The sequence below is a fragment of the Bacillus hominis genome, from assembly GCF_030348325.1.
GTDB lineage: Bacteria > Bacillota > Bacilli > Bacillales > Bacillaceae_G > Bacillus_A > Bacillus_A hominis.
The window spans coordinates 1,517,738-1,633,080 of the sequence record NZ_JAUCFS010000005.1; the positions used below are offsets into that span (position 1 = coordinate 1,517,738).

Annotated in this window: 118 protein-coding genes, 10 pseudogenes and 1 riboswitch (2 of these 129 running past the window's edge); of the genes and pseudogenes, 90 read left to right on the forward strand and 38 right to left on the reverse strand. The window is 35.3% G+C overall.

Annotation, left to right across the window (positions count from 1 at the left end; all coding sequences use genetic code 11):
* A protein-coding gene (locus QUF93_RS10180) for a glycosyltransferase family 4 protein (protein WP_289358659.1) crosses the window boundary here: on the forward strand, positions 1 to 668 show its 3' portion. The gene continues 385 nt to the left of window position 1, outside the view; only the last 668 of its 1,053 coding nucleotides appear in the window; its start codon lies off the left edge, out of view; it ends in the stop codon at positions 666 to 668.
* A gap of 92 nt (positions 669 to 760) precedes the next feature.
* On the forward strand, positions 761 to 2,308 hold the full coding sequence (locus QUF93_RS10185; RefSeq protein ID WP_289358660.1) for a glycoside hydrolase family protein: 1,548 nt from the start codon (positions 761 to 763) through the stop codon (positions 2,306 to 2,308).
* Positions 2,309 to 2,440: 132 nt separating this feature from the next.
* Here the strand turns inward: QUF93_RS10185 and QUF93_RS29015 are convergent, their stop codons facing one another.
* On the reverse strand, positions 2,441 to 3,307 hold the full coding sequence (locus tag QUF93_RS29015; protein WP_434476093.1) for a hypothetical protein: 867 nt from the start codon (positions 3,305 to 3,307) through the stop codon (positions 2,441 to 2,443).
* Positions 3,283 to 13,138, reverse strand: a pseudogene (locus tag QUF93_RS10190) (DUF7507 domain-containing protein); the annotation flags it as partial. The gene QUF93_RS29015 and the pseudogene QUF93_RS10190, both read right to left, overlap by 25 nt.
* A gap of 116 nt (positions 13,139 to 13,254) precedes the next feature.
* Between QUF93_RS10190 and QUF93_RS10195 the strand changes: the two are divergent.
* A complete protein-coding gene (locus tag QUF93_RS10195; protein WP_289358661.1) occupies positions 13,255 to 14,115 on the forward strand; it encodes a GNAT family N-acetyltransferase in 861 nt (286 codons plus the stop codon).
* Positions 14,116 to 14,157: 42 nt separating this feature from the next.
* Here QUF93_RS10195 and QUF93_RS10200 read toward each other — a convergent pair whose 3' ends face one another.
* A complete protein-coding gene (locus tag QUF93_RS10200) occupies positions 14,158 to 14,718 on the reverse strand; it encodes a cysteine hydrolase family protein (protein WP_289358662.1) in 561 nt (186 codons plus the stop codon).
* A 182-nt stretch (positions 14,719 to 14,900) separates the two neighbouring features.
* On the opposite strand from QUF93_RS10200, the gene QUF93_RS10205 reads away from it, so the two are divergent.
* On the forward strand, positions 14,901 to 15,161 hold the full coding sequence (locus tag QUF93_RS10205) for a DUF6123 family protein (RefSeq protein WP_002117829.1): 261 nt from the start codon (positions 14,901 to 14,903) through the stop codon (positions 15,159 to 15,161).
* A 2-nt stretch (positions 15,162 to 15,163) separates the two neighbouring features.
* Here the strand turns inward: QUF93_RS10205 and QUF93_RS10210 are convergent, their stop codons facing one another.
* The 3 genes from QUF93_RS10210 to QUF93_RS10220 form a co-directional block, all read right to left on the reverse strand.
* A complete protein-coding gene (locus tag QUF93_RS10210; RefSeq protein ID WP_289358664.1) occupies positions 15,164 to 16,069 on the reverse strand; it encodes a DMT family transporter in 906 nt (301 codons plus the stop codon).
* Between the two features lie 13 nt (positions 16,070 to 16,082).
* The gene (locus tag QUF93_RS10215) at positions 16,083 to 16,469 is read right to left on the reverse strand and encodes a reverse transcriptase-like protein (RefSeq protein ID WP_088058023.1); all 387 of its coding nucleotides are present in this window, start codon (positions 16,467 to 16,469) and stop codon (positions 16,083 to 16,085) included.
* A 175-nt stretch (positions 16,470 to 16,644) separates the two neighbouring features.
* Complete coding sequence (locus QUF93_RS10220; RefSeq protein WP_289358665.1) at positions 16,645 to 17,517, reverse strand: aldose 1-epimerase family protein; 873 nt, start codon at positions 17,515 to 17,517, stop codon at positions 16,645 to 16,647.
* Between the two features lie 132 nt (positions 17,518 to 17,649).
* Positions 17,650 to 17,694: riboswitch (PreQ1 riboswitch) on the forward strand.
* Positions 17,695 to 17,700: 6 nt separating this feature from the next.
* Here QUF93_RS10220 and QUF93_RS10225 point away from each other — a divergent pair.
* From QUF93_RS10225 to QUF93_RS10235, 3 genes are all read left to right on the forward strand, one after another.
* Entirely contained in the window at positions 17,701 to 18,186 is a 486-nt protein-coding gene (locus tag QUF93_RS10225) for a QueT transporter family protein (protein ID WP_002117837.1), read from the forward strand.
* Between the two features lie 130 nt (positions 18,187 to 18,316).
* Positions 18,317 to 18,976, forward strand: a complete 660-nt coding sequence (locus QUF93_RS10230; protein WP_088058024.1) for a ribonuclease H family protein — start codon at positions 18,317 to 18,319, stop codon at positions 18,974 to 18,976.
* A 12-nt stretch (positions 18,977 to 18,988) separates the two neighbouring features.
* A complete protein-coding gene (locus QUF93_RS10235; protein ID WP_033714188.1) occupies positions 18,989 to 19,165 on the forward strand; it encodes a zinc-finger domain-containing protein in 177 nt (58 codons plus the stop codon).
* A 34-nt stretch (positions 19,166 to 19,199) separates the two neighbouring features.
* Here the strand turns inward: QUF93_RS10235 and QUF93_RS10240 are convergent, their stop codons facing one another.
* Both QUF93_RS10240 and cspB read right to left on the reverse strand, forming a co-directional pair.
* The gene (locus QUF93_RS10240) at positions 19,200 to 19,448 is read right to left on the reverse strand and encodes a DUF2564 family protein (RefSeq protein WP_000534393.1); all 249 of its coding nucleotides are present in this window, start codon (positions 19,446 to 19,448) and stop codon (positions 19,200 to 19,202) included.
* 119 nt (positions 19,449 to 19,567) lie between these two features.
* On the reverse strand, positions 19,568 to 19,765 hold the full coding sequence (cspB, locus tag QUF93_RS10245; RefSeq protein ID WP_128281582.1) for a cold shock-like protein CspB: 198 nt from the start codon (positions 19,763 to 19,765) through the stop codon (positions 19,568 to 19,570).
* Positions 19,766 to 20,026: 261 nt separating this feature from the next.
* Between cspB and QUF93_RS10250 the strand changes: the two genes are divergently transcribed.
* From QUF93_RS10250 to QUF93_RS10285, 8 genes are all read left to right on the forward strand, one after another.
* Complete coding sequence (locus tag QUF93_RS10250; RefSeq protein ID WP_289358667.1) at positions 20,027 to 20,755, forward strand: YqcI/YcgG family protein; 729 nt, start codon at positions 20,027 to 20,029, stop codon at positions 20,753 to 20,755.
* A 139-nt stretch (positions 20,756 to 20,894) separates the two neighbouring features.
* Positions 20,895 to 21,527, forward strand: a complete 633-nt coding sequence (locus QUF93_RS10255) for a LysE family transporter (RefSeq protein ID WP_289360967.1) — start codon at positions 20,895 to 20,897, stop codon at positions 21,525 to 21,527.
* A 19-nt stretch (positions 21,528 to 21,546) separates the two neighbouring features.
* Positions 21,547 to 21,840 carry a hypothetical protein gene (locus QUF93_RS10260; RefSeq protein WP_002117848.1) on the forward strand — a complete coding sequence of 98 codons (294 nt, stop codon included), beginning with the start codon at positions 21,547 to 21,549 and terminating at the stop codon, positions 21,838 to 21,840.
* 83 nt (positions 21,841 to 21,923) lie between these two features.
* Complete coding sequence (locus QUF93_RS10265) at positions 21,924 to 22,553, forward strand: sterol desaturase family protein (RefSeq protein ID WP_088058032.1); 630 nt, start codon at positions 21,924 to 21,926, stop codon at positions 22,551 to 22,553.
* A 225-nt stretch (positions 22,554 to 22,778) separates the two neighbouring features.
* Entirely contained in the window at positions 22,779 to 23,120 is a 342-nt protein-coding gene (locus QUF93_RS10270; RefSeq protein ID WP_002117853.1) for a DUF485 domain-containing protein, read from the forward strand.
* 2 nt (positions 23,121 to 23,122) lie between these two features.
* Complete coding sequence (locus QUF93_RS10275; protein WP_289358668.1) at positions 23,123 to 24,673, forward strand: solute symporter family protein; 1,551 nt, start codon at positions 23,123 to 23,125, stop codon at positions 24,671 to 24,673.
* A gap of 344 nt (positions 24,674 to 25,017) precedes the next feature.
* Positions 25,018 to 26,367, forward strand: coding sequence for an aspartate aminotransferase family protein (locus tag QUF93_RS10280; RefSeq protein WP_289358669.1), 1,350 nt, complete (start codon positions 25,018 to 25,020; stop codon positions 26,365 to 26,367).
* A 65-nt stretch (positions 26,368 to 26,432) separates the two neighbouring features.
* On the forward strand, positions 26,433 to 26,711 hold the full coding sequence (locus QUF93_RS10285; RefSeq protein ID WP_289358670.1) for a DUF3986 family protein: 279 nt from the start codon (positions 26,433 to 26,435) through the stop codon (positions 26,709 to 26,711).
* A 63-nt stretch (positions 26,712 to 26,774) separates the two neighbouring features.
* Here QUF93_RS10285 and QUF93_RS10290 read toward each other — a convergent pair whose 3' ends face one another.
* Positions 26,775 to 27,938: a cation:proton antiporter gene (locus tag QUF93_RS10290; RefSeq protein WP_002117863.1), complete on the reverse strand. Its 1,164-nt coding sequence runs from the start codon at positions 27,936 to 27,938 to the stop codon at positions 26,775 to 26,777.
* Between the two features lie 266 nt (positions 27,939 to 28,204).
* On the opposite strand from QUF93_RS10290, the gene QUF93_RS10295 reads away from it, so the two are divergent.
* Positions 28,205 to 29,047: a MerR family transcriptional regulator gene (locus QUF93_RS10295; RefSeq protein ID WP_289358671.1), complete on the forward strand. Its 843-nt coding sequence runs from the start codon at positions 28,205 to 28,207 to the stop codon at positions 29,045 to 29,047.
* A gap of 88 nt (positions 29,048 to 29,135) precedes the next feature.
* Complete coding sequence (locus QUF93_RS10300; protein WP_033712169.1) at positions 29,136 to 30,491, forward strand: MATE family efflux transporter; 1,356 nt, start codon at positions 29,136 to 29,138, stop codon at positions 30,489 to 30,491.
* Between the two features lie 36 nt (positions 30,492 to 30,527).
* On the opposite strand, the gene QUF93_RS10305 is transcribed toward QUF93_RS10300, so the two are convergent.
* On the reverse strand, positions 30,528 to 31,193 hold the full coding sequence (locus QUF93_RS10305; RefSeq protein ID WP_002117869.1) for a DUF421 domain-containing protein: 666 nt from the start codon (positions 31,191 to 31,193) through the stop codon (positions 30,528 to 30,530).
* A gap of 160 nt (positions 31,194 to 31,353) precedes the next feature.
* Between QUF93_RS10305 and QUF93_RS10310 the strand changes: the two genes are divergently transcribed.
* The 4 genes from QUF93_RS10310 to QUF93_RS10325 all read left to right on the forward strand — a co-directional run bounded on the left by QUF93_RS10310 (position 31,354) and on the right by QUF93_RS10325 (position 33,664).
* Positions 31,354 to 31,932, forward strand: coding sequence for a YdcF family protein (locus QUF93_RS10310; RefSeq protein WP_289358674.1), 579 nt, complete (start codon positions 31,354 to 31,356; stop codon positions 31,930 to 31,932).
* Positions 31,933 to 32,080: 148 nt separating this feature from the next.
* Positions 32,081 to 32,398 (forward strand): magnetosome magnetite crystal formation protein family, encoded by a 318-nt coding sequence (locus QUF93_RS10315; RefSeq protein WP_002117875.1) that lies wholly within the window; start codon positions 32,081 to 32,083, stop codon positions 32,396 to 32,398.
* Positions 32,399 to 32,609: 211 nt separating this feature from the next.
* Positions 32,610 to 33,344 (forward strand): oxygen-insensitive NADPH nitroreductase, encoded by a 735-nt coding sequence (nfsA, locus tag QUF93_RS10320; RefSeq protein WP_289358675.1) that lies wholly within the window; start codon positions 32,610 to 32,612, stop codon positions 33,342 to 33,344.
* A 182-nt stretch (positions 33,345 to 33,526) separates the two neighbouring features.
* Complete coding sequence (locus QUF93_RS10325; protein ID WP_289361028.1) at positions 33,527 to 33,664, forward strand: hypothetical protein; 138 nt, start codon at positions 33,527 to 33,529, stop codon at positions 33,662 to 33,664.
* 115 nt (positions 33,665 to 33,779) lie between these two features.
* Here QUF93_RS10325 and QUF93_RS10330 read toward each other — a convergent pair whose 3' ends face one another.
* The 3 genes and pseudogenes from QUF93_RS10330 to QUF93_RS10340 all read right to left on the reverse strand — a co-directional run bounded on the left by QUF93_RS10330 (position 33,780) and on the right by QUF93_RS10340 (position 35,161).
* On the reverse strand, positions 33,780 to 34,505 hold the full coding sequence (locus QUF93_RS10330; protein ID WP_289358676.1) for a sulfite exporter TauE/SafE family protein: 726 nt from the start codon (positions 34,503 to 34,505) through the stop codon (positions 33,780 to 33,782).
* A gap of 255 nt (positions 34,506 to 34,760) precedes the next feature.
* Positions 34,761 to 34,962 (reverse strand): annotated as a pseudogene (locus QUF93_RS10335) (MFS transporter); the annotation flags it as partial.
* 82 nt (positions 34,963 to 35,044) lie between these two features.
* Complete coding sequence (locus QUF93_RS10340) at positions 35,045 to 35,161, reverse strand: YjcZ family sporulation protein (RefSeq protein WP_002149182.1); 117 nt, start codon at positions 35,159 to 35,161, stop codon at positions 35,045 to 35,047.
* 304 nt (positions 35,162 to 35,465) lie between these two features.
* Between QUF93_RS10340 and QUF93_RS10345 the strand changes: the two genes are divergently transcribed.
* Together QUF93_RS10345 and hfq are read left to right on the forward strand one after the other, a co-directional pair.
* Complete coding sequence (locus tag QUF93_RS10345; protein ID WP_002117887.1) at positions 35,466 to 35,684, forward strand: aspartyl-phosphate phosphatase Spo0E family protein; 219 nt, start codon at positions 35,466 to 35,468, stop codon at positions 35,682 to 35,684.
* Positions 35,685 to 35,737: 53 nt separating this feature from the next.
* Entirely contained in the window at positions 35,738 to 35,926 is a 189-nt protein-coding gene (gene hfq, locus QUF93_RS10350) for an RNA chaperone Hfq (RefSeq protein WP_002012071.1), read from the forward strand.
* Positions 35,927 to 35,964: 38 nt separating this feature from the next.
* Here hfq and QUF93_RS10355 read toward each other — a convergent pair whose 3' ends face one another.
* Positions 35,965 to 36,567, reverse strand: a complete 603-nt coding sequence (locus QUF93_RS10355; protein WP_002186244.1) for an HD domain-containing protein — start codon at positions 36,565 to 36,567, stop codon at positions 35,965 to 35,967.
* Between the two features lie 172 nt (positions 36,568 to 36,739).
* Between QUF93_RS10355 and QUF93_RS10360 the strand changes: the two are divergent.
* The 28 genes and pseudogenes from QUF93_RS10360 to QUF93_RS10495 form a co-directional block, all read left to right on the forward strand.
* Positions 36,740 to 36,853: pseudogene (locus QUF93_RS10360) on the forward strand (flagellar motor protein MotP); the annotation flags it as partial.
* Between the two features lie 38 nt (positions 36,854 to 36,891).
* Positions 36,892 to 37,419 (forward strand): FliH/SctL family protein, encoded by a 528-nt coding sequence (locus QUF93_RS10365; RefSeq protein ID WP_289358678.1) that lies wholly within the window; start codon positions 36,892 to 36,894, stop codon positions 37,417 to 37,419.
* The gene (gene fliI, locus QUF93_RS10370; RefSeq protein WP_002117944.1) at positions 37,416 to 38,720 is read left to right on the forward strand and encodes a flagellar protein export ATPase FliI; all 1,305 of its coding nucleotides are present in this window, start codon (positions 37,416 to 37,418) and stop codon (positions 38,718 to 38,720) included. Before QUF93_RS10365 ends, fliI begins: the two co-directional genes overlap by 4 nt.
* A gap of 115 nt (positions 38,721 to 38,835) precedes the next feature.
* Positions 38,836 to 39,246 (forward strand): cytoplasmic protein, encoded by a 411-nt coding sequence (locus QUF93_RS10375; protein ID WP_289358680.1) that lies wholly within the window; start codon positions 38,836 to 38,838, stop codon positions 39,244 to 39,246.
* A 10-nt stretch (positions 39,247 to 39,256) separates the two neighbouring features.
* Positions 39,257 to 40,366, forward strand: coding sequence for a flagellar hook-length control protein FliK (locus QUF93_RS10380; protein WP_289358681.1), 1,110 nt, complete (start codon positions 39,257 to 39,259; stop codon positions 40,364 to 40,366).
* 3 nt (positions 40,367 to 40,369) lie between these two features.
* Positions 40,370 to 40,948 carry a flagellar hook assembly protein FlgD gene (locus tag QUF93_RS10385; protein ID WP_289358682.1) on the forward strand — a complete coding sequence of 193 codons (579 nt, stop codon included), beginning with the start codon at positions 40,370 to 40,372 and terminating at the stop codon, positions 40,946 to 40,948.
* Positions 40,949 to 40,965: 17 nt separating this feature from the next.
* A complete protein-coding gene (locus QUF93_RS10390) occupies positions 40,966 to 42,189 on the forward strand; it encodes a flagellar hook protein FlgE (protein WP_289358683.1) in 1,224 nt (407 codons plus the stop codon).
* Between the two features lie 50 nt (positions 42,190 to 42,239).
* Entirely contained in the window at positions 42,240 to 42,575 is a 336-nt protein-coding gene (locus QUF93_RS10395) for a DUF3964 family protein (RefSeq protein WP_002117954.1), read from the forward strand.
* 399 nt (positions 42,576 to 42,974) lie between these two features.
* Positions 42,975 to 43,460, forward strand: a complete 486-nt coding sequence (locus QUF93_RS10400) for a hypothetical protein (protein ID WP_002117957.1) — start codon at positions 42,975 to 42,977, stop codon at positions 43,458 to 43,460.
* A 140-nt stretch (positions 43,461 to 43,600) separates the two neighbouring features.
* Positions 43,601 to 44,509: a chemotaxis protein gene (locus tag QUF93_RS10405; protein WP_002117960.1), complete on the forward strand. Its 909-nt coding sequence runs from the start codon at positions 43,601 to 43,603 to the stop codon at positions 44,507 to 44,509.
* A gap of 695 nt (positions 44,510 to 45,204) precedes the next feature.
* The gene (locus QUF93_RS10410) at positions 45,205 to 46,152 is read left to right on the forward strand and encodes a DNA-binding domain-containing protein (protein ID WP_289360968.1); all 948 of its coding nucleotides are present in this window, start codon (positions 45,205 to 45,207) and stop codon (positions 46,150 to 46,152) included.
* 208 nt (positions 46,153 to 46,360) lie between these two features.
* Entirely contained in the window at positions 46,361 to 47,899 is a 1,539-nt protein-coding gene (locus QUF93_RS10415) for a spore germination protein (RefSeq protein ID WP_289358686.1), read from the forward strand.
* Positions 47,896 to 48,993 (forward strand): GerAB/ArcD/ProY family transporter, encoded by a 1,098-nt coding sequence (locus tag QUF93_RS10420; RefSeq protein ID WP_289358687.1) that lies wholly within the window; start codon positions 47,896 to 47,898, stop codon positions 48,991 to 48,993. Before QUF93_RS10415 ends, QUF93_RS10420 begins: the two co-directional genes overlap by 4 nt.
* Positions 48,994 to 50,130, forward strand: coding sequence for a Ger(x)C family spore germination protein (locus QUF93_RS10425; protein ID WP_289358688.1), 1,137 nt, complete (start codon positions 48,994 to 48,996; stop codon positions 50,128 to 50,130).
* A 144-nt stretch (positions 50,131 to 50,274) separates the two neighbouring features.
* Positions 50,275 to 51,051: a MeeY/MeeF family manganese export membrane protein gene (locus tag QUF93_RS10430; RefSeq protein WP_289358689.1), complete on the forward strand. Its 777-nt coding sequence runs from the start codon at positions 50,275 to 50,277 to the stop codon at positions 51,049 to 51,051.
* 104 nt (positions 51,052 to 51,155) lie between these two features.
* The gene (locus QUF93_RS10435; protein ID WP_002158491.1) at positions 51,156 to 51,347 is read left to right on the forward strand and encodes a hypothetical protein; all 192 of its coding nucleotides are present in this window, start codon (positions 51,156 to 51,158) and stop codon (positions 51,345 to 51,347) included.
* On the forward strand, positions 51,316 to 54,264 hold the full coding sequence (fdhF, locus tag QUF93_RS10440; protein WP_289358692.1) for a formate dehydrogenase subunit alpha: 2,949 nt from the start codon (positions 51,316 to 51,318) through the stop codon (positions 54,262 to 54,264). The genes QUF93_RS10435 and fdhF overlap by 32 nt, the downstream gene beginning before the upstream one ends.
* Positions 54,265 to 54,423: 159 nt before the next feature.
* The gene (locus tag QUF93_RS10445) at positions 54,424 to 54,906 is read left to right on the forward strand and encodes a helical membrane plugin domain-containing protein (protein WP_289358694.1); all 483 of its coding nucleotides are present in this window, start codon (positions 54,424 to 54,426) and stop codon (positions 54,904 to 54,906) included.
* Between the two features lie 175 nt (positions 54,907 to 55,081).
* Entirely contained in the window at positions 55,082 to 55,426 is a 345-nt protein-coding gene (locus QUF93_RS10450; protein ID WP_002168730.1) for a Na-translocating system protein MpsC family protein, read from the forward strand.
* 16 nt (positions 55,427 to 55,442) lie between these two features.
* Complete coding sequence (gene fdhD / locus QUF93_RS10455; protein ID WP_289358695.1) at positions 55,443 to 56,240, forward strand: formate dehydrogenase accessory sulfurtransferase FdhD; 798 nt, start codon at positions 55,443 to 55,445, stop codon at positions 56,238 to 56,240.
* A gap of 20 nt (positions 56,241 to 56,260) precedes the next feature.
* Complete coding sequence (gene moaA, locus QUF93_RS10460; RefSeq protein ID WP_289358696.1) at positions 56,261 to 57,277, forward strand: GTP 3',8-cyclase MoaA; 1,017 nt, start codon at positions 56,261 to 56,263, stop codon at positions 57,275 to 57,277.
* A 206-nt stretch (positions 57,278 to 57,483) separates the two neighbouring features.
* The gene (locus QUF93_RS10465; protein WP_063217900.1) at positions 57,484 to 58,278 is read left to right on the forward strand and encodes a formate channel; all 795 of its coding nucleotides are present in this window, start codon (positions 57,484 to 57,486) and stop codon (positions 58,276 to 58,278) included.
* Positions 58,279 to 58,321: 43 nt separating this feature from the next.
* Entirely contained in the window at positions 58,322 to 59,338 is a 1,017-nt protein-coding gene (locus QUF93_RS10470; RefSeq protein WP_289358697.1) for a molybdopterin-synthase adenylyltransferase MoeB, read from the forward strand.
* Positions 59,339 to 59,357: 19 nt separating this feature from the next.
* A complete protein-coding gene (locus QUF93_RS10475) occupies positions 59,358 to 60,671 on the forward strand; it encodes a molybdopterin molybdotransferase MoeA (protein WP_289360969.1) in 1,314 nt (437 codons plus the stop codon).
* Positions 60,652 to 61,116: a molybdenum cofactor biosynthesis protein MoaE gene (locus QUF93_RS10480; RefSeq protein WP_289358698.1), complete on the forward strand. Its 465-nt coding sequence runs from the start codon at positions 60,652 to 60,654 to the stop codon at positions 61,114 to 61,116. Before QUF93_RS10475 ends, QUF93_RS10480 begins: the two co-directional genes overlap by 20 nt.
* Before the next feature lie 4 nt (positions 61,117 to 61,120).
* On the forward strand, positions 61,121 to 61,357 hold the full coding sequence (gene moaD, locus QUF93_RS10485) for a molybdopterin converting factor subunit 1 (protein ID WP_289358700.1): 237 nt from the start codon (positions 61,121 to 61,123) through the stop codon (positions 61,355 to 61,357).
* A 48-nt stretch (positions 61,358 to 61,405) separates the two neighbouring features.
* Positions 61,406 to 61,894, forward strand: coding sequence for a cyclic pyranopterin monophosphate synthase MoaC (gene moaC / locus QUF93_RS10490; protein ID WP_289358702.1), 489 nt, complete (start codon positions 61,406 to 61,408; stop codon positions 61,892 to 61,894).
* Positions 61,895 to 61,914: 20 nt separating this feature from the next.
* The gene (locus tag QUF93_RS10495; protein ID WP_289375277.1) at positions 61,915 to 62,967 is read left to right on the forward strand and encodes a P-loop NTPase; all 1,053 of its coding nucleotides are present in this window, start codon (positions 61,915 to 61,917) and stop codon (positions 62,965 to 62,967) included.
* 86 nt (positions 62,968 to 63,053) lie between these two features.
* On the opposite strand, the gene QUF93_RS29020 is transcribed toward QUF93_RS10495, so the two are convergent.
* Positions 63,054 to 63,200, reverse strand: a complete 147-nt coding sequence (locus QUF93_RS29020) for a hypothetical protein (protein WP_434476081.1) — start codon at positions 63,198 to 63,200, stop codon at positions 63,054 to 63,056.
* Positions 63,201 to 63,460: 260 nt separating this feature from the next.
* On the reverse strand, positions 63,461 to 64,789 hold the full coding sequence (locus QUF93_RS10505; protein WP_289360970.1) for a flagellin N-terminal helical domain-containing protein: 1,329 nt from the start codon (positions 64,787 to 64,789) through the stop codon (positions 63,461 to 63,463).
* Between the two features lie 245 nt (positions 64,790 to 65,034).
* On the opposite strand from QUF93_RS10505, the gene QUF93_RS10510 reads away from it, so the two are divergent.
* The 17 genes from QUF93_RS10510 (at position 65,035) to QUF93_RS10590 (ending at position 78,673) form a co-directional block, all read left to right on the forward strand.
* Complete coding sequence (locus QUF93_RS10510) at positions 65,035 to 65,823, forward strand: lytic transglycosylase domain-containing protein (RefSeq protein ID WP_289358704.1); 789 nt, start codon at positions 65,035 to 65,037, stop codon at positions 65,821 to 65,823.
* A 65-nt stretch (positions 65,824 to 65,888) separates the two neighbouring features.
* On the forward strand, positions 65,889 to 66,113 hold the full coding sequence (locus QUF93_RS10515) for a flagellar motor switch protein FliN (protein ID WP_000775712.1): 225 nt from the start codon (positions 65,889 to 65,891) through the stop codon (positions 66,111 to 66,113).
* 14 nt (positions 66,114 to 66,127) lie between these two features.
* Positions 66,128 to 67,114, forward strand: a complete 987-nt coding sequence (gene fliM / locus QUF93_RS10520) for a flagellar motor switch protein FliM (protein WP_199709187.1) — start codon at positions 66,128 to 66,130, stop codon at positions 67,112 to 67,114.
* 10 nt (positions 67,115 to 67,124) lie between these two features.
* Positions 67,125 to 67,484: a flagellar motor switch protein FliN gene (gene fliN, locus QUF93_RS10525; RefSeq protein WP_002011996.1), complete on the forward strand. Its 360-nt coding sequence runs from the start codon at positions 67,125 to 67,127 to the stop codon at positions 67,482 to 67,484.
* A 12-nt stretch (positions 67,485 to 67,496) separates the two neighbouring features.
* Positions 67,497 to 67,817 carry a hypothetical protein gene (locus QUF93_RS10530; protein WP_000121176.1) on the forward strand — a complete coding sequence of 107 codons (321 nt, stop codon included), beginning with the start codon at positions 67,497 to 67,499 and terminating at the stop codon, positions 67,815 to 67,817.
* Positions 67,814 to 68,572 (forward strand): flagellar type III secretion system pore protein FliP, encoded by a 759-nt coding sequence (locus QUF93_RS10535; protein ID WP_215555862.1) that lies wholly within the window; start codon positions 67,814 to 67,816, stop codon positions 68,570 to 68,572. Before QUF93_RS10530 ends, QUF93_RS10535 begins: the two co-directional genes overlap by 4 nt.
* A 33-nt stretch (positions 68,573 to 68,605) precedes the next feature.
* Entirely contained in the window at positions 68,606 to 68,881 is a 276-nt protein-coding gene (locus QUF93_RS10540) for a flagellar biosynthetic protein FliQ (RefSeq protein WP_001098085.1), read from the forward strand.
* Between the two features lie 15 nt (positions 68,882 to 68,896).
* The gene (locus QUF93_RS10545; protein WP_289358708.1) at positions 68,897 to 69,658 is read left to right on the forward strand and encodes a flagellar biosynthetic protein FliR; all 762 of its coding nucleotides are present in this window, start codon (positions 68,897 to 68,899) and stop codon (positions 69,656 to 69,658) included.
* Between the two features lie 10 nt (positions 69,659 to 69,668).
* The gene (gene flhB, locus QUF93_RS10550) at positions 69,669 to 70,715 is read left to right on the forward strand and encodes a flagellar type III secretion system protein FlhB (RefSeq protein WP_289358709.1); all 1,047 of its coding nucleotides are present in this window, start codon (positions 69,669 to 69,671) and stop codon (positions 70,713 to 70,715) included.
* 24 nt (positions 70,716 to 70,739) lie between these two features.
* Positions 70,740 to 72,806 carry a flagellar biosynthesis protein FlhA gene (gene flhA, locus QUF93_RS10555; protein ID WP_289358710.1) on the forward strand — a complete coding sequence of 689 codons (2,067 nt, stop codon included), beginning with the start codon at positions 70,740 to 70,742 and terminating at the stop codon, positions 72,804 to 72,806.
* Positions 72,807 to 72,820: 14 nt separating this feature from the next.
* A complete protein-coding gene (flhF, locus tag QUF93_RS10560; RefSeq protein ID WP_289358711.1) occupies positions 72,821 to 74,131 on the forward strand; it encodes a flagellar biosynthesis GTPase FlhF in 1,311 nt (436 codons plus the stop codon).
* A gap of 43 nt (positions 74,132 to 74,174) precedes the next feature.
* Positions 74,175 to 74,948: a flagellar basal-body rod protein FlgG gene (locus QUF93_RS10565; RefSeq protein ID WP_128281537.1), complete on the forward strand. Its 774-nt coding sequence runs from the start codon at positions 74,175 to 74,177 to the stop codon at positions 74,946 to 74,948.
* A 168-nt stretch (positions 74,949 to 75,116) separates the two neighbouring features.
* Positions 75,117 to 76,415 carry an NtaA/DmoA family FMN-dependent monooxygenase gene (locus tag QUF93_RS10570; RefSeq protein ID WP_289358712.1) on the forward strand — a complete coding sequence of 433 codons (1,299 nt, stop codon included), beginning with the start codon at positions 75,117 to 75,119 and terminating at the stop codon, positions 76,413 to 76,415.
* Positions 76,416 to 76,583: 168 nt separating this feature from the next.
* Entirely contained in the window at positions 76,584 to 77,420 is an 837-nt protein-coding gene (locus QUF93_RS10575) for a TrmB family transcriptional regulator (RefSeq protein ID WP_289358713.1), read from the forward strand.
* 13 nt (positions 77,421 to 77,433) lie between these two features.
* Positions 77,434 to 78,138 carry an AzlC family ABC transporter permease gene (locus QUF93_RS10580; RefSeq protein WP_434476094.1) on the forward strand — a complete coding sequence of 235 codons (705 nt, stop codon included), beginning with the start codon at positions 77,434 to 77,436 and terminating at the stop codon, positions 78,136 to 78,138.
* Positions 78,129 to 78,440, forward strand: coding sequence for a branched-chain amino acid transport AzlD family protein (locus QUF93_RS10585; RefSeq protein ID WP_002118028.1), 312 nt, complete (start codon positions 78,129 to 78,131; stop codon positions 78,438 to 78,440). Before QUF93_RS10580 ends, QUF93_RS10585 begins: the two co-directional genes overlap by 10 nt.
* Before the next feature lie 62 nt (positions 78,441 to 78,502).
* Positions 78,503 to 78,673: a DUF3951 domain-containing protein gene (locus tag QUF93_RS10590; RefSeq protein ID WP_002118031.1), complete on the forward strand. Its 171-nt coding sequence runs from the start codon at positions 78,503 to 78,505 to the stop codon at positions 78,671 to 78,673.
* 82 nt (positions 78,674 to 78,755) lie between these two features.
* Here the strand turns inward: QUF93_RS10590 and QUF93_RS10595 are convergent, their stop codons facing one another.
* The 7 genes from QUF93_RS10595 to QUF93_RS10625 all read right to left on the reverse strand — a co-directional run bounded on the left by QUF93_RS10595 (position 78,756) and on the right by QUF93_RS10625 (position 83,241).
* A complete protein-coding gene (locus QUF93_RS10595; protein WP_289358714.1) occupies positions 78,756 to 79,343 on the reverse strand; it encodes a VanZ family protein in 588 nt (195 codons plus the stop codon).
* Positions 79,344 to 79,417: 74 nt separating this feature from the next.
* On the reverse strand, positions 79,418 to 79,828 hold the full coding sequence (locus QUF93_RS10600; protein ID WP_289358715.1) for a hypothetical protein: 411 nt from the start codon (positions 79,826 to 79,828) through the stop codon (positions 79,418 to 79,420).
* Between the two features lie 468 nt (positions 79,829 to 80,296).
* On the reverse strand, positions 80,297 to 80,656 hold the full coding sequence (locus QUF93_RS10605) for a hypothetical protein (RefSeq protein WP_289358716.1): 360 nt from the start codon (positions 80,654 to 80,656) through the stop codon (positions 80,297 to 80,299).
* Positions 80,657 to 80,667: 11 nt separating this feature from the next.
* Positions 80,668 to 81,261 carry a dienelactone hydrolase family protein gene (locus QUF93_RS10610; protein WP_289358717.1) on the reverse strand — a complete coding sequence of 198 codons (594 nt, stop codon included), beginning with the start codon at positions 81,259 to 81,261 and terminating at the stop codon, positions 80,668 to 80,670.
* Positions 81,262 to 81,263: 2 nt separating this feature from the next.
* The gene (locus tag QUF93_RS10615; RefSeq protein WP_289358718.1) at positions 81,264 to 81,599 is read right to left on the reverse strand and encodes an antibiotic biosynthesis monooxygenase family protein; all 336 of its coding nucleotides are present in this window, start codon (positions 81,597 to 81,599) and stop codon (positions 81,264 to 81,266) included.
* A 181-nt stretch (positions 81,600 to 81,780) separates the two neighbouring features.
* On the reverse strand, positions 81,781 to 81,960 hold the full coding sequence (locus QUF93_RS10620) for an H-type small acid-soluble spore protein (protein WP_002118041.1): 180 nt from the start codon (positions 81,958 to 81,960) through the stop codon (positions 81,781 to 81,783).
* A 66-nt stretch (positions 81,961 to 82,026) separates the two neighbouring features.
* Positions 82,027 to 83,241, reverse strand: a complete 1,215-nt coding sequence (locus QUF93_RS10625) for a helix-turn-helix domain-containing protein (protein ID WP_289358721.1) — start codon at positions 83,239 to 83,241, stop codon at positions 82,027 to 82,029.
* Between the two features lie 118 nt (positions 83,242 to 83,359).
* Here QUF93_RS10625 and QUF93_RS10630 point away from each other — a divergent pair, with 118 nt between their 5' ends.
* Both QUF93_RS10630 and QUF93_RS10635 read left to right on the forward strand, forming a co-directional pair.
* A complete protein-coding gene (locus QUF93_RS10630; protein ID WP_289358722.1) occupies positions 83,360 to 84,628 on the forward strand; it encodes an MFS transporter in 1,269 nt (422 codons plus the stop codon).
* A gap of 109 nt (positions 84,629 to 84,737) precedes the next feature.
* Complete coding sequence (locus QUF93_RS10635) at positions 84,738 to 85,262, forward strand: COG3014 family protein (RefSeq protein WP_289358725.1); 525 nt, start codon at positions 84,738 to 84,740, stop codon at positions 85,260 to 85,262.
* A 40-nt stretch (positions 85,263 to 85,302) separates the two neighbouring features.
* Here the strand turns inward: QUF93_RS10635 and QUF93_RS10640 are convergent, their stop codons facing one another.
* The gene (locus QUF93_RS10640) at positions 85,303 to 85,725 is read right to left on the reverse strand and encodes a YfmQ family protein (protein WP_289358727.1); all 423 of its coding nucleotides are present in this window, start codon (positions 85,723 to 85,725) and stop codon (positions 85,303 to 85,305) included.
* 223 nt (positions 85,726 to 85,948) lie between these two features.
* On the opposite strand from QUF93_RS10640, the gene QUF93_RS10645 reads away from it, so the two are divergent.
* The 5 genes and pseudogenes from QUF93_RS10645 (at position 85,949) to QUF93_RS10665 (ending at position 88,352) form a co-directional block, all read left to right on the forward strand.
* Positions 85,949 to 86,110: a hypothetical protein gene (locus tag QUF93_RS10645; RefSeq protein ID WP_000109006.1), complete on the forward strand. Its 162-nt coding sequence runs from the start codon at positions 85,949 to 85,951 to the stop codon at positions 86,108 to 86,110.
* 161 nt (positions 86,111 to 86,271) lie between these two features.
* On the forward strand, positions 86,272 to 86,907 hold the full coding sequence (locus QUF93_RS10650) for a cupin domain-containing protein (RefSeq protein WP_289358728.1): 636 nt from the start codon (positions 86,272 to 86,274) through the stop codon (positions 86,905 to 86,907).
* Positions 86,908 to 86,943: 36 nt separating this feature from the next.
* Positions 86,944 to 87,189: pseudogene (locus QUF93_RS10655) on the forward strand (serine hydrolase); the annotation flags it as partial.
* A gap of 123 nt (positions 87,190 to 87,312) precedes the next feature.
* Positions 87,313 to 87,888, forward strand: a complete 576-nt coding sequence (locus QUF93_RS10660; RefSeq protein ID WP_289358730.1) for a histidine phosphatase family protein — start codon at positions 87,313 to 87,315, stop codon at positions 87,886 to 87,888.
* Between the two features lie 89 nt (positions 87,889 to 87,977).
* A complete protein-coding gene (locus QUF93_RS10665; protein ID WP_000461761.1) occupies positions 87,978 to 88,352 on the forward strand; it encodes a hypothetical protein in 375 nt (124 codons plus the stop codon).
* Positions 88,353 to 88,370: 18 nt separating this feature from the next.
* On the opposite strand, the gene QUF93_RS10670 is transcribed toward QUF93_RS10665, so the two are convergent.
* From QUF93_RS10670 to QUF93_RS10680, 3 genes are read right to left on the reverse strand one after another with little or no spacing between them, the layout of a single operon-like run.
* Positions 88,371 to 89,312, reverse strand: a complete 942-nt coding sequence (locus tag QUF93_RS10670; protein WP_289358733.1) for an alpha/beta fold hydrolase — start codon at positions 89,310 to 89,312, stop codon at positions 88,371 to 88,373.
* Positions 89,264 to 89,593: a DUF3147 family protein gene (locus tag QUF93_RS10675; RefSeq protein WP_002118065.1), complete on the reverse strand. Its 330-nt coding sequence runs from the start codon at positions 89,591 to 89,593 to the stop codon at positions 89,264 to 89,266. The genes QUF93_RS10670 and QUF93_RS10675 overlap by 49 nt, the downstream gene beginning before the upstream one ends.
* Entirely contained in the window at positions 89,577 to 89,987 is a 411-nt protein-coding gene (locus QUF93_RS10680) for a MarR family winged helix-turn-helix transcriptional regulator (RefSeq protein ID WP_002118067.1), read from the reverse strand. The genes QUF93_RS10675 and QUF93_RS10680 overlap by 17 nt, the downstream gene beginning before the upstream one ends.
* A 124-nt stretch (positions 89,988 to 90,111) precedes the next feature.
* Between QUF93_RS10680 and QUF93_RS10685 the strand changes: the two genes are divergently transcribed.
* The gene (locus QUF93_RS10685) at positions 90,112 to 90,942 is read left to right on the forward strand and encodes a PP2C family serine/threonine-protein phosphatase (protein ID WP_289358736.1); all 831 of its coding nucleotides are present in this window, start codon (positions 90,112 to 90,114) and stop codon (positions 90,940 to 90,942) included.
* 43 nt (positions 90,943 to 90,985) lie between these two features.
* Here the strand turns inward: QUF93_RS10685 and QUF93_RS10690 are convergent.
* The 5 genes and pseudogenes from QUF93_RS10690 to QUF93_RS10710 form a co-directional block, all read right to left on the reverse strand.
* Positions 90,986 to 92,233: pseudogene (locus tag QUF93_RS10690) on the reverse strand (asparagine synthetase B family protein); the annotation flags it as partial.
* 120 nt (positions 92,234 to 92,353) lie between these two features.
* Positions 92,354 to 93,539 (reverse strand): annotated as a pseudogene (locus QUF93_RS10695) (IS4 family transposase).
* Between the two features lie 200 nt (positions 93,540 to 93,739).
* On the reverse strand, positions 93,740 to 94,258 hold the full coding sequence (locus tag QUF93_RS10700; protein WP_289358737.1) for a hypothetical protein: 519 nt from the start codon (positions 94,256 to 94,258) through the stop codon (positions 93,740 to 93,742).
* A gap of 259 nt (positions 94,259 to 94,517) precedes the next feature.
* Positions 94,518 to 95,006, reverse strand: a pseudogene (locus tag QUF93_RS10705) (hypothetical protein); the annotation flags it as partial.
* 296 nt (positions 95,007 to 95,302) lie between these two features.
* Complete coding sequence (locus QUF93_RS10710; RefSeq protein ID WP_289358738.1) at positions 95,303 to 95,998, reverse strand: CsxC family protein; 696 nt, start codon at positions 95,996 to 95,998, stop codon at positions 95,303 to 95,305.
* Positions 95,999 to 96,514: 516 nt separating this feature from the next.
* Here QUF93_RS10710 and QUF93_RS10715 point away from each other — a divergent pair.
* From QUF93_RS10715 to QUF93_RS10725, 3 genes and pseudogenes are all read left to right on the forward strand, one after another.
* Positions 96,515 to 96,682: pseudogene (locus tag QUF93_RS10715) on the forward strand (MerR family transcriptional regulator); the annotation flags it as partial.
* 186 nt (positions 96,683 to 96,868) lie between these two features.
* Positions 96,869 to 97,405 carry a hypothetical protein gene (locus QUF93_RS10720; protein ID WP_289358739.1) on the forward strand — a complete coding sequence of 179 codons (537 nt, stop codon included), beginning with the start codon at positions 96,869 to 96,871 and terminating at the stop codon, positions 97,403 to 97,405.
* Between the two features lie 418 nt (positions 97,406 to 97,823).
* A pseudogene (locus QUF93_RS10725) lies at positions 97,824 to 98,368 on the forward strand (GNAT family N-acetyltransferase).
* Positions 98,369 to 98,521: 153 nt separating this feature from the next.
* On the opposite strand, the pseudogene QUF93_RS10730 reads toward QUF93_RS10725, so the two are convergent.
* A pseudogene (locus QUF93_RS10730) lies at positions 98,522 to 98,728 on the reverse strand (VOC family protein); the annotation flags it as partial.
* Between the two features lie 25 nt (positions 98,729 to 98,753).
* Positions 98,754 to 100,229, reverse strand: a complete 1,476-nt coding sequence (locus tag QUF93_RS10735; protein WP_289358740.1) for a hypothetical protein — start codon at positions 100,227 to 100,229, stop codon at positions 98,754 to 98,756.
* Between the two features lie 794 nt (positions 100,230 to 101,023).
* Here QUF93_RS10735 and QUF93_RS10740 point away from each other — a divergent pair.
* The 4 genes from QUF93_RS10740 to QUF93_RS10755 all read left to right on the forward strand — a co-directional run bounded on the left by QUF93_RS10740 (position 101,024) and on the right by QUF93_RS10755 (position 104,145).
* On the forward strand, positions 101,024 to 101,449 hold the full coding sequence (locus tag QUF93_RS10740; protein ID WP_289358741.1) for a hypothetical protein: 426 nt from the start codon (positions 101,024 to 101,026) through the stop codon (positions 101,447 to 101,449).
* A 94-nt stretch (positions 101,450 to 101,543) separates the two neighbouring features.
* Positions 101,544 to 101,897: a DUF2513 domain-containing protein gene (locus tag QUF93_RS10745; RefSeq protein WP_289358743.1), complete on the forward strand. Its 354-nt coding sequence runs from the start codon at positions 101,544 to 101,546 to the stop codon at positions 101,895 to 101,897.
* Positions 101,898 to 102,208: 311 nt separating this feature from the next.
* Positions 102,209 to 102,493: a hypothetical protein gene (locus QUF93_RS10750; RefSeq protein WP_289360971.1), complete on the forward strand. Its 285-nt coding sequence runs from the start codon at positions 102,209 to 102,211 to the stop codon at positions 102,491 to 102,493.
* Between the two features lie 650 nt (positions 102,494 to 103,143).
* A complete protein-coding gene (locus tag QUF93_RS10755) occupies positions 103,144 to 104,145 on the forward strand; it encodes a recombinase family protein (RefSeq protein WP_289358744.1) in 1,002 nt (333 codons plus the stop codon).
* Between the two features lie 41 nt (positions 104,146 to 104,186).
* On the opposite strand, the gene QUF93_RS10760 is transcribed toward QUF93_RS10755, so the two are convergent.
* The gene (locus QUF93_RS10760; RefSeq protein WP_289358745.1) at positions 104,187 to 105,260 is read right to left on the reverse strand and encodes a beta propeller repeat protein; all 1,074 of its coding nucleotides are present in this window, start codon (positions 105,258 to 105,260) and stop codon (positions 104,187 to 104,189) included.
* A gap of 212 nt (positions 105,261 to 105,472) precedes the next feature.
* On the opposite strand from QUF93_RS10760, the gene QUF93_RS10765 reads away from it, so the two are divergent.
* The 4 genes from QUF93_RS10765 to fumC all read left to right on the forward strand — a co-directional run bounded on the left by QUF93_RS10765 (position 105,473) and on the right by fumC (position 110,150).
* A complete protein-coding gene (locus QUF93_RS10765; protein ID WP_289358747.1) occupies positions 105,473 to 106,372 on the forward strand; it encodes a cation diffusion facilitator family transporter in 900 nt (299 codons plus the stop codon).
* Positions 106,373 to 106,565: 193 nt separating this feature from the next.
* Positions 106,566 to 106,736 (forward strand): Fur-regulated basic protein FbpA, encoded by a 171-nt coding sequence (gene fbpA / locus QUF93_RS10770; RefSeq protein WP_002118075.1) that lies wholly within the window; start codon positions 106,566 to 106,568, stop codon positions 106,734 to 106,736.
* A 498-nt stretch (positions 106,737 to 107,234) separates the two neighbouring features.
* Positions 107,235 to 108,638, forward strand: coding sequence for a Na+/H+ antiporter NhaC (gene nhaC / locus QUF93_RS10775; protein WP_002202491.1), 1,404 nt, complete (start codon positions 107,235 to 107,237; stop codon positions 108,636 to 108,638).
* 123 nt (positions 108,639 to 108,761) lie between these two features.
* Complete coding sequence (gene fumC, locus QUF93_RS10780) at positions 108,762 to 110,150, forward strand: class II fumarate hydratase (RefSeq protein ID WP_002118079.1); 1,389 nt, start codon at positions 108,762 to 108,764, stop codon at positions 110,148 to 110,150.
* A gap of 50 nt (positions 110,151 to 110,200) precedes the next feature.
* Here the strand turns inward: fumC and QUF93_RS10785 are convergent, their stop codons facing one another.
* A complete protein-coding gene (locus tag QUF93_RS10785) occupies positions 110,201 to 111,550 on the reverse strand; it encodes an FAD-binding oxidoreductase (protein ID WP_289358751.1) in 1,350 nt (449 codons plus the stop codon).
* Positions 111,551 to 111,772: 222 nt separating this feature from the next.
* A complete protein-coding gene (locus QUF93_RS10790) occupies positions 111,773 to 112,195 on the reverse strand; it encodes a PH domain-containing protein (protein ID WP_070169985.1) in 423 nt (140 codons plus the stop codon).
* Positions 112,196 to 112,358: 163 nt separating this feature from the next.
* Here QUF93_RS10790 and QUF93_RS10795 point away from each other — a divergent pair, with 163 nt between their 5' ends.
* The 3 genes from QUF93_RS10795 to QUF93_RS10805 all read left to right on the forward strand — a co-directional run bounded on the left by QUF93_RS10795 (position 112,359) and on the right by QUF93_RS10805 (position 115,222).
* Positions 112,359 to 112,520: a hypothetical protein gene (locus tag QUF93_RS10795; RefSeq protein WP_002118090.1), complete on the forward strand. Its 162-nt coding sequence runs from the start codon at positions 112,359 to 112,361 to the stop codon at positions 112,518 to 112,520.
* Positions 112,521 to 112,819: 299 nt separating this feature from the next.
* Positions 112,820 to 113,584, forward strand: a complete 765-nt coding sequence (locus tag QUF93_RS10800) for a DUF2087 domain-containing protein (RefSeq protein WP_098665243.1) — start codon at positions 112,820 to 112,822, stop codon at positions 113,582 to 113,584.
* Positions 113,585 to 113,812: 228 nt separating this feature from the next.
* Positions 113,813 to 115,222, forward strand: a complete 1,410-nt coding sequence (locus tag QUF93_RS10805; protein WP_289375280.1) for an MATE family efflux transporter — start codon at positions 113,813 to 113,815, stop codon at positions 115,220 to 115,222.
* Positions 115,223 to 115,276: 54 nt separating this feature from the next.
* Here QUF93_RS10805 and QUF93_RS10810 read toward each other — a convergent pair whose 3' ends face one another.
* A protein-coding gene (locus QUF93_RS10810) for a peptidase E (protein ID WP_289358755.1) crosses the window boundary here: on the reverse strand, positions 115,277 to 115,343 show its 3' end. It continues 632 nt past the right edge of the window; 67 of the gene's 699 nt are visible here — the last part of the coding sequence; its start codon lies beyond the right edge, outside the window; the stop codon is at positions 115,277 to 115,279.

Genomic DNA, 115,343 nt, shown 5'->3' on the forward strand with positions numbered 1-115,343 from the left:
TGAATAATATTATTACAGTAAGTGAGTCTGAAAGAAAGAATTTAATTTCAATTCGTGTAGCTGAAGAAAAAATCAAAACAATTTATAACGGTGTGGATATTGAAAAGTTTTTATTCCAGCAGAAAAAGAAAGAATCTATTTATAGGGTAGGTATATTAGCGAGATTATCTAAGGAGAAAAATCATCAACTATTTGTTAAAATTGCAGATGTGTTAAAAACGAGAAAAGATTTTTTGTTTTATATCGCTGGTGATGGACCAGAGAAAGATTCTATAATGAAAGAAATAGAAGAACATGGTTTGCAGCAAAGTGTAAAAATGTTAGGAAATGTTTCAGAACCACATGAGTTTATCAGAAATATGGATGCTTTGCTATTACTCTCTTTTCGTGAAGTATTTCCAATGGTAGTAATTGAAGCGATGGCTACAGGAACACCGATTGTTTCGATAGATGTTGGCGGAATAAATGAAGCGGTAATAGATGGAGAATCAGGTGTATTGATATCTGAATATCGCGATATCAAATTCGCAGATGCACTTAAGGAATTACAAGGAAATGAAGAAAAGGTGAATGACATTAGAGTGAAAGCAAGAGAAAAAGCGGAGAGGAATTTCTCGTTAACTAAAATGGTAGAAGAAACGAAAGGTATATATGAATTAAACAAATGACTGTATATGTCGTTTGTTTTTTTTATTATAGAAACTTTTAAGAGAGAACTAACATATTATATGAAAAAGAAAATATTAGGGGTGAATTTATTTTGTCAGAGTATATTTCATCACAAGAAGATTGTACACCAAAATATAGCGTTCATATTGATTGTTTTGGTGCAGTTCCGAACTCTGGAAATGATAGTTCATTAGCAATTCAACAAGCTATTGATTATTGTGTATCGAATCGCATTTCAACAGTGAGAATTACAGGTGTAAATACGTACAAAATTTTAAAGCCGATTGTTATTAAATCAAATGTAAGGTTAGAGTTAGATCCTACAGTAACGGTACAAATCGATGGGGATTTTAATGCGTTTGAACTTCAAAGTAATGCTTCTATAACTGGTGGTACTATTCAAGTAATAAATCAGATATTCCAATCATCTGTTATTTATGTTTCTGGTTCACAACAAATAGAAGTGCCTAATCAATCCATCATATCAAATATAAATATAATAAATACAACGCCGTCATATAAAGGAAAGGCTATACACTTTTATTGTCAAAAAGCGTGGGATTATATTAGTTTCTTTCAAGTTAACTTTATTCAAATTAAAAATTTTCAAATTGCAATATATTTAAAAACAGAATATATAGATGATATTAATACACCTTGTTGGATTAATGCAAATGTATTTCAATCTATTTTTATTGATGGTTGTCAGTATGGGATAGAAGTCGATGGAAATAGCGATTTACCAAATGAAAGTTCAGGAAATACATTTCATGATATTCAAGTGCAATGTAGACAACAAACGAAAAAAGTAATTCGTTGCTCGGGTGCGTATAATACATTTGATTGTATGATTTGGGATACGTACCGGATGAGTAGCGAACCAATTGTCATTGAATTTTCTTCTAATTCGCATCGGAATTACCTTTTTTCAAACTTACTTTCAACAACTATTGTAGATAAAGGACAATACAATGTTTGTAAGTCTACCTATGAAGAATCACTTCGAATCCAGTTACCCTTGACGCTAAATAAACCACATTTAATAGGGAATCAAGATGATATTTTAGTAAATGCTCAGCAGAAGTATAGTGTTAAGCAAGTAAGTGGGAAATTACCTTACGGTGGAAATATCGCTAATTGTTTTAATTTAATAGATGAACAAAGTGTGAATTATATTGATGTTCCAGATAGTAATCCAGTTGTTATTGAACTGGACTTTACGAAAAATCCGATTAAAATGTTGAATTGTTTTGGGATATACTTTGGATGGGGAGAGAGCCCTAAGAAAATTAAAATAGAATATGTATTAAGTGCAAATGGTAGTTGGGTTATTGCGACGGATGTTCCATTAAATGTTGGAGATACAATTATATCGAATATGAAGGCTAGTCAGTTATATAAAGTAAGAATTACATTGAGTGGTTATGCTCAAGACCATAAGCGTTTTCGGATTAATCGTATTTTTGCAAGGTCTTCTATGGAAAATGGGAATGCTTGGCTAGCGACAACTGGTGGAAGAATGTTTGGAGATATTGAACTAGAAGCAAGTAAAGGTGTGATTATGAAGACTGCAAGTGGAGTGAAATGGAAAGTTACTATTAATGAAGCTGGTCAGCTTATTACGACTAAAATAACTTAAGATGATACATTCTTTGTATAATTTTGGACGAACTCTAGGAAATGTGATGGACTAAATTCAAAAGAGAAAAGTGGAGCCTATGGCATGAAAAAGAGATTGTAGTTTGGCTACAATCTCTTTTATTTATTTGAATTAATTCCACCAAATCCAAGGCCCGAAATATTTTCGTATGTTCCGAGGAGTAATTCGTATAAAGCGTTCACCGTCAAAGAAGCAACTTAAGTTTGGTAAAACACGATCTATATTTGGCGGGAGGAAAGAGACGATGTTTTCGTTACTTACAATTGTTAATGTTATAGGTGGTTCGGCAGGAGATGTTTGAAGTTGTAAGGAAATATTAGCGGTGTTTATAAATTTATTGTTTACTGGTTGATCCATTACTTGTACTGTGAATGACACAATAATTACTTCATTTGGTTCAACGTTAGTTGCAACCAGGAATCCGAAATTTGGATCAGCTAAAGGAAGTGATATGCCGTCAACTATAACGGATCTGCCAATAAATCGTAAACCTGCAGGAATGGTGTCTTGTAAAGAAATGTTTGTAATTGAAAAACCCGAGGTATTTGTAATATGCAATGTGTAATCAAAATATTGGTTTAAAGAAGCTGAGGCGACGGAAGATTTTTTTATTACTGTTGCAGTTATACTTTGAACTGGTATGCGAACAATGTTGGAATTCTCGATGAAAGTAATAATGGGATCTTGAGGCGTCAATTGAAAAGCCGCTGTGACAGTTGCAGAATTGGTAATTGTATTGTTTGAAGGGATAGATGTTACGAGAACTTTAAAGGATAAAGTTACTTTTTCGTCTGCCGGTAAGGTGCCAATAGTAATACCTGTATCTGGTCGTATATTTGGAAATGGTATTCCGTTAATTGTTACACTATTTTCAATAAATGTTGTACCCGTTGGAATTGTATCTAAAATGGAAGTACTTATAGTCGGAATCGGAGAATGATTAAATACGTCTAGTGTGAATGTAATGATATCTCCAATAGATACGATTGTTCGATTTGCTTCTAAAACAGTAGTAACAGTAGCGTTATTTATTTGTGTTGAAGCACTATTAGAGTTTATTGTACCTGTAACAGGGGGGGCTGCCGGATCAACAATAAATGCGTATTGAATAGATGCAACGTTTGTGATTGGATTTGAAGGTGGAGTAGATGTAACTATAACTTGGAAAGTAACAGTTAAGGAATTGCTGGCGCTAACGGTTCCGATATTAACTCCGTTATTTGGATTTGCCCCTGGAATGGTACTTCCATTTACAGCAAAACTATTTTCAATAAAGGTCGTTCCAGCTGGAATAAGATCTGAGAAATTTAAATTTGTAGCGGTTGTATTGCCGCTATTTTGAATAAGGACAGTGTAAGTGATTGTGTCTCCGATATTTGCAAAGGCTGTATTAGCAGTTTTTACAGCTGAAAGTATTGCTGAATTAATAGAAGTAACGAAGACGTTCGTTTCCACATTGCCAGGTTGAGCCTGTAATGCATTGCCTACGTTATATTGGAAGTTAACAAACCCTAAGTTTTGGAGTTCAGGTGTGAACGTTGTTGGATTGCTTACAATTTGAACTTGGAATATGATTGTTACAATTTGATATGGAGTTATTGTATTTATGCCAACGCCGTCAATAATAGAAGCGGATGGCAATGAAGTGCCGTCAACAACAACTGATCCTGTAACAAATTGTGTCCACGATGGTATAGGGTCTGAGAAAATAACGTTGTTAGCTGGGATATTTCCTGTATTCGTAATAGTCGTTGTATACGTAATTGTATCACCAATCGTTGCAAAAGCTTTATCTCCTATTTTAAGAGTAGTTAAAATAGCACTTTCAATTTGTGTTGAAATGCTATTAGAAGCAATGTTTTTTGAAACGGGAGGATTAGCTGGATTAACGATATGTTGAAAACTAACGCTAGCTTGATTGGTAATTGGATTTATAGGCGGGATTTCATTTGAAGTAATATGAAATGCTACGATGACAGATTGGTTTGGCGCAATATCACCAATTGGAACGCCTGTAATTATATTTGCATTTTGGATAATAGTTCCGTTAAGTGTAAAACTATTCGTTTCAATGGAAGTTCCGTCTGGAATAATGTCGGTAAAAATAACATTAGTTGCACTAACATTTCCGCTATTTGTAATTGTAACGGTGTATACAATATCCTGCCCGATATCTACCGTTGACACATTTGAATTTTTTTGCGCTGTAAGAATAGCACTATTAATTTGGGTTGTCGTTGTATTAGATTGATTGGAAGCTGTAATAGGTGGCAGGCTAGGATCAACGACATAATGATATGTGGTAGAAGCAGAATTAGAAATTGGATTAAGTGTTGGAAGTGTAGTAACAATTGCTTGGAATGTAACGATTGCCGAATTACCACCATTAATGGAACCAATATTTACACCAGTAGATAAATCAGCGTTTGGAATGGTTTGCCCGTTAACTGTGAAACTATTCGGAACGAAACTTAAATTGCTATCAAGAATATCGATAATAGTTACATCAGTTGCAGTTATATTTCCAGTATTGGGAAGGTTAAGTGTAAATGTTATTGTATTACCAACATCCGCGAAAGTAAGATTTGCTGTTTTTGTACTTATAATATTTGCGTTATTTATTTGGAGAAGCGTAGTGTTAGAATTAGCTGTACTCGAAACTGGAGGGTTAACTGGATCAACAGTAAACTCATAAGTCGTGGATGCTATATTTGGTGCTGGATTAATAGGTGGGATGCTGTTAACCGTAACTTGAAAGACGATACTATATATTTCATTTGGTGGAAGTGCTGCAAGTAATACACCTGTATTTGGGTTTGCATCAGGTTGTAAGACGCCATCGACAGTTAATGTGTTAGGAACGAACGCGATTCCACTTGGTAATACATCTGTGAATACAATACTAGTTGCATCGGTATTACCTACATTCGAAATAGAGGTAGTGTAAAAAGCAGTTTGCCCGACATCTGCATAAGACACACTTTCATTTTTCGTCATAGATAATATGGCTTCTTTAATTTGTGTTGAAACGGGATTACTAATTGAAGTTTCTGCATCAGGTGGTGAGACTAATTGATACGATGTTGATGAGAAATTTACAATTGGGTTTTCGGTTGGTAATGAGGTCACGTTTACTTGGAATGAAACATTTACTGTAGTCCCAGCTGTTATAGGTCCGATATTTACACCGTTCGTTGGATTCGCATCACTTTGAGGAATTCCATTAATAGAAAATGTGTTTGCAATAAATGTGGTTCCGCTCGGCATTGTATCTGTGAAAATAACATTTTGTGCGGATGAATTTCCGTTATTCGTTAAATCGACAGTATAAGTGATTGTACCTCCGATGTGGCTAAATGATTTATCGACTTGTTTTGATGAAAGAATGGTAGCTGTATTAATTGTAGTAAAGACTGTATTTGAAGTAGCAGTTCTTGAAACAATCGGTGCATTTGGATCAGCGATAAATGTGTAAGAAGCAGTAGCAGAGTTAGCAATAGGATTTTGAACTGGTGTAGAGGTAGCGGTAACTTGGAATGATATAGATATAGAACTGTTAGGGGCGATAGTCCCAATCGTTACGCCTGTATTAGGATTGAGTCCGATTTGTGTGATGCCATCTATTGTAACGCTATCAGTAATAAACGTTGTACCATCTGGTATAAGATCAGTGAAAGTAATATTAGTTGCATTTGTATTACCGTTATTCTTTAAAAATGTCGTATAGGTAATGGTATCACCTAGTGTTACAAGTGTTTGATCGACCGATTTTACCAATGTTATCATAGCGTCTAGTACAGGGTTTGTAACGATATTAGTTGAAGTAGAAGTTGTAACAGGAGTTCCGTTTGGATCAATAGCATAAGAATATAAAATTGTGTCATTACCCATAATTGAACCCGAAGGGGGAACAGAAAGAACATTTACTTGGAAAGTAACAGTTACTGTTTCACCAGGAGCGATGTTGGGTATATTTACTCCAAGTGCAGGTTGCGCACCAAGTTGTTGGATTCCATTTATTGTGACCGAATCTGGTACAAAAGTAGTATTAGGGGGAATCGCACTTGTAAAAGTTATATTTGTAGCTGGTGTATTTCCTGTATTCGTAATAGTAGTTGTATACGTAAGTGTATCACCAACAGAAATAATAGATTTATCAACACTTTTTGTTGTAGTTAATATTGCGCTATTAATGGTTGTAGAAACGGTATTAGATACGATCGTTTGAGATGCAGCAGGTTGGCTAGGATCAACCACATGTTCAAATTGTACAGAACTAAAATTAGAGATTGGATTTATACTTGGAATGTTTGTAACAAGTACGTTGAGAGTAATAACGGCCGTTCCGCTTGGGTTTATATTTTCGATTTGTATCCCGCTTCCAGGATTTCCAATTTGTTGTGTGCCAGAATCGTTTGTAAGAGTTCCAGAAATAAATGTAGTTCCTTCAGGTAAAATATCTGTGAAAATTATATTTTGTGAAGTTACATTTCCTGGATTGCTTAATGAAATTGTATAAGAAAGTGTATCCCCGATCGTTGCAAAAGTTTTATCTGCAGATTTAACCAGTGCAATTTCCCCAGAATTTATTTGTGTCGAAACAGAATTGGATGTCGTACTTCTTGAAACGATTGGTAAATTAGGTCCTGTTATAAATTGGTAATCAATGAAAGCGCCGTTTATAACTGGTGAGTTTGGCCCACCAGGTCCAATTGTGAAAATTGGATTTGGAATGCTAACTACTTGCACACGGAAGGTGACATTTATAAAATCCTCGGCAATAATATCCCCAATTGGTATTCCATTTGCTGGATTTACTCCAGGTAATAAAACTCCACCTACTCGAACGCTATCTTCTATAAATACTGTATTATTCGGAATCGGATCTGTAAAAATGATATTAGTAGCAGTCGTGTTCCCTATATTTTCTAATAAAACTGTATACGTTAAAAATGAATTTCCAGGTGCGACGTCAGAAAATAGTCGATCCACATTTTTCGTTGCTTGAATGATTGCTTCATTTATTTGAACTAAGACTGGATTACTAGTAGCCGTTTCTGTAACAGGCGGCTGAGTAGGATCAACAATGATAGAGTATGTTGTGCTAGATTGGTTCAATGTTGGATTTGTAGTTGGTATTGAGCCAACGATAGCTTGAAAGCTAATTGTTGTTGTTACTCCAACTGGAATTGGGTCTAAAGGAACCCCGTTATCCGGCCTAAATCCAAGTTGTGGGATGGTATTAATTTGTACACTATCGGGAACGAATGAAAGTTCAGGTGGTAATATATCTATAAAAACAGGTGTGTTTGCAGTTGTATTTCCGCTATTGGTAAGGGTGGTTGTATACGTAATGGTATCTCCAACAGCAGCAAATGCACTGCTCGCAGTTTTTGTTGCGATAACGGAAGCGGTATTTACTTGTGTGAAAGTTTTATTAGATTGAACTGTTCGTGAAACAGGCGGTTCATTTATATCTACAATAAAACTATATTGAATCGATGATTTGTTAGGAATTGGATTAGGGTTTGGAAGCGTTGTAATGTTTACTTGAAAACTAAGTGCAACCGATACATTTGAATTCATGTTACCAATATTGATACCGTTTTGTGGATTTGCATTCGGGACGGTCACACCATTTATCTTAAAGCTATTTGGGATAAAGGCAGTACCATTTGGAATCGTATCTGTAAATACAACGTTGTTAGCAGTTGTATTTCCTGTGTTTGTAACAGATGAAGTGAATGTAATTGTATCACCAATCGTAGCGAAAGTTGTACTCGCATTTTTATTTAAAACTAAAGTAGCGTCGATAATCGGTGTAACTGTCGTATTGGTTACGGTGCTACCAAGAGCAGGCGACTGACTTGGATTCACTGCATATTCGTAGTTTACAAGGGCGTTATTCGTTAAAGTACCACTAGGAGGAATTGCGAGTATTTTTACTTGGAATGTAATGAAAATAGTATCTGCTGGTGAAATATCGTTTAATTGAATTCCTAGTGAAGGGTCTAATCCAGGTTGGGAAACGTTATTTATCGTAACTGAATCCGGGATGAAGGACGCGCCTGGTCCAAGTCCATCTGTTAAAACTGTAGCACTAGCAGGGATATTACCTGTATTTGTTACTGCAATCGTATAGGTAACGATATCTCCAATTGCAGCTGTCGGTGTATTCACTGATTTCGTAGCGACGATCGTAGCATTATTAATTTGAGTTGTTATTAAGTTGCTTAACGCATTGGCGGATGCTGGAGGTAAGTTAGGATTTACGACATATTGGTACGTTGTATTACTTTGGTTCGGGATTGGATTTGGATTAGGGATAGAATTCACTTTTATTTGAAATGAGATTATAGTATTTGCATTCGGGTTTATTGGATCAATTGCAATTCCGCTTGCTGGATTTACATTAGGAATTATGTTTCCATTTACTGTTACACTATTAGGAATAAACGATGTCCCGTTTGGAATTACATCTGTAAATACTACATTTGATGCAAGTGTGTTCCCAGTATTCGTTAAAGTAGTCGTGTACGTAATAATATCATTTACGTTAGCAAACTGTTTATCTGCAGACTTTGTAGCGGCAATCGAGGCGTTATTAATAGTTGTTTGTACAGTGTTAGAAGCAACCATCTGCATTACGGTTGGTTTTGATGGGTCGTACGTGTATTGGAATGTAGTGCCTGATTGATTAGTAATTGGATTAATGGATGGAATAGCTGGTACATTCACTTGAAAGGAAACAGTACGTGAGGAATTTGCTCCAATTGTACCGATGGAGATGCCGTTTGCTGGATTAACATTAGCTACAGGTACATTGTCAATTGCTACACTATCTGGAATGAAAAGTGTACCACTTGGAATAACATCCGTAAAAATAACATTAGTAGCCGGGATATTACCGTTATTTGTTAATACAGTTGTGTACGTAATGCTATCACCGATATCAGCAAAGTTTGTACTTGTTAATTTATTCGCTACGATATTAGCGGTATTAATTTGTGTAGTTACTATATTGCTAGTAGCGTTTCTAACAACAGCAGGTAAATTTGGATCTGCGATAAAGGTATATTGAAGTGCAGCGCTATTTTGAACTGGATTTGGTGAAGGTAAACTATTTACACTAATTTGGAAAACAATTGTTGTAATTCCACCTGCTGGAATTGTACCAATTTGAAGACCAGCACTTGGGTCTGCGCCTAGTTGTAAACTCCCGCCTATAAAAATACTATTTGGTATAAGAGTCGTACCAGGAGGTAGTATGTCGGTAACAACTACATTATTCGCTGGAGTATTCCCAGGGTTGGCTAAGGCAATTGTATATGTGATTGGTTGCCCAACATCGGAGATAGTTAAATCTACATCCTTGAAAATAATTACATTTGCTAAATTAATTTGTGTACTTACAGTGTTACTTAAAGATGTTTCTATAGTTGGTGGATCGCCTGGATTTAGAATAAAGCTATACTGTGTACTAGATGAATTTATTGTTGGATTTTGTGTTGGTAAAGAGATGACAGTTACTTGATAAGAAACAGTAATTTCACCGTTAGCAGGAATGGAAGGTAACGGAACACCAATGTTCGGATCTGCATTATTTTGTAGCGCACCATTAATAAGGAAAGTATTTGGAATAAAGATAGTACCATCTGGATTCGTATCTACGAAAGTTGGATTATCAGCAGTAACACTTCCTGCATTCGTTAAAAGAATAGTATAAGTTAATACATCCCCAACTGTAGCAAACGCTTGATCCACTGTTTTTGCTGAAATGACATTTGCGTCATTTACTTGAGTAAATGTAGTGGTTGAAGTAGTGTTCTTACTTACAGGGGAAGCGTTTGGATCAACGATAAAATTATAGGAAATGGAGGCATTATTTGAAATAGGATTTGGATTTGGAATACTAGTTATTAATACTTGGAATGAAGCTGTAATTGTAGTGCCAGCATTGATACTACCGATATTGATGCTAGCTGGTGTAACGCCTGGTTGAGTAACATTGTTAATCGTAACGCTGTTTGGTACAAAGGCAGTACCATTTGCAATTGAATCGGATAGTACTACATTGTTCGCCGCAACATTTCCATCGTTTGTAAGAGCAAAGGTATAAGTTAATACATCCCCAACTTCCGCAAACGTTTGATTTACAGACTTGTTAGTATGAAGATTTGCTAGTCTAATTGTTGATGTTACAGAATTAGAATTTGCTGTTTTCGAAGTCGGTGGCAGACTTGGATTTACAGTATATAGATAAGAGGCGAAAGCATTATTAATGATAGGATTTTGGGCGGTAATATTGATGACTGTTACTTGGAAAGAAAGGGTAAAAGTAGCTCCGCCAGGAATTGTGCCGATAGGTAAGGCAACGAGAGAATCTACATTTTGCAAAACTCCGTTTAGTGTTACAGTACCAGGAGTCAATATCGTTCCATTTGGAAGTGGATCTGTTAGTTGAACGTTAGTGGCAGCTGTATTTCCACTGTTTGTAATAAGGATTGTATAACTGATCGTTTCACCAATTGTAGCAAATTGTTTATTTGTTGATTTTGTTAATGTTACATTCGCATTGTTAATTTGAGTGGAAACGAGATTAGAAGAAATGTTTTTTGTAGTGGGTGATTGGCTAGGATTGACGGTATATTGATAAGAAGCGCTTGATCCATTAGATACGACATTCGATGCTGGAATTGTATTTACTACTACTTGAAATGAAACATTTTTTGTTGTGCCAGTTGGGATAGATCCTATATTCACACCAGTAGCGGGATTTGCTCCAACTTGTGTCGTGCCATCAATTGTTAAACTGTTTAGAACAAAAGTGGTTCCGGTAGGAATGACATCTGTAAAAATAACATTGTTCGCATTCGTATTACCTGTACCTGTAAAGGCAACAGTGTAAGTCAGTGTATCGCCAATATCTGCATAGTTTTTATCTACTGCTTTTGCCATAGTTACAGTAGCATTATTGACTTGAGTAGATACGGTATTTGTCGCATCGGATCCATTTACTGCTGGCTGATTTGGAATGGGGACGTACTGGTAAGTTGTTGTACCACTATTTAATATTGGATTTGTTTGCGGGATAGAAGGAACGAATACTTGAAATGAAATAATAGCAGTAGAATTTGCAGCAATAGACCCAATTGATATACCAGTAGCTGGATTTGCTCCAGCTTGAGTCACTCCGTTAACAGTTACACTATTAGGAATAAAATTAGTCCCGCTAGGAATTGGATCCGTATATATAACGTTCGTTGCAGCGATATTTCCTACATTAGCTAAGGAAATACTGTAAGTTAATGTTTCACCAATATCGGTAAATAGTTTGTTAACGGATTTTGTTCCATTAATATCTGCTAGGTTAATTTGTGTACCAGCAGAGTTGCTTGTTGCAATACCGTTAAAAGTCGTTCCTCCGGCAATTGGTGTATATTGAAAGGTAATATTAGCAGTGTTAGAGATAGGGTTTTGACTTGGAAGAGAAACGACAGTTGCTTGGAAAGTTACTGTACGAGAAGAGCTGTTATTAATTGTCCCAAGAGATATACCGGCGGACGGATTTGCATTTGTTTGTGGTACGTTATCTATCGTTACGCTGCCAGGTATAAAGGAAGTGCCATTAGGAAGAATGTCTGTAAAAGTAACGTTATTTGCAGGAAGAAGGCCGGTGTTAGGAACAGTAACTGTATAAGTGAGAACATCTCCAATTGCAGCAACACTTTTATTCACGCTTTTCGTTGCTTGTATATTAGGTGAATTTATATTAATTTGTAAACCGACTGTATTTAACATATATGCATCTCCGTTAGTTGTTAAACGGATTGCAGCGGAAATTTGGGAGTTTGTTAAATAAGGAGAAATATCAATGGAAGTAATGTCCCAGCCTTGCCTACCAGCAGAGATGTTTGTGCTTGAAGAAGCACTTTGGTTTCGCGTTCCAAATGTCCCAGTTGTATCTAAGTTTCCTGCAGCATTATTAATTTGAGAACCAAAGAAATTATTTACAGCATTGTTTGGCCCAGATAAAGCATTTAATGAACTGAAATTTGGTCCAAATAAAGCTTGATCCCCAGTTAAATCAGCATCTCCTTCAGTAGAACTTAAAAATAATCGCCCGCTTACAGGCCCCCCGGCAGGTGTTAAAAACCCTGAGACAGATACATCGGCACTACCAGTTTCTGCAGAAACACGGTTACCAGCTACATAAATTGTTAAGTTTCTTGCAGGTAATGTTCCGTTTTGGTAAGCGACAATAAGGGTCCATCCAGCCGAATTAATTGTTCCATTAGATGCATCTAATGGATCTACAAGTCCAGGGACAGAACCGGTTGTATAAGAGCCAGATCCAGCAGCTTGAACGAGTGATGTTACATCTGCTGAGCGTGTATAAAAGCCGAATGTGACAGATCCAGAAACAAAAGTTTGATTGGAAGCTGTAACAGCTGAAGGAGTAATCGAGTATGTTGAAACAGGCGTTGTGAAAGAAACGGGGTTTCCTAATACACTTGTAATGTTTTGATCACGAGATAAATAGTTTCCACCCCAAACAAGTTCTGCGTAAAGAATAGTACTACCAGCAGGGATATTCAAAATAGCGGTAGAACTATTTTGTGTGTAGTTTAATGTTGTACCAGCAGGAAAAGTAGTTACTTGTAAAGCAGTATTCGTAGTTATGAATGCACCAATTGCCCCGATTGTACCAGCACGGTTTTGATTACTAATTTTACTTAAGCCGAGTGTGTTTCCTGTAATAGCGAGTGCTCCGTTAGTGGTGGTAGAAAATCGATTCGTAATGGGCATGTTGTCACCTCATTTACAATATAGTCTTGGTCAAAATAGGATATGTGTACGAATGATGAAGGGAAACATGTACAAGTTGATTCGTAAAGAATGATTCAAACGTCTAAATAGGGGGAATGATTGTATTGGAAAATAGAGTGGAGCGTCTTAGTAAAGAAACAATAGATGATATTGTTGCATTATCTTCTTATATTGGATGGGATTATAACAAAGAAGAAATCGAAACGATTTTTAATTCAGGTATTGTATACGGTGTGTGGAATGAGAGAAAGGAGCTTATTGCTAGCGCGGCAATTATATTATACGGGGAGACATTAGCGTCTATCGGAATGGTAATTGTACATCCAGATTATAAAGGAAGAGGGATTGGAAAGGCGATAACGGATTCATGCGTTAAAAGCGTATCAACTCAAAATCCAATTATGCTTATTGCTACGGATGAGGGGAAGCCTTTATACGAAAAGCTAGGGTTCAGGGCTGTTAGTTATATTTCTAAATACATATGTAACTCTTACAATGTGAATTATACGAGTGCAGGAAATGAAGAGTATATGATGAATTATGAAGAGTGTGATTTAGAAGGGATAATAAAAATAGATGAATATGCGTTTGGAACAAATAGAAGAGAGTTTTTAAAGGAAAGAATTATGCAAAGTGAGCGGTGTATCGTTGTGAAGGATAAAGAACAAAATGTACTAGGGTATGGTATGAGTATACAAACGCCAGAAAATAAAATAATAGGGCCAGTTGTTGCTAAAAATGATACGATGGCAATAGAGATTGTTCATTATTTAGCAAGAGAGCATAATGGTAAATTAAGAATGGATGTGCCAGAAGGAAAGAAAGATTTCATGAAAGAATTAGAGATTATTGGTTTTCAAAAGGTTAATACACCACCAATAATGATAAAAAATCGCGATCAATTATTAAAAAGGAATGATAAGCTATATGGCATTGCAGCACAAATTTTTGGATAAAAAAGAATCCTTTCGTGAAAAGGATTCTTTTTTATAGTTAATTTAATCACGATATTGGTCATGAGTTGGTTGAAAGAGGTCTTCCTCGATATTTCTCACCATAGAAAAATGATCAACGTTATAATGACCGTGTAAAATCTTATTATGGTGAGAGATAATTTGCTCTGCAGACAATACGTTAGAATCAGTTGTTGAATGACCGTTTTTAATTAATGTAACATCAAAGCCTTGTACAGTGGCTGTTCTAACGGCGGTGTCGATGCAATGTTCTGTTTTACATCCACCTATAACGAGATGATTAATCTTCTCTTCTTTTAAAAGTTCAAGTAAAGAAGTGCCGTAGAATGAATTTGTTGCTGCTTTATTAATAAGGATTGCAGACTGAGGTACTTGAATTTGATTATGTACTTCAAAGCCCACGCCGCTACCAGAAGCAACATCAGTATCTCTTACGAAAACAATAAGGGCATTTGAATCAATTGCTTTCTGTACAGCTGTATTTAGTGTAGCTAATAACTCGGTTTTACGGAACACTTCATTTTCTTCTTCGTTTCCATCAATTAATTCTTGTTGCGCATCAATAATTAATAGTGCTTGTTTCATTTTGTATCCCCTTTTATATGAAATAAATTCCACTTTACATATTCTTTCATATTGTAAGGAAATCCTCCATTACAAGCGAAATAGACGATTGATTTACAAAGTTGTCAAAGAAATTTCATTCTCATAGCGTGTAAAAGCATGTATGATAGGAGATGGAGAATTTTTGAGTAGGTGGGAATAACATGCAAACAGTAGAAGATTATCTTTCATTCTTACATACGAAAGGATTTAAATTATCAGAGGAAGCACAAGGATTTATTATGTTCGGACAAGGATATACAGGTTCATCTGATGGAATTGTGAACGCAGCAATAGAAGCGACAATTAAACATCAATTGCAGTTTGATGGTAGTTATTTTGTTGCATTATTAGAACGATTGAAAGAAGAAGAGATTACAGATAAAAAAAGCGCTAAGGCTTTTATGCGGAAGTTACAAGCGTAACTTCACGCAGCCTGCGCTTCTTTTTTTGGTTTGGAAGGTAATTCAACAAAAATCATTCCTAAGAAAATACAAAGACACCCAACGATAGCAGAAATAGAAAGCTGTTCATTTGCTACTAGAACGCCTGTTAATGCTGCAAAAACAGGCTCCATTGCGAAAATAATGGCTACTCTCGTTGGAGAAGTGTGTTTTTGTGCAGATGTTTGAATGAAAAAGGCAATTGCTGTCGCAAACAGGGAAGTTAGAAATAGAGCGAATAAAAAGGAATGGTTTGTCCATAGTGATACTGAAAATAATTTTTCCCAATCTTCAAATAAAAAAGCACAAATAGAAGAAAATATACCGACAGCTAATACTTGAGAAGTGCTTAGTAATAAAGGTGATATTTTTTTAGAAAAGAAACCGTTAACAAGAATATGGGCAGCGAAAGCGACAGCGCAACCGAGAACGAGTATATCTCCAATGTTTAATTGAAAAGAATCACCAGCGGTTAATAAGTATAAACCTGCTGTTGCCACAGCAATACCAAGTGCGATGAAAACTGTAGCTCGCTGTTTTAAAAAGATAAAAGACAAGATTGGGACCATAATGATACTAAGTCCTGTTAAGAAACCAGCTTTTGAAGAGGTTGTATAGAGTAAACCGAATGTCTGTAATAAATACCCAACACATAAGAAAAACCCAACAATTAGCCCAGCAAGACTACTATGTTTTATGTCTTGTTTTGAAGTTTTTTGAGAGAAAATCATTTGAACGAATAATAAAATAATTCCAGCAAATAAAAAGCGAATAGCATTAAAAGTAAATGGACCAACGAAAGACATAGCATTTTGAACGACAACAAACGTAGCTCCCCAAATAAAAGAGACAAATAATAATGCGAGAGGAGCAATCCACCCTTTTTTCACACTCATACCCCCGTTAATTTTGTGAAATGGCTTTTCTAGCCAATTCATCAGCGACTTTATTTTGACTACTTGGAATCCACTTAATAAAAAAGAGATCGAAATTTTTTATGTACTGCAGTGCTTCTTCTAGAAGCGGTGCAAACATTTTATTTTTTGCGTATTCTTTTTCAACAGCCCGCTCAACAAGTTGGGAATCTGTACGAAAAGATACACTGCTATAATTATGCGCTGCGCAATACTTTAATGCTGCAAGTAAAGCGTGGTATTCTGCTTCATGGTTTGACATTGTCCCAAGTGGTAATGACAATTGTACAGGTGGCTGTACCCCTTTAATAAAAACCCCGGCACCAGAAGGGCCAGGATTTCCTTTTGTTGCACCATCAATATATACTTCAATCAAAATGCGAAACCTCCAAATTATAAGATTATCCCGCGTTAACGGGTAGTAAGACACCCACCTCAAAACTCGGCTGAAACAATGAAGTTAGGTGGGTGTCGGGCTGCCCGTAAATGCCCGATTGGTGTGGGCTAATAATCAGTGGGGATGAACACCCCCCACTGATTAAAGTTTCACTTTATCCAATTGTAATGCTATAACGACATGTAAATGTTTCATTCGCTTGTAAAGACTGAATTCCTTTTTTTTCTTTGAAATCTTTTGCTGGTTTTACTTCATCAGCGATTCCATACCAAGGTTCAATACATAAGAAAGGTGCGTTATCTCCTGGTGTCCATACGCCGACAAATGGGAACCCATCAAATTCTACTTTTACAAATTTATTATGTTTATGTGAGCGAATCGAAATTTCATTCGTATTCATATTTTCAAAAATAAGTGCGTCATTTTTGAATAAATCGTATGTAAGTGGTAACTCTTTTGTATTTTCAGCGATTAGTTGCTTGTTACTTGAAAGATAAGGTCCTTCTAGTACACTTGTTTCTAAGCGTTCTGAACCATTAAATGATAGATGATAATCTGTAAATGATTCGCCGTCTACTAATGGGAAATTGAATCCAGGGTGTGCTCCAATTGAGAAGAACATCTCTTTTGAAGAAGGATTATTTACTTCATATGTAACATGTATATTTTGTTCTTCTAACTCATAAGAAACAAGTAATTTAAATTCGTATGGATACTTTTGTAGTGTCTCTTCATTACTCGTAACGATATAAGTGATGTTTGTTTCACTTTGTTCTTTAACAGAGAACGAAAGGTCACGGGCAAAACCATGCTGTGTTAATGAATAAGGTTTACCGTCTACGTAGTATGTATTTTCTACTAATCGACCGACGATTGGAAACAAGATTGGTGCACGACGTCCCCAATAAGTAGAATCACCTTGCCATAAATATTCTGTGTTGTCTTCTTTTAAGCGAACGCTTTGCAGTTCTGCACCTTTGTCAGAAATGGAAACGATCACTTTTTCGTTTTGAATTGTTGCGGTCATGAAGTGAAACCTCCTAAATATTTCATATGTTTCATTATACGTTGTCTAAAAGAAAAAAGGTAGTTCATGATAGGAATCTATTGACGAAAGAGTGCCTATTGCGTAAAATATAATCTTGTTGCTTAAAAAGCGAATGACGTGGTTCGAAACCATCCCACGTAAAAAAACTAAGGAGATTTTGTCATGAATATAAGAACATTAGTCGGTAATGGTATTTTAGCGGCATTATATATTGCTGTTTCTATGCTTATTCAGCCATTTGGCTTTACGAATGTACAGTTTCGTATTTCAGAGATGTTTAATCATCTCGTTGTATTCAATAAGAAAGCAATTTACGGGATTGTATTAGGTGTATTTTTAACGAATCTCTTTTTCTCACCTATGATCGCTTATGATTTAGTATTTGGAGTAGGGCAATCAATTCTTGCACTACTTGCAACTATTATTTCTATGCGCTTTATTAAAGGTGTTTGGGCTCGTATGATTTTTAATACAGTTATTTTTACAATTACAATGTTTATGATAGCAATTGAACTTCATCTTGCGTTTGATCTGCCATTTTTATTGACATGGCTAACTTGTGCAGTTGGTGAATTTGTTGTGATGGCGATTGGTATGCCTGTAATGTACTGGATTAATAAGCGAGTGCAATTTGAAAGATTTATGTAATAGATGAAAGAGCTGTTCCTTATATAGGATGGCTCTTTTTGTATGTGATTATATTGAATATAATACTGTGACTCTTGATAAAATATAATAAAATAAATATTAAGAAGTCTTATTATAAGGGGAATCTAGTATGAAATATAAAATACATTGGTTGTATAAAACGAAGCGTGGTTTACAAACTGAATTAACAACAGATTATATGAACATAGAAGAAGTGCTTCAATTTGCGGAGGATTTTGAGAAAACAGGTAGGGTGAAAGAACTTTTATTTTACGATGAAATGGATGCAGAATGGTCATTAAAAGAAATGAAAAAACTAAGTAAGCAAGTGGAGGAAGATCCTCAAGAAATTCAAGTTTATTTTGATGGTGGTTATGATGTGCAGACGAAAGAAGCTGGGGTTGGCATATGTGTATACTATAAAAAAGGAAATACAAATTATCGAATTCGTCGCAATGCATACATAGAAGGCATATATGATAATAACGAAGCGGAGTATGCAGCATTATTATACGGGATGAATACACTCGAGGAATTAGGAATTAAATATGAAGCAGTTACACTTCGGGGTGATTCTCAAGTTGTACTGCAGCAATTAGCTGGTGAATGGCCTTGCTATGATGAACATTTAAATCATTACTTAGATCAAATTGAACAAAAAGCGAAGAAAATGAAATTAAAGCTTGTTTGTGAACCGATATCTAGAAAACAAAATAAAGAGGCGCATCAATTAGCAACGCAAGCATTAGAAGGAACGGCAATTGACAGTCATAAAGAAATAACCGAATAGAGAGGTGCAAAGGTGAATAAAAAGCAACTCATTACAGAGGTAAATGACTTATTAGAGACGTATTGCGAAGGATGTTTCTTACAGGATCATAATCGGAAAAATCATAGTAAATACTATGCCCATTCTTTTTGTATACGGCAATGTACGGTTGGAGAGAAATTGAAAAAGTATGGGGAGCAATTGTCATGAAAAAACATCCAGAGAATTTTCTCTGGATGTTTTTTTAATGCTTCGCTTCGTGTAATTGATGCTCACATTTACTTAATTTCTTTTCCTCATTCATTAGAAATGGCTCATCTAAATCTGTCGCAACAGATTTCATAATTTCAAGCTGGGAGCGAGCTGCTTCTACAGCAGTAGTAGCATGCTCTAATGTGTCTGGATCCATTGAAATTGTTGCAGAACCTACCATCTTTTGTGCAGTTTCTACACGGAATTTTACTTCTTCAAAATCATTTACTTCTGATCCCATTAATAATTCCTCCTTTGTATAGTGCGCATTTCACATAGTTTTTGCTCTGTAAAACGGAAATATACAAAGGAATAACAAAGGAGGTTACCAAGTAAGGTAACCTCCTGTTATATGTGGGATTAAAGTTTTACTACGTTAGCAGCTTGAGGTCCACGGTTTCCTTCAGTAATGTCGAAAGATACTTCTTGACCTTCCTCTAAAGCTTTGTAGCCGTCGCCTTGAATAGCAGAGAAATGTACGAATACATCTTCAGAGCCTTCCATTTCGATAAATCCAAAACCTTTTTCATTATTAAACCATTTTACTTTTCCTTGCATGTCACAATTCCTCCTAAAAACAATTCCTTTTTTCATTTAGTGAAATTCATTAAAAAAATAATATAAATAAAAAATGCTATATTATCGAATATTCTGCTAAATGATTAATTTAAATATACACGAATTGGTAGAATTCAGTCAAGTAAGCGGTTTTAAAATTTTGTATTTTTAAATAATTTTTTCTCGGATTTTTAAAAAGGTATAGGACAAGCCGCGTATGTAATATTCTTAAGTGAATGCTGTACATAATGAGGTGAAAGAATGGATGAGTCTTATTTATTAGATAATGAAGGAATGGAGAATAGAGTCGACATACCGAATTGGGTTGCAAAAGAATTTCATAATTTTTCGAGTGTCGTGTTAGAACCAACTTTTCCGTGTTATTTCGGTTTAACAGCTTTGAAAAAGAATGAACTTCGTTATTCATTTCTCTCTCATAATGATTGGGGGCATTTACCCAATACAATGTTATCTTTTTTAGAGTTAATGAGAGAGCGGCCGATTGTAAGAAGAGGATTTTTTCTTTTTGTGGAACCGGAATGTGAAGAAAAATCAATCGAATATTATCGAGATTATTTTTGGAAAGTACTACAATATTTGCATGAACAAGATAATCAATTATGGCCAAAGCAAATCCCGAAAAATCCAGAGCATTATTTATGGGAATTTTCATTTGGTGGTGAACCAATATTTGCATTTGGGAATGCGCCAGCTTATAAACAGCGAAAGACTAGGCATTTGGGGAATTCTCTCATTATTGGATTCCAGCCACGAACTATTTTCGATGGATTAGAAGGAGATCGTCCTAAAGGGGCGTATTCAAGACAAATGGTCCGTGAACGAGTTGAAAAGTGGGATCAGTTGCCGAAGCACCCTAACATTAGTCACTACGGCGATCCTAATCATCGTGAATGGAAACAATATTTCATAGGGGATGATATTGAGCCGATTAAAGGTAAATGTCCTTTTCATTATAGAGTAGAGAAATAAGAGCCATCAACTGGATGGCTCTTTTGTATGTTTTGGATAAAAAAGGGTATTGTATTAGTGAATAATTTTTATGAAAGCTAGTCTATTTTCTATATTTGCATCATTACTTAATAGTAAAAGAAGTAGAAAGGATAGAGCGATGTTTGGAGCAATTATACAACAAATAGTATTAGGTATTTCATTAGCTGCACCGGTAGGTCCAATTAATATTGAAATGTTAAAACGGGGAATTGAACGTGGATTTTGGCATGCATGGATTGTTGGAATCGGAGGCATGACTGCTGATATTTTGTTTATGCTTCTCATTTATTTTGGTTTATCTTCTGTGTTTATGTATACATATGTACAAGCTTTTATGTACTGCGCTGGGTTTTTCTTATTATTTTATTTAGGATTTCAAAGTGTAAAACAAGGAATTTCCCGCTCGAATATGGAATATAAAAAAGAAGAGGTAGGTGGCCTTAAACAATCGTTTATGGCAGGGTTTTTAATCGCGATATCCAATCCATTAAATCTTGTTTTTTGGTTTGGAATATACGGAAGTACACTTAGCTCTTTACTTACAAAGGTAACGAAACAAGAAGCTTTTTTGTACAGTCTGTGCATTATTGTCGGTATTATTTTGTGGAATTTAAATATTGCTTTTTCTGTACATTTTGGAAGAACTTTATTAAAACAAAAAGCACTTGGCTATATTACAGCCGGAGCAGGTATTATTTTAGTAGGATATTCTATCCATTTTGCATACAAAGCTTTACAGTTGTTCACATAAGATTGAAGGGGAGATTTTTATGTATCGAACCACTATTGACGGAAAAGAAATTATTATCACTTTAGCACCAAAAATTCGAAAAGAAATTACTGATCGAAATCCACTTTATGAAGCAGTCTTTAATACTGCAGCAAGGTTGCTGCAAACGAAACAACCAACGTTTGCGGTAAATCATGAAGTATTTGGGCTTATTATTGGAGAAGTACAAAGGGGTGAAGTAACGGTGTTTGCAGTAGAACACATTATCCCGAAGCAAAATATATTTGGTCCGAACACTTTTTTCTCGACAATAGAACAGCAGGCAAATTTGTAAAGTGAATAGAATAAGAATAAAATAGAAAAGAAATGGTCGTAACGATATGTTACGGCTGTTTTTTGAGAAAAGGGGGAAGAAAGATGAAGAGAGTGGTAAAGGAGTTTTTTTTACAACATGATATTGTTATTATGTATAGTATTCTATTTATTTTCATCATTATTTTAAAAATGCAATTTTTCACCTGGATAGGTATGTTAGCGTGTGTGTTTGGGATTGCTTTTTATACGTTTAACGAATATATGACACATCGTTTTTTATTTCATTTAAAGCCGCCTAAAAACGCATTTTTATTAAAAATGTTAAGAAGATTACATTATGATCATCACGTATATCCAGATGATTTGAAACTTTTATTTTTGCCTGTATGGTTTAGTATACCTAGTTTTACTATATATTTACTTATATCGTACGGTATTACAAAAAGTGTTACTGTTACACTTTCATTTGGAATCGGAATGATTATCATGCTCCTCGTTTATGAATGGAAACATTATATTGCACATAAACCGATTCGTCCCTTCACTAAATTTGGAAGATGGCTAAAAAAACAGCACATATTACACCATTATAAAAATGAAAAGTTTTGGTTCGGAGTTTCAAATCCAGTATTCGATTTTATATTTGGAACTCTTAAAGATGGAAAAGACGTTGAATTAAGTGAAACAGCTCGTAATTTAGAAAAGGAGACAAAGAAAGAAGTAGTGCGATAAGCACTACTTCTTTCTTAATGAGGGGAAAAAGTAATTGAGGTTTCGCTGTATTTTGAAAAAGTATATTAAAAATTTAAGAGAAATTGACGAAAAATGTCTATCGAAAAATCTTTGCAGGAATGTATAGATTGTCTAAAATGAAAATAAGTTTCTGAATATTTATAAAATTTAGTCTTTATGTATGCAAGGGAGAATTGTATTTTAAGTAAGAGAGGGGACCAGAGAATGAAACGAGATGATACGTCAGCACGTAAGTTACAAAATGAGGTGAATTATACAGAAGTTGTTCAGTCTGAAGAGTTTCAATTGTTATTAAATACGAAAAAGAAGTTTATCATTCCGATGAGTATTTTCTTTTTAAGTTTTTTTATTACATTACCTATTTTAACATCGTATTCAAAGGTGCTCAATACACCGGTATTTGGTGATGTGACATGGGCGTGGGTATTTGCTTTTGCGCAATTTATAATGACATGGGCATTATGTATGATTTATAGCAAAAAGGCGGAATCCTTTGATGAAATGTCGCAAAAAATTCTACAAAATATGCAAAAAGGGAGGGGCTGAATTTGAATACTACTGCGTTTGCACTATTTTTAATTATTGTTCTTGGTACGCTCGTCATAACCTATTTTGCATCGAAAAAAACGAAAAATGCGAGTGAATTTTATACGGCTGGAGGGGGATTAACTGGTTGGCAAAATGGACTGGCTATTGCCGGGGATTACATGTCTGCGGCGTCATTTCTTGGCATCGCTGGAGCGATAGCTTTAACAGGATTTGATGGGTTCTTTTATAGTATAGGTTTCTTAGTTGCTTACTTAGTTGTATTATACCTAGTTGCAGAACCGCTTAGAAATTTAGGGAAGTATACGTTAGCGGATATGATTGCAGCGCGTTTTGATGCGAAAAAGGTTCGTGGTATTGCAGCGCTTAATACGATGACGATTTCGATTTTTTATATGATTGCACAATTGGTTGGTGCGGGTGCACTTATTAAATTATTATTAGGAATTGAATATACGACATCCGTTTTAATTGTTGGTACACTTATGACAGTTTATGTTATTTTTGGTGGTATGACTGCTACGAGTTGGGTACAAATTGTAAAGGCTGTACTACTTATGGCGGGTACATTTATCATTTCTGTTATCGTTTTCGCAAAATTTAATTTTAGTGTGACAGAAATGTTCGCTCAAATGAAAACAGCTACTCCACTGAAGGAATCGTTTTTAAATCCAGGAGTAAAGTATAAAGATGGTCTTGATACACTTTCTTTAAATTTAGGACTAGTTCTTGGTACGGCAGGATTACCGCATATTCTTGTCCGTTTTTTTACAGTACGTGATGCAAAAACTGCACGTCAATCAGTTGTGTATGCTACGTGGTTAATTGGAGCATTTTATATTATGACGATTTTCTTAGGATTTGGTGCGGCGGCGTTTGTAGGGAATGAGGCAATTATTAAAGCAAATCCAGCCGGTAATATGGCAGCACCTTTATTAGCTAAAGCGCTAGGTGGAGATTTCTTATTCGCATTCGTATCGGCGATTGCTTTTGCAACAATTTTAGCTGTAGTAGCAGGCCTTGTATTAACAGCGGCTTCCGCATTTGCTCATGATTTTTATAACGAGATTATTCGAAAAGGAAAATCAACAGAAAAAGAGCAAGTGTCAATGGCTCGTTATGCGTCTATTGGAGTAGCGATAGTATCTATTATACTTGCTTTATTTGCTCAAACATTAAACGTAGCATTTTTAGTCTCATTAGCATTTGCAGTCGCGGCTAGTGCAAACTTACCAGTTATATTATTTACAATCTATTGGAAGCGCTTTAATACAACGGGTGCCATTTCCGGTATGATCGTTGGACTCGTATCAGCAATTGTTCTTGTTGCGTTAAGTCCAAACGTCTGGAACCCTGTAGCTGGAAAAGCTATTTTTGTTGGAGAAGCATTATTCCCATATACGACACCTGGAATTGTTTCTATTCCGCTTGGATTCCTCGCAGCATATTTAGGAACTGTTTTCTCTAGTAAGAAAGAAGATGCAGCGAAGTTTGATGAAATTCTTGTGAAATCTAATACTGGTCATGGAATTAGTGATGCATCTACACATTAAAAAAGAGGAGCTTTTCGAATTATGAGAAAAGCTCCTCTTACTTTTGGCATTTTCTTATAAAGTGAAACTTTAATCAGTGTGGGGGATTGTTCATCCCCCCACACTGATTATTAGTTGAACCAATCGGGCGTTTATGGGCAGTTAATCTCCCACCTAACTTCTTTGTTCCAGCTGAATTTTTGGGTGGGAGTTTTACTGCCCGTTAATGCGGGATAAATATTACATTATTTTTGGTAGGATTTGTCTTGGTTTTGTGGAATGAAAATAGCAGGGAGAAATTTAACTCATCATGGCACCAGCGCAGCTTTGTGAAAAATAAGTTGTTATGGAAGGTGGAAGAAATGATGAAAACAAAACAAACAGATGAATTATTAGCAAAAGACGAGCAATATGTTTGGCACGGAATGCGCCCCTTTAGTCCAAATAGTACAATGGTGGGGGCAAAAGCAGAAGGGTGCTGGGTTGAAGATATACAAGGAAAAAGATACTTAGACGGTATGAGTGGCCTTTGGTGTGTAAATAGCGGATATGGAAGAAAAGAGCTCGCAGAGGCAGCTTATAAGCAATTGCAAACATTATCATACTTTCCGATGTCACAATCACATGAACCAGCAATTAAGCTCGCTGAAAAGTTAAACGAGTGGCTTGGTGGAGAGTATGTTATATTCTTCTCTAATAGTGGATCAGAAGCGAATGAAACAGCTTTTAAAATAGCAAGACAATATTATGCTCAAAAAGGTGAACCGCATCGTTACAAATTTATGTCACGTTATCGTGGTTATCACGGAAATACAATGGCAACGATGGCAGCGACTGGACAAGCACAGCGTAGATACCAATATGAGCCATTTGCGTCAGGGTTTTTACATGTAACGCCTCCAGATTGTTACCGTATGCCAGAAATGGAATCACAAAATATTTATGATGTAGAGTGTGTGAAAGAAGTCGATCGTGTTATGACATGGGAATTAAGTGAAACGATAGCTGGATTTATAATGGAACCAATTATTACAGGCGGAGGTATATTAATGCCGCCACAAGATTATATGAAAGCTGTTCATGAAACTTGTCAAAAACACGGGGCGTTACTAATTAGCGATGAAGTTATTTGCGGTTTCGGGCGTACAGGAAAAGCTTTTGGATTTATGAATTATGATGTGAAGCCAGATATTATTACAATGGCTAAAGGTATTACGAGCGCATACTTACCCTTATCAGCAACAGCTGTGAAAAAAGAAATTTATGAGGCATTTAAAGGAACGGGAGAATATGAATTCTTCCGCCATATTAATACATTTGGTGGGAATCCAGCTGCTTGTGCATTAGCGCTTAAAAACCTAGAAATTATGGAAAATGAAAATTTAATTGAGCGCTCTGCACAAATGGGTTCACTTTTATTAAATCAATTAAAAGAAGAAATTGGAGAGCATCCGCTTGTTGGGAATATTCGAGGGAAAGGGCTATTAGTTGGAATTGAACTAGTAAATGATAAAGAGACGAAAGAGCCAATTGATAACGATAAAATTGCAAGTGTTGTAAATGCTTGTAAAGAAAAAGGGCTCATTATCGGACGCAACGGTATGACAACGGCGGGGTATAATAACGTATTAACATTAGCACCGCCACTTGTTATTTCAAGTGAAGAAATTGCTTTCATTGTTGGAACGTTGAAGACGGCAATGGAACGTATTTAATAAATAGAACGAGAGGAGCGAGCTGAAAGATAAGGCTCGCTTTTATTTATTAGGAGGGGCTTTTAATGGATAAATATGATCCTAACAAACATTATCACATCGGTTATTATGAAGATGGATATGATTTAGAAGTGACAGCGTACAAAAGAATAAATGAACCAATTTGGGATGCCTATATACCACACTATGAGGCAGATGATTTTTACAAAAAAGTGGAGAAAATGAAGCTAGGTGAATATATAGATGACTATGGCATTAAAGTATATTCATTTAGTGATGATATAGATGATGAAGAAGCACGAACTATTTTTGAAAAATGGTTAAAAACGAATGGAATTGTTTAAAGAGAAAATGAAAAAGGAGATTACTATTTTATAAAATAGTAATCTCCTTTTATTATAGTAAGCTTATTTACTTGCCTTAAGTGCTTTATCTTTTGCACCAAAAGTGTATTTTAACATTGGTGGTGTAATCATCGTAGTTAAAATAACGACAATAACGATTGCTGTAAAGTAATCTTGTGCTAATAGGCCAGAAGAAAGTCCTGTTCCTGCGATGATAAGTGCAACTTCACCACGAGAAACCATACCAGCACCGATAATTGCAGAAGACTTTGCATCAAATCCAGTCATTCGTGCACCGAATCCACAACCGATTAGTTTTGTGAATACAGCGATTACTGTTAATGCTAAAATGAACCAAATTTGATCACCAATACCGTCAAATGTAATATTCATACCGATGCTAACGAAGAATACTGGCACGAACATAGCATAAGCGATTGGTTCTACTTTCTTTTCTACTTCATGTTTGTAGTTCGTTTGAGAAATAGCGATACCAGCTGCGAAAGCACCGATAATACCAGCAATTCCTAATAGTTCACCGAAATATGCGAATGAGAAACAGATGATAAGTGCTGCGCTAACGATAGACTCAGATACGCGTAGTGGTGATAACCAACGCATAATCGCTGGAACACCTTTCCAACCGATTAAAATAATAGAAGCAAAGAATACTACTTTCTTCAAGATAACCATTGTTAAGTTAACATCATCTGTACCTAAGAAGCTCATTGCAAACGCTAATAAAATAACAACAAGAATGTCATCGAATACAGCTGCTCCAAGCATAGTAGTACTTTCACGTGTTTTCATCTTTCCTAAATCGCGAAGTGTTTGAACGGAAATACTAACACTTGTCGCACATAGAAGTAATCCTAAAAATACAGCATTCCCTTGTTCCATTCCCATAACAAGACCAGAAACGTAACCACCTACGAATGGAAGAACGATACCACCGAGTGCAACTGCTAAAGAAGAATTACGATTTGCATTTAATTCCTCTAAGTCTGTTTCAAGTCCAGCCATAAACATTAAAAGAATAACTCCGACATTACTTAATTGCGTTAGAAGTTCTGAATTCTCGATCCAACCTAATACAGCTGGACCGATAACGATACCGACAATTAATTTACCGAGTACAGAAGGTTGACCTAATCTAACACTAAGATCACCAGCAAGCTTTGTACTTAATAAAATAAGTGCAATTTGAAAGAAAAATTCGAATTCCATCTGATCCTCTCCTCATCATTTTTGTTTTTATCATACGATTTCTCGGAATTTGCCTAATGAAAATATGTAAAACCCATTAAACAAAGGGTCTTATTACAAGTTCTTTTGAACTCGTAATTTGAACCTGTAATTAATATATAATAAAATTCACTAAAAATCAATGGAAAAATAGCAGATTTTCATGAGAGGATTCGTTTTAGAAAAGGGAGATATAGCTATATAATAAGAAGTAATAAAGTTTACATATAATGAATGGAGAAAGAAAAATGTTATTAAATCAACGTTTTACCATTGGAGAAATGGCGAAAATGCATAATATAGCGGAATCTACATTACGTTATTATGATGAGAAAGGGATTTTTCATCCGTCAAATGTTGACCCTCAAACGAATTATCGTTATTACACAATTGATCAGTTTTCACTATTAGATACGATTAAATTTTTACGCCAATTGAACATCCCGTTAAAGGAAATAAAGAAATATATTGATGAACGAAATCCGTCTTATGCGCTGAATTTACTTGAAAAACAACAAGAAATGATGCTGAAAAAGCAAAGAGAAATTGAGTATGCTTTGGCAAAAATGGAGCATAAAATCCATTTAATGAAGAAAGCGACGAAATCTGAAGCGAATCAAATTATTTATAAAAAGATACCGAAACGAAAAATTACAGCGATTGCAGTGGCGCCGAATACGACAGATGATATGTTTGAATATTATATCCATTCGCTTCAAAAAAATATGAAGCAAATTGATAATAGTTTATTTTCAGGAGATATCGGTGTAACAGTTTCCAAAAAAGCATTACTGCAAAATGAGTTTCAAGCATATAACAGTGTGTTTATTTTATTGGATTACATGCCTTTTCAAGTGCATACTTCAGATGAAATAAAAGAAGGAATATTTGCTTGTTCTTATCACCATGGACCGTATGAAGAAACAGACGCAACGTATACGAAATTATTAAAGCACATTGATAACGAAGGATATGAAGTGTGCGGAGATGCGCTTGAGCTTGCGTTAATTGATTGGTCTGTAACAGAAAATCCGAAGGAGCAAGTAACGGAAATTCAAATACCTGTTGTTAAAAAAACAAACAAAAAATAAGCTCATATATTTTCGATTGTCTATTGACCTTCAAGTAACTTGAAGGTTTAAACTGTGAACAGGGCATTGAAAAAGGAGCATTTATATGATGGAAGCAACAGAAAAATTAAGAGAAAAACCAATTAAAAGTTTATTTATTTCTTATTTAATACCAGCTGTTCTTGGAATGGTATTAATGTCAGTGAATATTGTGATTGATGCGGTCATGATTAGCAGGGGAGTTGGAGCGAACGGTTTAGCAGGAGTAAACGTGGCTATTCCAGCGTTTTCAATTTTCTTCTCTATTTCATTATGGATTGGAATGGGCGGGGCAACGTTATATTCAATTGCACTAGGTGAAAATAAAGTAGAAAGAGCGAGGTCTATTTTTACTCAATCCATGACGGTAGCAGTAATTATCGTAGGTATTTTAGCAGCTATTTGTTTATGGAGAATAGAAGATTTAGCATACTTATTCGGTGCAAATGAAGTGATTTTACCATATGCGTTAGACTATTTACACGTGTTATTAACATTTGGAATGATATACGTTTTAGAAAATATTTTAAGTACATTTATACGAAATGACGGAAATCCTAATTTAGCAATGGCAGGTCTTGTTGTAACGGCTGTATTAAACATAGTGTTTGACTATATCTTTATTTTTATTTTTGGATGGGGCGTAACAGGTGCTGCTTCAGCGACTATTCTTTCGGCAGCGATTGGTTTCCTTGTATTATTAACTCACTTCTTTAGAAAAAGTAGTATTTTAAAGTGGACGAAATTCCATTTTGAATGGGATACGGTTAAACAAATTATGGTAATCGGTTTCCCGAGCTTTACAGCAGAAAGTACAGTGGCAATTGTAACGATCGGTTTTAACATTGCGTTCGTTCAATATGCAGGAGAACTAGGTGTAGCTTCTTATGCGATGGTGAATAGTATTCATGCAATGACATTACTATTATTCTTCGGTGTTGGTGCAGCATTACAACCAATTGCTAGTTTCCATTATGGTGCTAATTTATCAGAGAGACTTCGTGAAGGATTGAAGTTTGCTGTAAAAATTGCAGTTGTACTCGGGTGCGTTGCGATAATTGTCGGATTATTCTTCGGGAAATATATCATTGGTCTATTTGATGTCCAATCTCCAGAATTATTGGAGTTAACATTAACGGGTATTAGCTTGTTCTTTATCCAATACGTATTTTTAGGCTATAACATCGTGTATGGAGAGTACTTCCAATCAGTGCGACAAACGAAGAAATCGGTACTTATTATAATGAGCCGAGGGTTACTATTTATTATTCCATTGTTATGGATTATGCCAAAGTTATTTGGGATAAATGGAATTTGGCTTGTTATGCCAGTAGCTGAAGTATTGACAGCGATTATCGTATTTACGATGAATCGTATGAAACATCCTGTTCCGTTAAATATGGCAGGAAAGAAAGAAGCAATATAGTGAAGAAAATCCCCTTGAACAAATAAGGGGATTTTTTCATTCTTTTAAACTAATCGCAAAAGATCCATCCGTTTCTTGAACAGACGCAAAAGCAACGTTTTTAATATTTGTGATGCCTTTTTCTTTTAACTCTTTATATAACCACTTTTCATCTTTATGAATTAACTTTAAGTTATCGTATTGAATTTGTGAATCGACGATAAGGGCGATTGGTAATCCAGCATACTTAACATCTATATTCATATCTTTTGGAGTCAATGGCACAAGTTCTCGCTTTGGTAAAATACTTATAGATCCATTTGATTCTAAAATTGCATATTCAATTTCATGAACACTTGGATATCCTGCTACTCGGAGGTTTGAGAGTAATTCGGCAATCGGGTATCTACTTTTCTTTAAGTTCTCAAAAATAATATCTCCATGTTTTATTAAAATAATGGGGTGCCCGAGAATGAAGCGATTTAATTTATTGAATAAACTTAGTTTTGTAAGAAGTAGATGTAAGCATGTAATGGTAACCATGCCGAAAAATGCTTGTAAAGCACCAGCGACTGGTATCGCTTGAAAAGCTAAATAAGATAAAAAAATAATAGCCCCAAAATCATGAGGGGTTAGTTGTGCTAATGCAGATTTACCAAGTAGCTTAAGTGATAGTAAAAATAAGATAAAAAAGAACGATACATTAAATAAAAAGAGAAGCAAGAGGGACACTCCTTCGTGTGAAGTTGTACTTACTATTCCCGAAAGTAATATAAATATTACCTTTTATAGGATGAATTAGGGTGAAATGGAATTTGGCTGTATACAAACAAATAAATGGATATTATGATGAAGGAAGTAAAGGGAATAGGAGTATATGGATATGAGAAAGAAGAAAATAATTAAGTACATTTTAGTTGTTATAATGATCTTCGCCGTGTATGCGGGGTTTTTACAATATAACATCTATAAGCAGGGGCATATGAATGCCACCTACGATGCGGATTATATAATTGTACTAGGATCGAAAGTAAATGGAATAAAACCTTCTTATTCATTGCAATATCGTATTGATAAAGCAGCTGAGTATTTAAAATCACATGATAAAACAATTGCTATCGTATCTGGAGGCCAAGGAAAAGGTGAAGATATTACAGAAGCATTAGCGATGAAACAAGGATTAATGAAACAAAATATTGCAGAAGACCGCATTATAATGGAAGACCGTTCGACGAGCACAGATGAAAATATTAAATTTTCAAAACCTCTTATCCCTGAACATATGAAAAAAGGGATGATTGTAACGAACGATTTTCATATGTTCCGAGCCAAAAAGATTGCAGAAAAACAAGGATTGACATTAGAAGGTCTTCCGGCGAAAACACCGAAGCCAATTATTATTCAATCGAACGTTCGAGAATATTTAGCGATCACACAATATTGGTTATTAAATCGAATATAATCAACGTGAATCCCACCTGAAATTTCAGGTGGGATTTACATTAAGGTAAATCTTACAAATGTGTCATCTTAATGAAAGGTAAAGCGATAGTTTCTAAAGTGGTTTCCTGACATAATGAAGATAACAAAAAACTTTAGAGGTGAATCGTATGAAAGGGAATAATATATTATCTTCGCTTTGTTACTTTAGTATCTTTTTTGCACCATTTTTACTGCCAATTATCGTGTACTTTGTTGCGGAAGATGAAGTGAAATATCATGCGAAAAAAGCATTTTGGTCACATGTTTTCCCGTACGCAATTTTATTTGGAGGATTAGCACTATCAGGAGTATACGGTTTAAGTTTCAATCAGTCTGAGAGCGTTGGAATTGGGATGGTTATAACGTATGCAGTGTTTATACTTGTAGGGATTTACTACTTCATTTGGAACATCGTTAAAGGTATTAAAGTTTTGAAAGCAACTTAACAAAAATTGAATAACAGCATATAAACCTGTCGTTATTTGTTGATAAGTCGATATCCCTTTTCGAAACGTTGATATAATTTCATATACCGTATTAATAGACATTATAAAAAGAGTAATTCACAAAGAATTGCTCTTTTCGTGCTTATAAGTTGTGAATAATGAAAAATATATGTTAATTTTTCATTATGAAGAGAAAAAAGGAGTGACCCTCATGAATGAGATGATACGTAAGATGGAGCAACATGTTTCAGTTCGTAAGTATAAAGAAGAAACAATTTCAAAAGAAATAGTAGAAAGAATGGTGCAAGCTGCTCAGCATGCGGCTTCCTCGCACTTTGTACAGGCGTATTCTATTATATATGTAACAGATCAAGAGCTAAAAGCTAAACTAGCAGAGCTTTCTGGAAATCGTCACGTGAAAGACTGCGCAGCATTTTTTGTTTGTTGCGCAGATTTAAAGCGACTTGAAATGGCATGTGAAAAACATGGTACAGAGATAAAACATGAAGGAGTGGAAGATTTTATCGTTGCGACGGTAGATACTTCACTTTTTGCACAAAACTTAGCAATTGCAGCTGAATCTTTAGGATACGGCATTTGTTATATTGGCGGAATTCGTAATAACCCGAAAGAAGTGAGTGAATTGCTTCATTTACCGGATAAAGTATATCCGGTATTCGGAATGACAGTCGGCGTACCAGATGAAGATCATGGAGTAAAACCACGATTATCGGTAGCTGCAATTCTTCATGAAAATGGATACGATGAAAAGAAATATGATGAATTATTAAACGAATATGATGAAACGATGAGTGCGTATTACAAAGGAAGAGCGTCAAATCAAAAAAACGTAACATGGACGGAATCAATGAGCACATTTATGTCAAAAGAGAAGAGAATGCATATGAAAGAGTTTTTAAGTGGGAAAGGATTAAATAAAAAATGATTGAAAAGACAAACCTGAGATGCGGGTTTGTCTTTTTTTTTGAGGAGAAATGTATTTTGTTTGCTATCATATACGTAGAAATAAACATTAATAAATTTTTACAAAAGTGATAGAAAATGAGAATGAAATGCCAATAGTAAGTAAAGCAGCTGCTAAAGGGGAACTGAGTAAGGAAGATGTTTATGGTTTTCGATTCTGAAGAGGATTTAATTATAGCTATGAAAAAACGTGATCAATATGGAAAATTAGTTTTATACATTATTCATAAATCATTAATTACCCCTATTGAGAAACAATATGTAGATGATTGGTATTACTAATTGTGGACTGAAAATAAAATTATTTAAGTTTTGATGTGAAATAATCCACTGCACTTATAAATACAACAATAATTTCATTTAAACCCATCTGTTATTGCATAATCTAAAGCACCTTCTATAACAAATGCAAACTTTCAATAAGAAGATAAATACCCGTGCAACTCAAAAGGATATATGTAAATATTTTAAAAACTCGTTGGTTAATCCATTTGAAAATAATTTGGCCTATAAACAAGCCTAGAAATACGATTGGAATTGCATAAAAACTTGATTCCCAAATTGTTTTGTTAGTTCCAGTAAAGAGTATTTGAGTCATCAGACTAATGAAATATATAAACAGATAAAAAGCTAAAGTAGTTGCTCTCAACTTCTCTTTTTTAGTATCAGTTCCTGTAAAGTAAAGTAACAGGGGAGGCCCTGGCATACCGATACTTGTCGTTAAAAGACCTGATAATCCACCAACTATAAAATCTCTAAATGGTGTGGATTTAACCTTAAAGTTGTATATTAGCATAAGTGTTAATAGTAAGAGCAGGATGCTAATTGCTAATTTGAAAGTGTTTATGTTAATGGAAATGAAGAGTAAAATACCAAAAGGTACACCAACTATACTTCCAAAAATTAATCTTTTCAGTAGAATAAAGTCAATGTCCATTCTTATTTTCCAAATGAGTGATATTGAAATAATCAATGATAAAATGATATTTATTTGTATGGCTTCTTGTGGTAGGAATAACATTAGTAAGAACGGTGTTGCCATTATGGAAAAGCCAAAACCTGTACTTGCTTGCAAAATAGAAGCCACCAATATAATACATATGAAAATGAACGTAACCTCCAAAATATCCCTCCTATTTAATCAAATGCAATAAATATTTTAATACCATGAAAATCGAATTTAGCTATTTCAAGCTTATAGATTAAGTGATCTTTTTCACAATCCTACCTATATTTTAACATAATTATTTAGTTTCTTCTCAAATGGTGTTCATGTATATGACTCTGTAACCAAATAATATGTTTAACTTTTTTTAATAATGTTATTGGTACTCAACACTAACGAATGAGATCGAATAAACAGTAACGGTGAGCTGAGCTATTGATTATCAATAGATTCTTCGCTAAGCTCCCCGTGATAAAATAAAAAAAGCCATATAAAACTAACGAAAATACAGCATATAGATATAGCTAACAGGCTACCAATGATTTGAGGAGAAAAAAATTTCTAAAAGCCATCCTGTTATAAACATAGATAACTGAATAAGAGATCCGTAAATGGAATAATGAAATGAAAAAACAGCTCAAATATGAGCTGTTTTCGTATAGTTTTTAGTTAGCATATTTCATTCATTTAGAGTTTAACGAAAAGGATATTTTATCTTAATATCCGCCGCCGCCACCCCAACAGCTACATCCGATAATAATTAGAAGGATGAATAGCACGATGAGTAAAGCAAATCCACCGCCGAAACCAGCGCAACTACCACCAAAGCTCATGTTTTTTCCTCCTTTTTAGTAAATTAATCTATATAACTAATGGATTACTTTATAAGATATGTTTTTATTTGGAAAAGGAGCAAGTCTTACTTCTAATTAGACAAGAGTCTGTAATCTGATTTAAATAGGATATTAACTTTGTTTCATAGCGATTTTTTGAAAATGGTAAAACAATATGGAAGTGTATAATAGTTGAATGTATTGTAAATGAAAGGGGTATGTAACTTACAATTACATTAAAATTTCTTTTCATAAATATAAAATTTGTAAAAAAAACCATTTTTTTATTTTTTTATGAGTGAAAATGTACTATAATTTTACAAGTAATATTATGGGAAAAGGGAGTTTTAGTATAGAGATGGAGATGGGACAATTACACAATAAAATAAAACACAAAAAGAAAGAGTTAATTCAACTTGTTGCTAGGCATGGATTAGATCATGATAAAGTTTTGTTGTTTAGTCGAGATTTAGATATACTAATTAATAAGTTTATGAATATGAAAGACAAAGTATATAAGTGATTAATCTTTAATTTTTATATTAGGATTATTTATTTATAAAGGAGAGAACAGTTATGGAACACTTACAAGAAGAGTTGTATAAACAAATAAAAGAAGAAAAAGGTGCAGTTACTATATTCTTAAAGAGTGGAGTAAGAATAGTAGGGGAAGTAGTTGGAGTAGATAGATTTACAGTATTAATATTAGTAGATGGAAAACAACAACTTATTTATAAGCAGGCAATATCAACAATTATGAAATAAGGCACTCAAAATGAGTGCCTTATTTCATAATTAAATGGTTACTGTTTGCATGCTTCAACGTCAATGCCAGCAGCGAGTAATTTTTTTTCTCCATCTTGTTCAATGATTTTTTGTAATTTAGATAAGAAAGAGTCGAAATCTGTATGTTTACCAACTTGGAAAGTCATTTTATGCTCAATTGGTAGCCAAGTATCAATATCAGCTTCGTTATGCTGAATTTTCACTTCAAGTTTATCAAGTGCGTTAGCAACTTTTGCTTCGTACGTTTCCTTTGCTTCAAACTCCATCCATAAATCGTATAATTCCACGCCAAGAGAACCTTCTAGTGTATGTTTAATATTTAAAATAGCCTTTTGCTCATTTTTTTGTTTTTGTAATTGTAATTCACGGCTATTCATTGTATCAAAGGCAGGAATATCACCAGCTTCTGCTTCAACAAGATCGTGAATTATGACCATTTTAAGTAATTTTTCAATGTTTACTTTTTGATCCAAATAAGGCTCAACTAAAATGGCCATTAGAGACATGCGCCATGTATGTTCGGCAACACTTTCTTGCCGTCCGTTAGAAAGCCAACTATGTCGCATTTCGTATTTTAGTTTTTCTGCTAATGCAATGACTTGTAAAATGTTATGTTCCATCGTGATCCTCCTCTTATTTCTATATCATAATTCTAATATGGAAATGAAATGTGTCAATTTTATGAGTATATTGCGATAAATAGATGATAAGCGTATAATGAGCATTATATGTGAAAACGCATTATTAAAATAAAAAAATGTTTTATAAAAATGAAAAGGGAAGGGCAGGAATATGGGAGACGAAAATCAAGTATTTGCTAGACCAGAAAGAAAAAGAAGGAAGTTTGATATTTCTAGCCCAGTGGGTATTATAGTAGGTTTTGCCATTGTAATAGCGGCGATCATGCAGAACTTCTTGAGCAGCAAGATGCATTACATATTGAAATGAATCAGCTAAGGCAGCATCAGCAAACGTTAGAACGAGAGCATCAGCAGTTGTTGCAGGCTAAAGAAGAGTTTCAAATGCATATTCATGAACAAATGGAACAGATGGAAGCAGCACGTTTACAGTTTCAAAAGGAGCAACAAGAAACGGCATACGAATGGACGGAGTTATTATGGAATCAATCTTTTCAATTAGCAGAAAAAATTGTGAATCAAGCGGTAGATTCACGAGTATTAGACGTTCTGCCAATATTAACAGGTATCGTTCAAACATTGCCTACTTCATTTGAAAAGTTAATTATAACGGTTCATCCAGAAACATTTGAGCGTATACAAGAAGAGAAGGAAAATACGAAAGAGTACTGGTTACTACAATTAGTAGAATGGAAGTATGATTTTTCTTTACAGTTTGGCGAATTTGTTTTGGAAGAAGAGAAAGAGTTCTTTGAATTTAAATTCGCACCTATATTTGCGAAACTTCGTCATAAATGGGAAGAAGAAAAGTTGTTTGAGGAGCAAAACGTATGAACAACAAGCTCATGAACGAACATAATAAATGGAATACGTTTATTGAAACGCCGTTTTATACGAAAGTTGGAAAAGTTCATAGTGTACAAGAGCAGTTTTTTGTAGCGAAAGGTCCGAAAGCGAAGATTGGAGATGTTTGTCTCGTTGGAGAACATAGCGTCTTATGTGAAGTTATTGCAATTGAAAAAGAAAACAATATGTTACTCCCATTTGAACAGACAGAAAAAGTGTGTTACGGAGATTCAGTTACATTAATTGCAGAAGATGTCGTTGTGCCCCGTGGTAATCATTTGCTTGGCAAAGTGTTAAGTGCAAATGGAGAAGTGTTAAACGAGGATGCTGAAAACATTCCATTGCAAAAAATAAAATTAGATGCACCGCCGATTCATGCATTTGAGCGTGAAGAAATTACAGATGTATTTGAAACGGGAATTAAATCGATTGATTCTATGTTAACGATTGGGATCGGTCAAAAGATTGGTATTTTCGCTGGATCAGGTGTTGGGAAATCTACATTACTTGGAATGATTGCGAAAAACGCAAAAGCGGATATTAACGTTATTAGTTTAGTAGGTGAGCGTGGCCGGGAAGTAAAAGACTTTATTCGAAAAGAATTAGGTGAAGAAGGCATGAAAAAAAGCGTCGTTGTTGTAGCGACGTCAGATGAAAGTCACCTTATGCAACTTCGTGCGGCAAAGCTTGCAACGTCTATTGCTGAATATTTCCGCGATCAAGGAAATAATGTATTACTTATGATGGATTCAGTTACTCGTTTTGCCGATGCTCGCCGAAGTGTTGACATTGCGGTAAAGGAATTACCGATCGGTGGTAAAACATTGTTAATGGAAAGTTATATGAAAAAGTTATTAGAGCGATCCGGAAAAACGCAAAAAGGGGCAATAACAGGTATTTATACAGTGTTAGTTGATGGTGACGATTTAAATGGTCCTGTACCAGATTTAGCTCGTGGTATTTTAGATGGACATATTGTATTAAAACGTGAGCTTGCAACTCTTAGTCATTACCCTGCCATTTCTGTACTAGATTCGGTAAGTAGGATTATGGAAGAAATCGTATCGCCCAATCATTGGCAACTTGCAAATGAAATGAGAAAAATTTTATCTATTTATAAAGAAAATGAATTGTATTTTAAACTAGGAACAATTCAAGAAAATGAAGAAAATGCTTATATTTTTGAATGTAAAAATAAAGTAGAAAATATAAATACGTTTTTAAAACAAGGCCGAACGGATAGTTTTCATTTTGAAGATGTTGTCCAAGCGATGCACCATATTGTATAAGGCCTCGCCCTTTGAGGTCTTATTTTTTTGTTTTTAATATTTCACAGATTTTTTTGTGAAAAAACTATATAATAGAAAAAGGGAACGTTATAATAGGAAGGGGCTATGAAAACAGGTGGATAAGCAGCAGTACGACACGATAAAATTGCAGATTAATCAAGAGAAAGAACAAATCTTGAAAGAAGTGTACGAACTGACAGCTGAAAAAAGAAAAATAGAACAAAAAAAAGAATATGATTTGTATGTTGTGAAATCACGTAGTAAAGTCGTACAAACTGGGCAACGCATTATGGCTGGTATGCTGTCTTCACATACATTTTCACCTGAAAGAATAGAAGAATGGAATCGGAAAATAAAAAAAACAGAAGGTTTTATTCAAAAAAATAAAAGCCTTTTAGAGCAAATAAAAGAAAAAGAACGTGTCATTGATGAAATGTATCAAGAAGATTGTAAGAAGCTCGCGAAAGTAAAAGAAAAATTAGAAGAAAAAATGCTTCTTGATTTAAAAATGTGTATGAACGGATGAGGTGGATGCAATGATACAATTTGTATTACCGGTGCAGAAAAGTTTACCTCCGCAAAAAGACAAAGGGCTAGAAGTACAATCGAAAAATGAAAATTCTTCATTTGATAATACAATGAGAATTGAAAATAAAAAACAGCCGAAAACGGAGAAACCGAAACGAGAAAAAGCACCAGAAGAAGAGAAGAAAGAATATCTTCTCGCAAAAAAAACGGTAACGAAAGAAGAGCCGATTGAAAAGAAAGAAGAAAAAAAAGAGACAGAACAATTATTACTAGCTGTATCTGAGCAAATGATTGCAATTGAGCAATTACGTGTGCAACCAGAATTGTTATATCAATACATACAAAAAATACAAGAATTATATAAAGAATACGGAAATATTAAACTGAACGAATTGCCTGCAGCTGAATTACACCAATTACAAGAACTGCTTTCAAACATGAATATTAAAAATGCCATATGTTTAGAAGATACAATGCAAATGGCGTTAGATAAGGTGACGATGCCAGAGCAGACGTTGCAAGTATTAAAAGTCGTAGAATCAGAAACTTGTAATATTGCAAAGAAACAAGAGGAGTCTAAAGAAGTAGAACTCCCAAAAGCAGAGAGCGATGATGTGCAGGTAGAGTTACCAAAAGTCGATCAGTTAAATGACTCAATTTCGGCCGGAGCTGAGTTGTTAAATAAAGCAACGGGTACTGACCAAATAGGAAAACAAAATAGTGGAGCTGAGAAGGTTACATTACCTGACTTAGGAAAGAAGATGGAAGCACAAGTAGAAGCTCTGCAAAAGTTTGTGGTGAAACAAGAACGTGTTTTATTCCAGCTAAATCCAGAGAAACTTGGTACATTAACTGTATTTATGAAAAAGCATGGAGATCAAATTGATGTCCATGTAGAAATGGACAAACACGATGCGAAAAAACGTGTTGAAATGATTTTTGACGAATTGAAGCTAAAGTTAAAAGAAAAAGAAATTAATATTCAAATTAGTTATTCAGAAAAAGATGAACATCGTAAAGAACAACGAGAACAAGAGCAAAGACAAAAGCAAAAACTAGCAAGTACGAAACAGGAGAAACAAGAATCGAAAGAATTTGCTGGATTATTGGAGGAATAAAGCGTGCCAACAGTTGGATTAAATACAACGAGTACAAATCATATTCCATTACAGGCGGGAGCGCAAAAAAGTAATGCACCTGTTAACGGTGTACAATCGCCAGTAGGGCAAACAAACGGAGTATCAGCAAGTACTCAAAAAACTCCTGGTGTAATGGAGAAAGATGATTTTCTAAAATTGTTTTTAGCGAGTTTTCAGCATCAAGATCCATTCAATGCGATGGATATGAATCAAATGATGAATCAGACAGCGCAATTATCTCTTATGGAACAAGTACAAAATATGACAAAAGCAGTTGACTCTTTAAGGACGACGATGTATTCGACAGCGCTTGATGGTGGAATGAAGTTTTTAGGAAAGTATGTAAGAGGCATTGACGGTGAAGGAAACAAAGTAACTGGTCAAGTAGAGACAGTTCGCCTTGCAGAAAATAACGATGTACAGCTCATTATTGATAATAAAGTAGTGTCTCTTCGTTTCGTTGAAAGAGTGTCTGATAAACCAATTGGAGAAACGAATCCAGAAGATGCAAAGAAAGACGATCAAAAAGTAACTGAAGAAGTAAAAATAACAAATTCATAAGGGAGTGTCCATACGTTATGATTAAAGCGTTATATACAAGTATTACAGGGATGAATGCAACGCAAAATGCATTAAGTGTAACTTCAAATAATATTGCCAATGCACAAACAGTTGGTTATAAAAAACAAAAAGCAATGTTTGATGATTTATTATACAACAATTCAATTGGTGCAAAAGGCGATGGTAAATACGCAGGAACGAACCCGAAAAGTATTGGTAACGGTGTGAAAATGAGCGGAACAGTTACGGATTATAGCGACGGTACAATTACGTTAACGGGTGGTAAAACACAAGCAGCGATGGAAGGTAATGGTTTCTTCGTAGTAGGTGATTCAAAAGGCGGCAACACGGAATTTACGCGTAAAGGTACATTTGGGATATCTTCAGATTACTATATTACGAATACTGAAGGCCAATACGTATTCGCATATCCTGCAAATGCAGCAACTGGTGAAGTCGATTTATCTGGTATTCCAGGACCGTTGCAAATTCCAATGGGATCAGCAATCGGTGGTATTCGAACGTCAAAAGGAGTAGTTGGAGGGAATATTCCAGCTGATGCAAAGCAGATTACGCAAGAATTGCCTGTATACGATGATGCCGGTAATACATGGACAATGCGTGTAGAGTTTACACAAACTAGTGAACATAATTATAAATATACAGTACATATGCGTAACGACTCGAAAAAAGAAACGGAGTTCAAAGAGGTTCAAGACGCAGGTGGTGATATGACGTTTGATGCAGTAGGGAATCCAAATCAGCAAAACCCTGGAGCATCTATTCCGTTTAATGGCGGAACAGTAAATTTAGATTTTAGTAAATTAACAAACCATCCAACAGAGAAAACATTAGCAGTAACAAACGTAGATGGTAGAGCAGCGGCGACTGTTAAAGATTGCTTTATTGCTGACGGTGGATATGTGATGGTGAAATATTCTGATGGAAGTATGAAAGCTGCTGGTCAATTAGCTGTTGCAATGTTCCCGAATGAGGGCGGTTTAATGAAAAACGGAAATGGTAACTATACAGCGACAAATACAACTGGTATTTTAGCAATGGGCGTATCTGGTCAAAACGGTGCAGGAAAAGTACGTGGTGGCGCACAAGAAGGTGCAAACGTAGATTTATCTGTAGAATTCGTTGATTTAATGCTATACCAACGCGGCTTCCAAGGAAATGCGAAAGTAATTAAAATTTCAGATGAAGTATTAAATGAAGTTGTAAACTTAATTCGATAATAAATCGTAAAGAAAAAATTGTAACGTAGTAGAAAGGGTTTTTTATTCGTATGACAAGACAAGAGCGAATTTTACAATTGCCTTTTTTCGAAAATAAACGTGAGCTTGCTGAGCAAGTGTTAAAAATAGAACGAGAAGAGCATGTATATTTACCAGATCAATTTGAAATTAAGCAAGTACCTCCCTACTCATTTGGTGAAACAAAAGCAGCTATAGGGCGTATTCATGAATTTTATTTTGTGAGTGTTGGTAGTGATGAGGTTTGGAAGTATCAAGTGTTTAAGGATGAGATGAAGTGCCGCGAGTTTTTCGTTATGTTACCGGATATTACGGATCAGCAGCTTGCTTTTTGGTTCAATAACATTGAGTTATTGAAAGGGGCGTAAAAGCTTTCTTTTTAGGTTTTGAGAGAGGGCCCAGCGATGAGTAGTAGCGGTTAGTGCCTATAAGTGGCTCGCATGTTGTAAAACCAGAGATATGGAGCGGTTCTAGGTTAGTTGGAGAGGCTGGGAGCCATGAATGAGATTGGTAGGCTCACCGGATTGTAGTAGCGACAATGCCTATGAGTGGTTCTAAGGTAGTTGAAGAGGCGATGAGCTATGAATGAGATTGATAGGTTCTAGGTTAGTTGAGAAGGCCGAAAGTCAATTGTGATGGTGCCTCTTCTTTCTTTGAAGATAGGGTCTATAAGTAGTGATTTGAAATAGATTATTTAGATTAATTTAAGATAGTTGTGCTATATTGTACAATTAAACTAAGTTTATATAAAAGGAGAGGTGAGGAGGATGGCGCAGAATAAGTATCGCGTTACATTCATTTCGCCAAGTGAGGTTGAGCAACGTACTGTAATGACGGCGAGTAGTTTGCCAAATTTAATACGCCAAGTAGAGAGTATTATTGCAGATCCGAACGGTTATTTTGTAAATGATAAAAAGAATAATTGCTATTTTAAAGTGATTAAAGAAAATGTTACGTTTATTCAATATGAGTTACTATTTTCTGATAAAGAAATTCACATTGAAAAGTTAAAACATATAGCACCGGCAGTATTGAAACAAGTATTTAAAAAAATAAACGATCCGGAATTATATGCACTTGCACTCCTTGATGTTGATATAGCGACGAAGGAATATGTGCTAGGAGAAATGAATCCAGAGCTTAGAATGAGAGTGGAAACAGAGCTTTCGAAAAAATGGGAAGCGATGCCGACAGAAATTGTAGGAGCGCAAGAAGTGTTACTAGAAGCACTTGCTTCGTTTATACAAGATTAAGCTTTACTACTGTTTTTATTATTTTAAAACTGTAAGGCTAAGTCAACTACCTATATTTTTATATAGGTAGTTGACTTTTGGGGTTTATTAAAGCTTAATAATTAAATATACGGAATTAATGAAAGGGGAGCGACACCTTTATGTCACAAGCACAAAGTATTTTATTAGAAAGTGGAACAAACGAATTAGAAATCGTAACTTATACTGTTGGTGAAAATTTATTTAGCATCAATGTAATGAAAGTGCGTGAAATTATTAATCCATTCCCTGTTACAACTGTGCCGGAATCTCATCATGCAGTTGAAGGTGTTGTTCAAGTACGCGGTGAAATTTTACCTGTTATTAACTTAGCAACAGCTCTTAATTTAAAATCTACAAAGCCACTTGATCAAACGAAATTTATCATCTCGGAATTAAACCAAATGAAAGTTATTTTCCGTGTTGATGAAGTGCATCGTATTCAACGTATTTCTTGGGAACAAATTGATGAACCAGCTTCATTATCTATGGGGCTAGAAGAAACAACGTCTGGAATTGTAAAACTAGATGGGAAAATTATTTTATTGTTAGATTATGAGAAAATTGTTTGCGAAATTAGTAACAGTGGCTATGACAATAAAACACTTTCAGGATTAGAGCAAAAAACTGATCGAGCTGAAAAAGTTATTTATATTGCGGAAGATTCAGCGATGCTTCGCCAAATACTAGAAGAAACATTATCAACAGCTGGATATACGAAAATGAATTTCTTCAGCAATGGTGCAGAAGCGTTAGCACAAATTGAAAAACTAGCAAAAGAGCAAGATGAAAAAATGTTTGAACATATTCATCTGCTTATTACAGATATTGAGATGCCAAAAATGGATGGACACCATTTAACGAAAGTAATTAAAGATAGTGAAGTAATGAAGCAATTACCAGTTATTATTTTCTCTTCTTTAATTACGAATGAGTTGTTCCATAAAGGCGAGGCTGTAGGGGCGAATGCTCAAGTAAGTAAGCCTGATATTCAAGAGTTAATTGGTTTAGTTGATAAGTTAGTGTTGTAAAAAAGTTTTGAAAAGCGTTTTTTTAGTTGGAATAGAGGATCTAGCCAAGTGAGGAAGCGGTCAGTGCCTAATAGAGGTCCATACGGTGTAAGACCAGAGATATGGAGTGGTTTTAGGTAAGTAGGAGAAGTGAGTATTTGAGTGAGAGTTTGAAGAATCAGTTTAAAACACGTTTTTTAGCTGGAAGAGAGGAATTAGCCATGTATAGTACTGGTTAGTTCCTTTTTTGTATTCTATGCTCTGTACAGGCAGAAAAATCAAACGTTTCTGGAGTGTTTATGACTGCATGTATTAATAGTTTCTTTCGTGTATGTAGCTGTTTTTATTTAGGGGATATTGATTGGTTTAATTAATAAGTAGTAGGTTTTTTGATTTGAAAATATAAGAGAATGTATCTTTGGATTGTGTTAGTAATATTTCGTGATAGCGCAAAATTTTTCGGTGAAATTATATTGGGAATACCATATAATATAATTAAACACATTTTATTAATATAACATCGTGTTAGATTTTTTTATTATTTTCTTAAAAAATCTTTACTATTATTTACATACTTTTTATACCTTTTTATATGTTAATTATTTGACAGATAATTTAGAAATGTTATAATATGGATATGTGGAAATTTCTATTTTCTTAAAAGACATGGGAGTCAGATGAGAATTGTGAAAGGATGAGGGGCAGTGACACAGAGTATGTATCACCACACAGCAATCAACGTATTAAGTCTTTTACAAAACATGTCAAATAATAAAACGAGCGATATAAAATTAGAGGCGGAATTTAAAAAAATAGAGAAACAATTCCGAATAAAGTATGAAGAGCTTATCGACTTATATAATAGAATGGTATTATTTCAAATAGATATAGAAAAAAATGGCGGTATGCGAGTATATGAAAAATCAGGGATTACATGGTTGAAGTCTGAACTGGAACTACTGTATGAAGTATATCAATTTTGTCAGCGTCAAGGCTTAAACATCGCAAATATTTCAAAATATGTTAGTAAAAATGAACTGAATCTATTTCCAAAAACGGAAAGCCAATTACAGAACACGTATTATAAATTAAAAAAACAAGAAATCCCGTTTGAAAATATTGAAAAACAAAAGCCGGGTCGAAAACGCAAATATACACCTGTAAAGGATACAGTTGTTGAGGCGAAACAAGAAAGAAAACAGGAAGTAAAAGAAGATTTCCGAAGTGAAGAGGACGAAAAAAATCTCGTAACAGTCATATCTGGTATCGTTGATAACTTTGAAACAATTAGTCAATTCCGTGAAAAGAAAGAGCATGAATTACATCAGTTTATGGAGGGAATCTATAAACTTTCTAGCATGGCTGCAGAGCGTTCGAAAGAAGAAAAGAATGCTCGAGGTCTTGAAGGAGAAGTACATTTATTACGAGCTGAAAATGAAAGATTAAAACGAGAGAAGGAAGACCTTGTACATGATATTAAAGAAATGACGCATCATTTAACTCATTTCATTAAGAGCTCTGATATCGATCAAATTCGTACGTTGCCTTTCTTCGTAAAAGAGTGCAAACAAGATTTACATAAGCTAGGATTATATAACGCTCAAGACGGAAAAATGAAAATTATGGTTGATAGTAGCGGTCAGGTTATGACCATACCACAATAAAAATGGGTACAAAACAAAAGGGAAATACATATACACTATGTATTTCCCTTTTGTTTTGTAGAGGATAACTTTAAATAATCATTCATGTGTTCAAAACGTTGCCTGCAAGTTGGATTAATTAATGTCTCATAAAAAGAAAAGAGTATATGTCTTTCGGTAGATATCCATAATAACCCATATGAAACACAACAGCGAAAAAGGTGAACGTATGGACTCTTTTCATAAATGGTTACGAGGTGAAAAATCTTTTTCTACGCAGGACCAAGCTGACGATGTATTAAACAGTACGGTTTCTTCTTCTATATCTACAAACCTAGAGCAATTATCTAAACTATTTAGCGGAATTCCAGAGTTAGTAATTAGAAACTTTCCATTAAAAAACGGACAAGAGGCCGCTCTAGTGTATATGGAGGGATTAGTGGATAAAACTGTTATCAATACGGATGTTCTTCGCCCTCTATTGTTTCAGGCATGGAATGAACAAGATTTTTGGAAGTCTTCGGTTTCTATCGGGCAAATCAAGAAGGTTGAAAAATGGATAGAAATTGAGCAGGCTATTTTACATGGTAAAAGCATTTTGCTTATTGATGGCCAGTTAACAGCGTTAGAGCTAGACACGCAGGGGGCACCTAAGAGGGGTATTCAGGAACCAACAACAGAAACTGCATTAAAAAGTTCACATGAAGGTTTTACGGAAGTAGCTAGCGAGAGTATTGCCCTCATTCGACGATATATTCCAAATCGTGAATTGAAGGTGAAAGAGTTCACTGTTGGAGAGCGGGCAACTTCAAAGGTGTTTATGTTGTATTTAGCAGATGTTACAAATGAAACAGTCATTCGAGAAATGACGAGTCGTATAAAATCAATCAACATAGATGCTATTCTTAGTACCGGTACGTTAGAGGGGCTTGTTGAAGATAATTCTTATACACTATTTCCGCAATTTTCTATAACTGAACGCCCAGATACGACTTCACATCATATTTTGGAGGGGCGAATTGCGATTGTTGTAGATCGCTCGCCAGGTGTGTTAATTGGTCCGATGACTTTTTCATCATTTTTTCAAACGATAGACGATTACAGTTTAAGGCCAGCTATCGCCTTATTTACACGTATACTTCGTCTCACAGGATTATTTATTGCAATTTTTGCTCCAGCTCTATATATCGCTATGATTTCCTTTCATTATGAAGTGCTTCCTCTCAAATTGCTATTAACGATTGGGGAATCACGTGCCAAAATTCCGTTTCCACCTATTTTAGAAGCTTTATTAATGGAATTAGTTCTTGAAATGCTCCGCGAAGCGGCTATTCGGCTTCCTGGTCCGATAGGGCAAACGATAGGTGTTGTCGGTGGGATTGTAATCGGGCAGGCAGCAGTACAAGCAGGAATTGTAAGTAATGTTATGGTAATTGTCGTCGCAATTACAGCGATTGCATCTTTCATCATCCCTAATTTAGAAATGTCAGCAGGAGTTCGTCTAATTCGATTTCCGATGATGTTTATCGCTTCTGTATTCGGCATCATCGGGATTATGGTAGGGATGACAATCATTATAATTCATTTGCTTTCTTTAGAATCACTCGGAGTTCCGTATAGTAGCCCTGTGTCTCCACTGCGTATTTCCGATTTGAAAGACGCATTTATTCGCTTCCCGCTAAAGATGATAAAGAAACGACCGTTATCCCTTCAGCCTAAACAAGTAAACAAGCAAGGAGATATGAGAGAAAGAGGGGACAAGAAGTGAAGACAGGTGTAAAACAGGAGATATCTTTACTACAATACATTTTAACGATTAGCGGTGTGCAAGTCGGATTTGGTTTGTTGACACTTCCAAGGGAAGTAGCACAGGGAGCGGGGACGGATGGGTGGATTTCAGTTATTATCGGATGGGCAATTACTACGTCGGTGAGTCTTTGTATTGTGAAGATTATGGCAAAGCATCCTGGAGATACTTTACTTGGCGTTTTGACGCGTTATTTAGGGAAATGGCTAGGGAAAATAGGGATGATAATTTGGATTTTATATTCATTGCTTGCAGCTATTTCTTTAGTGTTTTCCCTTTTATATATTATACATATTTGGATTTTACCGAAAACTCCCAGTTATTTAATTTTGATTTTATTAGCTATTCCTATGTATATGTTGGCTCGTGGAGGGGCGCGAATTATAAGCCGCTATGCGGTCTTTCATTTTTTCTTTACGCTTTGGATGCCGCTTTTATTATTTATTCCCCTTAAAGATAGTCATTGGATTTATCTATTACCACTTTTAAAGGAAGGGTGGATGCCAGTTTTTCACACTGTTAAATCAACGATCCTTGCTTTTCTCGGATTTGAATTTGCATTTGTACTTTATCCTTATTTAAATGATAAACAATCGGCCGGGAAAGGTATTATTATAGCTAATGCTATTACGTTGTTAATATATCTTCAAGTTACCCTCGTTTGTTTCGTTTATTTTGGTCCAGACGGGATAATGAAATTTTTATGGCCAACCCTTTCGTTAATTACACCGCTTCATTTCTCATTTATTGAACGGTTTGAAATCATATTTTTGTCGTTTTATCTTTTTATTGTTTTCGATTCTTGTATTCCATACATTTTTACCGCGGCGGATGGAGTGAAGCAACTGTTTCATCAAAAAGAGTGTTCAATGTTTATCTTGATTCTACTTTGTGCGTGTGTTTTGTTTTGGGTCTTCTATACACCGTCGTCTTATCAAATAGATGGGTTAAGGGAAATATGGGGGATAACTAGTTATTTCGTTGCTGTTCTTTTTCCGGTTGTATTTTTATTGTACATAACTGTCTATGAGCAGTGGAAAAGGAGGAAGAACTAAATGCTGCGGTTTACAAAGTTTACGATGATCGGTTTTCTATTAGTATTTATGACAGGTTGTGGGGATCGGCTTGACTTAGAAAAACAGTCCATATCGTTAGTTTACGGTTTTGATATGGATGAACAAGGAAAAATGATTGTTTACGACTTAACACCTAACTTTAATGAAGATGTTGAAAAAAAGTATGAAGTGCATGATGCGCGAGTGAATACACCAAGGGAAGCGAAAGAACATTTTAATAGCTCCAGTAAAGGGTTAGTTTCTACTGAAAAATTACAATTAATATTATTAAGTCAAAAATTTTTACAACAAGAAGGGGCGATGCCTTACCTTGATGTATGGTATCGTGATCCGAAAAATACAGGAAATATGCGTATTGTCGCTGTAAAAGGATCAGTTTCTTCTATAGTACATAATGATTTCAAAGATAAGCCGACTCTTCCTGAATATTTGACTGATTTAATTGAGACGAATAAGTTGTACAATCGTACAGCTGTTGCTACATTTCATGAATTCCATCAACAAACGTTTAATAAGGGAATAACACCTGCAATTTCAGAAATAAAAGAAGGGAAAAATGAAATTATAGTTACTGGTTCTGCGCTTTTAACGAGCCGTGGAATGTATAAGATATCTTTAAATCGTCAGGAAAGTGCGCTACTTCTTATGCTGAAACAGAAAGTGAATCCGCCAGTTTCTCTGACAATGCCTATTTATGCTAAAAGAGTGGAAGCTGACAGTTCTCTTAGGAATGCAAAGGGGAAGGACTTTATAACGATAAATGTGCAAGATATAAAGCGGGATCTTTCAACTCGTTACGATAGAAATCATTTTATTTTCAATATAAAGCTGAATCTCAAGATATCTATTGCTGAGCGAACATTCGATGTAAATATGAGGAAAGATAAAGGAGAACTAGCTGCACTTATTACGAAACAGTTAAATAAAGATTTCAATAATCTTATACATAAAATACAAAGTGAGAAATTAGATCCATTTGGATTTGGTGATTATGCACGTGCCTTTCAATATAAGCATTGGAAAAAAGTCGAAAATGATTGGCCAAATGTATTCTCAGAAGCAAGTCTTACAGTAACACCCGTCGTGAAAATTTTAGAAAATGGGATTATTAAATGATTTCAATTAATAAAAGATAAAGGGCGGTAAAGTAACTGTTAAAATATTGTAGCCGCCATTTTTAGGGTTTGATTTTGCCTAGTAGGAAATTCTATTGTTAGCAACGTCTTTACCCCATTCTTGTTTTAGAAAGGAGAGAAGTGGATGGAGTCAATATGGCTAGAGTACGCTTGGGCATTATTAATTCTAATTGGATTAGAAGGATTGTTATCGGCTGACAATGCCCTTGTCCTAGCGGTTATTGCGAAACATTTACCCGAAGAAGAGAAAAAAAGAGCTATAAATTACGGAATCATTATGGCTTTTGTTTTTCGATTTGCAGCTCTATTTGCGATTTCATTTATTGCAAATGTTTGGCAAATACAGGCGATTGGAGCAGCCTATCTTCTTTATTTAGGATTGAAGCATGTCATTCAGGCGCAATTTGGAAAAGACAATCAAAATATTCATAAGGAAGATGAAAAGGCAGCGGCAGGTAAAAGCTACTGGTTCACAGTAGGTAAGATTGCATTAGCTGACCTTGCTTTCGCGATTGATTCAATATTAGCCGCAGTTGCTCTTGCTCTGGGGCTTCCGGATTCACCGCTTGACGATTTCGGAGGTATGGATGGAGGACAGTTCATTGTTGTACTTCTTGGAGGGATTGCTGGACTTATTTTAATTAAATTTGCGGCAACTTGGTTTGTTGGGCTTCTTGAGAAACGGCCAGCACTTGAAACGACGGCATATGCGATTGTTGCTTGGGTTGGTGTCAAACTAGCTGTCATTACACTTGCCCATGAGGATATTGGTATTTTAGACCATGATTTTCCGCACAGTACAACTTGGACTTTAATCTTCTATGGAGTATTAGTTGCTATCGCACTAATTGGTTGGTTTGCACCGGGAAATAAGTCAGCCAAAAATAATCCCGAAAGGTAATAAAAAGGTCAGAGCATTATGTGCTTTGTCCTTTTTAATGATAATTATATTGTGTATTTTTCGATTTAACGCTATAATTACAGTGTTAAAGATGGAATCGTGATATGACCTGTTATGAATCTATCATTTTATTTATGAATAAATGGATTGGTATTTTAGCAAGATGTGCTAATAAACTACTCCACCATGATGATAACGTGCCAAAAATGTGGTGCGTATATTTTCGTGGTGGAGTTTTTTTATTCTCAAAAAGGGGGAGTAACCATGAACGACAGCATGGTTCATATTACAATTGACGGCAAAGAATATAGTGCTGAGCCTGGTTCAACTATACTAGGCATTATTAATGAGAACGAAATTGAACATCCACAAATTTGTTACGTGCCAGAAGTGGATCCTATTCAAACATGTGATACTTGTATTGTAGAGGTGAATGGAAAGCTAGTGCGATCGTGTTCTACAGTAGTGACGGACGGTATGAATATCGAGTTGTCCTCTATTAGTGCAAAGGCAGCACAACATGAGGCGATGGACCGCTTGTTGGAAAATCATTTACTTTACTGTACGGTATGTGACAACAATAACGGGAATTGTAAATTGCATAATACGGCAGAATTAATGGAAATTGAGCATCAAAAATATCCTTATGAACCAAAAGTTGATGCAAGTGAAGTTGATATGTCTCATCCATTTTATCGCTATGACCCGAATCAATGTATTGCGTGCGGTCAATGTGTAGAGGTGTGTCAAAACTTACAAGTGAATGAAACGTTATCTATTGATTGGGAGGCAGAGCGCCCTCGTGTTATTTGGGATGAAGGAGTAGATATTAATGATTCTTCATGTGTAAGCTGTGGTCAATGTGTAACAATTTGTCCTTGTAATGCATTAATGGAGAAATCGATGCTCGGTGAAGCTGGATTTATGACAGGATTAAAACCTGATATTCTTGAGCCTATGGTTGACCTTATTAAAGAGGTTGAACCTGGGTATAGCGGTATTTTCGCTGTGTCAGAAGTAGAAGCTGCAATGCGCGATACCCGTACGAAGAAGACGAAAACAGTATGTACGTTTTGCGGTGTAGGTTGCTCATTTGAAGTGTGGACGAAGGGACGTAAAATTCTGAAAGTACAACCAACTTCTGAAGCGCCGGTTAATGCAATTTCTACTTGTGTAAAAGGAAAATTCGGTTGGGATTTCGTTAATTCTGAAAAACGAATTACGAAACCTTTAATTCGTAAAAATGGAGTGTTCGTGGAAGCAACTTGGGAAGAAGCGCTTCATGTAGTGGCGAATAAATTGGGCTCTATTAAAGAAGAGTACGGTAAAGGTTCTATCGGCTTTATTTCTTCTTCTAAAATTACGAATGAAGACAACTATGTTATTCAAAAATTAGCACGACAAGTGTTTGAAACGAACAATATTGATAACTGCTCACGTTATTGCCAATCACCAGCGACGGATGGATTGTTCCGTACAATTGGTATGGGCGGGGATGCAGGAACGATTAAAGATATTGCGCAATCAGGCCTTGTTATTATTGTTGGTTGTAATCCGACAGAAGGTCATCCTGTGTTAGCGACTCGTGTGAAACGTGCACATAAACTTCACGGTCAAAAGCTAATTGTTGCAGATCTTCGTAAAACTGAAATGGCAGAGCGTTCAGATATCTTTATTAGTCCAAAGCAAGGAACAGACCAAGTATGGTTAATGGCTGTTACGAAATATATGATTGATCAAGGTTGGCATGATGAGCAGTTCATCGACGAGAATGTAAACTTCTTTGAAGATTTCAAAGATAGTCTTAAAGAATATACGCTTGAATATGCAGAAGAGATTACAGGTATTTCAAAAGAAACTCTCGTTCAAATGGCCGAGATGATTCGTGATGCAGATGGTACGTGTATTCTTTGGGGTATGGGTGTAACGCAAAATACGGGTGGTTCAGATACTTCCGCTGCGATTTCAAACTTACTTCTTGCAACAGGAAATTATCGTCGCCCAGGTGCTGGTGCATATCCACTTCGTGGTCATAATAACGTACAAGGTGCTTGTGATATGGGAACTCTTCCAGGCTGGCTACCAGGATATCAACACGTTACTAACGATGTAGAACGTGCGAAATTTGAAATAGCTTACGGAGTAAAAATTGATAACAAACCAGGTCTTAATAACATTGAAATGCTTCACGCAATTGATGAAGGAAAAATGAAAGCTATGTATCTTGTTGGAGAGGATATGGCTCTTGTAGACTCTAACGCAAATCACGTACATGAAGTGTTATCAAGTCTTGAATTCTTTGTCGTTCAAGATGTGTTCCTTTCTAAAACAGCTCAATACGCTGATGTCGTATTACCAGCAGCGCCATCTCTTGAAAAAGAAGGTACGTTTACAAATACAGAACGTCGTGTACAAAGATTATATCAAGTACTGCCGGCGCTAGATGAGGCGAAACCAGACTGGTGGATCGTGCAGGCAATTGCTAATAAATTAGGCGCGAACTGGAACTATAGTCATCCAAGTGAAATCTTTGCTGAAATGGCAAGTTTATCACCTTTATTCGCACAAGCAAACTATGAAGTGCTTGAAGGATGGAACAGTTTTCACTGGGGAAGTTTTGACGGAACGAATACACCGCTCCTTTTCCAAGATGGATTTAACTTCCCAGACAAAAAAGCGCGTTTTGCGATAGCTGATTGGGTACGTCCTGCTGAATTCCCAGCAGAATACGATCTTCACATTAATAACGGTCGTATGCTTGAACATTTCCATGAAGGGAACATGACAAATAAATCAACTGGTATTCAATCGAAAGTACCAGGTGTTTTCGTTGAAGTTTCTCCGGAACTTGCAAGGGAACGTGGAGTGAAAACGGGTTCGTTAGTACGCCTTGTTTCTCCTTTTGGAGCACTTAAATTACGTGCACTTATAACGGATCGTGTAAAAGCGAATGAGTTGTATTTACCGATGAACTCGACAGATAACGAAACGGCGATTAATTTCTTAACAGGTCCTGCCGTTGACTTACGTACAAACACGCCTGCATATAAACAAACGAAAGTGCGTATGGAAGTGCTACAAGTAGAAGGTGAAAATCCGATGCCAAAAACGAACCCACGTAATAAAAAGCGTCATCCTCAAAACGGCATTGAGGTAAATCGCAAGTGGGCTCGTCCAGGATACGTACACTTAACGGATAAAGTGAAACTTTAATCAGTGGGGGTTTTCTTTATCCCCCACTGATTATTAGCTTTCACCAATCGGGCTTTTACGGGCAGCCCAACCCCCACCTAACTTCTTTGCTTTTGCTGAATTTTGAGGTAGGGGTCTTACTGCCCGTTAAAGCGGGATAAATAGGGAGGAGAAAAGAAGATGGCAGCACCTATTCAAGCGATCCAGAAGCAGGAGCTAACTGAGGAAGAACTCAAACAACAAAAACTCGAAGATTTAAAAGAACTTTTAGCGAATAATGAAGAAGCGTTAAATCAAATGTTTAATATAGTAGGTGAACTGAATGACATTGGGATGTTGGAAGCTGCAAATTCTATGCTGAAAGCGAAAGAACCAATCGCAAAAATTGTTCTCGGTCAAGTCACTCGTGAACCAGTTACAAATTTAATTAATAATATGATGGGCGCTGCAGGAGCTTTAACAGAACTTGATCCGGAACTTACGAAAAAGCTTATAGGTAGTTTATTAGTAGGGCTGGATGAAGGTAATGAGCATCTACAAAACAATAAAAAGGTTGGGGTATTTGATCTTATGAAAGTACTAAAGGATCCAGATATTAATCGGGCTATCGGATTTGGTCTTCATTTCTTAAAAGGTATGGGTAAAGGGTTAAAAGAAGAATAGGTAAGAAACAATAATAGTAATTCATCTTTACACTTATTTGAAATCATGTGTAAAGATGAATCTTTTCGTCTCAATTTAAGTGAATGGTTTAGATGAAAAGTTCATTTTGGTAGAATAGTTATGATGAAAGAATATGCGAAAAATTAGTGTTGATGAACAGGGGAGGAATGAGAGTATGTCAAAGATGGTACACGAATTTAATGATATGATACGAAAGCTTCGAAAGGATTTATTCGGAAAAGGACCGGAGCGAATTCATACTGTATTTGCTGAAAATATGGCGATTGCCACACTTTATGGGAATTTGACACCTACTGAGAAATTTATTTCGGGAACGATGGATGGTGCGGAAATGGTTCATATGGCTCGAACGAAAATGATTCAAGAAGTGTATGCTGTTAATTCTCGTGAACATTTAGAGGAACTTGTTGGAGCGAAGTTAGTTCATCTGTTTTCTGATATGAAAGTAGATGAAGATATTGCAGTTTCAGTGTTTGTCTTTGATAAAAATATAACGTGAGAGAAGGATACTCATCGTGAAATCGATACAGGTGGAACGGGAAATTTTTCGTTATGAGCAAGGGGAGTTCGCACATATAGAGGACAGCATTGTAACAGAGTTTCCTGTTACGGTTAAAATGAACGGACAGGAATTTGTTACAATGGTTAGTACTCCAGAGTATATTGAAGATATGGTAATAGGCTTTTTAGCTTCTGAAGGCGTTATCCGAAAGTATGAAGATATTGATGAAATATGGGTACAGGAAAAAGAAGGATATGTGCATGTAAAAACGAAAAAAATCAATCCTTATTATCGTGACATACAAAATAAACGTTATATTACGTCATGCTGTGGAATGAGTAGGCAAGGGTTTGTTTTCGCAAACGATGCGCTGACTGCGAAAGAAATGAATGATATTCGCGTAAAAATCTCTACCGAGGATTGTTTTCGGTTAATGAATGATATGCAGCAATCTGCGTCTACGTTTCAACATACAGGCGGTGTCCATAATGCAGCTTTATGCGATGTGAACGGAATTGTTTTAAGCCGAATGGATATAGGAAGACATAACGCTTTAGATAAAATTTACGGCTATTGTTTAAAAAATAATATTTCGATTGGTGATAAAATTATTGTGTTTAGTGGTCGTATATCTTCAGAAATTCTATTAAAAGTTGCGAAAATTGGTTGTGAAATTATATTGTCAAAATCCGCTCCAACTGAGTTGGCATTAGAGCTAGCGGAGCAGTTAGGGATTACGACAGTAGGTTTTATTCGTAATGGATCTTTAAATGTATATACGCATCCAGAGCGGATTGTAAATATAAAATAAGTAGAAACGAGGCAATAAATATGAAATCTGTTACATTAGACAAATTAGATCGTCCTTTAAAGGATTTACGTATTTCTGTTACCGATCGCTGTAATTTTCGTTGTAGATATTGTATGCCGGAGGAAATATTTGGTCGTGATTATGCTTTTTTGTCTAATGATAAAATTTTATCTTTTGATGAAATTGAAAGGATTACACGTATTTTCGTTTCTTTAGGTGTCAGAAAGTTACGTATTACTGGAGGAGAGCCTTTACTTCGAAAAAACTTACCTGAACTCATACAGCGATTAAACGAAATTGACGGAGTAGAGGATATCGGTTTAACGACAAATGGATCATTACTTAAAAAGTTTGCTCCTGATTTATATAAGGCCGGTTTATCTCGCGTGACAGTTAGTTTAGATTCTTTAAATGAAGAGCGTTTCTCTTATCTAAATGGAAATAGAAGTAAAGTAAAAACAGTTCTTACAGGAATACAGGCTGCAGCGGAAGTAGGAATGAAAATTAAAATGAACATGGTTGTTCAAAAAGGGAAAAATGAACAAGATATCGTTCAGATGGCAGAGTATTTTAAAGAGAATAAGCATATTTTGCGATTTATTGAGTATATGGATGTCGGAAATTATAACGGCTGGGAATTAGGCGAAGTAGTTTCTAAGCAAGAAATATTAAAGATGATTAATGAAGTTATGCCGCTTGAACGTATTGAAGCGAACTATCCTGGTGAAGTTGCGACACGTTATCGCTATATGGGTAGTAATGAAGAAATAGGAATTATTTCATCTGTAACAGATTCGTTCTGTTCATCATGTACAAGAGCGCGTATTTCAGCAGAAGGAAAATTGTATACATGTTTGTTTGCTTCTAAAGGAAACGATCTTAAAGAATTACTTCGTTCTGGATATGCGGATGAAGAGATTACTAATATTATTCGTGACATTTGGAATAATCGTTCAGACCGTTATTCAGATGAACGGTTAAGCAATACGAATAACAAAACAATGCCGAAAATTGAAATGTCGCATATTGGTGGTTGAGAAACTACTATGAATGTAGAGTCTCTTTGTTAACGTAAATAATGGAAAGTGTGCAAGTTTTGCAGATTTTCTATGAATATAGTAAAAATGATGATTGATATTTCTGTAAGAGAGATGCAGAGAAATTAAGCAGCATTCAAAAAACCTTACGATGTTAAGGTTTTTTGAAGCTGCTTTTTTTGATTAGAAAAATGGAGGAATCGATTATGGCATTTCATAAACCGGAACAAATTGCTGCGCTTGTAATTGAATCCGGTGTTCAAAAGGTAAGGCAACCGCTATCCGCGATGCTTATCCTTGGTTTTTTAGGAGGAGCATTCATTTCGTTAGGATTTTTACTTAATATTCGTGTTCTCGGTAATGTACCGGAGCAATGGGGGAGTTTAGTCAATTTTATAGGAGGAGCGGTTTTTCCAATCGGACTGATGCTCGTTGTGTTAGCGGGAGGAGAATTAATTACGGGAAATATGATGTCGATGTCCATGGCACTTTATGCACGTAAAATCTCATTGAAACATGTGTTAAACAATTGGGCTTGGATTACTTTAACTAATTTCGTAGGTGCGCTTTTCGTCGCGTATTGTTTCGGTCATCTTGGCGGGCTTACAGAGGGAGCGTATTTAAATAAAACGATAGCGATAGCTCAAGATAAGTTACATGAATCTTTCGGGAGAACGTTAATTTTGGCAATTGGTTGTAACTGGCTAGTTTGCCTTGCGATTTGGTTAGCGTACGGAACGAACGATTTAATCGGAAAGATTGTTGGAATTTGGATTCCGATTATGGCTTTTGTCGTAATTGGGTTTCAGCAAGTGGTAGCGAATATGTTTGTCATTTCAGCCGTTATTTTTGCGGGACACCTTACGTGGATGGACCTTGCGAAAAACTTCGTACCTGTCTTTATTGGAAATGTAATTGGTGGAGCTGGCTTTGTTGGATTCGCTTATTTTTCTTGTTATCAGAAACAAAGTGTTATCGAGAAAGATGTGTTGAAAAAATAATCGAATAGGAAGCAAATTTTTTACATGAAAGGAAGGCTATCTCATGATAGAGCGATATTCACGTCAACAGCTGTTCAACCCTATTGGGAGTGAAGGACAAGAGAAAATTAGAAATAAGCATGTGTTGATAGTCGGGGCGGGTGCATTAGGAAGTGCAAGTGCTGAAAACTTCGTACGCGCAGGTATCGGGAAATTAACGATTATTGATCGTGATTACGTAGAATGGAGTAATTTACAGCGGCAACAGCTTTATGCTGAACAAGATGCGATAGAAAAGTTACCAAAAGTAATAGCGGCACAGAATCGTCTCAAACAAATTAATTCAGAAGTACAAATTCAAGCTCTTGTAATGGATGCAAGAGTAGATAATATGGAAGCTTTATTAAATGGTGTAGATGTCATTATTGATGCAACAGATAATTTTGATATTCGATTTGTAATCAATGACCTGTCACAAAAACACAATATTCCTTGGATTTACGGTTCTTGTGTTGGATCGTACGGCATGAGCTATACGATTATTCCGAAGAAAACACCGTGCTTACATTGTGTGCTGAAAAGTGTGCCTGTTACAGGAGCGACATGTGACACAGTTGGAATTATTAGTCCAGCTGTTCAAATCGTCGCTGCCTATCAAGTGGCAGAAGCATTCAAAATTTTAGTAGAAGATTTCGCAGCAATTAGAAAAACATTTTTAATGTTTGATACATGGAGTAATCAACATCATTCTATCAAGCTAGGAAAAATAAAAACGGAAGACTGTCCTTCGTGTGGAGCAAATAGAACTTATCCTTATTTATCTTACGAAAATCAAACGAAGACAGCTGTTTTATGCGGAAGAAACACAGTTCAAATTAGACCGGCGCATAATAGTCATTACAACTTTGACGAGTTAGAAAAAGTATTAAAGAACCACGGGAAAGTTGATCGGAATCCGTATTTGCTCTCTTGCCAATTAGAAGAGTATCGCATCGTCATTTTTCAAGATGGTCGTGTGTTTATTCACGGAACGAATGAAATTCACAAAGCGAAACAACTATACTATCGGTTATTAGGGTAATAGAAAGGGATTGGTAATGATGGAAAGAAGAGTGCCGATTACAGTTGAAGAGGCTGTTCGTAAAGTGATGAGATTTGCTAATTGTGGTGTAAAAGAACTAGTACCAATTGAATTAGCATACGGGCGAACATTAGCAGACGATTTAGTAGCGGATCACGATGTCCCTTCTTTCGATCGCTCGCCATATGATGGATTTGCTATTAGGGCAGAAGATACTTCTCAGGCAAGTCGTGAGAATCCAATTGTATTTGAAGTAATCGGTGAAATTGGAGCAGGTTCCGTATTCCATAAAGAAGTAGGAGCGTTTCAAGCAGTTCGAATTATGACAGGGGCACAAATTCCGAAAGGATGTAACGCGGTCGTCATGCTAGAGCTGACTCGTCATCGTCAATATGAGAATATCGGAAAAAGCTATATGGAAGTGAAACGCTCATTTAAAGAAGGGGACAATATATCCTTTCAGGGAGAAGATGCTCGTAAAGGAACTGTTCTCGCAAAAAGGGGTTGTTACATTAATCCAGGCATTTCAGCACTTCTTGCTACATTCGGTTACAGTGAAGTGCCAGTTGCGAAAAAGCCTGTAATCGGACTACTAGCGACTGGGAGTGAACTTCTCGATGTAAATGAAGAACTACAACCAGGGAAAATCCGAAATAGTAATACGTATATGATATCGTCTCAAATTAGAAGAGCGGGTGGAAGAGTAAAATACTTCGGGAAGTTTAGCGACGATTTGAATACGTGCTACGAAGCAGTGAAAAAAGCGTTAAGCGAAGTTGATATGTTAATTACAACTGGTGGTGTTTCGGTAGGAGATTACGATTATTTGCCAGCGATATACGAAAAATTAGGAGCATCAGTTCTTTTCAACAAAGTTGCAATGCGGCCGGGAAGTGTCACGACTGTAGCACAATTAAATGGAAAATTATTATTCGGATTATCAGGTAATCCGTCTGCTTGTTACGTAGGTTTTGAGCTATTTGTAAAACCTAGCATTCGTGCGTATATGTTTAGTGCAACACCACATGTAAAACGAGAAAAAGCAATGCTCGGAGAAGATTTTCTAAAACCGAATCCATTTACAAGATTTGTACGAGCGAAGCTGAAATATAACGAAGGAAAACTAATCGCTTATCCTTCAGGATTTGATAAATCTAGTTCCGTTTCTTCACTAGCAGAATCAAACATTTTTATCGTACTACTAGGCGGTACGAGAGGATATGAGAAAGGGATGTTTGTAGACATTCTCTTATTAGAAGATAACGAAGGTAGTAAATGGCCTTGGACATTCCGAAAAGTGGGGAGAGGTTTTGATGGGACAAGCACGATTTGAAATTGTAAATACGCCAATTGTAGTTGAAGAAGTAACGAATAAAGTAGCAAGAAGAGAAGCTGGAGCCGTTACAACTTTTATTGGAACGGTTAGAGAATTAACGAAAGGAAAACGAACGTTACACCTTGAGTATGAAGCGTATAAACCGATGGCAGTAAAAAAGCTTACTGAAATTGGAGAAGAAATTAAGAAACAGTGGCCAGATGCAAAAATAGCAATCACACACCGAGTAGGACGATTAGAAATAATGGATATCGCAGTTGTCATTGCGGTATCCTCACCGCATCGTAAAGTAGCGTATGAAGCGAATGAATACGCAATTGAACGTATAAAGAGAATCGTCCCAATTTGGAAAAAAGAATTTTGGGAAGATGGAACGGAGTGGATTGGAGATCAACTTGAAAATACTCCATATCCAGAAGGAAAACCGAAGAAAGAAGAATGAGAAGATGATTACAATTTTACTGTTCGCCAATTTACGAGAAGAAGTCGGTTCAGAGAAGTTAGCGATAATAGAAAAACGAGAGATGAATGTTCATCAATTAAAAAAATGGCTGGAAGATAAGTATCAATTACAGATGCTAAATAAAGTGATGGTAGCAATTAACGAAGAGTTTGTAACGGGCGAAGAAATCGTAAAAGCCGGAGATATCGTAGCGTTTATCCCGCCTGTAAGTGGAGGTTAATTCTTTCTATTTGAATATCTTATCTTTCATACGTTAAGGAGGATCATTATGAGTGAGTTTTCGCACTGGAATGAAGAAGGAAGAGCTAAAATGGTTGATATTTCTCAAAAGGATATTTCAACACGTACAGCTGTTGCGCAAAGTACAATTTCTTTATCAAATGAATTATTTGAAGCCATTAAAAATGGTGGATTGAAAAAAGGTGATCCGCTCCAAGTAGCGCAAATTGCTGGCATAATTGGTGCTAAAAAAACAGCGGATATAATCCCTATGTGTCACCCGATATTAATCCAAGGAACTGATTTTACGTTCCATTATGAAAAGAAAACTGATGGCTATGAGTTAATCATACGAGCGACAGTAACATGCAGCGGGAAAACAGGTGTAGAAATGGAAGCATTAACTGCCGTATCGATTGCCGCTCTTACTTTTTACGATATGTGTAAAGCTGTTGATAAAACGATGGTTATGAAAGAAACATATTTAGTACAAAAAATGGGTGGGAAAAGCGGAGACTTTTTTCACAAGGTAAAATAATTAGAGTGGAAGGAATGTGTATGATGATTACTCACGAACAAATTATGAACGCTTTAAGCCGTGTAGAAGATCCAGAGTTACACAAAAGTATTGTGGAATTAAACATGGTAAGAAATATAAAAATTGATGGTACAGAAGTTGGGCTAGAAGTAGTATTAACGATACAAGGTTGTCCGTTGAAAGCGAAAATTCAACAAGACATTGAAGACTCACTTCGAAATATTGGTGCATCGAAAGTTTCTTTAACATTCGGCTCTATGACACCAGAAGAACGAGCGGCATTAACAGCGTTTTTAAAGAAAGAAGCTAGAACAGAAACAGGCATGCCCAGTATGCTTCGACCTGATTCAGGGGTACGTTTTATTACTATAACAAGCGGAAAAGGCGGCGTAGGGAAATCAACTGTGACGATTAACCTTGCTACTGCTTTAGCACGTATGGGGAAAAAGGTTGGAATTTTAGATGCAGATATATACGGGTTCAGTATTCCAGCTATGATGGAAACGAATGAAAAGCCAACGATGATCGACCAAACAGCAATTCCAGTCGTTAGTCACGGTGTTAAAATTATGTCGATGGGATTCTTCACAGAAGGAAATAACCCAGTTATGTGGCGCGGACCGATGTTAAACAAATGGATTCAAAACTTCCTTGCGAATACGCACTGGGGAGAACTAGACTATCTTCTTCTCGATTTACCACCTGGAACAGGAGACGTTGCGATAGATGTTGCTGCAATGATTCCGCAGGCGAAGGAAATTATCGTTACAACGCCTCATAACGTAGCATCATTTGTCGCATCTAGAGTAGGAGTAATGGCAAAACATACGAAACACGATATTTTAGGTATCGTTGAAAATATGGCATATTACGAAGAACAAGACGGCTCAAGAAACTATCTCTTCGGAAAAGGCGGCGGTGAAACGTTAGCAGAACAACTGCAAACAGAAGTAATCGCTCAAATACCTTTTGCGAAACGTGAAGAGAATAAAGGCTCGTGTGTATATGATGAAGACTCGCTCGTTGGGGAGATGTTTACTTCTTTAGCGGAGGATCTTATTTATAAAGGATAAGTTGAAATGAAAGTGGGATGCATAATACATATGTATCTCGCTTTTCATTTTTTATGGAGTTCTTTCAATAGTTTTAAAGGTTATATTTACGATTGTAGTAACTTTGAAACCATTTGTGGAATTTGATTAGCCTGTGAAACCGTATTAAGTGCAACTAAATGCTCCATCGCAACATACATCCTATATAAAGGCTGCCTAGCATTCATACTTAAAATATTCGTGCCGATACGCATAATAGACACTTCTTATCTTATAGATTCATATAGGATCTTAAAGTCAATAAACGGCTATGAAAAGAAAAAGGGACTTATGATTATCTTCTATTTGTGTTTTAACATGAGAGGGGATAGAGGTGGGTACTGACCGCTTCTACACATTGCGGATGCTCTTTTCCATCTAAAAAAAGAAAGGTTTTCCAGATAATTCATCTATATAGAAAAAACAAACCTCTCTGCAAGCAGAGAGGTTCATTCATGAAACTAACTCAAATGGCTTATTGTAATAATTTAGAAACCATTTGTGGAGTTTGGTTTGCTTGAGAAAGCATGCTAATACCAGCTTCGTTCAAGATTTTGAACTTAGTCATTTCAGACATTTCTTTCGCCATGTCAGCGTCTTCTACTTGAGAAGCAGCAGATGCCATGCTAGATTGTTGGCTCTTTAGGTTGTTTACGTTAAAGTCTAGACGGTTTAATGTAGCACCTAAAGTAGCACGGTTGTCAGCAACCATTTTGATTGCTTCATCAATTTTATCAACAGCAGCTAATGCATCGGATTTAACAGTGCTTATTGGTGTCTTACCTTTGAATGCATTACCAAGTGCTTGTGCTGCAGCGTCGCCTTTGTCTCCGCTAACTATTACTTTATCAGTTTCATATTTATCAAAAGCAGCTTCGATTTTTTCAACGTCTTCTTTGCTATATAAGTCTTTTACTTTATCAAAAGCAGTTCTAGCCTCAGTTACTTTAGTACCTCTATTCGCCTCAACAACTGTAGTTTCAAGCGTTTTAAATGCTAATTTAGCAGCAGCAATGTTATTATTAGTAATCGTATTTTTTCCGCCGAATTCCGTACCAATATCTTTAGCGTTTTGTAGAGTTGATGGATCACCAGCAAAGGTAATGAATTTGTCTTCAATATCTCTAGCATCTTGTACGCTAAATTGATCTTTAACTTTGTCAAATGCTGCTTTAGCAGATGCAACATCATCTTTTGCTGTAGTTGCATCAGAGGTTGCAAGTTTTGCCATAGCTGCTTTAGCATCTTTAAGGTTTACTGCAGCACTATTATCAGCACCAATAGCTGTACTATCAATCCCAAGTTTATCAAGCGTAATACCTTTTAATGAAATACCAATTTGTTTTGATTGGTCACTTGAATCAAGAGTTTGGATATTGATTGTTTGATCGTTTTTAAGTAGATTTTTATCGTTAAATTGAGTGTTGTCTGCAATGTAAGTAATTTGTTTTTGTAATTCACCAAATTCTTTTTGAAGAGCAACTTGGTTTTTTTCTGTGTTCGTACCGTTCGCAGATTGGTTGGCGATGTCACGCATACGAAGTAAGATGTTAGATACAGAGTTTAAAGCTGAGTCAGCTGTACGGATTAAAGACATACCGTTTTGCGTGTTGTCAGCAGCAACACCTAATCCGCTTTCACGTGAACGCATACGAGTTGCGATTGCAAGACCTGCTGCATCGTCAGAAGCGTTGTTGATACGTTTACCGCTTGATAAACGGTCCATAGCGTTACTCATTTTAGCTTGGTTTTGACGCATGTATTCTTGCGTACGCATGCTATTAATGTTTGTATTGATTCTCATGTTAAGAACCCCCATTTTTTTATATTGATTTTTCTGCAAATTGAAAAACGGTAATATGCGAAAAAATCGATTTCGAATTTATTGTAAGTCTTGCTATATCAAGTTTCAACTGAAAATTTGAATTAATAAATATAAAAAAATAACAGTTTAACAATTTAGTTGTTTTTTTATTGCAAAGGATTATTGCAAACTTTTTTAAAAAACTCTAATATTAGATTATCTTTGTTTACCGAAAAGGTGATATTATGGTAATTGGAAATATAGTAAAAGAAGTTCTTGCATATAAAAAAGGACAAATTCAGCAAAAGTTAAGTAGTCCGCAGACGTTTATTAGTAGTCGTTTTCAAGATCAATTGCAGAGTGAACCTGCGAAGGAGACGAAGGTTACTCCGCCAACGGCAAAAGTAGAAGATATGAGTCAGCCGGTACAATCTACGAAAATAGAAACGGTTGTTAATAAACCGGTAGAGCCTATTAAAGTAGGGGAAATGAGTAAACTTGAGGAGACGGAGAAAGCTGAAACGAAGAAAGTGGATGAGGTGCAAGTCGCACAAAAAGAGTTTGAGCGACGTTTCCCAGAAACGAAAAATGAGACTGTTGATACGTGGGGATTAACGAATAAGTATAATATTCAGAAAATACGTTCTTCAAATGAAGGTAAGTATGAAGATATTATTGATCACGCTAGTCATACATATGGAATTCCGAAAACGTTAATTCAAAAAATGATTGAAGTAGAGTCTAATTTTAATCCGAAAACGGTGTCACATGCAGGAGCGATGGGGCTGATGCAGCTTATGCCAGCGAATGTGAAAGAGATGGGTATAAAGAATCCATTTTCACCAGCTGAAAGTATTGAGGGCGGTGTGAAAGAGTTAAGCGGTTATTTAAAGAAAAATAACGGTGACTTAGTATTGGCGCTTGCTTCTTATAATGCTGGTCCTGGTAATGTGAGAAAGTACGGAGGCGTACCACCATTTAAAGAAACACAAGGATATATTAAAAAAATATTAAATATCGACGTTTCGAAATAGAAAATTTCATTATATAAATAGAGAACATGAAATTTTAGTGAACATGATATGGGAGTTGGCAAGATTTGAAATTACAAGATGATATTCCGTTAACGATTTATTTTGAAATCGGAAATACAAAAAAGAAGATTGAAGATCTGCTTCATATTACGAAAGGTACATTGTATCGTCTTGAAAATTCAACGAAAAATACGGTGCGTCTTATGCTTGAAAATGAGGAGATTGGAACCGGAAAGATTTTGACGAAGAATGGAAAAATGTACGTTGAAATCGTTGAATTGAAAAGGTAGGGAAGGGGATTTTCATGAGTGGCGATAAATTAAGCCAAGAGCAAATTGATGCCCTGCTGAAGGCGGTAAATGAAGGCGAGGAAATGCCAGCTTTCGCACAAGAAGCAGGAAAGCAAGATAAATTTCAAGAGTATGATTTTAATAGACCGGAGAAGTTCGGTGTTGAGCATTTACGTAGTTTGCAAGCGATTGCTTCTACTTTTGGCAAACAGACGTCACAGACGTTGTCAGCGCGTATGCGTATTCCGATTGAACTAGAGCCTTCGACCGTTGAGCAAGTTCCGTTTACGAGTGAGTATGTGGAGAAAATGCCGAAAGATTACTATTTATATTGTGTTATTGATCTCGGCTTGCCAGAGCTTGGAGAAATCGTAATTGAAATTGATTTAGCGTTCGTTATTTATATTCATGAATGCTGGCTTGGCGGAGATAGTAAGCGTAACTTTCTGATGCGCAGACCGCTAACGGCGTTTGAGTTTTTAACGCTTGATAATATATTTGCTCTTCTTTGTAAAAATTTACAACAATCATTTGAAAGCGTTGTTGCGATTGAACCGAAATTTGTAACGACGGAGACAGATCCGAATGCGCTGAAGATTACGACAGCGAGCGATATTATTTCATTACTGAACGTAAATATGAAAACAGATTTTTGGAATACGACAGTTCGTATCGGTATTCCGTTCTTATCTGTTGAAGAAATTATGGATAAGTTAACGTCTGAAAATATTGTCGAACATTCTTCGGATAAGCGTAAAAAGTATACGTCTGAAGTGGAAGTGAAAGTAAATCAAGTGTACAAGCCTGTTCACGTGGCGATTGGTGAACAAAAAATGACAATGGGCGAGATTGAGCAAATTGAAGAAGGCGATATTATTCCGCTTCATACGAAAGTAACAGACCAACTACGTGGTTATGTAGATGGAAAACATAAATTTAATTGTTTTATCGGGAAAGATGGAACGCGTAAGGCGCTCCTATTTAAAAGTTTTATAGAGTAGGAGGATCCATATGAAGCATGAAGTATCTCCTGTGTCATTAATGGGATTAGAAGAATTTGCAGGGAAGCGAAATGAAGCGGGGAAGGCACATATTGATACCGTTTCAGATATTTCGATTGAACTTGGAGTAAAGCTTGGGAAGTCATCAATTACGCTTGGTGATGTGAAGCAATTAAAAGTTGGCGACGTTCTTGAAGTAGAGAAAAATTTAGGACATAAAGTAGATGTATATTTAAGTGATATGAAAGTCGGTATTGGTGAAGCGATCGTAATGGATGAGAAGTTCGGCATTATTATTTCTGAAATTGAAGCTGATAAAAAACATGCAGCGCTTATGAAGGCGCAAAATCAAATGCAGGATAAAGAGTAGAGGAGGAGTCATATGTCGTATATGACGACCTTATTTCAAGTCGTTTTACTGTTTGGTGCGCTCGGTTATGGTGCATATTATATGACGAAAAAGACGCGCAAACAGCAGTTTTTTAAGCAAGGTGAAAACGGCCATATTCAAGTGAAAGACGGCGTATATTTAAATCATCAAACGAGCGCCTTTCTGTTTGAAGTGGACGGAAAGCAAGTGTTCACTGTTATTAGTAATAACGGTGTGCAATCTGTGCAATTAACAGGAACAGGAAATCAGTTTCAACAAGCGCTAGAAGACGCGGTGAAGAGTGAAACGAAAAAAGTAGAGGATCCATCATGAGAATAAAGAAACAGTTATCGTTATTTGCCGTTATTTTCGTATTTTCTATTATTTTTTCATTTGTTTTTGTAAATCCAGCGTATGCAGCCCCGAACGGTTTTATTAATTTCGAAAATGGAAAAGAGTTTACGAGTAATTCAAGTGTACAACTATTCGCACTCGTTACCCTGCTATCATTATCTTCTTCTATCGTTCTTTTATTTACGCATTTTACTTATTTCATGATTGTTCTTGGGATTACTCGTCAAGGACTTGGGGTTATGAATTTACCACCAAACCAAGTGCTTGTTGGACTTGCATTATTTTTATCATTATTTACGATGCAGCCAGTGCTTGGACAGTTAAAGAGTGATGTGTGGGACCCGATGACGAAAGAAAAAATAACAGTAAGTCAAGCTGCGGAGACGACAGCTCCAATTATGAAAGAGTATATGTCAAAGCATACGTATAAGCATGATTTGAAAATGATGCTGAAAGTGCGTGGGGAAGAATTGCCGAAAGATTTAAAGGATCTTTCACTATTTACGCTTGTGCCATCCTTTACGTTAACGCAAATTCAAAAAGGGTTACTTACAGGGATGTTCATTTATTTAGCGTTTGTCTTTATTGATTTAATTATTAGTACACTTTTAATGTACCTTGGGATGATGATGGTACCGCCGATGATTTTAAGTTTACCATTCAAAATACTCGTTTTCGTATATTTAGGTGGATATACAAAAATCGTCGATATTATGTTTAAAACGGTCGCCTGAAGCGTTTGATGCTATGTGATAGGAGTCATATAAATGAATACGTCACCAATTATAGATATTTTTCAAACCTTTTTTTATAAAGGGGTTATGATTTTAATGCCGGTTGCCGGTGTAAGTATGATTGTCGTTATTATTATCGCTGTCATTATGGCTATGATGCAAATTCAAGAGCAAACGCTGACGTTTTTACCGAAAATGGCGAGTATTGTACTCGTTATTATCATTTTAGGTCCGTGGATGTTTCAAGAGTTAACGACGCTTATTTTAGATTTATTTGATAAAATTCCATCGCTATTGCGTTCGTATTAAGATAGGTGAATTGAAATGAATATGGAATTATGGGCGGCGACGTTTTTTGCATTTTGCCGCATTACTTCATTTTTATATTTTTTACCGTTTTTCTCAGGACGATCGATTCCAGCGATGGCAAAGGTTACATTTGGACTTGCTCTTTCGATTGCAGTGGCCGATCAAGTGGATGTCTCTCACATTAAGACAGTTTGGGATGTAGCTGCTTATGCAGGAACGCAAATTGTAATTGGATTATCACTTTCAAAAATTGTAGAAATGCTGTGGAACATTCCAAAAATGGCCGGGCATATTTTAGACTTTGATATCGGTTTATCACAGGCAAGTTTATTTGATGTGAATGCAGGATCACAGTCTACTTTACTATCAACAATTTTTGATATATTTTTTCTTCTTATTTTTATTTCACTTGGCGGCATTAATTATTTCGTTGCCACGATTTTAAAGTCGTTTCAATATACAGAGGCGATTTCAAAATTGCTGACGACTAGTTTTTTAGATAGTCTACTCGCAACGTTATTATTTGCGATTACATCAGCGGTTGAAATTGCTCTTCCGCTTATGGGAAGCTTATTCATTATTAATTTCGTCTTAATTTTAATCGCAAAAAATGCACCGCAATTAAACGTTTTTATGAATGCGTACGTGATTAAAATTACGTGTGGTCTTTTGTTTATTGCGATGAGCATACCGATGCTCGGTTATGTGTTTAAAAATATGACAGACATATTACTAGAAGAGTATACGAAACTATTTAACTTTTTCTTAACGAAGTAGGGGGACACGCATGGCAAAGGATAATAAAACAGAAAAGGCCACCCCGCAGAAGCGTAAAAAATCGCGTGAAGAAGGGAATATTGCCCGGAGTAAAGATCTAAATAATTTATTTTCCATTCTCGTATTAGCAGTTGTCGTTTACTTTTTCGGAGATTGGCTCGGTTATGAAATCGCGAACTCTGTAGCGGCGCTGTTTGATCAAATTGGAAAAAATACAGATGTGACGGAGTATTTGTATTTAATGGGGATTTTACTTTTGAAAGTATCGGCCCCTATATTAATACTCGTATACGCCTTTCATTTATTCAATTATATGATTCAAGTCGGTTTCTTATTTTCTTCTAAAGTAATAAAGCCGAAAGCATCACGTATTAACCCGAAAAACTATTTTACGAGATTGTTTAGTCGTAAAAGTTTAGTAGATATTTTGAAATCACTGTTTTATATGGGATTAATCGGTTACGTTTCGTACGTTCTCTTTAAAAAGAATTTAGAGAAAATCGTTAGTATGATTGGATTTAACTGGACAGCGTCACTTACTGAAATTATTAGGCAAATTAAATTTATCTTTTTAGCCATTTTAATTATTTTAATCGTTCTTTCTATTATTGATTTCATTTATCAAAAATGGGAGTACGAACAAGATATTAAGATGAAAAAAGAAGAGGTAAAACAAGAGCATAAAGATAATGAAGGGGACCCGCAAGTAAAGGGGAAACGAAAAAACTTTATGCATGCCATCTTGCAAGGGACAATTGCGAAGAAGATGGATGGTGCAACGTTTATTGTGAACAACCCAACACATATTTCGGTTGTGCTTCGTTACAATAAACAAGTTGATGCGGCGCCAATTGTCGTTGCAAAAGGGGAAGATGAGCTCGCATTATATATACGAACACTTGCCCGTGAACAAGAAATACCAATGGTGGAAAACCGTCCGCTCGCTCGGTCTTTATATTATCAAGTCGAGGAAGACATGGCGATTCCAGAAGATTTATACGTAGCTGTAATTGAAGTTATGCGCTATTTAATTCAAACGAACGAACTTGAAGTATAATAGCGCGTTTGGAGGAGATCTCTTTTGTTTAAGATAGATTCTGCAAGAACCTATTTTTCTATCTTTTTAGCAGCGTCATTCGTTGTGGCGCTCTTAATTCCACTTCCACCATTTATACTTGATATCGTTATCGTTTTTCTACTAAGTATGTCAGTGCTTATTTATATGCGAGCTACAAGTATTAACGAGTGGGATGAATTAAAGTCATTTCCGACGATGTTGTTATTAATCGGGATTTTTCGCGTATCGATTAACGTTTCGACGACGCGAGCGATTTTAACAGACGGAAATGCGGGTCATGTTATTGAAGAGTTCGGCCAGTTCGTAATTGGCGGAAACTTATTAATTGGTATCGTTATTTTTATAGTATTAATCATATTCCAATTTATCGTTGCAAACGGTGCGTCTCGTACAGCTGAAGTTGCAGCTCGTTTTACACTTGATTCTTTACCAGGGAAACAAATGTCTATCGATGCTGACTTGAATCAGCGTCTTATTACAGAAAAAGATGCACAGGCGAAACGAAAAAAATTAAATATGGAAACAGAGTTTTACGGAGCGATGGATGGTGCCGGAAAGTTCATTAAAGGTGATGTTATTTTCGGGATTGTCATTTTATTCGTAAACATTATTTTCGGTTTAATTGTCGGTATGATGCAGCAAGGAATGAGCTTTGCAGAAGCAGCTCTTCATTATACACAGTTAACTGTCGGGGATGGAATTGTAAACCAAATCGGTTCGTTAATGCTTGCGATTTCAACAGGTATTATCGTAACGCGTGTATTTGACGGTTCATCTGATACAGTAACTGAAGGAATCTTTAAAGAGTTATTAGCGCATGAAGTTGTTGTATATGCGCTCGGTGGTTTATTTATCGCAATGGGTGTTTTTACACCGTTACCATTTTTACCATTTGCTCTCGTTGGAGGCACGATTATTTTCTTAGGAGTTCGTAATAAAAAGCGAATAAAGAAAGAAAAAGAAGATGAGCTTCAAAAAGAATTAGAAATGATTCAAGGCGATGAAGAGCAATTGCAACAAGTGGAAGATTCATTCGGCGTCTTTACAGATAAATATCCAATTATCGTAGAGCTCGGATTAGATTTAGCGGCGCTTGTGAAGCAGAAAATTAACGGGGAAACAGCAAGGGATAAAGTTGTTCTTATGAGGAAATCGATTATTACCGACCTTGGTATTAACGTTCCGGGAATTAACTTTAAAGATAATACGAGCTTTAGACCACGCGGACGTTACGTTATTCGTATTAAAGGTGCGAAGGCGGCTGAAGGTGTTTTAAAATCAGGTTATTTATTAGCATTGAAAACACCGAACGTAATGGCTGATTTAGATGCAGAGCCAGCGAAAGATCCAATTTTCGGCGAAGATGGATATTGGATTTTGGAGCATATGGTACAAGATGCACAAATGAAAGGCTATCAAGTATTAGAGCCACTTAGCATATTAATTACGCATTTAGATGTTGTCGTTAGACGTAATCTTCACGAGTTAATTCAGCGTCAACATGTGAAAGATTTAATTCAATCACTGGAAACTGATAATGGCGTTTTATTAGAAGAAATTAAGAAGAAAGAAATCGATTTATCACTCGTGCAAAATGTTATTAAACAACTGCTGAAAGAAGGAATTTCAATCCGTGATTTACCAACAATTATTGAAGGTATTATTGACGGGAAGGAAATTTATCAAAACCATGTTGATGGTGTCACTGCATTTGTTCGTGAATGTATTTCAAAAGTTATTTGTGAGAGTGCGAAAAATCCTGATGGGAAAATCTATGCGGCGCTATTCGCTGATTCAATTGAATTGGATGCAGATGTTGTTAACAATTCGTATCAAGGTTATTTATTAAACTGGGATTTAGATTTAGAAACGCGAGTAGTAGAGCAAGTACAGCGCGTTTTCAAACAAGCTCGTTTAATGGGAGGAGAGCCAGTATTATTAACACGCAGAAAAGATTTCAGATTTGCAATTGTGAGACTTCTTGAACGTTATCAAATAGAAGCAAAAGTATTATGTATTAGTGAATTAGCACCAGAAATTGTTGTAGATCAAATTGCTTATATTGAATAGTAGGGGGTGAAGTAATGGAAAGTACAGAAAAAAAAGAAGCGTTAATGCGAATAAAAGCAGCTTCGAAAAATGAATTGTATCGAAAGTTATTTGACCAATATGGTACAGATTATTACTACGTTGTCGATGAAAGTGTAAAACGAAACATCCCGTTTTTCTGGAAGAAGAATTATGAAATGTTAGTCGCTTTTCCTGAAGATAAAAAGGAAGAAAGTAACGAAGGCATAGCTCATTTTCATGACCAATTAATGGATGTTGTAAATGAAATTCCCGAAGAAATTGTGAAGGGAAATGGAATTCAATCGATCTTGCACAATTTAGAAAACGTAACGACTTCTATGCCTTACGCAGCGATGCAAACAGGAAATAGTGAAGAATGGGCAAGAAAAAAAGAGAAACTATTACAACTGTTTGAAAAAGGGATTGTCGTTGTGAAACAGACGGAAGAGGCGAAAGTAACGAAAAAACAGCCTGCTGTGAAACAAGTTATTCCTGTAAAGAAAGAAGAAGTAGTTGTTAAAAAAGAAAAGCAGGAATCTGTGCCATTTATTATTCAAAAAGTAATTCGGATGTTAGAACAAAACGATGTGGAACAATACTTTATTCATGCATATGCTGAAAAATTAAAAGTGAAGTTTGAGAATGCGACGATGATTACAGAAGAGGAAGTCATCGGATACATATTGGAAGATATGAGGTCCTATTTCAATACTGAAAACGTATTTGAAAAAGAGGTACAAACGATTGCGTTAATTGGCCCAACTGGTGTTGGAAAAACGACGACACTTGCAAAAATGGCATGGCAGTTTCACGGTAAGAAAAAAACGGTTGGTTTTATTACGACAGATCATTCGCGCATTGGGACAGTACAGCAATTACAAGATTATGTAAAAACAATTGGATCAGAAGTAATTGCTGTGCGAGATGAAGCTGCAATGACAAGAGCGCTCACTTATTTTAAAGAAGAAGCGCGCGTCGATTATATTTTAATAGATACAGCTGGGAAAAACTATCGTACGTCAGAAACGGTTGAAGAAATGATTGAGACGATGGGACAAGTAGAACCAGACTATATTTGCTTAACGTTATCAGCTTCTATGAAAAGTAAAGATATGATTGAAATCATTACGAACTTTAAAGATATTCATATTGATGGTATCGTGTTTACGAAATTTGATGAAACAGCGAGTAGTGGTGAATTGCTGAAAATTCCAGCTGTATCATCAGCTCCAATTGTATTAATGACAGATGGACAAGACGTGAAGCAACATATACATATCGCTACAGCTGAACATTTAGCAAAACAAATGTTACAAACATCGTAAGAAAAGAGGTGAAGAATAAGGCACTTGCCTTATTCAAACAAGTATGAACGGTCTTTATATAGGTTCTATGGGTATGATGAATTACATGCAGCGTTTAAATGTTCATTCGAATAACGTCGCAAATGCCCAAACGACAGGATTTAAAGCAGAAAACATGACTTCTAAAGTATTTGATGTGCAAGACACATATCGCCGCGGAGACGGATCGGCGACAAATATCGGTTCGGTCGATTACGCTGTAGTACCAGCTGCGACGCATGTGAATTTAGCGCAAGGAAATATACAAATTACAAATAGCCCTACAGATTTCTTTTTAGATGACGGTGCAGCTGGTACATCATCATTTTTCGTTACATCTAAAAATGATGAAACGTTTTTAACGAGAGATGGTAGTTTTACATTAAATAGTGATCGTTATTTACAAACAGCATCTGGCGCTTTCGTAATGGGTGAGAATAATGAACGTATTCGTATTCCAGAAGGAGCAAAGGTAGCTGTACAAGCAGACGGCACTTTATACGATGAAGTAACACAAAATAATATTGCTCGCTTGCAAACGAAAACAGTAGATGCAGAAACGAACGCTCGTCTTATGCAACGTGAAAATAAAAGTTTTACACTAGCAGAAGGAAATATTGCTGATTTACCGAACGGTACAGGGATAGTAAAAAATCACATGCTAGAAAATTCAAATGTGGATATGACGAAAGAAATGGCTGATCTTATGACGAATCAAAAAATGATTCAAGCATCGCAGCGCATTATGACTTCATTTGATAAAATTTATGAAAAAGAAGCGAATGAAATATTGAGATAAGGGACTCCCGTGAGCGGGAGTTTTTTTGTTGTTGCATTTTTTTCAGTAATACCATAAAATGATATTGATAATCATTATCATTTTATGGTGTTTAATAAGAATGGAAGCTGTGATGGTCGTATCACTTGTTTAACTAGGTGAATTAAAAACTAAGGGGAAGGTGTATTTATGTCTACTAAAAAGCAACTTTGCATTGGATTATGTTTAATTTCTAGAAAGAAAGAACAAGAGAGTATGTTTAATTCAGGGATAGATGAACAAGTAGAGTTGGCACTACAGGCAGAAGAGGCTAAGTTAGATTTTGTTTTTAAGGCAGATTATTTAGTGGCACACCCTGATTTAATCGCTCGTAATAAGGGGAATGTAATTTTAGATCCGACATTATTGTTTACTGCTATTGCGTATGCAACAGAAAAAATTGGAGTGGTTACGACTGCTTCCACATCATTTTATCCACCATACATACTTGCGAGGCAATTACAATCTTTGAACTGGATTAGTAACGGCCGAGTAGGATGGAACATTGTCACATCCATTGACGGTGCTGAAAACTTTGGTGAGACAGGGATGCCACCATCTGAAGAGCGATACGCGAAAGCGGCAGAATGTACAGAGTTAGTAAGAAAACTTTGGAGGAGTCATCCTTATGAAGTTTTGGAAGTAGATAACGCTGACGTAATTAGAGAAATAGTACAGCCAATTGAGCATCATGGCGAGCATTTTGAGGTGAAAGGTCCACTTAATATCCCGCAACATATTTCTGGAGAAATGCCATTATTTCAAGCTGGTGCTTCAGAGCCTGGTCGGAATTTCGCTGCTTCTGTTGCGGATGCAATTTTCGCCGCGATGCCAGATGTAGAGTCAGGAATCGAACTTCGTCAAGATTTAAGAAGAAGAGCAGAAAAGCATGGCCGAAAGCAAGAGGATATACGTGTATTGCCTGGTTTATATTTCTTTATTGGCGATACATATGAAGAAGCGTTAGAAATGCACATGCAAGCTCATCAACATCTCACAAAAGAGAAGAGGTATGCTTTACTTGAAATGGTTCTCGGACTAGACGTTAGAGGGATTCCGTTAGAAAGTAAGGTAACTGAAGATATGCTGCCAAGCAGGGAGCAAACTGTACGTAGTAAAACACATGCCGAATTATTACGGAATTACATCATTAAAAATGAGCCAACTGTTGAACAAATACTGGAGCGACCAGAAGTTGTTGGCTCTGCTCATTGGGTAGCGGTTGGCACACCACAAGACGTTTGTAAGCAAATTATGGATAGGTTTGAAGCAGGAGCATTAGATGGATTTATTGCAATTCCAGGGGGACCTCCAAAATCATTGGATTTATTCTTTAGTGAAGTCATTCCTGTATTCGTGAGAGCAGGTGTGTTTAGGGAAGAGTATACAGGTTCAACCTTACGTGAGCATTTGGAGGGGAACATATCAAATACTTTGCAGTTAAAATAAGTGGAATAGTATGTACAAAAAGCCTTTCACAAGAAGGCTTTTTATTCTGGATTAAATTTTCGGAATTATCAATTGACTTTAAGGATCTTCTTTTTTATATTAGTAGGTATAACAATAACCACTATCAGAAAATAGAATAAGAGCTATATAGATTGTGAGGGATTACTGTTGGATGAAATCATAAAAGAATTACAAAAACTAGGGTTTTCTCAGTATGAATGTAAAGCTTATATAGGTTTGTTAAAACATTATCCAGCAACTGGTTATGAAGTGAGTAAACAAACAGGCGTACCTCGTTCGATGATTTATGAAGTACTTGGCAAGTTGATGGATAAAGGCGCAGTGCATTTAGTTCCTTCCGAACCAGTGAAATATGTACCAGTACCAGCTACGGAATTAATGAATCGAATGCGGAAAGACTTTGAAAAGTCTTTTGAATTTTTAGATGCGAAATTAAATTGTTTAGAACAAGAGCGACAAATAGATGTAATTTCGCATATTCGCTCAAATGATCGTGTTTTGAAAGAAATATGCAATATAATTAATAGAGCAAAAGAAGAGTTATGGATTTCTGTATGGGAAGATCAAGTGCATGAAATTGAGCCTTTCATTCATCAGAAAGAAGGGGAAGGTGTACATATATTTTCAATCTTATTTGGTGCTCCGGATACAAAAATAGGAGCGACATTTCACCATAATTATATGACTCCTCACGTTGTAGAGAAGAGGATGGGTGGTCATTTAACTGTTATAGCGCGTGATGGAGAAGAAGTATTAATCGCCAATTTCTCGGGTGATAGTACTTCATGGGCCGTTACAACATATGATCCAGCTTTAGTTCTCGTTGCTACAGAGTATGTTCGGCATGACATTATGGTGGAAGAGATTACGAAGAAATTTGGTGCTGATAAGTTAGATACGTTATGGCGAGAAAATATAGATTTAGTTCATGTCGTAACAGGAAAACGTAGTATGGAAGAAATGGAGGGAGAGAAAGGTGAATAAAGCTCAGGCACATATGACATTGCAGAGCGATGATACATTTCAACAAGGTGTAAAGGATTGTTTACCAACTGTATTTGGGTATTTGAGCATTGGTATAGCGGCTGGTGTAATTGCGAAAACAGCTGGTTTCTCCATCATTGAAATTGCGTTTATGTCCACTTTAATTTATGCAGGTTCTGCTCAATTTATATTAGCAGGTATGTATGCAGCTGGTGCTCCTGCTTCCGCAATTATTTTTACCGTGTTTTTTGTTAATTTACGTCATTTATTAATGAGCGCAGCGCTTGCGCCCTACTTTTCGAAAATTCCTCTATTTAAAAACTTAATAATCGGTTCGCAAATTACAGATGAAACTTTCGGTGTTGCAGTGCAGCACGCAGCGCAAAAAGGTTATTTAGGTGAAAGGTGGATGCTAGGACTAAACGTAACAGCATATTTAAATTGGATTATTGCTACAATTATTGGCGGACTCTTTGGTGAATGGATACCAGACCCTCATACGTACGGGATGGATTATGCACTACCAGCAATGTTTATCGGACTATTTGTTCTTCAGCTTATAAGTAGCAAACCGAAACTAGCAATTCATCTTACAGTAGCGATTGTAGCTATTATTATTGCATACGTTTCACACATTTTTATGCCAGATAGTATAGCAGTTATTATCGCAACACTATTAGCTGCAACGATTGGAGTGGTGATTGAAAAATGGAAATGAGATTAGACGTATTATTACTTTTACTAGCGGCAGGAGCAGTCACACTTGTGCCGCGTATATTACCACTTCTCGTATTTAGTAAACTGCAAATTCCGGATTGGGGCTTAAAATGGTTAAATTACATACCGATTGCGATATTAGCAGCACTTTTAGCACAAGTATTATTTATGCATGAGACGATGCAGTGGGATTATCTTATCGCAGCAATTCCAACATTTCTTGTTGCAATATATACTCGTAGTTTATTAGGAACAGTATTAACAGGAGTCATTGTGATTATTTTGTTACGTTTATTTTTCTAAAAAGGATTACGCTCATATAATAGCGAAAGGTGTAATAACATGAAATATATAGGGGTGGTGTTATGATACTTTTAACGATAGGAGCAATTTTGTTAACGGTATTCATTTTCTTTATTATCGGTTTTATTACGTTTATGATGGTTGTTGATAAGGCGACACCTCAAATTTATTATACACCTTGTGAAACTATGACAATAAAATCTAAAGGTAAAAATAGAAGGAAGAAAAGTTGAATGTAGGCTTTTCTTTCTTCTATTTTTCTTGCTTTATAATGTTCTATAAAACGTTATAGAACATGCTAATGTAAAAGGGAAGTCATGTTGAGGAATTGTTCGTTTCATAAATATATCTTAAAAAGGAATTCAATTTAATATCAAATTTGTGTATAAATGTTCTATACACAAGGGTAAAGCCTTTTGATATACCATACCCTAAAATGACACCCATACAGTTAAAAATTACATCGTTTATATCGACATATCGAAAAGTGAATCCGGCATAAAGTGCTGATAAAAGTTGTAGATTTTCTAACAAGAACCCTAAGACAATTCCTGATAAAATAACTTGTTTGAAATTCGTCTTTTTTATGTAAGGAAAACCAAAGCCAAAAGGAATTGTTAGTAGTATATTAAGTAATGATGTTGTTATAGCGAAATGCTCCGTGTTGAATGGTATAAAATTAGCATCTCTCCAAACATTTTGTCCAATTTCTTTTTTCATATTTTCATCTATAATAATTGGGAATTGGGTATAATTAAGTACTACACAAAGGTATAAATAAAATATTGAAAAAAATAGTAAGTACATGTTCCTCTTTTTTAGTTGTAACTTAAAAAAGAGGAGTAAAAATAGCCATATAATAAATGCTCCAATAAGAATAAAACCATCAAAGTCAATTAGCATGTTTAAAATCCCTCATATATTCATATTTAAACTATGATGTCTATTATTAGACATCATAGTTTAGTAGCAATATTTTAATTAGATATTTTTCCGTTCCCTTTTACATTCTGTCCATCGTCATTTGTTTTCCAAATAAATAAGTAGTATTCATTTGAATTTGTATCAACATTGTATGCACCAGAGAAAGATTTATTTATGCCGCCATTAACTGTTCCATAACTAGGGTCCGAACCCCATGCAGATCTGTACAGAGTATATTTTACATCGTAAGGTCCCATCGCTCCTCCATCAGTAGAATATACATATGCACTCCCATCGATATATACACTTCCTTTAGACAGTGTGTGGAACTGTTTGTTTTTACTACCATCCACCACTCGATAGTCCATTTTAAAACTGTAACTACTAGATGCTGCTAATGTTGGTATAGCGAAACATGTCATTAAAGTTAAAGCTGTAATAATAGAAAAAATTTTTGTTTTCATGTTTTCCTCCCTGTTATTTTATTATTGAGGGGCCTTCTCAATAAAGAGAATAATCCATTTAATTTTATGTGTAAATAATAAGATGTAAAGATTTATAATTTTTACAATAGTTTTACAATCATTAAGAAAATGCCATATAGTTTCAATTTGTTTAAGATAAGATAGTTCAATTGTTAAAAAATGATTAATGAATTGATTAAAATTGGTATGATTATATGGGGATCATGAATATACGACTTCAAAAGTATATTGAGGAGAATGAAGCAGCTGAACAATTCTTTAGTACTATGAATTTCTAAGTTTAAAAGACTGTGGAATGATTTCAAGAAGAGTGCGCCAAATAGATGAGATATTATAATTACATAAGAATTAAGGAGAAATTAAATGGCCTGAGCGTGGTATAATACCAAGCTCAGGTCAAAGGTGTTAATGAAATAAAGTGGCTAGGTTTTCGGTGGCACTTCATATTTACATTCCCGAAAGAACTAACAACAATAATCCAAATAGAAAACTAATAAAAGAAAGGAAACCGATAGATATGGAAAAAACACGGTTGTTCTTCCATTCGCGTGCGAAAACGATAAAGCCTAAAACGCAAAGGAAAAACCAAATAGGTAGAAATATAAATCGACTAACTTTCTCAGGTAGTAATGAATAAAAATTTGTTAAATATAATATCCAATTCGAAAAAAATAGAGCACATACGATGAATGATTGTAAGTATGGTCGTTTTAAAAAAGTTCCTTTTTTAACTGTCATAAAAATGAGAGCTAATGCCGAAATGAAGGGAATTATTATGAATATGAGCAATAGTAATGTTAGTGGCATATGAAACTCCTTTACAACATAGTTTTCATAAGAAACGAATCTATTATTTTGTATACTTGCTTTGTAGATTGTTCGTTATATGTTACTGCGTATGAATTTAAAAATCCATGTTCGCCATGTAGTTGTTTTATTTCTAATAGCGGATTACTTTGTTGCTGCAATGTTTTCATTAAGGAGGATACTGAAAAACTAGCTTCTTGTTCAGGGAAAATAAGTAATGTAGCACACGCAGGTTTCATGTGAACATAGTCGCGTATACGTGAACCGTAACATCCAACGATAAAATCTAGTTTTGGATTGTTACTACATAGCCATGAGATGGTAGCTCCAACGCTAAAGCCGATAAGTCCAATATGTGTGTAACTATTGGAAAGGCTATTAATGAGTTCCTCAATTTGCTCTTTCCCACCATCAAATCCAATGTGATTCATAAAGTGCTGATATGCTTTTTCTTCATCACTATAATGAAATGCATGTTGTGATTGTAGAAGGTTAGGACAAAATACATCTATATGAGATGAAGTGAAGCGGTCTATAACGTGCTGCATATGATCATTTACACCATATATTTCATGAACAACAACGAGAGCTAATTTTTTCTTCATAGTTACAATGGGCCTCTATGAAACTTATATTCTTTCTCAACAAGGCAGATACGCAGGTGGAAGTTTTCATACCATTGCTCACGGCCTCTTTTTTTCGCTTCTTTATGTAAGGCGTTATTTTTCCAATTTTCAATTGCTTCAAGTGACTCCCAATAAGAAATTGTAATTCCGAGTCCCGAATTATCACGTGCGCTTTCGACACCTAAAAATCCAGGTTGCTGTTTCGCAAGGTCTTCCATTTTTTCGGCAACGGTACTATAGTCTGTTGTATCATTTGATAGGTTAGAAGTGAATATAACTGCATAATAAGGCTTGTTTTTTTCTAAATCAGATTTCATTCTCTTTCCCCCTTAATGTATAGTGCGAATAATTAATTCATAGTTTGTATTTTAGCAGGTTAAAAAAAGAAGTAGAAGATTCTTATTTTTTTAGCTGTTGTAAAACAGAGATAGAAGGAATTCATATTAAGTAATCTAAAGTAAGAAAAATGCCACTTCAAAAAATTTGAAGTGGCATTGCTTATATTTCCTCTAAGCTATTAACTGGAACTGTTAATTCGCGTCCTGGGTTTTTAACTTCATATATGCGGGCGGTTTCGCTGCTTTCGTCGACGTGTTGAATCATAACAGGCATACCTTGAAAACTGACATTGGCATGTTCTGATGACACAGAAAGCTCTTTTGCACGTTCTATATTCATTTATATTCCTCCCATCATTATTATCTTTGCTAAAAAGGAGGGATAATATACCATTTCGAGACATTCTTAAAGTTTTTGTATTATTTGTAATGTTTCTTTAATGAATGAAGAGAAAATAGAATTTGGATAGGACTCTATGATTTGATTTGCCTTTGTTACTTCTTCAAGAGCTCTTTTTTTATCATTAAGTTTTACATAACAAAGGGCACGATATGCACCTGCTGTTGTAAGCCACGATTGATCAAGTGGATGCGTCATATAATCAGGAATGTTAGCACGTTGTAAAGTTTCTAGGGCTTCCTCATATTTTTTTAATCCGTACAAAGATTTTCCTTTTTCAAGACAATACAATCCATCTTCTTGAAACATTGGTTCATCTTTTAGTTTTTCTCGAAATTGTTCTAGATGTTCTAATGCAATTGTATATTCATTAGTAATTGTGTTGTAGTAATATGCTTTTAATATATCTACAGTTGCGATTGATAAAGTATCTTCAGTAAAAATAGCGAATTGCTCAGATTTCTTTATGTAGTGCAAATATTGTTCTTTATCAGCCATGATGACTTTTTGATAAGATAATATGCGGTAAAATTCATCTGTTTTATAATACACTTGATGTTTTTTTGAAAACGCGAGTGCCTCTAATATCGTTTTTTCACATTTTTCATAATCGCCACATGCTAGTAAAATGATGGCCTCTTTTAAATATAATTGAATGTGTATAATAAGATCCATTTCTAAATGTTTCGCTTCATAATCATCTCGAATGCTAGCAATTAGCTGTAAACACTCCTCATACTTTTTACGTGTGAATAGCGTATAAGAAAATGTTAATTTTGTTTCAGTACTGTCCCGGTATAAAGTATATTTTTCAAATATAGAGGTAGCTTTTTCAACGTAAGACTCAATATTGTAATCTTTCATTATAGCCGCTCCGGTAATAAATTGTTTATATAAACGAGCGGTATTTAAAGTAAGGGGCATCTCTTTTTGAACGATAGGTAGTAAAGTGTCATATACTTCATCACATTTATTTTCCTTTATGAGTTGCTCCATTTTTGTAATGAGTTCTACTATTTCTCCATCATCTTCTTCTAATAAAAAACTCGTTTCGCATTCAAGTTTATCAGCGATATATTGTAATGTTTTCATGGAGGGTGTAGCTTTTCCATTCTCAATTTGACTTAACATACTTTTTGTCAGTTCTGAGCCAGCTAGTTCTGTTTGTGTAAGTTTTTTTTCTTTTCGTAATGCTTTAATTTTTCCGCCGAGAGTTGCCATATTATTGCTCCTTTATAATTAAAAAGTTAAATACAATTAAACTTTTTGTTGTAAAAATTTGAAAAGTAATTATATAATAAGTTTAACACAGTTTAACTTTTAAAGGGAGAGTGTCAAAATGGGGGATGTAAGTATAGGTCAAAACGATTTAAGAATGAGAACCGCAACGAGAAATATTATTTTAATGATGATTGGAAAAATGACATCTTTATTAGGTGCGGGGATTTATACATTCGCAATGGGGTTATATGTATTAAAGACAACAGGATCAGGAATGGGATTTGCGACTACGCTCGTTTGTGGATCACTTCCAAGGATGATCTGTGGCCCAATTGCAGGTGCTGTAGCAGACCGTGTTAATCGAAAATGGCTTGTCATTGGCACGGATTTATTAAGTAGCTTAACGATGCTTATTATGTTTATTCTTGCTACTATATTTGGGCCATCACTTCTGTTTATTTATGTTTCAGCGGCATTATTATCAATTTGTGCAAGTTTTTATTCTGTAGCATTAACTTCGTCTATTCCTAATTTAGTAGATGAAGGGCGTATTCAAAAAGCGAGTGCTTTAAATCAAACGGCATCTTCTTTATCAAATATTTTAGGGCCGATTATTGGCGGAGTTGTATTTGGTTTCTTTTCAATTAAGTCGTTCTTTTTGTTAAATAGCATTACGTTCTTTTTAGCAGTTATTTTGCAGTTATTTATCGTATTTGATTTATATAAAAAAGAAGTGGCTGAGAGTAAAGAGCATTTCTTGACGAGTATAAAAGAAGGTTTTTCATATGTAAAACGACAGCATGAAATATATGGTTTAATGAAAATAGCACTGTGGGTAAACTTTTTTGCGTGTGGGCTAACCGTTGCACTTCCATATATTATCGTCCAAACATTGCATTTATCTTCAAAGCAACTTGGTACTGTAGAGGGAATGTTAGCAGTCGGGATGTTAATGGGGGCGATTGCTTTATCAGTGCGTAAAGAAGTGAATAATCCGTTTCGTTCTATTTATAGTGGACTGTTTTTATTTGCGAGTTTGAGTTTATGTACAGTCTTCCCGTTGTTAGTTACCATTCCGAAAGTAGCAAGTTTTATTTACTATATTGCTTTTATGATGTTAACTGGTATATCAATTATGATTGTAAATATTCCGATGCAAGTACATATGCAAAAGACGACAGATCCGAGCTATTTAGGGCGTGTGTTCGGCCTACTTGAAACAATTGCTACTGCAATCGCACCGCTCGGTATGATTGTATATGGATTATTATTAGATATGTTACCTACTAGCATTGTTATGATGACAATAGGCGGAGGATTATTGTTAGTTGTATTAGTTGGAGTAAAGCAGCATATGGCGAAAAGAAAAGTGAATGTTTCAGCTTAAAAGAAAATTTTAACAAAATAAAAATGACCATATTAGTATTTTAGTTTTTGAAACTATTTTTCATGTATGTTACAGTAAAGTGAGCAGGCAAAGAAAAGGAGAAAACATCATGAAAAAATTAAGTTTTGTTATGCTTTTTCTGTTAGTCGTAATGACTGGGTGTAGTAATTATGACACGTATATTGAAACAGGTATGCAATCATTGAAAAATGAAAAATATAGTGATGCAACAATGTGGTTTGAAAAAGCGGAAAAAGAAAAATCAGGAAATGAAGCGAAATCATATAAAGAAGTCGCTCAGTTACTAGATCACGGTGCGACAGCATTAAAAGACGGTAAGTATTTAGAAACGAAAGACATTGCAAATGAAGTGTTGCAAAAGAAAAAGGACAATGCACTTGAAAAAGCTGTGACATCAAATGCAGAAAATATGCTTCAAAAAGCAAAAGATGTTGAAAAGAAAGTAAATGAAAGAGTAGCAAAGCAAAAAAAGGTAGATGAAGAAGGAATCGATAAACTTATTAAAGCTGTAGATAGTATAGATGATGTAAAAGAAAAAGAGAAGAAAGTTTCAGAAGCATTAGATAAGGCTGAAGAGGCGCAAGCAAAAATTGAAGCGAAGAAAAATAAATAGAGATATAGTTTAAAAGGCTGTCGTTATAAACGACAGCCTTTTAAACTATATCCGCTGATACGAACATATCATTATTTTGAAGGTTTTTAGAGCGTAAACTATAAGCAACTACCTTCTTTTTATATTGCTTTACAACGTCGACATGTTCTTCATGACTATAAATATAAAAGGTAAAATCTTTTTTGCCACGTTTTGCATTGATAATTAAAGGAGTGCCCTCATTGTGTGGTGGTGCATAATAGCGATCTAAAAATAAACCTTCGTTAAAATCATGAATAATTTTGGATTTCTTTTCGCCTTCTAAGTTATTTCCATTGATTGTAACAGTCACATTCTCTTCTTCAAGTTGTGGATGTGTTTCGTACTTGCTAATAATGGATTCAATAACAGAGTTCGGAAGGCTAGAAACGATAATTTTAAATGCCCCAAATACAACTAACATTACAATAAACCAAGTCGTCATAGTATATCATCCCCTTTATTCTACTTAATAATATAACTCATATGGTAATAGTACATATGGTGAAGTTTTGTATAATTTGTGAAAAATATTCCATTTCCACGAACGAAATATTAGAAAAATCAATTTTGTTACAAAAAGTTGAAATCAAAGCTTTTTATAAAAAAAAGGTTTATAATAAAAATATAACTAATAACAACATAACTAATTATAAGGAAGTGTAACTATGAGTACTGTAACAATCGTGTATGGTATTATTCTTTCCACAATTATTGTTTTATTTTTCGTTGGGGTTTCACGTTATATTCATAAATGGAAAGAAGGCGTTGCGAAATTAAATCACATTGAAGAAGAACTCAGTGATTTAATGTTACATCATGGTAAGTAAAAAGTTTATTTTTTAACTAAACAATGTGAAGAATATCACAAAACATGCTCTCATAATGAAAGCATGTTTTTTTGTTATGTTGATAATAGGCACATTCATAAAAAATTCCCATACGATACAGTGTGAAATCAGAAATGTTCGGAGCGGGAAAGAGGGATAAAATGAGTAATTCAGGTTATGTTACAGATAATAAAAATTTAAAAAAAAGCTCAGGAACGCCAAATCTTTTCTTTGATTCAAGAAAAAATGTCTTTTTTAAAAGAGATGAGAAAAATGTTGCGTATGAAGTAACGTCAACACAGTTACCGGCGATGATTGGAGGAGCATTTGTTGATTTGTTTATGACGAAGGGGCATATGCGAGAACCACATTGGCATCCGAATGCTTGGGAGTTAGATGTTGTTGTCTCTGGGGAAGCCGTTACTTCTATATTAAATCCTGAAACGAATCAATTGCAAAATTATCATTTAAAAGCGGGGCAAACTGTCTTTATTCCAATGGGGTGGTGGCACTGGATCACAGCAGTAACAGAGGAAGTACAATTACATTTATTTTTCAATAATGATCAGTTTGAAACAGCAGAAGGATCGGATGTTCTTAGATTAACGCCTCCAGAAGTATTTCAAGCTGCTTACGGTGTAAGTGCAGAGAAGCTAGCGATTGATCTTTCGCCAATTAAAGAGTCAGTTGTAATTGGGCCGCCCACATCAAATCGTTCAAAAATTGATAAACAGATTGATGATTCAAATATAGTAGTTACGTTAAATGGACAAATAACTTCATGTGAAATAGAATAACTCTTTCCTTTTTAGGAAGAGTTATTCTATTTTGTAATGGAGAATGTTTTTAAAGGAGCAGTTGAAAATAGTAAGTTTGAATATGCTGGTCAAAAAGGTGGTTCTACCGCATTCGTATTGACAAAAAGTTTGTATAGTACGGATAAGAAGGGAAATAAGGTTGAGGTTGTAATAATGTTTAATGATATAGATAATCAAATTACGCACCAAAAGCTTAGAAATAATATAGATTACTTCATTCGGGATGTTATAACAGATGAAGAAATCAGAAGAAAGCTATAATGAAATAATTTTATTATGTAAACAAAGGGCGCTTATTAGAAAGCGTCTTTTTCTTTTAATGATACAGGATTTTCTATTTACTCCATTGAATATTGATTGAAACTAAGAAAGGAAGTTGAATAAATGACTACAATATATTTCGTGCGGCACGCTCACTCTACATATACAAAGGAAGAAAGGGAACGTCCCTTATCTGAGAAGGGTTGGTTAGATGCACAAAACATAACAAGCTTGTTAAAAGGTGAGAAGGTTGATGTTGTTATTTCTAGCCCATACGAAAGAGCGATTCAGACCGTTGAAGGAATTGCGAATGCAAATAAACTATCAATACAATTGGAAGAAGATTTACGGGAAAGGTTATTAAGTAAAGAACCAGTACAGGATTTTAATGATGCTATTCAGAAGGTGTGGGAAGACTGGACTTTTGCATACGAAGGCGGGGAATCAAGTAATGCAGCGCAAAGGCGTGCTGTATTATGTATGCAAAATATATTTAAAAAATATAAAGGGAAGAATATTGTAATAGGTACTCATGGAAATATTATGGTATTACTAATGAACTATTTTGATTCGAAATATGATTTTCAGTTTTGGAAAACCCTTCATATGCCTGATGTGTATAAGTTAACTTTTGATAATAATCGTTTCATTTCTGCTGAAAGAATAGAGAAAACAGGTCATCAGATAAACATTTTGTAAAAGTTTATCAAAAAAAGAGGAAAGAGAGAAGGTATTGTAGAAGTATGACTTTGTAACATAAAAAATATTGGTTAAAGGAGGCTGTTTACATGTTTGAGAAAGAGAAAGAAGGGCTTATTGAAGTTCACAACGTATATGAAATCGCACCAGCAGATGGAGCAATTATAGGTATGGCAACGGAAGAAGAAATGGAGATTGCTGCTGAACTAGAGTTACAGTACTATGCCCATTCTCGTTTATTAGAAGCAAATATTCAGTTAGACGGTTCCTCCTATAAAGAGTTACTTCAGGAGTTCCAGGAGTACGAAAGAAAATCAATGAATTTTTGGAGAGCAATACATAAACGTTTAGCTGTGCCATGGGCATGGGTACTACGTATTGATGTTGCGAATGGTCCTATATATGTAAGTAATGGGAGTTCGTATTATGAAGAAGTTGATGATGACGAAGAAGACTATGAATAGATAAGTAAGGAAGCAGCTTTAGTTGCTTCCTTTTTTTGTGTGTAAAGATTGAATGACTTGAATGATAATATCTGGTCGATCATTTTCTATTCCGTGACCAGCATGTTCAGCCAAAATGTATTGGCTGTTTATTGAGAGATTTAATTGTTCACGAATAAGTTCTTGCCACATATCTTCAAGTTGTGTAGCTTCTTCTTTTGGCATACCGCCCTCAATCAATTGGGCAATAGAATATTGAGGATCTCTACCGATAACGATTAATGGTATTTCTAATGTTTTATGTTGTTTTTTTATTGAGCGAGCACAATTTTTCCACTCGGACAGTTCAGAAGCTATCGCTTTATATAATGAAGGAGATGTAGAAAATTTGATATGCTGTTTTGTTGTATTGACGAGCATAGGTTTTAGTTCAGTATAAAGTGCATCTGCATCCATGTTGGAGTAAGTATGATATTTGTGTAGCCAAATATCATCAGAATCGGTTTGATCAGAAACTGGTAAATGAAGCTCATCTAATCGGTGTAAGTTCATGGAAGTAGAATCAACTAAAATAAGTGCTTCAATTTGATCCTCATGGAATATCGCAAAATGTTGTGCGCATAAACCTCCATAGGAATGACCGATCAAAATGATTGGCTCAAGAATAGAGAGTTCATGTAGTAACATATGTAGTTCCTTTGCAGCTTGTATTGTTGTACATGGATTAGTTCCCAGCTCACTTTCTCCATAACCTGGGCGATGGTATGAAATGACGGTAAAGTTTTGTGAAAGCTTTTCTATAATAGGAAGCCAATCATAAAATGAGCAGCCCATTCCTGTTTGAATGACTACAGTTTGTTTACTACTACTTCTCATATATACTTCTACATTTTGTCCAAATATCTCTACGGATCTATTAATAGTAATTCCCCCTAAGCTTGAAATACTTTTTGGCAAGTAAAGACGATACACCAGGCACATATGCCGAAGAGTATAGATGTACTAAGTGAACAGGAGTTCTTTAAACCGATATAAACAATAAATAATAGTAATGCAGATGCAGGAAATCCATATAATACGCCTAAAGCGAATTGACTTAACTCTTGTTTACTCCCACCTTCGAAAGAAATCCAAAATAAACTAAGTAAACTCACAAGAGGAAGGGCAGCAATAAAACCGCCTATCGTACTATAATGTTTCGCGACTTCAGTAATAACGCCGATAATAAGTGCGGAAACGATTACTTTAACGAGGAAATGCATATTTTGCCTCCGTAGCTAATAACGAAAAGGCTTTTTCTATTAATTGTTGCTCTTCTTTTGATAACTTTGATTCTAATATTTGTATCTTTTCTTTATCTAGCAAAGTATGTTTTTCTAATGCTTCAATTCCTTCTTTCGTTAATGTAAGGTTCACAACTCTTTCATCTCGTTTATTTCTTTCTTTAATGATAAATCCTTTTTGAATAAGGCGTTTTACATGTTCGGACGCTGTGTTATGAGATAAACCAAGTTCAGAAGCAATTTTTCCAATTGTTATATCTTTCTCCCGAGAAGTGATTTGTAAAATACGAATTGCTTGATGAGAAAGATTGTCTTCATATTCATAGCGTAAGTGGTAGTATATTGTCTCCCAATGTGGATTAATGTCTTTCATATTATAATTCCCCCTAATTTTTATATCGTATTATAAGATATATTCGCTTTGTAAGAATTAAAATCCTGCTATTTTCATAATAAATGTTGAAAAAGTTCATTTTTATTGAAATATAAGGTAATCTATGTGTAAAGGTATACATTTAGCAAGAAAGAGGATGATAGCTGTGAATACATTTAAATGGATTAGTCATGAAAAGATGTATGTAGATCAAATACATGTTGAAAAATGTGGTCCTCTTTCAGTCGGCGTATATGGAGGAAATCAAGAGAGTGATGCATATGAAAGAGGAGATGCAGTGCTAGCTTGGTGGGATCCGAAATTAGAATTTGAATTTGTTATGATTTTTGATACACATCATAAAACGAAAAATATACATTATATAATAGAAGCGATCTCAGAAAGAGAAGAAAAACTAAAAGAGTTATTCTCATACCCAATCCATTTAGCTTTTCATCATACACATATGTATTTATTAGCGTTATTTACAGATGAACTATTTATCGAGAAATGTGATCAAGATGATGAGGAGCTTGCATGCTTGATTTGTTTACGAAAAGGTGAATTTTTATATTGGCTATCAGTTGGTGATTGTTTCGCGTATTTATTCCATTCAGAGAAAACGAAAAATGGAAAAGGACGATTAAATAAGCGGAAGAATTACGAGTATATTGGCAGAAAAAATATTTTTGCAGCAAATACACCTTGTTTTACGTCAGGTGTGCGGGGATTAGAAACAGGAACAAATCACATTGTAATGGCAACGGACGGCATTTTAGAGTGTGATAAACGAAGGTTTGATGATGATCAATCTTTAGTAGAAATATTACACGACGGAAGTTGCTTACAAATTGAGCCAGTATTAACAAATGTACTTCAGTGGAAAGGTAGAGATTGTGCCACGATTATTGGATGGTCAATTGATACTGAAAATAAACAATGCGCGAATGAATAAATAAAAGGGAGTTCAAGGATTTTTGTCCTTGAACTCCTTTTTGTTAAACAATATGAATATGATACGTTTTTAACCATTCATTTACTTGGAGCATATACTCCATAGCACTTCTTACTTCAAAATTGCTAATCTCTTTATTACTTTGATCAGCAATTGAAAGTAAAATGGAATGGCTAATAAGTGAGAAAACGGGCTTGTTTTTATTGTTACACATTTTAAGTGTTAAATTACAGATCGTTTGTAAGTAGTGAGGGTCTTGTGAAGTTGGATAAGCACTTTTTCTTCTATTTCGTACATCGTCGGGTAAAATCGGTTTCAGTGCTCTACGTAAAATACCTTTTTCAATATTATCAATACTTTTTATGTTGAAAGGAACGTTCCATAAATATTCAACTAATCTATAATCACAAAACGGTACACGAACTTCAAATCCTACAGCCATACTCATACGATCTTTACGATCGAGTAAAAACGGAAGGAACCTTGTTAAAAATAAATAAAACATTTGACGCTGTTTCGCTTCTTTTTTACTTTCACCTTTAAGAGTAGGTACTTCAAGAACAGCCTCTTGGAATCATTTATCAATATAATGTTCTGGATTACATTGTTTCGTTACATCGTTTAATAATAGAGAAGATGTGCTTTTCCAGTTTGTTAATCACGGAAACTTATCTACGTATAATAGTTCTTCTTGATGAAACCAAGGATATCCCCCGAATACTTCATCAGCAGAATCCCCAGATAAAGCTACTGTGGCACCTTTTTTTATTTCGCAAAATAGTAAATATAGTGAAGTTTCCATTTCATCAGCATTCGGTAAATCTTTCGCGCTGTTTACAAAATCGATTGAATACGTATGAAGGGTTTTATTTTCCGCTGCAAATTCTTTACCTGCTAGTGCAGCAATACCGCTAGAATCTAATCCTCCTGATAACATACAAACGAGCGGGACATCTGATATTAGTTGTCTTTCAACAGTATCTTGTAAGATAGATAAAATGTGTGAGGATGTGTCTTCGATAGAGTCTGTATGGATCTTACTTTCTAAATTCCAATACTTCTTAACTACTTTTTTATCATGTGTAAATGTTATAGAGTGTCCAGCACGAACTTCTTGAATATGTTTAAAGACGCCACATCCTGGAGTTCGAAATAAGCCTAATCCAAATATTTCATTTATTCCATTCATATCTATTTCAGTAGGAACAGAGGGTTGAGCTAATAATGATTTTATTTCAGAACCGAAAATAATACTGTTATTTCTTTCTGTATAAAAGAGTGGTTTTACCCCATCGCCATCAAGCTAAGGGTATCAAGAGGGTATATGTGAGTGTATTTTTTTGGAATTTCTACGACTACACTAAAAATGTGCATAACAAATAAACCTATCAAAAAGGTGTTTTGAAAAATATTATGCAATTTTGAAACTCTGTGACAACGTACAATCATACATAACGCCTAGGATATCAAAGACTGTTTTCTTTTCGTAACGGTGAGATTTCCGTCCGTTTTTCTCTAAAAGATAAAATAAACGCAGAAAAACTTTTAATAATTCTTGGATGTCCTTTTTTAATCCATGGTAAAACAATAGATAATAATTCTTTATCATATAAATGGATTTGTACTCACTTAACTCTTTCTTTTTCTTATCTAAGAGTAACTGACGTATTTTAAACAACGTCGATGAACAGAGTAAAATGCTAATAAGTTGACCGTATAAATGACATTCTAAGCGTTCTTTCTTGATTTCTTTGCACTTGTGAATTTGAAAGAAAGATTTCCATGCTTCTGAAATTTCCAATGTTTGACCAGGGGGGCAATTGATTCATGAGTTCTTCCATATCTAATTGAATATAGAGTGTTCCTTTCTTCACGGTCCCGTTTCGAAAATACTCTGGCTCATCATTCTTACGATAGATTCGAGAATTTAATTTCAAACGTGAGACATAGTAAGCGCCTTTATCATGAACCTTCTGTAAGTCATGTAAGTCAAAATAGCCTAAATCTCTTATATACAAGTCTTTTGGTTGAATGGTTTTTAGGCTTGTTGAACCAAAGGTTTTATCATTTTCTCTTCCTTCTCCTACATAAACGTACAGGAACTTCCCACTCAATAAGTCATACTCCAATTGAATTTTGACTCCTGCCGTATGGCTACTTCCACCTGAGCCTTGATAATGTGAAGAAAACTTATCTGGAAGCTGAAATGTTGTAGAATCTAGAATCCGAATGTGCTTAAAGATCGTGGTATATTGATGAATTATTTCCTGTGTTGAATGAATTCTTTGGGTTAGAAGGTTAGCTAGAACTTGTTCAAGAAACTTTACTGCGGAAGCATTAGATCGTTGGTTAAGTCCTTCAGGACTTATAAGAACACCTGTAGATACTTCAAGACAGCTACATAATTGCGTGAGTGATGTACTTGCGACCTGTTGACTAAGCCATACACATAAAGCACCTAACTCCTGTGCTTGATATTTACTCTTTCGCTGAACGAATCCTTTTTCTTTGGCTAAGTGTTCTAGAACATGAGAAGACATATGTCGTTGTAATTCTTCAGCAATCGGTTGAAGTTCATCAAGAATCGAAAGATTCATAAAGAAACGCGATCCTTTCTTATAATTCTACAGAAAGGATAACGCCTTTTTTGCTTTATGGGTAGTGTAAGACCTTAGCTTGATAGCGATGGGGTACCGCCAGCATTTTGGAAAACCCCATGCTAAGCAAAAAATATAATAAGCTGCCCATATGGACAGCTCATTCACATAATTAGTGTTGTATGAAGTTAGTTTTTAATTTACATTGTTGGAGATGGAAATCTCGTAGCTTCAAAATGTGTAGATGCAGGAATTGAAAGGATTTTCCCAGTTACGGTACTTGTTACCAATACTTGTACTACATCTCCAGCTTTTAACTGAATGTTAGTAGAAACAGATACAATATTATTTGTACCTTCATCATAAAATTCATTATCACTGGCTACTATATCAGTACCTACCTTGATGGATAATGTTACTCTAAAATCTTCTTCAGCAGGATCATCAGGAGTAAATCCGACACTTGCAATAATAGAATATATACCTTTTTTTGCTGGACTAAAATTGGAAGTATTAGCATCATATTCACTCATTAGATCGTATTGTTGATTTGGGTATAAAACTTGCTTAGGATTATTTTGAATAACAGTTAAAGCTTCATTAGTTCCATTTCTAACAGCCCTGAATGCTGATTGTATCTCAGGTCTTGGTGGTTCTGAAATAGGAAAGGCACAAGGATTCCAACAATGATCGGGGTGTTTTCTATAATTTGATGACATAAACAATCAAACTCCTTTATTTATCATACTTATTATATGTAATGTACAATGAGCATGTTTTGCTTGTACACTTATCCATGATTCATAATCAACGAGAAAAAAAGAAATAGAGATAGTGATTTAGAAAGTGTTTTAAGAGCGATTTACTTGACCACGAGCTTCTACACCCTCATGGCCAAGTAACTTTCGCGACATAAACGCATAGGACTTAGTGATTCCCCCATAATCGTCGCCACCACGAACTAAGTTGTAGTAGGGTTTATAAATTTACAGCTGTAATTTTACAAGTTGAAATAGCAAATCTATAATCGGTTGGATGAGATGGGTTTATAGAAAAAATACCTATCACGATTCCAAGACCTGTTCGTTCCACGTTAAAATCTCCTGTAGTAGAACCATTACTTAATACAAGGTCCACTGTAGAACCAATACGTATATCCAGTACTTGTCTAATTGGTCGTTCACGACAATCACATTCGCACCCTGAATCTGCAGATGAAAGTAATGTTATAGGTGGTCCTGGTGGTAAAAATCCTACTCCTATTACATCAGAAATATTGACCACATAGAATGTAGTGCCATTTGTAACTGTAACTAAAAAATTATTCACGGAAGTAATAGTGAATAAATAGAAACGAGGTATCGTGTTTGGTTGGTCTGCAATAGTGCCAAGAATCACAGTTTGCCCGATAAGTTGTTGTAAAACGTTCTGCATAGGTGAAACACAGCAATTACAAAGGCCACCTTTTCTTGGAATAGGATCAGGAATAGGAAATGCACAAGGTATATTACAAGGATTTAAGTATTTTCCATTTTTTGATGACATAAACAATCAAACTCCTTTACGTATCATACTTATTATATGTAATGTAAAATGAGCATGTTTTTCTTGTACGTCTGTCCATGCTGGTTTCATTATCGGTAGTAAAAAACAAAGCTCACTTATTACATTTCATTTTAAGTAGGTTGGTTTTGAACAATAAGAAGTTCTCTTATTTACAAATTTATAAAATAAAGAAGCACTCAAAATGAGTGCTTTTTATTTTATATTTGTACTTGTTGTACTTGTAAAACTTTTAAAGTAAGATCTAGTACAATTTTTTCACGAAGACTTTCAAATGGTTCGTTTAAATCTGTTGGACAAGGGGAAAAGTCTAACTCGAAAAATTGAGCGCTGACTAATTCGCAATATGGTTGTTCGTTATAAAAAACTGTATTTTCGAAGAAGTACTTGTCTAAACGTGGTAAATCACCATTTTTAGGATTAATAAAGTGAGACGTAGTATCTGAGGAAGCTGCTATTATAGCTTGTGATAGAAAATCACCAGCTGTTAAATCAGCAAAACCAGAAAATGGAACATTAGCAATGCGGTCATATAGCACTCCATTACACTCGTCATTTGCATATTCAATGTTTTTACGAATATATCCTTGTACAAATAATTTTGCTCTTGTAACTCGGCGGTAATTTGTACCTGCTACTGGAGTAAACGCTACAGGAACTAACTTACATTGTGTTAAAAATGCATTTTTTAAGATGCGTTTGATTTCAACTGCTGGAGGATCTAATGAAATATCAGATTCTACAACAATTTGAATTGTTCTTTCTGCTAATACAACTGGTATTTTTACAATCGGTGCTCCTGGAGTAAGAATTGGTGTTGCAGCTGCATCACTTAATGGTGTTTGAGTTTGTCCGTCTACCTGACAAGGTACATTAATTGGACATTGTTCGCTCATATTATCTAATCTCCTTTTTGAAATTACTTTAGATTTTTAAAACTATCCAATGTTAATATATTCGTTTTTTTTCATTTGTGTATGAGCATGTATACTAGTTTTTGAAATTTATTTATAGAAGTTTATTAATGAACTACAGACAATAATCTATGATTATCAGTATTTTATTAATAGGAGATGCTTTTATGAGGTATATTCCTCTATTAGATTTTTTTATACTTATATAAAAATAAAAGAAATTCCCGCTAATAAGATTTATAGAAAGAGCAATATGAGTTTTTTATTTTTGAGTCTTTCGATTTCTTTTATGATGAAATCAAATCATAGTATATCTTTGTTGCTTTGCAGCGTTTTCAATTACAATGAAACTACGACCTTGTTGACGTCCATCGTGCTGCTCAGAACCCGTTAGATATCGTTACCAAATGTAAAATTCCTTACCACTTATAAAAAAGAAAATATTGATGTATTGTCGTAAAAAAAACCTTAATGTGCCTTTCTCCGACTTGATAACCGCATTTAATTAATACTGAGAGAAAATTAACTGAAGTAGAGGAGAAGAATGGTGAATTAGAAGTCTTTATAGAGAAAAAGTTAGAGAAACGAGATCAGTTATTGCTTGAAAACATTAGAGCTATACAGAAACAAAAACGGAAACGTTTTTTCGGTTTGTTTAAAGACTAATTAATTGATTATGTGAAAGAAAAGTACCTTCTGATCTTCTGAAGGTACTTTTCTAGGTTTCTAGATACATTGGATACCGATAAGTGGGGTTATGTTAACTGAACATGAATAAAGTACACACTTACTCTCCTTCTGTTACGTACATGCATATAGTAAAGCATAATCAAACGAAAGGATGAATTAATAATGAAATATAAGAGAGAAATATGTTATCCGTGTGCATTTCCTGTACATCAACCAGTCCCTCCGTCTCCCCGTCTATTTTTTACTCCTTTGTCACCAGAACCATATCCTATTGATCTTCCGGAAAATAAGCTTGATGTTCCAATTATGGAGTTCTCAGTCCCTGCACGAGAAGTAGCAAGGGCAAGAGTCCAATTAAATGCGACAATCAGCACAGAAATTTTTGCTGATCCAGGAAATGGAAATGGGAGTGGGTCTTTTTTTAACGTGAATGCCATTACGTATAAGTTATTCCGTGATAATATGTTGCTGACAGATACGCTTATATCTGGAAGCTATGCAAGTGGTACGAATGATGAGACTCTTTATACCTTTAACTCCACGTTTACTTGGGTAGATACACCGACAGATCCGATAGTACCGACAGATCCGATACATTATCGAATTGTTGCGAATATAGGAGATTATGAGCATGTAGTAAGAGCTCAAGTTAGAAATCGCGGATTTTTTGGTATAGCTATTCCTGGTGATCCTGTCTGAGGATGATGGAAATGCTGGGTGTATGTCAATGGTAAGCGGCGGAAGGCTGATTTTTCCGACCGAGCATTAAGGAGTTGACATACTCACTGTTCCAGACCCTCTTGCGGTTGTCAAAAGGTATTCTTTTGAACCTGCCTGGTCTCCATTCATGCTTCCATAAATTACACATTAAATGAAATATCTTTGTTCAATCCCTTAGATAATGAAACTTTTCTATTTTAAAACCACCGTCCCGTTTACAATCAGGACGGTCTTTTATGTTTATACAGCTTTCTGGAGGGGGTTTTTGTAAATTCCTAGATACATTGAATTCCAATAATGAGACGTTATGTTAACCTAACATGAATATAATATACAAAAGGAATTTATAAGATTTGACGAGAATAAAATTGTATTAAAAGGATATCGGAGGGTTTTTATGAAGCTAGTAGGGCAACAAATATATCTTCGACTTTACAAAATTTCTGACGCGAGCGAGTTAGCTAACTTACATACTAGAAATCGCGAATTTTTTTAAAGAGTTTGTCCATTACTCCCAGAAGTCTTTTACACAGAAGAACATCAAAAAATACGCATTGAACGGGCATTAAAAAGAAAGATGAAGGCCAAGTATACGCTTTTGGAATCTTTTTAAAAGCAACTGATAAACTTATCGGAGACATTTCATTAACTCAAATTGCTAGGGGGGACGTCCAAAGCTGTTATACGAGATTTACCTTAGATAGGGAGCATAATTCAAGGAGCTATACAACAGAGGCTCTTCAACTTGTTGTAGACTTTGCATTTAGAGAATTAAAAATACATAGAATTGAAGCAGGAGCTATGCCTAGCAATATAGCATCTATTCGTGTATTAGAAAAAGTAGGATTTAAAAAAGAAGGTATAGCTAAAGAAAATGTAAAGATTAATGGCAAGTGGACAGATCATCAAATATTAGCTATCATCAACAGCTTGGATGTATAAGCACATTTCACTTCCAATAACGATAATTATGTAAATGAGCTGCCCATATGGACAGCTTATTTACATAATTATCGTTAGCGGTAGTAACACAAATAACTCTGTTCGAATAAATCGAGGCAGAGTTATTATAAGTGTTGAAAAATTCTTAATCAATTACAGCATTTTATATATTTCAATAAGGTTCTTATCTGGATGTTGAAAATGTGCGCTACGTGATCTCCATTCTTTACGATCGTGTGGTTTAGTAACAAATTTAATCCCATTTTCTCTTAAATGATTATAAGTCTTATCAACATCTTCTACTTCGAATTGAAGTAAAAAGTTTGATTGAGATTCTCCTTCCAAAAATTCATTTTCCTCTCAAATCGGTCGGGGGGGGGCACCCTTAAACCAAACGACCCAATACAACTTTGTCGATTTCTAAGAAACCATTTGGAAAAAATAATTTTGTAAATTGAATCCTAGCTGCAGCAGTATTTAGTGGTGCTGGTTCAGTGATCCCGGTATAAATTAGCCATTTAGGGAACTGTAGTACATCGTTCTGGCCAAAACAGACTAGGCTAAGCCCCTCACCAATCTCCCTGCCGCTGTTATCTAGCCATAGCACCTTAACCAGGACGTTACTTACAGCACCTCCCATGCCAAATCTGAAGATCCTAATACCGCAGTTAAACAAGAAGCAATGGTCCGCAGCATTAGCAATAGGAACATCTTGGAAGGTTACACCACCAAAATTATTAACAAGGGCAGCAGCATCCCCCTCATAAACATCAGCTTCGGTAATTAAGCTTGTATTCACTACTGTCCAGTCGTTTAAGTCGTCTTCGAAGCTAGGGTTGCTCACGAGATTGGTTGAAGTAACCCTGACCAAAATGACCTTATCTACTTTTAACGTGCTTCCCGAATCAGGACCAATGTCCGGGGAAAACAGGATCCGTGCAGTAACAGCTCCAAGAGGGGCACGATCTGTGATATCGAGATAAGTTAAGTAACTCTCCTGATTCTTCAATGTTTCATTGGGAATCGTAAGCTCCAGCCCTGGTGATCCGATGATATTGTTTGCAGTGTCCAACCATTGTACTTGAATAGTCAAGAAGAGGAGCCCCTCAGAAAACGCACCGAAACTGAGCAAGTAGGGAGAATTAGGAGGTTGGTCAGCAATGGATACATCCTGGAAAAGTGTACCGCTTTGGGCAGCAATAACATCCGCAGCACCTTGCAAGGGTTTTCTAAAATTTGGTATAAAGGTGTTCGAGTTCCAAGACGCCAAACCCACTTCGAAGCTCGCATTTTGTACCAGATTGGGTGTAAGAACCGGGGTGAGGATTACTTGGTCTATGTCGATAAAAGTCCCCTCTCTCTTACTAAACAGTATCCTTGCAAAGGCAGCGCCTTCAGGGCGGAAGTCGGTAATGTCAAAGTAGGTAATCCTAGCATTACTAGTGCCAGTAATCGTGCCCTCGGGAATAAACATTCTTAATCCAGTGGCGATCGCCTGATGGTGGGCATTTAGCCACAATATTTCTACAGTTAGATTGGGTACAGGATCTACACCGAAAACATTAAAACTTAAAAATAAGGAACAATTTGTTTTGAATGGCAAATAGACATCCTGAAACATATGGGCTACACCTTCAGGCATCCTAGCCACCTGGTTTCCTTCAAACGGAGCCTCACCGATAGTTGATAAGTTATCACTTGTGATCCATTCGGCTAAACCGGCTTCAAAACTGGGATTTTGCACTAGACTCAAGCATCTTTTTTTATGATCAAAATCGATGGAGGTAGGTCCTGGAATAGGAACAGGAAACGCACAAGGCATATGACAAGGATCAAAGTATTTTCTATTTTTTGATGACATAAACAATCAAACTCCTTTACGTATTACATTTATTATATGTAATGTAAAATGAGCATGTTTTTCTTGTGTATTTGTCTATATTTATTCAATATAAAGTAATGATGTATACCCTATACATGTGAAGTTTACATAACGTCTCAATTATCGGTAGCAAGGAAAAACGAACAAACCTTTTCTATCATTAGGTTTGTTCGTTTTCTCTATCCCATTCTTATATATAGAGCTAAAAGTTCCGTAAGGAACAGGTAGTATTTTTGAGAAAACCACTCAAAAATCTCCACCCTCAATATCAAAACTTTTTTCGGATCGTTTGCTTTTCTCACCAAGCCGACAGACAAAAAGCAAGTTTCCAACTAAAAATCAAGAACAATACTATAAAAAAGAGAAAAATGAATAAGCATTTATGTTAGATTAATATAACTTTTTTAATTCCAAATAAAATGGATTATCAGAAATTAAAAAGCTCTTGAATTTTGGTATATCTAGTGGACATGTGCCGTTTCTAAAACAATGTTTAGGGAATAAGATGTTAGATGCCTAAATAATAAAAAATATGAGGTGAAAAATAAATGAGTTATTATCGCAATTTTCAAAAACATAAATGTGTAATGTCGTGTCCGCCAGGATTTATACCGCCGGGCCCGCCAGAATGTCCCCCTTCGCCATGTCCTTCGCCATGTCTGTGTCCGCCAGCATGTGACATTCAAACAGAGACATTTCTAAACCCTACTACGATTATTATACCCCAAGCTGGTCCAGCCACACCTTATCCATCATCGATCGCTGTCTCGGGTATGACAGGTAAAATTATTAAAGTTACTGTGAAACTTATCGATTTAAATCACAGCGAACCGAGAGATATTGATATTATGCTTGTGGGACCGAGTGGACAGAACGCTACGATCATGTCGGATGTAGGAGGCCGGGATACTGTTATCAGCGTGAATCTTATACTTGATGATTTAGCACTAACTGCATTACCTAATTTAAGTCCCTTGGTCTCCGGTACATTTAAGCCAGCCAACTATGAGGATTCAGTATCAAATACTGATCCTTTCCCAGGTGCCCCACCACCATCTGGAGGCTCGATGTTGAGTTCCTTTAATTTTACAGATCCCAATGGGACATGGATGCTTTTCGTCTTCGATGATAACGCAGGTGAAGGTGGTAGTATGGGCGGCTGGCAGTTAACCATTACAACAAGTAATTGTACTCCATAATACCTATGTCATTAAACAATAGCTTTTTCTCCCATCCCCGTGAAAGCTGTCACTTCGGTGATGGCTTTTTGTTTTGTTATAATGAGGTGGGAATGTGAAGAGAGATAGGGACTTAATTAGAAGGCTTCTAGTACTTATTGAGGAACAGGATATTAATAGTTATGTCTTGGAAATACCGGACGATATTGATGTTAATGTTGCTGTATATCATTTGAGATTACTGGAACAAGCTGGTTTTACTGAAAATAGCATACAATATGGTGGAAATACTGCTGAATGTATTTCCAGTTCTCTAACATGGGACGGCCATGAATTTTTAGAAGCAATAAGAAATGATACAGTATGGAATAAATTGAAACAAACCATTGCAGAAAAAGGCGGGAATATTCCATTTGAAGTGATGAAAGCACTCGCTATAAAAACTGCAACAACTGTATTTTTAGGATAATCAAGCATCCATAACGGGCGCTTTTGTCTTTGTTATATAGAAATTACACATTAAACCAGTGAACATTCTAATAAGACAAGCATATGATGAATTCGTGGGACGAGTTATCATATGAGATGAAACTTGGAGCGCCATACTTATTTTTTGAAGGGTACCTAATGACAGGTACTCTTTTTATTTTGTACCTTTTAATAGGGACAAGCATATATTGGAGTATGGGGTAGCCCCATTTCATATATTTGAGCACCTACAATCGTAAGGTGCTCTTTATTTTGAACAAAATGGACATTTGAATAGGAGGGTAATGGATGATGGGTTTAACATTAGAAGGATTGGAAAAGTGTTTTAATGAAGCTGCAAGTGAAGGCACAGAGTATGTAGCAGTTCAAATTGAAATGGATGGATTTCCAAGTGATGAAGTTATTATTAATGACAACGATAATATCACTTCTAAATTAGCGTATTATAAGAAAACCTATAATGAGGAATTAGAACATAGATATGCTCCAGGTATTCGAATTGTAGGTTTCGCACATGGATACTCGTTTTTAAATATTGAACACAAGTTAGGATTACTTGAAAGAAACAATGATTAAACCAATAGCAATTATCGTAGGCGCTGCCGTGATCTGGGTGGCGTCTTATTTGTTGTTAAGGGATGAAATAGACTTGCAATTTGAAGATTAAATAATATTATTATTACTTTAAAATGCAAAAAGTAGACTAGTAAACAAGCTGTTTTTGTTTTTTAGCATAGAATATGATGAATCCTAAAGTTAAGAGGAGGTAATTATATTTATGGGATGTAATTGTAATTTCAGACGTTGCCGAGATTGTAATAGATTTTGGGATGATTTAATGTTCTGCAGACGCAGACATAGAGATTGTGATGATCGTCGTTGTAGACGTGACCGCGACTGTGATTGTGATAAACGTAAGGATTGGTAAAGTCCTTTGAATGAGTGCGTTTCTTCACAGTACTCTTTTTTTGTTTATGGGTTTTCTAAGTTTATACTTATTAAATACGAAGAATGTAGTTGCAATTCGATTTAAGAACTAATAAAACAAACGAACACAACGAACGAAAATAAATGTCTTACTTCCCTGTCTAAAAGTTGAAACTTCTAGACAGTTATATTTAGAGACTCGAATTTAATTGGAAACACTACTTGTTATCATCTAAAAGTTAGTCTGAAATTAAATGTATAAAACATATGAGACTTTTGGACGATAAGGGGATGGTTTGGTGGCGTTAATTGGATACGCAAGGGTTAGTACAAGAGATCAGGATTTAGGATTGCAAATTGATAAGTTAATCGAGTTCGGATGTGACAAGATATTCACTGAGAAACAAAGTGGAGCAAAAAGTGAACGGGAAGAGTTAAGTAATGCAATGGATTATTTGCGCTCTGGTGATAAATTGGTTGTTTATAAAATTGATCGTTTAGCTCGTTCTACTTTTGATTTGCACAAAATTGTACGTGAATTAGATAAGAGGGATATCTCGATTGTATTTATAAAAGAGCAAATCGATTTTTCTCCACCTGCAGGAAAACTAATGTTTACAATGTTAGGTGCTATTGTTGAATTTGAAAGAGATTTGATTAATGAAAGAACATCAGAAGGTCGAGAAAGAGCAAAGGCTCAAGGTAAGCATATGGGACGAAAAGGGCAGGATGAAAAGTGTGTTAAACAAGCTATGAACCTATTCTTTAATAGAACGGAAAATGGTTTGAGTGTAAATGACATTTCGAAAATGACAGGGGTTCCGCGCTCTACTTTTTATGCTAAGGCGAAAGAATTAAAAAAGGAAGTAAAGGTTAATGAGACTTCCGAAAAAGAAGGCATAAAAGTAAATATAGACAAAATGGAAGTAACCCCTATGTCATTTATCGTTTTTTTCAATCAGGAAGAATCTAAGGCATTAAGAAGCATATGGGATAGTGCAGATGTTGAATTAGAAATAAAAGATGATTTAGGAAATCGATATGCAGGTGAAGGAAATGGCGGAACTGGTACAGTAGCAGAGCCACATAAAAGTAGTTGGAGTGCTACATTCCAAAAGTTAAACGAAAATGCAACAAAGCTTATCGTTACACCTCACGTGCACTTGCAAGTTCATACACCTGAAAATCATGGTGGAGTAGAGTATGTTAATGGGAAAGAGAAGAAAATAGAAGTGCCGAAAAAAGAAGCGAAGAGTAAAGATATTGTATTAGATGATATTGTGATTGACCTAAAGAAATAAAAAAAAAGACTGCCTGAAACCGTTAGGCAGTCTTCTTTTTATTAAGAACTAGTAACAAGCAATGCATGTGGATGCTGTGTTTTATATTCATCTTTCCACGGAATGTTTAGTTGTTCCCACGTTTCTCCGCTATCAATAGATTGAAAGATACCATTGTTATTTAAAGTGTAAAACGTATGTGGTTCAGCTGGATTTGTAGCAAACATCGAAATGACTGTACCGATTGCTGATGGTAGTCCTTGCTGCACTTGCTGGAACGGAGTATCTTTCGTTTTACGATAAATATAAGATTCATAAGGAATACGGTGATGAGCGAGGTCAGCACTCGGTGCGGCAGAAACGAGAATCGTATCGCAATCAGCTGGATCGATAGCCATGCTGTATAAATAATGATGCTCAAGTCCGTCACTACATGAAATCCAGTTGTTTCCGCTGTTATAACTTTCAAGATATGCACGATCAGGTCCGCCCATAAATCCGTCACCACATGATGCATAAAGGCGATTTGGTGCTTCAGGGTGCATAAGTAATTGATGAGCATCGATAGGAGCACCGAATTTTTTATCAATCCATGTATGTCCTTTATCGTTACTTTGAATAACAGCACCAGCTTCGATTGAGACGTGGATTGTACTTGAATTGTTTGGATCAACTGTAATCCAGCGTACGTGATGTGTAAAAGGTCTAGGCGGGAAAGCCCACGTATAAGAAGATAATAATGATTTCATATTTTTAAGTTCAGTCCACGTTTCACCACCATTTTCTGAACGGAATAAAGCACTAGGTTCAGTCCCTACATAAACGACTCCATATCCGTTAACTTGTTCATTAGGGCTTATCGTAATGGAAGTGATCGAAGAATGTAAAATACCATCTTCTTTTGGGAAATCAAAGTAACGATAAGAATCTCCAATTGGTCTCCATGAGTCTCCGCTATCGTCACTTAACCATAGACCTCGTCCAAATGTTCCGCAATATACACGATTCTTTTGAAATGGATCCACGGCAATACAGGTAGGTTGCATATTTTGTAAGTGATACGCTGTTTCATAGTTACCATATTGTTCTTTCACTACAACAAGTTCACGTTCCATACAGAGAAATAAACGTTTCATTTTAGTAACCCCCTTTAAAATTCTTTCATTAGTAAACGATATGAAAATAAAAAAGAAGTAGTCTTGTTTTTATTTGAGAAAAAGGAATTGTTTGAAAAATAGCGAAGTGTGTATACAGAGGAAGCGGACGTTTACGAGCAGTCAATTCGGGATAAAGATGGGGAGTTTGTTTCATACTAACATACAGATATTGCAGTTAAAGGAGTATTTGTATGGGACATTCACATGATCACGGTCATTCAAAAAATAAAAAGGCGTTACTAATTGCCTTCCTACTAACGACCAGTTTTATGATTGCTGAAGTTATTGGTGGATTTGTAACAAATAGCTTAGCACTATTATCTGACGCGGGGCATATGTTAAGTGATGCAGTATCCTTAGCGCTGAGCTTACTTGCGTTCAAGCTTGGAGAAAAAACAGCAACGGCTGCAAAAACATACGGATATAAGCGAGTTGAAATGTTAGCGGCATTATGTAACGGTGTCGTACTTATTGTCATTTCTATATACATTTTTATTGAAGCAATTCGTCGTTTTACAGAACCAATTGAGATTGCTAGTAATGGAATGCTCATTATTGCTGTACTTGGTTTGCTTATTAATATTTTATCAGCTTGGATATTAATGAGAGGCGGAGATGTGAAAGGTAATTTGAATTTAAGAAGTGCTTTCTTACACGTACTAGGCGATTTATTAGGTTCAGTCGGGGCAATTATTGCTGCGTTGCTTATTAAATTTTTTGATTGGAATGCCGCAGATGCGGTTGCTAGTATTCTTGTGTCTATTTTAGTCATTATAAGTGGATGGCGTGTAACACGTGATACAGTTCATATATTAATGGAAGGCGCACCGCAGCACATAGATGCTGAAGAGGTGAAAAATACATTATTAAATATTACGATTGTAAAAGAAGTTCATGATTTACATATATGGTCTGTAACATCAGATTTTCAAGTATTAACTTGCCATCTTATTATTAAAGGTAATGAAACGCAAAGTGTATTGAAAGAAGCAACGGATGTATTAAAGAGAAAATTTCATGTAGAACATGTCACCATTCAAGTAGAAATTGAGGGTGAATTTAATCATAATGAGACAACTTGCAAAGTATGAAAGAAAAAGGGTACGAAAAAGTGTCATAACATTCTTCGCGTGGCATACATATATATAATGTGGCCACAAATACTTTGTAAGGTAAATATTTCATAAGATTACTTTACTTATTAAGAATCATCTTTTATAATCAAAAGTGGTAATTGATAAAGATTATCATTTTCAATGATCGTAGAAAGGAGTTTTTTAAAAGATGAGTAGTCAACTCCGTTTTGCTGTTGAAAATCGTAAGAGGCACTTAATTGATGAGTTAATTGGAGCAGGGGTGTTTAAGGTTCGTGATCGGCAATTATACGAGCTTTCTTTGGAGGAATTGGAAAAAGAGTACGAGCATATTGAAGAATTTGCAGACATTCAGGCATAGCCATATAGAGTAGTAAAGAAAGAGCATGTTACATAAAAGTGTAACATGCTCTTTTTTTGATTATGAAAAAATATTGTAGAGCGGTTGGTGTTGAAATGCTAGCAGGATTTTTAATTTGATTTTTTTCAGCTTTAGGTAATGCCGCAATCGATTCACCAGCCCTTGTATTGTAATAAATGATGTGTGCTCTTTTGGATACGGGGAAATATAAGTACTACATATGAGCTGAGAACAGCGGTGCAAATCTTTGTTATGGCAAATAATAAAAAGGTTATTATTATTTGATGGTTCTTTTTAAAGAAATAAAAATACAACATTTTTTATATTTTCCATTGCGAAAAGTAGCATCTACTTTTACAATAGAAAGGGTTGTGAATATATTATACTGAAAAAATAAATCGAAATAATATGAAAATTTTGTTTTGTCTTCACTAATTGTATACTACATACACGTAAGACGACGTACATCATGTTATCGACTTGTAAGGAGAGAAAAAAATGAAAAGTGTAAGATTACCCTCCATGCTAGAAATTATCATTCTTTTATTCCTATTTCTTGCTGTCGTCTTTTCCTTCCAAACGATTTTTGATCTCCCAATTCAATTAGCGCTATTTATTTCATGGTTTTTAGTTATTGCGCTTGGATTAAGGTTAGGATTTCGTTATCAAGAATTGCAAGATGCAATTACGAAAGGGATTTCTAATGGATTAGAAGCAATTCTTATTTTAGTTGCAGTTGGAGCTTTAATTGGAACATGGATTGCTGGCGGGGTTGTACCTACATTAATTTATTATGGATTAGAATTCATTCACCCTAGCATATTCTTATTGGCAACTTTAATTATTTGTTCAATAACTTCTATCGCGACAGGAACATCATGGGGAACAGTTGGAACAGCTGGTATTGCTATGATGGCGATTGGTGAAGGGCTTGGATTACCACTTCCACTTGTTGCGGGTGCAGTTCTTTCAGGAGCTTATTTTGGAGACAAATTATCACCACTTTCTGATAGCACAGTTCTTGCAGCTTCTATGGCAAAAGTAGATGTTATTGCTCACGTTCGAGCTATGCTCGTATTAGACGTTCCAGCTTTTATTATTACCAGCATTATGTTTACTGTTGCTGGATGGATGTATGGCGGGGATAATGTAGATTTAAATAGAGTAGAGTTTTTAAAAGAAGCTTTATTAAAGCAATTTGATATTAAAATATGGATGCTTGTTCCTGCTGTAATCGTTATTGTTCTATTGGCGCTGAAGAAACCTTCTATGCCAACAATTGCTATGGGAGCTTTAATTGGTGCAATTTGGGCAACTCTTTTCCAAGGGATGCACTTTGGAGAGGCAATTGGAACAGCATATAACGGATTCTCAATTCAATCTGGCGTCGAGTTTGTCGATAAGTTATTAAACCGTGGTGGAATTAACGGTATGCTTAGTTCAGTAGCCGTTATTATTTTCGGCTTAGGTTTTGGTGGACTACTTGAAAAGCTAGGTGTTCTAAAAGTAATCGTATCAAAATTTGAGAAGAAATTAAATTCTGCAGGTAATGTAACATTGTCTACATTAATCGTGGCATTCTTAGCTAATATATTTGGTTGTGCGATGTACGTATCACTTATTTTAACACCGAAAATTATGGAAGATAGCTATGATAAATTAAAAATAGACCGCCGTGTATTAGCGCGTAACTCAGAAGTAGGGGGAACGTTAACTTCTGGTATGGTTCCGTGGTCGGATAATGGTATTTTTATGGCTGGTATTTTAGGTGTGGCAACGTTCTCATACGTTCCGTTTATGTGGTTAAGCTTCGTTTCATTAATTTTGGCAGTTATTTACGGATATACGGGCAAATTCATTTGGTATGTAGATGACGCTGAAAAAGGAAAGCAAGCATCATAAAAAATACCTTCTGCGGTGGCAGAAGGTATTTTTTTTATATATACGAGTGAGAATTCTTATCATTTGGGTGAAAGTCTGTTAAAATGAGAAATGTAGGTATTTTATTTTCAAGGGGATGAAAAAATGGAGTACAGAATTGAAAGAGATACATTAGGAGAAATGAAAGTTCCAGCTGATAAATTATGGGCAGCACAAACACAGCGTAGTAAGGAAAATTTTCCGATTGGAACAGAGCATATGCCGCTTGAAATTGTAAAAGCATTTGCGATTTTAAAGAAGAGTGCAGCGATTAGCAATCAAAAATTAGGGAAGTTATCAGAAGAAAAAGCACAAGCAATTGTGGAAGCTGCTGATGAAGTTATCGCAGAAAAATGGAATGAACATTTTCCACTTGTCGTATGGCAAACAGGTAGTGGTACACAATCGAATATGAATGTAAATGAAGTAATTGCAAACCGCGGTAATCAAATTTTGAAAGAAAAGGGATCTGACGTACATATTCATCCGAATGATGACGTGAACATGTCTCAAAGTTCAAATGATACGTTCCCAACGGCACTTCATGTAGCGTGTGTAATTGCAGTAGAAAATCATGTATTACCAGCTATTACGAAATTAAAAGAAACATTAGCAGGAAAAGTAACTGCATTTGAACATATTATTAAAATCGGTCGTACGCATTTACAAGATGCAACACCTTTAACGTTAGGACAAGAAATTAGCGGATGGCACCGTATGCTTGAAAAAACAGAGCGTATGATTGCAGATAGCAATACATATATGAAAGAATTAGCAATTGGTGGTACTGCGGTTGGAACTGGAATTAATGCGCACCCTAAATTTGGTGAGATGGTAGCAGAAGAAATTAGTCTATTTACAGGTAAACAATTTGTTTCTGCACCAAATAAATTCCATGCGTTAACGAGCCATGATGAAGTTGTATTTGCACACGGAGCATTAAAAGCATTAGCTGCTGATTTAATGAAGATAGCTAACGATGTGCGCTGGCTTGCAAGTGGTCCACGAAGTGGTCTTGGGGAAATTATTATTCCTGCAAATGAACCAGGAAGCTCTATTATGCCAGGGAAAGTAAATCCAACGCAAAGCGAAGCGCTAACAATGGTTGTAGCACAAGTTATGGGGAATGACACAACAATTGGATTTGCTGCGAGCCAAGGTAATTTTGAGCTAAACGTATTCAAACCAGTTATCGCTTACAACTTCCTGCAATCTGCTCACTTATTAGCCGATGCAACTGTTTCATTTAATGATAAATGTGCAGTCGGTATTGAAGCAGATGAAGAAGTAATTAATGAAAATGTAAATCGTTCATTAATGCTTGTAACCGCACTAAACCCACATATCGGGTATGAAAATGCTGCGAAAATTGCAAAGCATGCTCATAAAGATGGATTAACTTTAAAAGAAGCAGCACTGCAATCAGGATTACTAACAGAAGAGCAATTTGATGAAATTGTAGACCCGAAAAAAATGATTGCTCCGAAAGAATAATAGAAGAGGCCAAGGTTCTTAGTTTAGAATCTTGGCTTTTTTATCGCATATTAATTTTTAATTCCTTGTGGAAAAGTAAATACACATAAAGGGTCATATTTTTTACTAATTTTTCTTAATTTGTTCGCGTGTGTTCCGTAATAAGCGTTCATATAATCTTTCAAATCGCTGTATGGGAAATTGACGAATGAGCCTTCTGTTATGGATTCTATATAGTCAAATCGTTTTTCTAACCATTGGGAATTATCCTTTTTAAAAATCGGATCTTCCCATATAGTTTGGATACCTAGAATATAATGTGCATCGCGGTAATAAAAAGCGCTCGCATCTTTACTTACATCCTGAATTTTTCCTCCAAGGGGGTAGAGACTTATAGCTGCAAAAATACTGCCGGAAGCTCTATCTTCAATAAGACTAATAATTTTTTCGATTTCTTCCTCGTTATATTGTTTATGAACGAACCGGCCTGTAGATTTAAATTGTTCAGACGGTGGATATGAAGATTGTACAATGTCCATTGCTTCAAGAAAACTAATATATTGTAAATTCACCTTCACCCCGTTTATATTGACTAAATCTTGTAAAATGAATGATGCATCTTCAGGGGTACCGTAATATAAACCTCGTCCATATATTGCAAGTCCTTCCGCAGCAGAGTTGTATATGCTCGCACCAATTGTCATTTTACTATTTAAATTTACTAGCCATTTTTGCCATGTGTGAAGAAATTCCTTTTGGATGTCTACTGAAGCGTTAGGACAATATAGTTCAACGAAAGTAACTTTATCAACTATTGGAGGGAGTTTAAAAGTTAACGAAACAATGATGCCAAAATTTCCGCCACCTGCCCCGCGACAAGCCCAAAATAAGTCTTTGTGGTAAGTTTCATTAGCTGTAATTACTTTACCTTTATAGTCGATTAATTCTAACTCTATTAAATTGTCACAACCAAGGCCGAAATATCTACTAGAATAGCCCCAACCTCCGCCTAAAGTGTATCCACTTACTCCAACAGTTGGACAAGTTCCTCCTGGAAATGGATAACCTCTTGAAGAGATAAAGTCATAGATTTGTTTATTTTGAACACCACCTTGAATGACTAATGTATTTTTATGTTCATTAAGCTGCATACAGTTCATTTTACTTATATCAATTACGAGGACGTTGTTACCGACAGAATATCCTTCGTAATGGTGTCCACCAGAACGAATGCGAATAGAAATTTCATTTTTTCTCGCCCAAATAATCGCATTACTAACATCCCATTTCGTAAAACAATAAATGATAGCTAAAGGAAACTTTTGAATAGCTCGATTCCATTCTTGTCTAGCTTCTTCATACTCACAATCATATCTTGTAATAATTTCACCTGTTAATCCTTCATAACTTAACTCATACATAATAAGCACCTTTCATTCATTTTGTGTAGAAGTTTACTTTTTTAGAAATAGTGTATGTTTGTATCGTTTGTTTGTGATGGAGGGGTAGTATCTTTACGTAATAAAAAACAGACTAACTATTGGATAGTTAGCCTGAGGGGAGAATAAATATGTAAACGGCAGTTTTGCTTTGGGAGGATATTCAATTCTTATATAGTTATCCTAATAGCACCTCAAACAAAACTATTCATTTGAGGTGCTATTGATTATTTTTACATTTGGCCAGTTTTCTTTTAAGAGTGAAATGAATTTCTCCTCTTCTTGTGGTACGAAAGATGTTACTGAGTCGAATAAATTATAATGAATTTCTATTTGCTGTCTTGTCCAATTTTCTGAACGAAGCTTTTTACCAGAGTATTTAATGTGACGTATATCTTCAAATGGAATTTCAGTACGGAGTATGAAACCATGTTTAACAACAAGGGCAGATTCCGTTATTTTGTAATGAGAAAAATAGAAAGAAGAGAGATTCACGATATTTAAGAGCATCATGAGAGTGAAAAAAATAGAATTCTCATTTTGAAAGAATAGAGAAATGAAAAAAACAACTAAAAACAATGAGATTAAAATGATATGAAATGGATTTTTTTTCGCTTTAAATTTCAAGTAAATCACCTCGGTATACCAGTTATTAAAATAATTAAATCACAATATTGTAATGAAACGTAAAAATATGCAACATTACATATTTTTGCGTTTCATTATTCGTGTAAACTTTTTTTGATGGGATAAATTTAAATGAAGTTTTTCAAAAGTGGAGTTGCATAAAATGATTTGCAGAAAAAGTATTAAAGTAATAGTCATAATTAGTTGTATGATGATGATTAGTGGTTGTTCAAATAGATTCGTTGAGGATGGAAATCGAAAACATGTATTTGTACAAGCAAGTAAAGTTTTAGTAGAGGTTGTTTATAAAATATATAAAAGGTAAAAGGTGTTTCCATATGCGGAAACACCTTTTTTGTAGTTAAAATTGAATGCTGGAAGGATCTTGAATAGTAGTCATGTTTTGTTTCACATCCCATAATAATTAGTTTGTTAAAATACATTCGTTTTTCGGTGTGATAAGTCCTGAATATTATAGTTAGATAAACATTTTTATAAAGGTTTATAAAATAGGTAAACGAAACATTGAAATGTTTACTTTTTATATGTTAAGATGATGAAGTGATAATAAACGTTATTGTAATTTGTTTGTTTTTAAATAAACATTTTGAAGGAGTGTTTAGTATGAGTGATATATCAGAGAAGTTTTGGGATGCGTCGGTAGAGGAATTGAAGAAAGGGTATGTATTTGACGAGGTAGCAGAGGAGTATATTTGTTTAGCTTGTGGCGAAACGTTTATCAAAGGGGTTATTTATCAAGAAAATCAAGTTTTGTATGAAGCAGAGAAGTTTGTACAGTTGCATATTCAAAATGAGCATACGTCTATGTTTGAATATTTATTAAATCTTGATAAGAAGTTTACAGGTTTAACTGATTTGCAAAAGAAAATGGTTCAGTTTTTCCATATGGGACTTAACGATAAAGAGATTGTAAAAGAAATGGATGGCGGGAGCACGTCGACGATTCGCAATCATCGATTTACATTGCGAGAGAAAATGAAGCAAGCGAAAGTATTTTTAGCGTTAATGGAATTGTCAGAAGAAAAATCAAAAGTTCAAACTAAATTTGTACCGATTCATAGAACAGCTACGATGGTGGATGATCGATACAATATTACAGAAGAAGAAAATGCTGAAGTTTTAACAACACATTTTACAGAAGGTTTGGATGGGCCGCTTTCTAAATTTCCGAAAAAGCAAAAGCGTAAATTAATTATATTACGTCATTTAGTGAAGAAATTCGATAGTAATAAAAAGTATACTGAAAAAGAAGTAAATACAGTTTTAGAAAATGTATATCCGGATTTTGTAACTTTAAGAAGATATTTAATCGAATATGGTTTTTTAGATAGAACAGCTGATGGAAGCCAATATTGGGTGAAGTTATAAGAATGAAGCGAAGAAAATGAATAGATGCACATAATAAAAACAACTATACAAAGAGATAGAGGATTACAGATACGAAAAATATGTTAAAGTTCTATGATGAATTTGAAAATAGTGAGTAGAAGAAGCATTTGCTTTAACGAGCAAACAGTATAGAAATGGTTGGAGTAATTACAATTATTTGAGCACGGATTTAACCGTGCAGATTTTAAATAAAAGGAGAAATGAAATTTGAAACCACCTACAGATAACAATAAAGAAGGTGTAGAGTCACAGAAGTCAGAAACGGAACATAAGCCGATATGGAAATCGATGTCCATGTTTTTAGTGCCGTTACTTTTAAGTAATGTATTACAATCAGTTGGACAGTTATTTGGAATGGTAGTAGTAGGAAGATGGCTTGGCGTAAATGATCTAGCAGCTATATCGGCATTCTTCCCGTTATTTTTCCTGCTCGTTTCATTTGTAATTGGAATTGGTTCTGGTAGTTCAATTTTAATTGGTCAGGCATTTGGTGCTAAAAATGAAGAGCGCTTAAAAGCTATCGTTGGTACGACGCTGACGTTTACTTTTATTATCGGAGTCGTGTTGGCGATAATAGGTAGTATTTTTGCGATGGATATTATGCGCCTTATGGGAACGCCAGAAAATATTATTGAAATAAGTGTGCATTACGCAAGAATTTTATTTATATCTATGCCAGTATTATTTTTATATTTTGCATACACAACATTTATGAGAGGTACAGGAGATTCTAAAACGCCATTTTACTTTTTAATCGTAAGTACAGCGCTAAATATGATCTTATTGCCAGTTCTTATTTTTGGTTGGTTAGGAGCTCCAAAATTAGATGTTTATGGAGCTGCATATGCTTCTGTTATATCTACAGTTATTACGTTTATTGTCATGCTAGTGTATTTAAAGAAGAAAAATCATCCACTACAATTAGATGGGACAGTAAGAAAATATCTTCGTATGGACTGGGAGTTATTAAAGTTATTGTTACGACTTGGTATTCCAGCGAGTATTAATATGATATTAGTTTCATTATCTGAAATTGCGGTAATCGCGTTTGTAAATCGTTACGGTTCGGATGCAACAGCTGCTTATGGTGTTGTGAACCAAGTTGCAAGTTATGTACAAATGCCAGCCGTTAGTCTTGGTATTACTGTCTCCATTTTTGCGGCGCAATCAATTGGTGCTAATCAATTTGATCGATTGCAGAAAGTTGTAAAGGCCGGAATTATCATGAATTATGTCATCGGTGGTGTATTAATATCACTTATTTACTTGTTCTCAAGAGACATTTTATCACTATTTTTAACGAGTCAAAATACAATTGAAATTGCTCATAGCTTAGTTATGATTACATTATGGAGTTACTTAATTTTCGGTCATGCACAAATTATTAGTGCGACAATGCGAGCAAGTGGTACAGTACTTTGGCCAACTGTGATTGGTGTTGTATCAATCTGGCTTGTTGAAGTACCTGTAGCGTATTATCTTTCTTACCATACGAGCCTTGGTATAGAAGGGATTTGGATTGGGTATCCAGCGGCATTCATTGTCAGCTTAATATTACAGTATGCATATTATAAGCTTTCATGGCAGAAGAAACGAATTACACGATTAGTGAGTTGAAAGATAAAAATGTCCCTAAGTCTATATACTTAGGGACATTTTTTTGATGAATGCTTATAAATAACTTTTTAAAGTTATGTCAAAATGTTGTCTAATGAGTTTTCCATTATTCATATAAAAC

What these genes read in the sequence shown, in the direction of transcription:
- QUF93_RS10740 (WP_289358741.1), top strand. Translation starts at nt 101,024, where the DNA reads ATGACAGGTAAAATTATTAAAGTTACTGTGAAACTTATCGATTTAAAT.
- QUF93_RS10255 (WP_289360967.1), top strand. Translation starts at nt 20,895, where the DNA reads ATGTTTGGAGCAATTATACAACAAATAGTATTAGGTATTTCATTAGCT.
- QUF93_RS10325 (WP_289361028.1), top strand. Translation starts at nt 33,527, where the DNA reads ATGGTTTTCGATTCTGAAGAGGATTTAATTATAGCTATGAAAAAACGT.
- fdhF (WP_289358692.1), top strand. Translation starts at nt 51,316, where the DNA reads ATGAACGACAGCATGGTTCATATTACAATTGACGGCAAAGAATATAGT.
- fliI (WP_002117944.1), top strand. Translation starts at nt 37,416, where the DNA reads ATGAACAACAAGCTCATGAACGAACATAATAAATGGAATACGTTTATT.
- QUF93_RS10365 (WP_289358678.1), top strand. Translation starts at nt 36,892, where the DNA reads ATGAATCAGCTAAGGCAGCATCAGCAAACGTTAGAACGAGAGCATCAG.
- QUF93_RS10650 (WP_289358728.1), top strand. Translation starts at nt 86,272, where the DNA reads ATGAGTAATTCAGGTTATGTTACAGATAATAAAAATTTAAAAAAAAGC.
- QUF93_RS10540 (WP_001098085.1), top strand. Translation starts at nt 68,606, where the DNA reads ATGAATACGTCACCAATTATAGATATTTTTCAAACCTTTTTTTATAAA.
- QUF93_RS10645 (WP_000109006.1), top strand. Translation starts at nt 85,949, where the DNA reads ATGAGTACTGTAACAATCGTGTATGGTATTATTCTTTCCACAATTATT.
- moaD (WP_289358700.1), top strand. Translation starts at nt 61,121, where the DNA reads ATGATTACAATTTTACTGTTCGCCAATTTACGAGAAGAAGTCGGTTCA.
- fbpA (WP_002118075.1), top strand. Translation starts at nt 106,566, where the DNA reads ATGAGTAGTCAACTCCGTTTTGCTGTTGAAAATCGTAAGAGGCACTTA.
- QUF93_RS10430 (WP_289358689.1), top strand. Translation starts at nt 50,275, where the DNA reads ATGGAGTCAATATGGCTAGAGTACGCTTGGGCATTATTAATTCTAATT.
- QUF93_RS10535 (WP_215555862.1), top strand. Translation starts at nt 67,814, where the DNA reads ATGAGAATAAAGAAACAGTTATCGTTATTTGCCGTTATTTTCGTATTT.
- QUF93_RS10720 (WP_289358739.1), top strand. Translation starts at nt 96,869, where the DNA reads ATGAAATATAAGAGAGAAATATGTTATCCGTGTGCATTTCCTGTACAT.
- QUF93_RS10345 (WP_002117887.1), top strand. Translation starts at nt 35,466, where the DNA reads ATGTACTATAATTTTACAAGTAATATTATGGGAAAAGGGAGTTTTAGT.
- QUF93_RS10615 (WP_289358718.1), bottom strand. Translation starts at nt 81,599, where the DNA reads ATGAAATCTGATTTAGAAAAAAACAAGCCTTATTATGCAGTTATATTC.
- QUF93_RS10545 (WP_289358708.1), top strand. Translation starts at nt 68,897, where the DNA reads ATGAATATGGAATTATGGGCGGCGACGTTTTTTGCATTTTGCCGCATT.
- flhF (WP_289358711.1), top strand. Translation starts at nt 72,821, where the DNA reads ATGGAAAGTACAGAAAAAAAAGAAGCGTTAATGCGAATAAAAGCAGCT.
- QUF93_RS10295 (WP_289358671.1), top strand. Translation starts at nt 28,205, where the DNA reads ATGTTATTAAATCAACGTTTTACCATTGGAGAAATGGCGAAAATGCAT.
- QUF93_RS29020 (WP_434476081.1), bottom strand. Translation starts at nt 63,200, where the DNA reads ATGCGTATCGGCACGAATATTTTAAGTATGAATGCTAGGCAGCCTTTA.
- QUF93_RS10635 (WP_289358725.1), top strand. Translation starts at nt 84,738, where the DNA reads ATGAAAAAATTAAGTTTTGTTATGCTTTTTCTGTTAGTCGTAATGACT.
- QUF93_RS10595 (WP_289358714.1), bottom strand. Translation starts at nt 79,343, where the DNA reads ATGCTAATTGACTTTGATGGTTTTATTCTTATTGGAGCATTTATTATA.
- QUF93_RS10195 (WP_289358661.1), top strand. Translation starts at nt 13,255, where the DNA reads ATGATTGTATTGGAAAATAGAGTGGAGCGTCTTAGTAAAGAAACAATA.
- QUF93_RS10380 (WP_289358681.1), top strand. Translation starts at nt 39,257, where the DNA reads ATGATACAATTTGTATTACCGGTGCAGAAAAGTTTACCTCCGCAAAAA.
- QUF93_RS10590 (WP_002118031.1), top strand. Translation starts at nt 78,503, where the DNA reads ATGATACTTTTAACGATAGGAGCAATTTTGTTAACGGTATTCATTTTC.
- QUF93_RS10310 (WP_289358674.1), top strand. Translation starts at nt 31,354, where the DNA reads ATGAGAAAGAAGAAAATAATTAAGTACATTTTAGTTGTTATAATGATC.
- QUF93_RS10340 (WP_002149182.1), bottom strand. Translation starts at nt 35,161, where the DNA reads ATGAGCTTTGGTGGTAGTTGCGCTGGTTTCGGCGGTGGATTTGCTTTA.
- QUF93_RS10630 (WP_289358722.1), top strand. Translation starts at nt 83,360, where the DNA reads ATGGGGGATGTAAGTATAGGTCAAAACGATTTAAGAATGAGAACCGCA.
- QUF93_RS10390 (WP_289358683.1), top strand. Translation starts at nt 40,966, where the DNA reads ATGATTAAAGCGTTATATACAAGTATTACAGGGATGAATGCAACGCAA.
- QUF93_RS10465 (WP_063217900.1), top strand. Translation starts at nt 57,484, where the DNA reads ATGGCATTTCATAAACCGGAACAAATTGCTGCGCTTGTAATTGAATCC.
- QUF93_RS10425 (WP_289358688.1), top strand. Translation starts at nt 48,994, where the DNA reads ATGCTGCGGTTTACAAAGTTTACGATGATCGGTTTTCTATTAGTATTT.
- QUF93_RS10415 (WP_289358686.1), top strand. Translation starts at nt 46,361, where the DNA reads ATGGACTCTTTTCATAAATGGTTACGAGGTGAAAAATCTTTTTCTACG.
- QUF93_RS10265 (WP_088058032.1), top strand. Translation starts at nt 21,924, where the DNA reads ATGAAGAGAGTGGTAAAGGAGTTTTTTTTACAACATGATATTGTTATT.
- QUF93_RS10270 (WP_002117853.1), top strand. Translation starts at nt 22,779, where the DNA reads ATGAAACGAGATGATACGTCAGCACGTAAGTTACAAAATGAGGTGAAT.
- QUF93_RS10230 (WP_088058024.1), top strand. Translation starts at nt 18,317, where the DNA reads ATGAAATATAAAATACATTGGTTGTATAAAACGAAGCGTGGTTTACAA.
- QUF93_RS10480 (WP_289358698.1), top strand. Translation starts at nt 60,652, where the DNA reads ATGGGACAAGCACGATTTGAAATTGTAAATACGCCAATTGTAGTTGAA.
- QUF93_RS10570 (WP_289358712.1), top strand. Translation starts at nt 75,117, where the DNA reads ATGTCTACTAAAAAGCAACTTTGCATTGGATTATGTTTAATTTCTAGA.
- fumC (WP_002118079.1), top strand. Translation starts at nt 108,762, where the DNA reads ATGGAGTACAGAATTGAAAGAGATACATTAGGAGAAATGAAAGTTCCA.
- QUF93_RS10665 (WP_000461761.1), top strand. Translation starts at nt 87,978, where the DNA reads ATGTTTGAGAAAGAGAAAGAAGGGCTTATTGAAGTTCACAACGTATAT.
- QUF93_RS10610 (WP_289358717.1), bottom strand. Translation starts at nt 81,261, where the DNA reads ATGAAGAAAAAATTAGCTCTCGTTGTTGTTCATGAAATATATGGTGTA.
- moaC (WP_289358702.1), top strand. Translation starts at nt 61,406, where the DNA reads ATGAGTGAGTTTTCGCACTGGAATGAAGAAGGAAGAGCTAAAATGGTT.
- QUF93_RS10585 (WP_002118028.1), top strand. Translation starts at nt 78,129, where the DNA reads ATGGAAATGAGATTAGACGTATTATTACTTTTACTAGCGGCAGGAGCA.
- QUF93_RS10680 (WP_002118067.1), bottom strand. Translation starts at nt 89,987, where the DNA reads ATGAAAGACATTAATCCACATTGGGAGACAATATACTACCACTTACGC.
- QUF93_RS10285 (WP_289358670.1), top strand. Translation starts at nt 26,433, where the DNA reads ATGGATAAATATGATCCTAACAAACATTATCACATCGGTTATTATGAA.
- QUF93_RS10400 (WP_002117957.1), top strand. Translation starts at nt 42,975, where the DNA reads ATGGCGCAGAATAAGTATCGCGTTACATTCATTTCGCCAAGTGAGGTT.
- QUF93_RS10225 (WP_002117837.1), top strand. Translation starts at nt 17,701, where the DNA reads ATGAATATAAGAACATTAGTCGGTAATGGTATTTTAGCGGCATTATAT.
- QUF93_RS10510 (WP_289358704.1), top strand. Translation starts at nt 65,035, where the DNA reads ATGGTAATTGGAAATATAGTAAAAGAAGTTCTTGCATATAAAAAAGGA.
- QUF93_RS10355 (WP_002186244.1), bottom strand. Translation starts at nt 36,567, where the DNA reads ATGGAACATAACATTTTACAAGTCATTGCATTAGCAGAAAAACTAAAA.
- moaA (WP_289358696.1), top strand. Translation starts at nt 56,261, where the DNA reads ATGAAATCTGTTACATTAGACAAATTAGATCGTCCTTTAAAGGATTTA.
- QUF93_RS10760 (WP_289358745.1), bottom strand. Translation starts at nt 105,260, where the DNA reads ATGAAACGTTTATTTCTCTGTATGGAACGTGAACTTGTTGTAGTGAAA.
- QUF93_RS10700 (WP_289358737.1), bottom strand. Translation starts at nt 94,258, where the DNA reads ATGTCATCAAATTATAGAAAACACCCCGATCATTGTTGGAATCCTTGT.
- QUF93_RS10200 (WP_289358662.1), bottom strand. Translation starts at nt 14,718, where the DNA reads ATGAAACAAGCACTATTAATTATTGATGCGCAACAAGAATTAATTGAT.
- QUF93_RS10640 (WP_289358727.1), bottom strand. Translation starts at nt 85,725, where the DNA reads ATGACGACTTGGTTTATTGTAATGTTAGTTGTATTTGGGGCATTTAAA.
- QUF93_RS10240 (WP_000534393.1), bottom strand. Translation starts at nt 19,448, where the DNA reads ATGGGATCAGAAGTAAATGATTTTGAAGAAGTAAAATTCCGTGTAGAA.
- QUF93_RS10205 (WP_002117829.1), top strand. Translation starts at nt 14,901, where the DNA reads ATGCAAACAGTAGAAGATTATCTTTCATTCTTACATACGAAAGGATTT.
- QUF93_RS10475 (WP_289360969.1), top strand. Translation starts at nt 59,358, where the DNA reads ATGGAAAGAAGAGTGCCGATTACAGTTGAAGAGGCTGTTCGTAAAGTG.
- QUF93_RS10800 (WP_098665243.1), top strand. Translation starts at nt 112,820, where the DNA reads ATGAGTGATATATCAGAGAAGTTTTGGGATGCGTCGGTAGAGGAATTG.
- QUF93_RS10565 (WP_128281537.1), top strand. Translation starts at nt 74,175, where the DNA reads ATGAACGGTCTTTATATAGGTTCTATGGGTATGATGAATTACATGCAG.
- nfsA (WP_289358675.1), top strand. Translation starts at nt 32,610, where the DNA reads ATGAATGAGATGATACGTAAGATGGAGCAACATGTTTCAGTTCGTAAG.
- QUF93_RS10605 (WP_289358716.1), bottom strand. Translation starts at nt 80,656, where the DNA reads ATGCCACTAACATTACTATTGCTCATATTCATAATAATTCCCTTCATT.
- QUF93_RS10530 (WP_000121176.1), top strand. Translation starts at nt 67,497, where the DNA reads ATGTCGTATATGACGACCTTATTTCAAGTCGTTTTACTGTTTGGTGCG.
- QUF93_RS10670 (WP_289358733.1), bottom strand. Translation starts at nt 89,312, where the DNA reads ATGTGCCTGGTGTATCGTCTTTACTTGCCAAAAAGTATTTCAAGCTTA.
- hfq (WP_002012071.1), top strand. Translation starts at nt 35,738, where the DNA reads ATGGAACACTTACAAGAAGAGTTGTATAAACAAATAAAAGAAGAAAAA.
- QUF93_RS10600 (WP_289358715.1), bottom strand. Translation starts at nt 79,828, where the DNA reads ATGAAAACAAAAATTTTTTCTATTATTACAGCTTTAACTTTAATGACA.
- QUF93_RS10300 (WP_033712169.1), top strand. Translation starts at nt 29,136, where the DNA reads ATGGAAGCAACAGAAAAATTAAGAGAAAAACCAATTAAAAGTTTATTT.
- nhaC (WP_002202491.1), top strand. Translation starts at nt 107,235, where the DNA reads ATGAAAAGTGTAAGATTACCCTCCATGCTAGAAATTATCATTCTTTTA.
- QUF93_RS10445 (WP_289358694.1), top strand. Translation starts at nt 54,424, where the DNA reads ATGGCAGCACCTATTCAAGCGATCCAGAAGCAGGAGCTAACTGAGGAA.
- QUF93_RS10220 (WP_289358665.1), bottom strand. Translation starts at nt 17,517, where the DNA reads ATGACCGCAACAATTCAAAACGAAAAAGTGATCGTTTCCATTTCTGAC.
- QUF93_RS10735 (WP_289358740.1), bottom strand. Translation starts at nt 100,229, where the DNA reads ATGTCATCAAAAAATAGAAAATACTTTGATCCTTGTCATATGCCTTGT.
- QUF93_RS10495 (WP_289375277.1), top strand. Translation starts at nt 61,915, where the DNA reads ATGATGATTACTCACGAACAAATTATGAACGCTTTAAGCCGTGTAGAA.
- QUF93_RS10505 (WP_289360970.1), bottom strand. Translation starts at nt 64,789, where the DNA reads ATGAGAATCAATACAAACATTAATAGCATGCGTACGCAAGAATACATG.
- QUF93_RS10795 (WP_002118090.1), top strand. Translation starts at nt 112,359, where the DNA reads ATGATTTGCAGAAAAAGTATTAAAGTAATAGTCATAATTAGTTGTATG.
- QUF93_RS10250 (WP_289358667.1), top strand. Translation starts at nt 20,027, where the DNA reads ATGGATGAGTCTTATTTATTAGATAATGAAGGAATGGAGAATAGAGTC.
- QUF93_RS10470 (WP_289358697.1), top strand. Translation starts at nt 58,322, where the DNA reads ATGATAGAGCGATATTCACGTCAACAGCTGTTCAACCCTATTGGGAGT.
- cspB (WP_128281582.1), bottom strand. Translation starts at nt 19,765, where the DNA reads ATGCAAGGAAAAGTAAAATGGTTTAATAATGAAAAAGGTTTTGGATTT.
- QUF93_RS10405 (WP_002117960.1), top strand. Translation starts at nt 43,601, where the DNA reads ATGTCACAAGCACAAAGTATTTTATTAGAAAGTGGAACAAACGAATTA.
- fliN (WP_002011996.1), top strand. Translation starts at nt 67,125, where the DNA reads ATGAAGCATGAAGTATCTCCTGTGTCATTAATGGGATTAGAAGAATTT.
- QUF93_RS10280 (WP_289358669.1), top strand. Translation starts at nt 25,018, where the DNA reads ATGAAAACAAAACAAACAGATGAATTATTAGCAAAAGACGAGCAATAT.
- QUF93_RS10410 (WP_289360968.1), top strand. Translation starts at nt 45,205, where the DNA reads ATGTATCACCACACAGCAATCAACGTATTAAGTCTTTTACAAAACATG.
- QUF93_RS10710 (WP_289358738.1), bottom strand. Translation starts at nt 95,998, where the DNA reads ATGAGCGAACAATGTCCAATTAATGTACCTTGTCAGGTAGACGGACAA.
- QUF93_RS10675 (WP_002118065.1), bottom strand. Translation starts at nt 89,593, where the DNA reads ATGCATTTCCTCGTTAAAGTAATCGTTTCCGCACTTATTATCGGCGTT.
- QUF93_RS10620 (WP_002118041.1), bottom strand. Translation starts at nt 81,960, where the DNA reads ATGAATATAGAACGTGCAAAAGAGCTTTCTGTGTCATCAGAACATGCC.
- flhB (WP_289358709.1), top strand. Translation starts at nt 69,669, where the DNA reads ATGGCAAAGGATAATAAAACAGAAAAGGCCACCCCGCAGAAGCGTAAA.
- QUF93_RS10685 (WP_289358736.1), top strand. Translation starts at nt 90,112, where the DNA reads ATGTGTAAAGGTATACATTTAGCAAGAAAGAGGATGATAGCTGTGAAT.
- QUF93_RS10290 (WP_002117863.1), bottom strand. Translation starts at nt 27,938, where the DNA reads ATGGAATTCGAATTTTTCTTTCAAATTGCACTTATTTTATTAAGTACA.
- QUF93_RS10785 (WP_289358751.1), bottom strand. Translation starts at nt 111,550, where the DNA reads ATGTATGAGTTAAGTTATGAAGGATTAACAGGTGAAATTATTACAAGA.
- QUF93_RS10315 (WP_002117875.1), top strand. Translation starts at nt 32,081, where the DNA reads ATGAAAGGGAATAATATATTATCTTCGCTTTGTTACTTTAGTATCTTT.
- QUF93_RS10750 (WP_289360971.1), top strand. Translation starts at nt 102,209, where the DNA reads ATGGGTTTAACATTAGAAGGATTGGAAAAGTGTTTTAATGAAGCTGCA.
- QUF93_RS10660 (WP_289358730.1), top strand. Translation starts at nt 87,313, where the DNA reads ATGACTACAATATATTTCGTGCGGCACGCTCACTCTACATATACAAAG.
- QUF93_RS10580 (WP_434476094.1), top strand. Translation starts at nt 77,434, where the DNA reads ATGACATTGCAGAGCGATGATACATTTCAACAAGGTGTAAAGGATTGT.
- QUF93_RS10450 (WP_002168730.1), top strand. Translation starts at nt 55,082, where the DNA reads ATGTCAAAGATGGTACACGAATTTAATGATATGATACGAAAGCTTCGA.
- QUF93_RS10435 (WP_002158491.1), top strand. Translation starts at nt 51,156, where the DNA reads ATGACCTGTTATGAATCTATCATTTTATTTATGAATAAATGGATTGGT.
- QUF93_RS10395 (WP_002117954.1), top strand. Translation starts at nt 42,240, where the DNA reads ATGACAAGACAAGAGCGAATTTTACAATTGCCTTTTTTCGAAAATAAA.
- fliM (WP_199709187.1), top strand. Translation starts at nt 66,128, where the DNA reads ATGAGTGGCGATAAATTAAGCCAAGAGCAAATTGATGCCCTGCTGAAG.
- QUF93_RS10765 (WP_289358747.1), top strand. Translation starts at nt 105,473, where the DNA reads ATGGGACATTCACATGATCACGGTCATTCAAAAAATAAAAAGGCGTTA.
- QUF93_RS10260 (WP_002117848.1), top strand. Translation starts at nt 21,547, where the DNA reads ATGTATCGAACCACTATTGACGGAAAAGAAATTATTATCACTTTAGCA.
- QUF93_RS10625 (WP_289358721.1), bottom strand. Translation starts at nt 83,241, where the DNA reads ATGGCAACTCTCGGCGGAAAAATTAAAGCATTACGAAAAGAAAAAAAA.